This window comes from Streptomyces sp. FXJ1.172, assembly GCF_001636945.3.
Taxonomy (GTDB): Bacteria; Actinomycetota; Actinomycetes; order Streptomycetales; family Streptomycetaceae; genus Streptomyces.
Map to the genome: position 1 here is coordinate 7,333,187 of NZ_CP119133.2, position 114,015 is coordinate 7,447,201.

A 114,015-nucleotide genomic window follows, 5' to 3' on the forward strand; every position below is an offset into this window, starting at 1 on the left:
CGCCGCCCGCAAGACCTACGGCAAGACGTCCCACGGCATGATCTGCTCCACCGACGAGCTGGGCATGGGCGACGACGGCACCCACGGCATCATCGTGCTGCCGCCGGAGACCGAGGTCGGCAAGGACGCCATCGAGCTGCTCGAGCTGGTCGACGAGGTCCTGGACATCGCCGTCACCGCCAACCGGGGCGACTGCCTGTCCATCCGCGGTGTCGCCCGCGAGACCGCCATCGCCTACGGCCTCCCGCTGCGCGACCCGGCCCTGATCGACGTACCGGCCCCGAACGCGTACGGCTACCCGGTCCAGGTCACGGACCCGTTCGGCTGCGACCGCTTCATCGCCCGCACCGTCACCGGACTGCGCCCCGAGGCCCGCTCCCCGATCTGGCTCCAGCGCCGGCTGCAGAAGGTCGGCATGCGCCCGGTCTCGCTCGCCGTCGACGTCACGAACTACGTGATGATGGAGCTGGGCCAGCCGCTGCACGCCTACGACCGCTCCCGGGTCCAGGGCACCATCGGCGTGCGCCGGGCCGAGGAGGGCGAGAAGCTCCTCACCCTCGACGGCGTCGAGCGGACGCTGCACGCCGAGGACCTGGTCATCACAGACGACCGCGGCCCGATCGGCCTCGCCGGTGTGATGGGCGGCGCCAACACCGAGATCGCCGACCACGAGGTCACCGAGGACGGCGTCAACGGCACCACCGACGTGGTCATCGAGGCGGCCCACTTCGACGCCGTCGCCATCGCGCGGGCGTCGCGCCGCCAGAAGCTGCTGTCCGAGGCGTCGCGCCGCTTCGAGCGCGGTGTCGACCCGCAGGCCGCCGCGGCCGCCGCGCAGCGCACGGTGGACCTGCTGGTGCTGCTCGCGGGCGGTACGGCGGAGGCCGGCGTCACCGAGATCATCGCGCCCTCGGCCCCGCACACCATCACCATCCCGGCGAACCACCCCGACAAGGTCGCGGGCGTCGACTACGGCCGCGAGACCGTCGTACGCCGTCTCCAGCAGGTCGGCTGCGACGTGTACGGGCAGGACGAGCTGATCGTCACCGTCCCGTCCTGGCGGCCCGACCTGGTCGACCCGAACGACCTGGCCGAAGAGGTCATCCGCCTGGAGGGCTACGAGAACCTGCCCTCCACGCTGCCCAAGCTCCCCTCGGGCCGCGGTCTGACCCACCGGCAGCGGCTGCACCGCCGGACCGGCCGGGTACTGGCCGGCGCCGGCTACGTCGAGGCGCCGAACTACCCGTTCGTCGGCGAGCAGGTCTTCGACCAGCTCGGCCTGGCGGCCGACGACCCGGCCCGCCGTGTCGTCAAGCTGGTCAACCCGCTGAGCGACGAGGAGCCCGCGCTGCGTACGACGCTGCTGCCGGGCCTGCTCGGCGCGCTGCGCCGCAACGTCGGCCGGGGCAGCCACGACCTGGCGCTGTTCGAGACCGGTCTGGTCTTCCACCCGCGTCAGGAGCAGCGGACCGCGGTCCACCTGCCCGTCGACCGGCGGCCGACCGACGAGGAGATCGCCGCGCTGGACGCCGCGCTGCCCGAGCAGCCGCGGCACGTGGCCGCCGTCCTCGCGGGCGCCCGCGAGCAGGCCGGCTGGTGGGGCAAGGGCCGTCCGGCGGACTGGGCCGACGCGGTGGAGGCGGCGCGTGCCGTCGCCCGTGAGGCCGGTGCCGAACTGACCGTCCGCAAGGGCCAGTACGGCCCGTGGCACCCCGGCCGCTGCGCCGAGCTGCTGATCGTCGCGGACGGTGCGGAGCAGGTCGTGGGCCACGCGGGCGAGCTGCACCCGCGTGTCGTCAAGGCCCTGGGCCTGCCCGAGCGCACCTGCGCGATGGAGCTGGACCTGGACGCCCTGGAGACGGTGGGCGACGGTGTCCCGCAGGCGCCGGGCATCTCCGTGTTCCCGGTCGCCACGCAGGATGTCGCCCTCGTGGTCGACCAGTTCGTCCCGGCAGCGGAGGTCGAGGCGGCGCTGCGGGACGGGGCGGGTGAACTGCTCGAGTCCATCCGGCTGTTCGACGTGTACGAGAGCGCGGAGCAGCTGGGCGAGGGCAAGAAGTCGCTGGCCTACGCTCTGCGGTTCCGGGCGTCCGACCGCACGCTGACCGTGGACGAGGCGTCGGCTGCGCGGGACGCGGCGGTTGCCCTGGCGGGCGAGCGTACGGATGCGGTGCTGAGGGGCTAGTTCGGCGCCCCCTCGGGGGCGCCCGACCCTCTCCCAGCTGCATAAATGCGGGTTGGCTGACGGCGGGTCACTCATTTGGGTGGGAATCCGGAGTGATCCGGCCCTTTTGGACCATGCCCTCGACAGAATCGGACCGGCCTTTCGGGGTCGGTCCGTCTGCTCTGTCAGGGACTCTCCATGGGGGACCAGAGGCATGATCCGCATCAAGGCACGGGCACCCACCGCGCGGGGAGCCGTACTGCCCATCTTCTGGGGCGGTGTGGCGGTCGCCTACAAGTTCGGCTGTCCGCTCGCCCAGCAGGACGGGCTCGGTGCACGCATCGTCACCAGCGCCGTCTTCTTCGCCGTCGGTACCGGGCTGATATTCCACGTCCGGCGCGCCCCGCTGCGGGAGCTGCGGCAGGCCCGCCGGGTGGCGCGGGCCGCGCAGAGCGTCGTACTGCGGCCGTTGCCCCCGCGGCTCGACGGGCTGAACGTCGCCGCCGCCCAGCTGTCCGCGGACCGGGGCGCCTGTGTCGGCGGGGACCTGTACGAGGCGGTCGCCACCGAGCACGGGGTGCGGGTCGTGATGGGCGATGTGCGGGGGCACGGTCTGGCCGCCCTCGGTACCGTCGCCGCCGTCCTCGGCAGCTTCCGCGAGGCGGCCCACGACGAGCCCGAACTCGACCGTGTCCTGCGCCGGTTGGACCGCGCCCTCGCCCGCCACCTGCGTGAAGGGGCCCACGCCGAACACCCGGTCGTCGAGGAGTTCGTCACCGTCCTGCTCCTGGAGATCGGCCGGGACGGCGAGCTGAGCGCCTTCAACTGCGGTCATCCGTGGCCGTACCGGATCAGCGGTACGCGTGTCGAGCCGCTGAGCCGCGTCGAGCCGCTGCCGCCGCTGGGTCCGTTCCCGTTGCCGGCGGAACTGGAGGCCCACCACTGCGGACAGCTGCTGCCGGGGGAGTCCCTGGTCCTCTTCACCGACGGGGCGGAGGACGCCAGGGATGCCAAGGGCCGCTTCTTCTCGCTGCCGGCAGCGCTGCGGGAAGCCGTACGCAGTCAGTCTCTCTCGCCCCAGTCGATTCTGCGCACCCTCTTCACCGCCCTCCTGCACCACACCTCCGGCAGCCCGGCGGACGACATGGCGGTACTGGTCCTGCGGAACGACCGCACCAAGGTGTGCATGTCGAGGGTGCGGGGAACCGCGCCCTTCGACCCGGCCAAGCCGCCGCTTTTCGAGGGGGAGCCGGAAGCTTGGCCGGGACCCCAGTCAACCGGGAGAACACGCTGAGCGACACCGCGTGCACCGTGCGGATGCAGGTGTTCCGTTCACACCCCGTGTGAAGGCGCGCACACTACGCTGAACGGCACCAGGCCACTCGGGGGGCATCCCATGCAGCCCAATACTCTGCTCGACGCGATCCTGGACGAGGCGGGGATCTCGCACGCCGGTCTCGCCGCCCATGTCAACCAGGCCGGCCGGCGACGGGGCCTCACGCTCCGCTACGAACACACCGCCGTGGCACGGTGGTTGAAGGGGCAGCGGCCGCGCGGTCAGGTGCCCGATCTGATCTGCGAGGTGCTGGCCGGGCGGTTGCACCGGCCGGTCACCCTCGACGACATCGGCCTCGGGGTGCCCGGTGAGCCGAGCGTCGCGCACGCCGGGTCGCTGTCCGGCTTCGTGGAGCGGGCGACCGCCCTGTGGCGCTCGGACGAACAGCAGCGACCCCATGTGCTGGACGCCGCCGCCGTCACCGGCACCCCTGCGGTCATGCCGGTGTGGGAGTGGGAGAACCCGCCGGAGGACGTCGATGTCTCCCGCGGCGGCCGGCACCGGGTCACCACGGCCGACATCGAGATGCTGCGAGCCGCCCGCGCACACTACGAGCAGATGTACCGGAAGGCCGGCGGCATCGCGACCCGGACCCGGATCGTCGGTTTCCTCAACGCCGAGGCGGCACCGCTGCTGCGCGGCAGCTACACCGACGCCACCGGGCGTCAACTGCACCGGGCCACCGGCGGGTTGGTGGCGGTGGCGGGCATCTGCGCCTACGACTCCGACGCCCACGGGCTCGCCCAGCGCTACTTCCACCAGGCGCTCAGGCTCGCAAAGGCCAGCGGCGACCGGGGACTTGGGGCGTATGTGATAGCGCTGCTGGTCAACCAGTCGCTGTTCATGCGGGAGTACCGGCAGGCCGTCGCCTTCGCCGAGGCCGCGCTGCGGGCCGCCGGCAAGCACATCACCCCGGCGCTCGCCTCCGACCTGTACGCGATGCAGGCCAAGGCGTACGCCCACCTCGGCGACGCCGGCAGCGCGCTGTCCTGCATCCGGCGCGCGGAGACGGCCGCCGAGCGGATCCGGCGCGGGTACGAACCCGACGAGACCGGATATGTGCAGCCGGGTCTGGTCAATGTGCAGGTGGCCGAGGCGCTCCTCAGTCTCGGTGAAATCTCCGCCGCCCGGGAGCACGCGGCGGCGGCGGTCGACAACCCCGCCCATGACCGGGGGCGGGTGCACCGGCTCGCCATGCTGTGCACGATCGAACTGCGCCAGGGCCAGGCCGACAAGGCGGTGGCGACCGCCGTGCAGATGGCCGAGCAGGCGCGCGGAATGGAGTCCCAGCGGCTGCGCGACAGACTCCGCGCGGTGCGCGAGCACCTGGTGAACTGCGGCTCGGCCGGCACCGCCGAGGCCGCCGAACTCATCGACGGGGCACTGCGCGTACCGCTGTAGGCCCTCTGTGGGTACTCCGTCCCTGCTGCGATATTGCCACTTACTCGGCGGAAGGTGGCAGAACCGTGCAGTGGACGAAACAGAACGAACAGACTGTGTATGAAAATCGCTGGTTCAGCGTCAATCTCGCTGATGTCGAGCTGCCGGACGGCCGGCACCTCGACCACTTCCTGATCCGGCTGCGGCCGGTGGCCGTGGCCACGGTCGTCAACGAGGCCAACGAGGTGCTGCTGCTGTGGCGGCACCGCTTCATCACCGACAGCTGGGGCTGGGAACTGCCCGCGGGTGTCGTCGAGGACGGCGAGGACATCGCCGTGGCGGCCGCCCGGGAGCTGGAGGAGGAGACCGGCTGGCGGCCGGGGCCCCTGCACCACCTCATGACCGTGGAGCCGTCCAACGGCCTCTCCGACGCCCGGCACCACATCTACTGGTCCGACCGGGGCGAGTACGTCGGACATCCCGTGGACGACTTCGAGTCGGACCGCCGGGAATGGGTTCCCCTCAAACTCGTCCCCGACATGATCGCCCGTGGGGAGGTCCCGGCCGCCAACATGGCGGCCGCGTTACTGCTGCTGCACCACCTCAGGCTCGCCGAAGGCTGACAGGGGGGCCGGGGGCAGGCCCTAACGGGCCGCGACGGCCTGCCAGACCGTCACGACCAGCGCTCCCAGGGCCGTGAGTGCGGCGAGCGAAGGCAACGGCCAGCGCGTGTGTTCCAGCGAGACCATGCGGGAGTTCAGCTCGTCCAGTTCCTTCGCGGTCTCCTCGGTGCGGTGGCTGAGCAGCGCCAGCCCTCCCTCGACACGGGCATAGGCCACGTCGAGGCGGCGCCGTAACTCTGCGAGTTCTCCGGGGACCACGGGATGCTCCGGATCGACGGTCACGGGTCCACTCCTTTCAGTAGTCGGCATGGATGGTTCCGCATCCCTTGCATGCGCATGAGGAGTCAACTCGCCTGGTGGGCGCGTGGGGAGCGTGTGCGACGGGCATATGCGTGCCCGGCGCGCACACGGTGTGTGAAACAGATGAGCCCGGCACCGAGTCCGGTGCCGGGCCGTAAGGCGTAGCTCTGTGTGATCAGCCGTAGGTGTAGAACCCCGAACCGGACTTCCGGCCCAGCCGGCCCGCCTCGACCATGCGCTGGAGCAGCGGGGGAGCGGCGTACAGCGGTTCCTTGTACTCGGCGTACATCGAGTTGGCGATGGAGACGATGGTGTCCAGGCCGATCAGGTCGGACAGCTTCAGCGGGCCCATCGGGTGGGCGCAGCCCATCTCCATGCCGTTGTCGATGTCCTCGCGGCTGGCGATGCCCGACTCGAACATCCGGATCGCGGAGAGCAGGTAGGGCACCAGCAGCGCGTTGACCACGAAACCGGAGCGGTCCTGGGCGCGGATGGCGTGCTTGCCGAGCACCTTCTCGGCGAAGAGCTGGGCGCGGCTGAGGGTGCCCTCGGAGGTGGTGAGCGCCGGGATCAGCTCGACCAGTGCCTGCACCGGGGCCGGGTTGAAGAAGTGGATGCCGACCACGTGGTCCGGGCGGGAGGTGGCGACCGCCAGCTTCACCAGCGGGATCGAGGAGGTGTTGGAGGCCAGGATCGCGTCCGGGCGGGTCACCACCTGGTCGAGCACCTGGAAGATCTCCGTCTTCACCGGCTCGCTCTCCACGACGGCCTCGATCACCAGGTCGCGGTCGGCGAACTCGCCGAGGTCCGTGGTGAAGCTCAGGCGCGCCTGGGTGGCGTCCCGCTCCTCCTCGCTGATCTTGCCGCGCTCGGCGGCCTTGGACAGGGAGTTGAACAGCCGGGTACGGCCGATCTCCAGAGCCTCGCCGGTGGTCTCGGCGACCTTCACGTCCAGTCCGGCGCGGGCGCACACCTCGGCGATGCCCGCGCCCATCTGGCCGCAGCCCACGACCCCGACGCGCGCAATGTCTCCCGCTGGGATGCCCGTCACATCGACCCCTTCGCTGATCTACGGCACTCGCAGGGCCTCCGGGTTTCGGTGCCTGCTCCGATCGTGCACGTTACCGCCAAGTATCGATGATCGATCGCGCGGGTAGGGGCATCCTGGAGCGCGGAACGATCCGTGACGGAGCGGATCCGGTGCGTATGGGGGTGTGCGGATGGGGGAGCTGTCACGGCGGGCCTTCGCCCTGGCGGCACTGTCGACGCTGGCCACGGCGCCCGACGCGGTGGCGCTGCCGGGCCCCAGGGGGCCGGGGCACCGGCCGCGGGGGGCCGGCGAGATGCGGGGCGTGTGGGTCGCGACGGTCGCGAACCGGGACTGGCCCTCCCGGCCCGGGCTGCCGGCCGCCGGCCAGCGCAGGGAGCTGATCGCCCATCTCGACAACGCGGTCCGGGACCGGCTCAACACGGTGATCTTCCAGGTGCGGCCCACCGCCGACGCCCTGTGGCCGTCCCCGTACGAGCCCTGGTCCGAGTACCTCACCGGAACGCAGGGCGCGGACCCCGGCTGGGACCCGCTGGGCACCGCGGTGGACGAGGCCCACGCCCGGGGCCTGGAACTGCACGCCTGGTGCAATCCGTACCGGATCGCGCTCGACACCGACCTCGGCCGGCTGGCCCCCTCGCACCCGGCCCGCAGGCACCCCGACTGGGTGGTGCCCTACGGCGGCAAGCTCTACTACAACCCCGGCCTGCCCCAGGTCCGTGCCTTCGTCCAGCGGGCGATGCTCGACGCGGTCGCGAAGTACCCGGTCGACGCCGTCCACTTCGACGACTACTTCTACCCCTACCCGGTCGCCGGGCAGACCTTCGACGACGATGACGCCTACGACCGCTACGGCGGCGACTTCGGCAGCCGGGCCGCGTGGCGGCGGGACAACATCGACAAGCTGGTCAAGGGCATGGCCGCCGGCATACGGCGGGTCCGGCCCGGCACCCGGTTCGGGATCAGCCCCTTCGGGGTGTGGCGCAACGCCTCGACCGACCCGCGCGGCTCGGACACCCGGGCGGGCGTGCAGACGTACGACGACCTGAACGCGGACACCCGCAGATGGGTGCGCGAGCACTGGATCGACTACCTCGTCCCGCAGCTGTACTGGAACATCGGCTTCGCCGCCGCCGACTACGCGAAGCTGGTCGACTGGTGGGCGTCGGTCGCGCGGGGCACGCGGACACGTCTGTACATCGGCGAGGCCCTCTACAAGGCGGGTGCCGCCGGGCAGCCCCCGGCGTGGCAGGACCCCATCGAGCTGTCCCGGCACCTCACCTTGGCCGCCCGGTACCCGCAGGTGCGCGGGCATGTGTTCTTCGCCGCGAAGGACGTGGCGGCCGACCCGATCGGCGCGATGGCACGTGTGGTCGCCGATCACTACGGCCGGTCGGCGAGGCCGCCACGGTGAGCTACTTCTGGTGCTCTTCCTTGTGCTTGACCTGGCAGTCGGGCCCCGGGGACATGATCGCCTCGTGGCCGTCCGGGAACCGGACGCGGTAGGGCGGATTGCCCTTCTCGCCCATCACTTCGACGACTTCGGACTCCTGGTCGTGCTGGCCGACCACTCTGCCGTGCTGGACCAGCTTGTCGCCCTTGGAAGCACGCATGTCGGGCCCTCCTCACGATCACGACCGCTGGGTGACGGCGATGCACACGAGCACGGCGACGGCAGTCAGGGGAGCAGCCGCCGTGAAGTGCTCGCCCAGCAGCAGCGCCGACCACACCAGTGTGAGCAGCGGCTGGGCCAACTGCAACTGGCTGGCGCGGGGGATCCCGATGACCGCCATCCCCCGGTACCAGACGACCAGGCCGAGGAACTGCGAGCCCAGCGCCACCCACAGCACACCGGCGATGGCGTGCCACACGGGATGGACGGGCTCGTACGTCAGCGCCACCGCGGCGCCGGGCACGCTCAGCGGCAGGCACAGCACCAGCGCCCAGCCGATCACCTGCCAGCCCGGCATCACCCGGGCCAGCCGGCCGCCCTCGGTGTATCCGGCCGCGCACACCAGCAGGGCCGCGAACAGACAGCCGTCGGCGGCCGTGAGCGCGCCGCCGCTGCGGGTGAGGGTGAAGGCGACCACGGCCGCGGCCCCCGCGAGCGCGGCCAGCCAGAACCGGCGCGAGGGGCGGCTGCCGGTGCGCAGCGCCGAGAACACGGCCGTGGTCAGGGGCAGCAGCCCCACCACGACCGCCGCGTGCGCGGTGGTGGAGGTCTGCAGGGCGAGCGTGCTCAGCAGCGGGAAGCCGAGCACCACACCGCCGGCGACGACCGTGATGCCCGGCAGATGACGGCGCTCGGGCAGCGGAACCCGCAGGGCGAGGAGACAGCCGCCCGCGACCAGCGCGGCCAGGACGCTGCGCACGGCCACCAGCGACCAGGGCCCGAATCCCTCCAGACCCCAGGCGGTGGCCGGGAAGGTGAGCGAGAAGGAGGCGACGCCGAGGGCGGCCAGGCCGGTGCCGAGGCCACTCCGCTCGCGCGGGGCGGTGACCGCTATCGGGGCGGGGGCAGTAGCGCTACTCTGTGCTCTCATGCACCAGCGTAGCAGCGTCAATGAACTGGCAGAACAGCTCCGACGGGACCTCGACCGCTACTCTCCGGGGGGAAAGCTCCCATCGAGCCGGGCCCTGGTCGAGCGGTTCCACGTGAGTCCGGTGACCGTCTCGCGGGCGCTGGCCCAGCTGGCCGCCGAGGGGCTGGTGGTCACCCGGCCCGGCGCGGGCGCCTTCCGGGCCCGGCCGCGCACTCCCGCCGAGCCCGCCGGGGACACCTCCTGGCAGGAGGTCGCGCTGAGCGCCGAGGGCGCCGCCGACCTCGTACCGCGCACGGTGGACGCCTCCGGCGTCACGATCTGCCTCGCCGTACCGCCCCCGGGAGTGCTGGAGTTCAACGGCGGTTACCCCCATCCCTCCCTCCAGCCCGAGCGGGCGATGGCGGCGGCCCTCGCCCGGGCCGGCCGGCGGCCCGGTGCGTGGGGCAGGCCCCCGCTGGAGGGGCTGCCGGAGCTGCGGGAGTGGTTCGCGCGCGGCATCGGCGGCGCCGTCACGGCCGCGGAGGTGCTGATCGCCGCCGGCGGGCAGTCCGCGCTGGCCACGGCTCTCAGGGCGCTCGCCCCGCCCGGCGCGCAGGTGCTCGTGGAGTCGCCCACCTACCCGGGCATGCTGGCGCTGGCCCGCTCGGCCGGACTGCGCCCGGTCCCGGTGCCGGTCGACCCCGACGGCGTACGGCCAGATCTGCTCGCCGACGCCTTCCGGGCCACCGGCGCCCGGGTGTTCGTCTGCCAGCCCCTGTTCCAGAACCCGACCGGCGCGGTCCTCGCCCCGGACCGCCGCGCCGAGGTGCTGCGCATCGCCCGCGCCGCGGGCGCGTTCGTCATCGAGGACGACTACGTACGGCGCCTCGCGCACGCCGACGCGGGCCCGCTGCCCCCTCCGCTGGCCGCCGACGACCCGGACGGCGTCGTCGTGCACGTCTGCTCGCTGACCAAGGCGACCTCGCCCAGCTTCCGGGTGGCCGCGCTGGCCGCACACGGTCCGGTGCTGGAACGCCTGCGCGCCATCCAGGTCGTGGACAGCTTCTTCGTGCCCCGGCCGCTGCAGGAGGCGGCCCTGGAACTGGTCGGCTCCCCGGCCTGGTCCCGCCATCTGCGGGCCCTGTCGGGCGAGTTGAAGGCCCGGCGGGACGCCATGACGGCCGCGCTCGCCACGCACCTGCCCGAACTCGCCCTGCCCCACATCCCCTCCGGCGGCTACCACCTGTGGCTGCGCCTGCCCGAGGGTGCCGACGAGTCGGCCCTCACCGCGGCCGCCCTGCGCGCGGGCGTCGCCCTCACCCCCGGCCGCCCCTACTTCAGCGCCGAACCTCCCGCCGCCCACCTGAGGCTGAGCTTCGCGGCGGTCGCCGGGACCGGGGAGATCGCGGAGGGCGTACGGCGGCTGCGGGCGGCCTGCGACGAGGTGTTCCACAGGCCTGTTCGAGCGCGGAACTTCTGAGCAAGGAACGTTCGAGCGGCACCCTCGCGAACGAAGACTTTTCGAGTGAGCGCCCGCACACCCGGCGTAACTCACACGGGACACCCCTTGACCTGTGTTCACCCGCGGCACACCATCACCGCATGCCACTGAGGGTGACGTTCGTCGCCGCCGCGCGCAGCGCCCCACTGCTCGCGGAGCGCTTCGAGGACGACCGGCCGCTGGACCGGGCCGGCTGGGACGAGGTGCAGCGCGTCGCGGGGGAGCTGCTGCCGCTGGCCGGCGCCGAGCTGCGCTACTGCTCGCCGACCCCGCGCAGCCGGGCCACCGGCGACGCCCTGGGCTACACCCCGCTGGTCCAGCCGGCGCTGCGGGACTGCGGCATGGGCCGCTGGCGGGGGCTGACCCTGGGCGAGGCGATGGCCCGCGAGCCGGACGCGGTGGACGCCTGGCTCGCCGACCCCCGCGCCACCCCGCACGGCGGCGAGTCCCTGCTGGCGTTCGTCTCCCGGGTCGGTGGCTGGCTCGACACCCGGCCGGCGGCGGACGGCGGCCGGATCGTCGCCGTCGCCGAACCCGCCGTGGTCCGCGCGGCCCTGGTCTACGCCCTGAAGGCGCCGCCCGCGACCTACTGGAACCTCGATGTGCGCCCGCTGTCGACGATCACCGTGACCGGCCGCGCAGGCCGCTGGAACCTCCGCTTCGACGCCGCTTCCGCTCAGCCCTCGCGCGCGTAGTCGGTCGTGAGCAGGAGGTCCTTCGCGGGTCCGCCGACCCGCCAGAGCGTGCGCCAGTGGTCGGCGTCCCGGACGGTGAACTCGCCCCGGTAGAGATCGGCCGCACACGGGTGGTCGGCGACGTACCGCCCCGTGCGGAGGTCCAGCGGGTGAAAGGGCCGCCCGTCGGCGAAGCGTACGTCGGCCGTGCCCGGGGCGGCTCCCGGCAGGAAGCGCAGCGTCCGGGTCGCGGGGCGGGTCACGCCCTGCCAGGTGAAGTCCCCGGACTCCTCGTGCAGCAGCCCGCCGCCGTCCAGCGGGCTGAAGAGGGTCACCCCGCAGAAGTGCCCCTCGCCCCGGCCGGCCAGATCCCGCACGCTGCGCCCGACACGCCAGCGCCCGGCCAGATGGGCCAGCACATCGGCGACCGGCCAGAACTCCTCGCCCATCGGCTCACCCCTTCCCGGCATCGCCCGCCCCATTGACGTGCTCATACCTCTTCCCTATTTTTGCCGTTCGAAGTGCTGACAACTGTCTGATATTTCGAACGAACTTGTCCTCCGGACACCTCAGAGCCGCGGAGTATCCATGTCACGCACCGCCCGCTGGCGATTCGGCCTGGGCGCGAGCGCCGTTCTGCTCGCCATGGCCGCCCTCCCCGCCCCCGCCCACGCCGACGACGTCACCGACTACTCGATCAGCGTCGACCCCTCGGCCAAGGGGCCCGCTATCGACAAGACGATGTACGGCGTCTTCTTCGAGGACATCAACCGGGCCGCCGACGGCGGCCTGTACGCCGAACTGGTCCAGAACCGGTCCTTCGAGTACTCCACCGACGACAACAAGGCGTACACCCCGCTGACTGCCTGGACGGTCTCGGGCAGCGCGCAGGTCGTGAACGACTCCGGCCGCCTGGCCGACCGCAACCGCAACTACCTCTCCCTGGGCGCCGGTTCATCGGTCACCAACTCCGGCTACAACACCGGCATCGCCGTCCAGGACGGCAAGAAGTACGACTTCTCGGTGTGGGCCCGCGCCGACGCCGGCACCACGCTCGGCGTCGGCCTCCAGGACGCGGGCGGCACCCTCGCGTCCGCCCGGCGGATCGCCGTGAAGAAGGGCGGCTGGGCCCAGTACCGGGCCACCTTCACCGCGACCCGCACCAGCACCACCGGCCGCCTCACCGTCGCCTCCTCCGCCGCCGCGGCCCTCGACATGGTGTCCCTCTTCCCGCGCGACACCTACCGGCACGAGCCCAACGGCCTGCGCAAGGACCTCGCCGAGAAGGTCGCCGCCCTGCACCCCGGCTTCCTGCGCTTCCCCGGCGGCTGCCTGGTCAACACCGGCTCCATGCAGGACTACAGCGAGGCCTCCGGCTGGCAGCGCAAGCGCGCCTACCAGTGGAAGGACACCATCGGCCCGGTCGAGACCCGCGCGACCAACTCCGACTTCTGGGGCTACAACCAGAGTTACGGCCTCGGCTACTACGAGTACTTCCGCTTCGCCGAGGACATCGGCGCCATGCCCCTGCCCGTCGTCCCGGCCCTGGTGACCGGCTGCGGCCAGAACAAGGCCGTGGACGACGACGCCCTGCTCGAGCGGCACATCCAGGACACCCTCGACCTGGTCGAGTTCGCCAACGGGCCGGCGACCTCGAAGTGGGGCAAGGTGCGCGCCCGGATGGGTCACCCGAAACCCTTCCACCTCACCCGCATCGAGGTCGGCAACGAGGAGAACCTGCCGGAGGACTTCTTCGCCCGCTTCACCCGGTTCCGCGCGGCCATCCAGGCGAAGTACCCGTACATGCAGTTCATCTCCAACTCCGGCCCCGACTCCAGCGGCACGACCTTCGACACGGCTTGGAAGCTCAACAAGGACGCCAAGGTCGACATGGTCGACGAGCACTACTACAAGAGCCCGCAGTGGTTCCTGCAGAACAACGACCGCTACGACTCCTACGACCGCTCCGGCCCCAAGGTCTTCGTCGGCGAGTACGCCTCCCAGGGCAACGCCTTCAAGAACGGCCTCGCCGAGGCGGCGTACATGACCGGCCTGGAACGCAACGCGGACGTCGTCCGACTCGCCTCCTACGCCCCGCTGTTCGCCAACGAGGACTACGTCCAGTGGCGCCCGGACCTGGTGTGGTTCAACAACCACGCCTCCTGGGGATCGGCCAACTACGAGGTCCAGAAGCTGTTCATGAACAACGTCGGCGACCGGGTGGTGCCGAGCACGGCCACCACCACGCCCAACGTCAGCGGCCCCATCACCGGCGCCGTCGGCCTGTCCACCTGGAACACCAGCGCCGCCTACGACGACGTGAAGGTCACCGCCGCCGACGGCTCGGCCCTGTTCGGCGACGACTTCTCCGGCGACGCCTCGAAGTGGACCCACACCGGCACCGGCAGCTGGAGCATCCAGGACGGCCAGTACGTCCAGAGCGACACCAGCGCCCAGAACACCATGGTCTCCGCGGGCGACCCCTCCTGGCACGACTACGACCTGCATGTGAAGGCCACCAAGAAGGCCGGCCAGGAAGGCTTCCTCGTCGCCTTCGGCGTCAAGGACACCGGCAACTACTACTGGTGGAACATCGGCGGCTGGAACAACACCCAGACCGCGGTCGAGCAGGCCGTGGACGGCGGCAAGTCCACGCTGGTCTCCAAGGCCGGCTCGGTCGAGACGGGCCGCGCCTACGACATCGACATCAAGGTGCGCGGCCGCCAGGTCACCCTGCTGCTCGACGGGCAGCAGTGGGGCAGCTTCACCGACGACAAACCGGCCGAGCCGTTCCGCCAGGTCGTGACGCGGGACGCGAAGACCGGTGAGCTGATCGTCAAGGTCGTCAACGACCAGTCCTCGGCGGCCCGTACGGCGATCGACCTCGGCCGCGCCAAGGTGTCCTCCCGGGCCGGGGTGACCACGCTGGCCGCCGCGCCGGACGCGGTGAACAGCGAGACGGCCACGGCGGTCGCGCCGGTCACGTCCACCTTCACCGGGGTCGCCGACAGGTTCACGTACACCTTCCCGGCGAACTCCGTCACCTTCCTGAGGATCAAGCAGAGGTGATCAAGCACAAGTGATCAAGCAGAAGTGATCAAGCGGAAGCAGCCGCTTCCGGCGCGGGCTGCTGTCCGAGCGGCAGCAGCCCGCGCTCCAGGGCGAGCCGGGGTGTCGTAGACGTAGAAGCTCGCTGTGACAAAGACCGATAGGTGGCCCCGCGACGTTCGGTAGCAGGTGGCCAGAGGCTTGCGAAGACTTGTTGTTGGCCCTGAGAGGGCTGGTAGGTGGCCCCGACGGACATCGGGCCGGAGTCAACGCCGGCTCTTGACCCTCACGTGGCGTCAGGCTCCATAGTCGGTGCCGTGGAAGATCACTGGACCGTGGGACGCGTGGCCGAGCTGGCCGGCGTGAGCGTCCGCACGCTGCATCACTATGACGAGATCGGGCTCGTTCGGCCGTCGACGCGGACCGTGGCCGGGTACCGGGCATATTCGGCGGGCGATGTGGAGCGGCTGCGGGAGGTGCTGGCCTATCGGCGATTGGGCTTCGGGCTGCGCGAGGTTGCCGAACTGGTCGGCGACCCGTCCACCGACGCGGTCGCGCACCTGCACCGACTTCGCGGCCTGCTGCTGGAGCGGCGTGATCGCGCTGACGCCATGGTGACGGCCATCGACAGGGAACTTGAGGCACGGGCGAAGGGACTGAAGGTGACACCGGAGGAGCAACTGGAGATGCTCGGCGCGCGGCTGTACGACGCGATCGGCGGTGCCTACACCGCGACACGGCGTACGGAGCCGCGGATCGCCGCGCAGATCTGGGACGCGCTCGGGGACGCGCAGACGGTGCTGAACGTCGGGGCCGGCACCGGCTCCTACGAGCCTGCTGATCGCGACGTGACCGCGGTGGAGCCGTCTGCGGTCATGCGGGGGCAGCGGCCTGCCGGCTCGGCGCCGTGCGTGGCCGCCGCCGCGGAGAGCCTGCCGTTCGAGGACCAGTCCTTCGACGTCGCGATGGCCGTCTCCACCGTTCACCACTGGGGGGACCCGATAGCGGGGCTGCGCGAGATGCGGCGCGTTGCCCGCCGCGTGGTGGTGCTCACGTTCGACACCGATGAGCCCGGATGGCAGGACCGGTTCTGGCTTACCCGCGACTACCTGCCCGAGTTCGCCGCTGTCCTCGCAGAATTTCCTTCGCTTGCTGGGATGGCCGACGCGATCGGCGCCCGCGCTGAGCCGGTGCCCATCCCATGGGACTGCGCCGACGGCCTGTTCGAGGCGTACTGGCGCCGCCCGGGGGCTTATCTGGAGGATCACGTGCGCCGTGCGATGTCGGTGTGGACGCGGGTCGGGTCGGAGGCCGAGCAGCGGGCGGTACGAAGCCTCAGCGACGACCTCGACTCCGGCCGGTGGGCCGAGCGCAACAGCGACCTCGCCGACCTCGACGCGGCAGATCTCGGCCTCCGCCTGCTCATAGCTTGAACCGCGCGTTTATTCAGGCTGGGGGTGCCGACCCGATCAGCAACGCTTGGGGTGCGGCGGCAGACATTGGCTATCAAGTCGCTTGTGATTGAGAAGCGTTACGGCATCGTTGCCGGTTTCCCGCTGTCGATGCTCTGGGCGAGTTGCTCGGCGTACTCGGTGAGAAGCTGGCGCAGGGCGATGTAGTGCGGGCCGGGGTTCGGGCCAGTGAGTTGGTGCCATGTGGTGTTGCGCCGAGCAGTCCATCGCTTCTGAACGTGTGGCGGCTGCTCGGCTTCGATGAGGCGAGGCGCGAACAGGTGCTCACCACGCGTGACGTAGACCCAGACGAACACAGACGCGTCCTGGCGCTTGCGAGCGTCGAGGACGGGTTGCTTGCCGTGGGGCGGCCCCAGCTGACTGGTCAGGTGCTGCCAGGCGGCAGAGGTGAGCGACCAGTCGCGCAGGGCTTCGCGGCGACGCTGGTAGTCGATGAGGCCGTGTGTCCGGCCTTCGAACTCTGCGGCCAGGTCGCGTAGGGCGAGCCCGCAGTCCTTGACTTCGTGAGTGGAGTTCAGCCAGATGCGGATGTTGTCCTGGGTGTAAAGCGTCCTTTCGGCGTCGACGCCGAGAAAGTGGGCCGCTTCCGCGACGGAGGCCTGCGTGGCCCATTGGACGAGCTGGATGGCCGCGATCCGTCGCAAGAGGTGCGCCCGTGGCAGCTTCCTGCAAGTCGATTGCATAAAACTGCAGCGATACGTATAGTCATGCCATCACGAGGAGGATGGACATGGCGGTACGTGCGGCGGTGGCCGGAGCGAGCGGATACGCGGGCGGAGAGGTCCTGCGTCTGCTCCTCGCACACCCCGAGGTCGAGATCGGTGCCCTGACCGGAAACTCCAACGCCGGCCAGCGGCTCGGCGCGCTCCAGCCGCATCTGCTGCCGCTGGCCGACCGGGTCCTCGCCGAGACCACGGCCGAGGCCCTCGCCGGACACGACGTGGTCTTCCTGGCGCTGCCCCACGGGCAGTCCGCCGCCGTCGCCGAGCAGCTCGGCCCCGATGTCCTCGTGGTCGACATGGGCGCCGACTTCCGGCTGAAGGACCCGGCCGACTGGGAGAGGTTCTACGGCTCCGCGCATGCCGGCACCTGGCCCTACGGCCTGCCCGAACTGCCGGGCGCCCGCGCCGCGCTTACGGGGTCCAAGCGCATCGCGGTGCCCGGTTGCTATCCCACCGCCGTCACGCTCGCCCTGTTCCCGGCGTACGCGGCCGCACTCGCCGAGCCCGAGGCCGTGATCGTCGCCGCGTCCGGCACCTCCGGCGCGGGCAAGACCCCGAAGCCGCACCTGCTCGGCAGCGAGGTCATGGGCTCCATGTCGCCGTACGGCGTCGGCGGCGGCCACCGGCACACCCCCGAGATGATCCAGAACCTCAGCGCGGCCGCGGGGGAGCGGATCGCCGTCTCCTTCACCCCGACCCTCGCGCCGATGCCCCGTGGCATCCTCGCCACGTGCAGCGCGTCGGCGAAGGACGGCGTCACGGCCGAGTCCGTCCGGGCCGCCTACGAGAAGGCCTACGCCGACGAGCCCTTCGTCCACCTGCTCCCCGAGGGCCAGTGGCCCGCGACGGCGTCCGTCCACGGTTCCAACGCCGTTCAGGTGCAGGTCGCGTACGACGAGTCCGTGGGCCGCATCATCGCGATCAGCGCCATCGACAACCTGACCAAGGGCACCGCGGGCGGTGCCGTCCAGAGCATGAACATCGCCCTGGGTCTCGACGAGACCACCGGCCTTTCCACGATCGGAGTCGCACCGTGAGTGTCACGGCAGCCAAGGGATTCACGGCGGCGGGCATCGCCGCCGGGATCAAGGAGAACGGCAACCCCGACCTCGCCCTCGTGGTCAACAACGGGCCCCGCCGCGCCGCCGCCGGCGTCTTCACCGCCAACCGTGTGAAGGCCGCGCCGGTGCAGTGGTCCGAGCAGGTCCTGCGCAGCGGCCAGGTCTCGGCCGTCGTCCTCAACTCCGGCGGCGCCAACGCCTGTACGGGCCCCAAGGGCTTCCAGGATACCCACGCCACCGCCGAGAAGGCCGCCGAGGTGCTCGGCCGGGGCGCCATCGAGGTCGCCGTCTGCTCCACCGGCCTCATCGGCGTCCTGCTCCCCATGGACAAGCTGCTCCCCGGGATCGAAACGGCCGCCGCCCAGCTGTCCGAGCACGGCGGTGAGAAGGCCGCCATCGCCATCAAGACCACCGACACCGTCCACAAGACCTCCGTGGTCACCAAGGACGGCTGGACGGTGGGCGGCATGGCCAAGGGGGCGGGCATGCTCGCACCCGGCCTCGCCACCATGCTCGTCGTCCTCACCACCGACGCCGACCTCGACGGCGAGGCCCTGGACCGGGCCCTGCGCGCCGCGACCAAGGTCACCTTCGACCGCGTCGACTCCGACGGCTGCATGTCCACCAACGACACCGTGCTGCTGCTCGCCTCCGGCTCCTCGGGCCTCACCCCGCAGTACGAGGAGTTCGCCGACGCGGTGCGCACCGTGTGCGCCGACCTCGGCCGGCAGCTCATCGGCGACGCCGAGGGCGCCAGCAAGGACATCAAGGTCGAGGTGGTCAACGCGGCGAGCGAGGCGGACGCCGTCGAGGTGGGCCGCTCCATCGCCCGCAACAACCTCCTCAAGTGCGCGATCCACGGCGAGGACCCCAACTGGGGCCGGGTGCTCTCCGCGATCGGCACGACGAGCGCCGCCTTCGAGCCGGACCGGCTGAATGTCGCCATCAACGGCGTCTGGGTCTGCAAGAACGGCTCCGTCGGCGAGGACCGCGAGAAGGTCGACATGCGCTACCGCGAGGTGCACATCGTCGCCGACCTCGCCGCGGGCACCGAGACGGCGACGATCTGGACCAACGACCTGACCGCCGACTACGTTCACGAGAACAGCGCCTACTCGTCATGACTCCCACGCGTAAACACACCGCGCTGCCCAAGGCCCAGATCCTCGTCGAGGCACTGCCCTGGCTCACCCGGCACCACGGCAAGGTCGTCGTCATCAAGTTCGGCGGCAACGCCATGGTGAACGAGGACCTGAAGGCCGCCTTCGCCCAGGACGTCGTCTTCCTCAGGCACGCCGGCCTCAAGCCCGTCGTCGTGCACGGCGGCGGCCCGCAGATCAGCGCCGCCCTCGACAGGCACGGCATCGTCAGCGAGTTCAAGGCGGGCCTGCGCGTCACCACCGAGGACGCCATGGACGTCGTCCGGATGGTGCTCGCCGGCCAGGTGCAGCGTGAACTGGTCGGCCTGCTCAACCAGCACGGCCCGCTCGCCGTCGGCCTGACCGGCGAGGACGCGCACACCATCACCGCCACCAGGCACACCCCCGAGATCGACGGCGAACTCGTCGACATCGGACGGGTCGGCGAGATCACCGACATCGACACGGGCGCGATCGAGGCCCTGCTCGCCGACGGCCGTATCCCTGTCGTCTCCTCCATCGCCCGCTCCCAGGACGACGGACATGTCTACAACGTCAATGCTGATACGGCGGCTGCGGCACTCGCTGCTGCTCTGGGCGCCGAAACCCTCATGGTCCTCACCGACGTCGAGGGACTCTACGAGGACTGGCCGGACTCCGACGAGGTGATCAGCCGGCTCACCGCGTCCCAACTGGAAAAACTGCTGCCGGAGTTGAGTTCCGGGATGGTGCCGAAGATGGAGGGCTGCCTGCACGCCGTGCGCCACGGCGTGCAGACCGCCCGCGTCATCGACGGCCGGGTCCAGCACTCGATCCTGCTGGAGATCTTCACCGACGAGGGCATCGGCACGATGGTCGTGCCGGACGAACAGGGGGAGTCATGAGCAACCAGGAACTGACCGCGCGGTGGCAGGGCGCGCTCATGAACAACTACGGCACCCCGCGACTGCCCCTCGTGCGCGGCGCGGGCCTGAAGGTGTGGGACTCCGAGGGCCATGAGTACCTCGACTTCGTCGGCGGCATCGCCACCAACGCGCTCGGTCACGCCCACCCGGCGATCGTGGAGGCCGTGAGCAGGCAGATCGCCTCCCTCGGCCACATCTCCAACTTCTTCATGGCCGAGCCCACCGTCGCCCTCGCCGAACGGCTGCTCCAGCTCTTCGGCCGCGAGGGCAGGGTCTTCTTCTGCAACTCCGGCGCCGAGGCCAACGAGGCCGCCTTCAAGATCGGCCGGCTGACCGGGCGCACCCACATCGTCGCCACCCACGGCGGCTTCCACGGCCGGACGATGGGCGCCCTCGCGCTCACCGGCCAGCCCGCCAAACAGGACCCGTTCCGCCCGCTGCCCGGCGACGTCACCCACGTGCCCTACGGCGACGCCCAGGCGCTGGCGGCGGCGGTCACCGAGGAGACGGCCCTGGTGGTCATCGAGCCGGTCCAGGGCGAGAACGGCGTGGTCGTGCCCCCGGCCGGCTACCTCAAGGCGGCCCGCGCGATCACCGCCGCCACCGGTGCCCTGCTGGTCCTCGACGAGGTGCAGACCGGCATCGGCCGCACCGGCACCTGGTTCGAGTACCAGGCCCACGAGGGCGTGCTCCCCGACGTCGTCACCCTGGCCAAGCAGCTCGGCGGCGGTCTGCCGCTCGGCGCCACGGTGGCCTTCGGCCGCGCCGCCGAACTGCTCCACCCCGGCCACCACGGCACGACCTTCGGCGGCAACCCCGTCGCCTGCGCCGCCGGGCTCGCCGTGCTCGACACCATCGCGGACGAGGGCCTGCTGGAGAACGCCAAGCGGCAGGGCGCCGCGCTGCGCGAGGGGATCGAGGCGCTGGGCCACCCGTTGATCGACCATGTCCGGGGCGCGGGCCTGCTGCTGGGTATCGTGCTCACCGGGCCGCGCGCACAGCAGGTGCAGCAGGCGGCCCAGGAGGCCGGGTTCCTGGTGAACGCGCCCGCCCCCGACGTCGTACGGCTCATGCCGCCGCTGAACCTTCGCGACGACGAGGTGGGAGCGCTGCTCCAGGCGCTGCCCGGCATCCTCGACGCAGCGAACCCGGTGGACGGGGACGGACGATCCGGAGAATGAGACGACGATGAGCGAGGCGCAGGACAACGAGCAGGCGGGTGCCGGGCCCGCCGTACCGCAGACCCGCACCGCACGGCACCGCCGGATCGTGGACATCCTCAACCGGCAGCCGGTGCGGTCGCAGAGTCAGCTGGCCAAGCTGCTCGCCGACGACGGGCTGAGCGTCACCCAGGCGACGCTCTCCCGGGACCTGGACGAGCTGAACGCGGTGAAGATCCGCAACACCGACGGCGACCTGATCTACGCGGTGCCGAGCGAGGGCGGTTTCCGCACCCCGCGCGCTCCGCTCGGCGAGTCGGCGAAGGAGGAGCGGATGCGGCGGCTGTCCCAGGAGCTGCTGATCTCCGCCGAGGCCTCGGCCAACCTCGTGGTCCTGCGCACCCCGCCCGGTGCCGCCCAGTTCCTCGCCTCGGCCATCGACCAGGCCGAGCTGCACGACATCCTCGGCACCATCGCCGGTGACGACACGCTGATGCTGATCAGCCGTAGTCCGACCGGCGGCCAGGCCCTCGCGGACCACATGCTGCGACTGGCACAGAACGGGCACTGAGCCCGCATGCGACGCCCCACCCGTCGGCGGAGAATGGGAATGTGATCTTCCGCGACGGGCGGGCAGGTGGGCGGGCAATCCCCTGGCGGCCGTCGGCCGTATACAGAGGTGTGTCGGGTTTCCGGTCCCCCGTGGGCCGCCTCCCGGACGAGGCGCTGCTGTCCGGGCTGGCCACCGGTGATCCGGAACTCGCGGTCGTCTTCGTACGAAGGTTCCAGCACCGGGTCTTCGGGGTCGCCATGGCCGTCACCGGGGATGAGCAACTGGCGGAGGACATCGCCCAGTTGACGTTCGAGCGCGCATGGCGCCATGCCCAGGTCTACGACTCCTGGAGCACCACCGCGACGTTCTCCCGCACGCCGGTCAGGCTCAGGTCCCGCAGATCGGTGCCGTCGAGCCGGACCGTGCCCCGCTCGGGGTCGTAGAAGCGCAACTGGAGCCTTGCGACCGTCGACTTGCCCGCCCCGCCGGCCCCGACCAGCGCCAGCGTCTCGCCCGGGCCGACGTGGAAGGACACGTCCGACAGCGCCCACGCGGCGGCCCCGGGATAGCGGAACCAGACGCCGTCGAACTCCACCTCGCCCCGCACGCGGCCGGTCCGCCGGGCGCCCGGGGTCTCGACGACCTGCGGGCGCTGGTCCAGCAACTCGATGATCCGCTCGGCCGAGGCGGCGGCCGTGCAGAAGGCGGTGCCCAGCCCGGACAGGCCGTGCACCGGGCCGTAGAGCTTGCCGATCAGCGCCAGGAAGACCAGCAGTCCGCCCAGCGTGAGCTGACCCTGGGCCGGCTTCCAGGTGCCCAGGCCCATGACCGCGAGCCCGCCGGCCACCTCGATGATCTCCACGACGGGACCGTAGACGGCCCGGATCCGTACCGAGGACATCGCCGCCCGGAACCTGCCCGCGCTCTCCCGCTCGAACCGGGCCTCCTCCCACCCCTGCCGGTTGTACGCCTGCACCAGGGCGACGTTGCCGAGCGCCTCCTCGGCGATCGCGCTCAGCGAGCCGCTGCGCCGCCTGCGCTCCCGTGAGACCGTCCTGAGCTGCCGTGCGAGGTGCCGCGGCGGCCCAGAACAGCGGCACGATGACGAGCGCGAGCAGGGTCAGGTCCCACCGCAGATAGAGCAACAGGCCCAGGAAGAGGCCGAGTTGGACGACGTAGTAGAGGGCGTCCGCCACCCCCGAGAGCAGAAACGTCTCGACCGCGTCGACGTCCCCGGTGAGGCGGGACAGCACGTCGCCGAGCCGCCGGCGTTCGAAGAAGCCGAGCGACAGGCCCTGGACGTGCCGGAACACAGCGGCGCGCAGAGCGAGCAGGAAGCGCTCGCCGACCCAGGTCGACGTCACCTCGTCCGCGTACGCCAGCGCCCCGGAGCAGATGACGAGTCCGAGGAAGACGGGTGGGATCCACAGCAACGGCCGCAGGTCACGGGGTACGAGCACACCGTCCACGACGATCTTGAAGAGCCAGATCTCCGCGGCGTCGACGGCCGGTCCGGCCAGGCTGAACAGGACAACGGGGACGAGCCAGCGACGGCCGCCGCGCGTGTACGGCCAGAACCGCCGGAACACCTCGCGCGGCGGGACGGCGGGCGCGGCGGGCACGACACCGCCGGCGGACGCCGAAGGACGTGCATCATGGGACGCGTTCCCCGGGGAGCGGCGAAGCGGACCGGGGCCGCCTGCCACCGGTCCGCTCAGCCTGGTGTGCGATCTCAGTAGCGGTCGTCGTCGCGGTCGTGACCATGACCGTGGTCACGGTCGTGCCGGTGGCCGTGGCGGTGACGGTCGTCCTCGTGGTCGTGCCGGTGGTGTTCGTGGTGGTGCCCGTGGTCGTGACGCGAGGAGTCGATCCCGTGGTCAGAACGGAATGCGGGCAGCAGAGTGTTGAAGATGGCCATCGCGTTCCTCCCGAAACTTGCTGTACCCCGGATACGTCCCGGGGCGGAAATCGGATGGCTCCCCGGCGAGAAAACCGCTCGGGGATTTCGCTCGGAACACCGCTGTCAGCCGAGCCTCGCCGCCAACCCGCCGGTGCACCGCACCTCGTCGCCCGCGGTGATCAGCAGCCCCTCCACGCCGGGCAGGGACTCCAGCCACGCCGCCCCGGCCCGCGAGCCCATCGCGAACGCCGCCGTGGCCCAGCAGTCCACCCAGGTCAGCCGCGGCCCGACCACCGTCACGGCGACCAGATCCGTCACCGCCGGTCTCCCCGTGCGCGGATCCACGATGTGCGCACCGCGCTCGGCCGTCCCCGAAGTCGCCACCGACAGCTCGGCCACCCCCGCCGTCGAGATCACCGCCGCGAGGCCCCCCGGCCGGAGCGGATCGGCCACCCCCACCCGCCACGGCCGCTGCGGCTCCGGCGTGCCGAGCAGCTGTACGTCCCCGCCCCCGTTGACACTCACCCCGCACACCCCGTCGACCTCCGCCAGCCGCCGTGCCGCCCGCTCGGCGGCCCAGCCCTTGACGATGCCGGTGGGATCGAGCGAGCCCTGGTAACGCGGGCTGAACCAGCCCTCGCTCACCCGCTCCGCCTCCGCCGCGAGGTCCAGCACCTCGGCCACCTCGGCAGCGCACTCGGCGACGGACAGCTCACCCCGGGCCAGCCGGGAGACCTCGCTGTCCTCGCGGTAGGTGGAGAAGAGCGCGTCGGCCCGGTGGAGGCCCGCGACCGCCTCCTCCAGGGCCGCGCGTACCGCACGGGGTTCCCCGCCGCGGACGTCGAAGGAGAAGACCGTCCCCATGACCTCCTCGGCATGACGTACCGCGGCGGGAGTCCCGGCTGGGCCGGCCATCGTGTCAGCCACCGGCCTGGTCCAGCGCCGACTGGAGGGACTGCTTGTAGCCGGTGCTGGTGTAGGTGGCGCCGGAGACGGCGTCGATGCTCGCGCTCCCGGCCGCCACGGCCTCCTGGTTGAGCTTCGGGACGGCCATCGCCGTCTTCTGGTCGCTCAGTCCGCCCTTGGGCGCCTGGACCGCCGAGGCCTGGGTGATCTTGCCGCCGCTCACCGTGATCCGCACCTGCACCGGGCCGTACTGGGTCTGCGCGACCTTCCCGGTGACCGTACGGGCCTGCGCGGCACCCGAGGAACCCGAGGAACCGGCGGAACCGGACGAACCGGCGGAGCGAGAGGCGCCCGAGGAGCCGGCGGCGCCCGAAGTGCCCGCGGAACCGGAGGAGTTGGCCCCTGCGGACGACTTCATCCGGTCCAGCGCCGACTGCAGCGACTTCTTGTAGCCGTTGCTCGTGTACGTCGCCCCGGACACCGCGTCGATCTGCGCGCTCTGCGCAGCGACGGCCTCCTGGTTGAGCTTCGGGACGGCCTTCGCCGTCTTCTGGTCGCTCAGTCCGCCCTTGGGCGCCTGGACCGCCGCCGCCTGGGTGATCTTGCCGCCCGCGACGGTCAGCCGCACCTGCACGACCCCGTACTGCGTCTGCGTCGCGTCACCGGTCACCGTGCCGGTGGTCGCGCCGGCCGGCTGTGTCCCGCCCTGTGCCGGCGGCTGAGCCCCCGCGGTCTGCTGCGGGGCCGCGCCCGCCGCGGCCGACGCCGGATCCGACGCGGGCTTCAGCGACAGCAGCAGGACGACACCGGACACGGTCGCGGCCGAGACCAGCACGATCCGCCGAAGGGGGTGGTTCTTCCTCATCTTCAGTACAGCTCCCGCTCACATCTCGAACGACTCGTGATGGATGCGGCGGGCGGGGACTCCCGCGCCGCGCAGTGCCTCGTACACCGACTGCGCGAACCCGGTCGGGCCGCACATGAAGACATCGTGCCGGTCGATGTCCGGGATCTTCCGCTGGAGGTTCTCCGCGGAGATGTCCGGCCGCTCGCCCTCCGGGCTGTTCACCGCGTACATCAGCCGGGCACCGCGCTCGTCGGCGATCTTCGCCAGCTCGTCCCACAGGGCCAGGTCCTGCGTGGTGTTGGCCCGGTAGAGCAGCGTGATGTCCCCGGCCGCGCCGGGCAGCGTCTCGAACAGCGCCCGCATCGGAGTGATCCCGACCCCGCCCGCGACCAGCAGCACCTTGCCCCGGCTGCGGCGCTGCGCGGTCATCGCCCCGTACGGGCCCTCGGCCCACACCCGGGTGCCGGGCGTCAGCTCGCGCAGCCGGGCGCTGTGGTCGCCGATCGCCTTCACGGTGATCCGCAGCATGTCCGGGCGGGGCGCCGCCGACAGCGAGTACGGGTGCGAGCTGAACCGCATCCCGGGGGCCAGGAACCGCCAGCGGAAGAACTGGCCCGCCTCGGCGCCCATCCGGTGCAGCTTCCGCCCGCCGATCAGCACCGACACGATGCCCGGCGTCTCCTCGATGACCGCCTCGACCCGCATCCGGTGCTTGAGGTTCAGCCGGATCGGGGTGAGGATCCGGTACCAGATCACGAGCGCGGTGACCGTGCCGTACAGCCCGTACCAGAAGGTCTTGGCGACCGGCTCGACGGCGAAGTCGTTGCCGCTGGTGATCTGGTGCCAGAACGTCAGGAACACCGCCGCGTACGTCAGCAGATGGACGTGGTACCAGGTGTCGTACGGCAGCCGGCGGCGCACCGCGCCGATCGACGTCAGCCCGATGAGCACGAACAGCGCGGCGCCGATGGCCGCCTTGCCCATGTCGGGCAGCTGATTGATGGAGTTGACGGTCTGCTGGACGATGTAGCTCAGCGACTTGCCCGCCTGGAGCGCGTACCCCCACATGATGAGGAAGACGTGCGCGACGATCAGACAGAGCGTGTAGCGGCCGCTCATCGCGTGCCAGCGGGCCACCCGGTCGGAGCCGACCCGCCGCTCCAGCGCCGGGACGCGCGCCATCTGGAGCACGACCAGCGCCATCAGATAGCCGGCGAGCAGACCGGTGATCCGGCCCGCGTTGACGACCCGGCCGGTGTCGTCGGCGATGGACGGGGTGTTGTGCCACCACAGCCACAGCACCGCCACCGCGCCCGCCCACACGGCGAGCAGCAGCGGGACGGCCGGGGAGCGGCGCGGGCGGATGCGGCGCATCGTCTGTCGGCGGGCGGCACGGCCGCCGGCGAGGGTGGTGGTCACGCTTCCTCCGTGGGGACTCGGCCCTTGGCCCACAGATACGTGCCGCATGCGCCGAGTGTTCAGCGGGTCGCCGCGTCCAGCGCGGACTGGAGGGACTGCTTGTAGCCGGTGCTGGTGTACGTGGCGCCCGAGACCATGTCGATCTGCGCGCTCTGCGCGGCCAGTGCCTCGCGTCGCAGCTGGGGGAGCGCGTAGCTGTTGATCTCCTGGTCGCGCGGGTTGTCCTGCGGGTACTGCACGGCCGTCACGTCCGTGAGCTTTCCGCCCTCGACCGTCACCCGCACCTGGACCGGCCCCCAGCGGGTCTGGACGGTGTCGCCGGTGGCCGTCTTCGTGCCGGACTTCGTGCCGGTCTTCGCACCCGGGGTGGAGCCGGCCGAAGGGCCCGAAGAACCCGAAGGAGCCGAACTGCTCGACACCGAGGGCGACTTGGCGTCGGCCGTGGCCAGCACGGGAGTCGCGTGCGGCTTCAGCGACAGCAGCAGCACCATGCCGGAGACCGTCGCGGCACTGGCCAGCACGATCCGGCGGAGCGGGCGGTTCTTCTTCAACGCGTGCACGGGTACGGCCTCACAGTTCGAACGACTCGTGGTGGATACGGCGGTCCGGGACCCCGGCCGCCCGCAGCGCCTCGTACACGTCCCGCGCGAAGCCGTGCGGGCCGCAGAGGTAGACGTCGTGGCCGGCGATGCCGGGAAAAGTCGCGCGCAGCGAGTCCGCCGAGATGTCAGGGCGCTGCCCGCCCGGCCCGTTCAGCGCGTACAGCACCTGCGCGCCGCGCCAGCGGGCGATCGCCTCCAGCTCGCCGCCCAGCGCCAGATCCTCGGCACCGCGCGCCCGGTACAGCAGGGTGACCTCGCCGGGCAGCGTCTCGAACAGCGCGCGCAGCGGGGTGACCCCGACGCCGGCCGCGATCAGCACCGAACGGTGACTGGTGGCCCGCTCGGCGGTCAGGGAGCCGTAGGGGCCCTCCGCCCACACCCGGGTGCCGGGCCGCAGCAGGGCGACGGCCCCGCTGTGGTCGCCGAGCGCCTTGACGGTGATGCGCAGCAGGTCCGGGCGCGGCGGCGCCGACAGGGAGTACGGCGTCGACGTCCAGGCCATGCCCTCGCCGAGGAACCGCCAGCGGAAGAACTGCCCGGGCCGCGCGCCGAGTTCGTCGAGGTGCCGCCCGCGGACGACAACCGAGTACACGCCCGGTGACTCCTTGTGGACCGAGTCCACGCGCAACTGGTGGCGCCGGTTGAGCCGGACCGGCGCGAGGATCCGGAACCACAGCACCAGCGCCGCGACGCCCAGGTACAGCGCGTACCACAGCGCGGTCGCCACCGGCTTGCCGTTGAACTCGTTCCCCAGCGACAGCTGGTGGAAGAAGACCAGGAACACGGCCGCGTAGGTGAGGAGGTGGACGTAGTACCAGAACTCGTGGCTCGTGCGGCGGCGCACCGCCCGGGCCGAGGTGATGCCGACCGCGAAGAGGATCACCGTACCGGCGGTGGCCTTGAGCATGTCCGGGTAGTCCAGGACGACGGTCACCGTCTCGTGCCAGAGCGAGGCGTGGTCCTGGGCGGCGTACCCGGTGAGGATCAGCGCGACGTGCGCGACGAGCAGGCTGACCGTGTACCGGCCGGCCATCGCGTGCCAGCGGGCCACCCGGTCCGAGCCGACCCGGTTCTCCAGCAGCGGCACCCGCGCCATCAGGCCGACCAGCACCGCGCAGGCGTACCCGCACAGCAGCCCGGCGATCCGTCCGGCGCCGGTCAGCCAGCCGGCCGTGCCGACCACGGATCCGGTGCCGGACCACCACAGCGCCACCACGCCCGCCGCCCCGGCCCACAGCACGGCCAGCACGGGCCCCGCCGGGGAGCGCCGTGCGGCCAAGGGCACGGGCGGAGCCGCGCGCCGCGCATCGACCGTGGTCATAGGTTCAGCGTCCTTTCGTCCGTCATGCCCGGTCACTGTGCCCGGCAAAGCTCTCAGTCACCTCTGAGCAACCCCTGTGACCAGGGCTTTTGACAGCGGACTCAGAGGGGTTTCTCATCCAGCGTTCAGCGAACCGGGGCGCGCGGGGGTGAGCGCACTCACAGAAAACTCAGAGGGGAGGCGGTACGTCCCACCCCTTCGAAGGGGTGATGCTGGGAGACGCGATGAACACCACCCGCTCCGGCCGCCCCGCCCTCACCCGCCCCGACGGCACCCCGCTGCGCGTCCTCGTCGTCGACGACGACCCCGACCTCGCGGAGGTGCTCACCGGTGCCCTGCGCTACGAGGGCTGGGAGGTGCGCGCGGCAGGCGACGGAGTCACGGCGCTGAGCGCCGCCCGCGAGCTGCTGCCCGACGCCGTCGTCCTCGACGTGATGCTCCCCGACACGGACGGCTTCGCCGTGCTGCACCGGCTGCACGAGGTGATGCCCGACGTCTGTGTCCTCTTCCTCACCGCACGGGACGCGGTCGAGGACCGGATCGCCGGCATCACCGCGGGCGGCGACGACTACGTCACCAAGCCCTTCAGCCTGGAGGAGGTCGTCGCCCGGCTGCGCGGCCTGCTGCGCCGCGCGGGCATGGCCCGCCAGCTGGAGGACGGTCCGCGGCTGGTCGTCGGCGACCTGGTGATGGACGAGGAGGCCCGCGAGGTGACCCGGGCCGGTGAACTGATCGAGCTGTCGCCGACCGAGTTCGAACTCCTCCGCTTCCTCATGCGCAACCCGCGCCGCGTGCTCAGCAAGGCACAGATCCTCGACCGGGTCTGGTCCTACGACTTCGGCGGCCGGGCCCATGTGGTCGAGCTGTACATCTCCTACCTGCGCAAAAAGGTCGACGCGGGCCGCGAGCCCATGATCCACACCGTGCGCGGCGCTGGCTACGTACTGAAGCCGGTGGCCCGGTGAGGTTCCCACGGCGGCCGGCCCGCCCGAGTGAGGTGCGCCGGCTGCCACGGCCCCGCACCCTGCGCGCCCGGCTCACCGCCGGTCTGGTCGTGCTCCTCGCGATCAGCTGTGCCGCGGTCGGCGTGGCGGCCGTCGTCGAGCTGAACGGCTTCCTCACCCGCCGGCTCGACCAGCAGCTCCAGCAGGCGGGCCCGGCCTTCCCGCAGAGCCTGGAGCACGGCACCTACAAGCCCTCGGACCACGACGGCGACGAGCACGGCGACACCCGCCGCCAGGCCGCCGGGACGTTCGGCGCCCGCCTGCTGAACGGCCGGGTCACCAGCGTGGCGGTCGTGCCCGCCGGAGACAGCCAGGACCTCGGCGTCGCCCTGACCGACGCCGACCGCACGAGCCTGGCCAGGGTCCCGGTGGACGGCAACGGGCACACCGTGTGCCTGTCGCACCTGCGGGAGTACCGGCTGATGGCGTGGCGCGGCCGGGACGGCGACGTGCTGGTCACCGGGCTGCCCGCGGAGCCGGTACGGGCCGCCGTGAAACGCCTCGAACTGGTCGCCGTGGTCGTCCTCGGCCTGGCCCTGACCGCCGCCGGCGTGGCCGGGGCACTGTGGGTCCGCTGGTCGCTGCGCCCGCTGAGCCGGGTCGCCGCGACCGCCACCCGGGTCAGCGAGCTGCCCCTGGCCAGCGGCGAGGTGGCCCTGCCGCCCCGCGCCCCGGACAGCGACCCGCGCAGCGAGGTCGGCCAGGTGGCGGCGGCGTTCAACCGCATGCTCCGGCACGTCGAGGACGCCCTGACCAAGCGGCACGCCAGCGAGGAACGGCTGCGCCGCTTCGCCGCCGACGCCAGCCACGAGCTGCGCACCCCGGTGGCCTCGGTCCGCGGTCACGCCGAACTGGCCCTGCTGCACCCCGGCCCGGTGCCGCCCGAGATCACCCGGGCCCTGGAGCGGATCAAGGCCGAGTCCTCCCGGATGGGAGAGATGGTGGACGACCTGCTGCTGCTCGCCCGCCTCGACGCGGGCCGCCCGCTGGAGAGCCGCCCGGTGGACCTGACGCATCTGGTCCTGGACGCGGTCACGGACGCGCGGGCGACGGGCCCCGGGCACCGCTGGTCCCTGGACCTCCCCGAGGACCCGGTGACGGTCCCGGGCGACGCCCACCGTCTCCAACAGGTGTTGGCCAACCTGTTGGCCAACGCGCGTTTGCACACGCCCGTGGGCACCAAGGTGACGGTGACCCTGGAGACCGGGGCCGAGGCGGCCGTCCTGTCCGTCCACGACGACGGCCCCGGTGTCCCCGAGGACGTCCAGCCGGGCGTCTTCGAACGCTTCACCCGAGCCGAACACCGCCGCCGCCCCGGTGCCTCGGGAGGAGGGGCGGGCCTGGGCCTGTCGATCGTGGCGGCGGTGGCGGAGGCGCACGGAGGGAGTGTGCAGCTCGAGAGTGCACCGGGCGCCACGACCTTCCGGGTCGTCCTGCCGGTCTGAGGGGCGCGAGGCCGCATCGGCATGCGGCTGCGCCGCGCGGGCGCACAGTGGGATCAGTACCGGGTGACCGCCGTGGCCCCGTCCACGGTCCCGATGGCGACATGCGGAGCCCTCTCGGGCCTGGCCCAGGCCAGCAGGCGGACCATGGCCTCCTCGGGAACCGACACACATCCGGCCGTCGCGGCCTGTCCGTTGACGTGCAGGAAGATCCCGGCGCCGCGTCCTCGCACCGGCTGGTCGTAGTTGAACCCGATGACCAGCCCGTAGGCGTACTGCTCCGTGTACGTGATCAGATGCTCGGACTCGGACGCCCGGCAGTCGGCCGGCAGCGGTTCGACCCAGCGGTTGTACGACGTCGAGTCATTGTCCTGGCACCACCACGAACTGTCCTTCACCGCCCGGTACATGACGCTCGTCCCGCTCGGCGCCGGCTTGATCCCGAAGCCGAAGGGGAGGCCGTACAGCCCGGTCGGTGTGGTGTTCGTCCCCTGTTTCCGGGCGGTCCCCTCCACCAGGCCGCCCGACCCGAACCGGGCCGCCGCCGAGCCCGCCTGCACCCACTGGCCGTCCTCGAGGTCCCACCAGGTGACCGTCCCCGACGTCGAGCCGGTGCCCGGCGCCTGCGCGATGATCAGCTGGCTGCCGCCGCCCGTGTCCGCCAGCTGCACCGGCAGGGGCACGGAGGCGGGGGCCGCCGGCGCGGAACCGAGCAGGGCGAGCGAGGACGCGGACACGAGGGCGAGCACGACACCTGGGCGCATGGCTCAGACGGTAGACGGCGGCAGCGGCAACGGCAGCCCGGGTAGTCCGTCCAGGCTCGTCGCCACGTGCTCCTTCTTCTCGAAGTACATGCTCAGCGAGGCGTCGTCCTCGCGTGCGAAGCGCTTGCCGTGCAGGTCACGGTCCTCCTCGTACGCCATGAAGGGGACGGCGTACCCGCAGGTGTCCCGCACCAGCTCCGCGTGCACGACGATGATCGCGCGCAGCCCGTGCAGGCTCGTGTCGATGCCGGGGAAGCGGGCGAGCAGCTCCTTGAAGCGCGGGTCGTCGCGGAAGACCGGCTCGCCCCGGCCGTGTACGCGCACGATGTTCGGCGGGCCCTGGAAGGCGCACCACATCAGGGTGATCCGCCCGTTCTCCCGCAGGTGTGCGATCGTCTCGGCGTTGGACCCGGCGAAGTCCAGGTAGGCCACGGTCAGTTCGTCGAGGACGGCGAACGAACCCCTGAGGCCCTTGGGGGAGAGGTTGACCGTGCCGTCGCCGGAGAGCGGGGCGGTCGCGGTGAAGAACAGGGGCTGTTCCTCGATGAACGTCCGGAGTCTGCCGTCGATGCGCTCATAAGTCTTTCCCATGTCTAACGATTATTGGCGAAACTCCTTCGTTTGTCTAAGGAATTTCCGGAAGTCGTGAGCCGTCCTCCGGATCCCACCCGTCGGAGGACGGGCACGCCGGGGCGGCCCCGGCCGGCGCCGCCCCGCGCGTCACCTCACTTGGTGAGCGTGCAGGCGGCCAGGGAATCGAGTCCGGTGGGCTTGGTGCCCTTGCGGCCGATGGCGATGGCGATGCGGTCGATGGTGGAGACGCGCTTGTCCTTGAGGGGGCCGAGGATGGCGTTGTTGACGAAGTTGGGTCCGCCTTGGCCGACGGTGTTCTGCAGGCGGTTGTTGGCTTCCTGGATCTGGGTCTGGAGCAGGGTGAGGTTGCGGGCGACCTCGGCCTGGGCGGAGGCGGGGACGGCCGGCAGCTTGGAGGCGACGTCCGGGCAGGTGATCGTGCCGGCCCCGGTGTTCCCGCCCGCTGCCGAACCGCCCGCTGCCGAGCCGCTCGCCGCCGAGCCGCCCGTCTGCTGGGACGCCGAGGCGCTCGGCGCCGTGCCGCCGGCGTTGCCCGCGCCGCTCACGCCGCCCGCGCCCGCGTTGCCCGTCCCCGAGCCGCCCGCGCCCGCGTTGCCCGTGTTCGCGCCGCCCGCGTTCAGGGTGCAGGCGGCGAGGGAGTCGAGTCCGGTGGGCTTGGTGCCCTTGCGGCCGATGGCGATGGCGATGCGGTCGATGGTGGAGACGCGCTTGTCCTTGAGGGGGCCGAGGATGGCGTTGTTGACGAAGTTGGGTCCGCCTTGGCCGACGGTGCTTTGCAAGCGGTTGTTGGCTTCCTGGATCTGGGTCTGGAGCAGGGTGAGGTTGCGGTTCACCTCGGCCTGGGCGGAGGCGGGGACGGCCGGCAGCTTGGAGGCGACGTCCGGGCAGGTGATCGTGCCGGGGCTCGCCAGTGTGCGGGCGTTCGCGGCGCCGCCGCTGCTGCCGGGCGTCCCGGCGAGGGCCGAGCCGGCGATCACCGCGCCGGACAGTACCGCGGCGGCGGCGCCACCGATGATCGCCACGCGGCGCTTGTTGTACTTCGGAAGAGCCCTGGACATGCGGATGCCTCACTTGGGTCGGGTCGACGTCTGAGCAACGCGGCGCCTGCGTTCGGAGGGGAGTACGAGAAAGCGGTTTCGGATGTTCAGCCTTCTTTCAGAAATCCGGTCGCCCGTCCGGCGCCCTCCGGTCCCGGCGGTCCCAGCCGGCCCCGTCCGGTCCTCGCACCGGCCTCGATTGACGAATCATGCATTGCTCTGCATACTCATGCATGTCAGTGAGTGCAGTGTGGAGGAGAACCCGTGACCGAGCGCGTCGTACTCGCCTATTCGGGCGGTCTGGACACCTCCGTCGCCATCGGCTGGATCGCCGAGGAGACGGGCGCCGAGGTCATCGCCGTAGCGGTGGACGTCGGCCAGGGCGGCGAGGACCTGGACGTCATCCGCAAGCGTGCCCTCGCCTGCGGCGCGGTGGAGGCCGAAGTGGCCGACGCCAGGGACGAGTTCGCCGAGGAGTACTGCCTCCCGGCGATCAAGGCCAACGCCCTCTACATGGACCGCTACCCGCTGGTCTCGGCCCTCTCCCGGCCGGTGATCGTCAAGCACCTGGTCGCCGCCGCGCGGAAGCACGGCGCCACCACCGTCGCCCACGGCTGCACCGGCAAGGGCAACGACCAGGTCCGCTTCGAGGCCGGCATCGTCGCCCTCGCCCCCGGCCTGAAGTGCATCGCCCCGGTCCGCGACTACGCGATGACCCGGGACAGGGCGATCGCCTTCTGCGAGGACAAGCAGCTCCCGATCGCCACCACCAGGAAGTCCCCGTACTCCATCGACCAGAACGTCTTCGGGCGCGCGGTCGAGACGGGCTTCCTGGAGGACATCTGGAACGCCCCGGTCGAGGACATCTACGAGTACACCGCCGACCCGGCCGTTCCGCGCGAGGCCGACGAGGTGGTCATCACCTTCGAGGAGGGCGCCCCGGTCGCGATCGACGGCACGCCCGTCACCGTCCTGCAGGCCATCCAGCAGCTCAACGAGCGCGCCGGTGCCCAGGGCGTCGGCCGGATCGACATGGTCGAGGACCGGCTCGTCGGCATCAAGTCCCGCGAGGTGTACGAGGCTCCGGGCGCGATCGCCCTGATCACCGCCCACCAGGAGCTGGAGAACGTCACCGTCGAGCGCGAACTCGCCCGCTACAAGCGGCAGGTGGAGCAGCGCTGGGGTGAACTGGTCTACGACGGCCAGTGGTTCTCCCCGCTCAAGCGCGCCCTGGACGGCTTTGTGAACGAGGCCGGCCGGCACGTGAGCGGCGACATCCGCATGACCCTGCACGGCGGCCGCGCGGTCGTCACCGGCCGGCGCTCGCAGTCGTCCCTGTACGACTTCAACCTCGCGACCTACGACACCGGCGACACCTTCGACCAGGCCGCGGCCAAGGGCTTCATCGACATCTACGGCCTGTCCTCGCAGATCGCGGCACGGCGCGACCTGCGGGCATAGCCTGACGCACGACCCGCGTAACCGACCCACCCTCTCTAGGAGCAGCGCAAGTGAGCAGCAACAGCGGTGACGTTCGGCTCTGGGGCGGCCGTTTCGCCGACGGTCCCGCCGAGGCCCTGGCGAAGCTGTCCGCGTCCGTCCACTTCGACTGGCGGCTCGCGCCGTACGACATCGCCGGTTCGCGTGCCCACGCGCGCGTCCTGCACAAGGCGGGGCTGCTCACCGAGGACGAGCTGACCCGTATGATCGCCGGGCTCGACCGGCTGGAGGCCGATGTCGCCGACGGCTCCTTCGTGGGCACGATCGCCGACGAGGACGTGCACACCGCCCTGGAGCGCGGCCTGCTCGAGCGCCTCGGCCCGGACCTCGGCGGCAAGCTGCGCGCGGGCCGGTCGAGGAACGACCAGGTGGCGACCCTGTTCCGGATGTACTTGAGGGACCACGCCCGGACGATCGGCGGCCTGATCGCCGACCTCCAGGACGCCCTGATCGGCCTCGCCGAGGCCCACCCGGACGTCGCGATGCCGGGCCGCACCCACCTCCAGCACGCCCAGCCGGTGCTCTTCGCGCACCACGTCCTGGCCCATGTCCAGTCCCTGTCCCGGGACGCGGAGCGGCTGCGCCAGTGGGACGAGCGCACGGCGGTGTCGCCGTACGGCTCGGGCGCGCTCGCGGGTTCCTCCCTCGGCCTCGACCCGGAGGCGGTGGCCGAGGACCTGGGCTTCGAGCACGGCAGCGTGGGCAACTCCATCGACGGCACGGCCTCCCGTGACTTCGTCGCCGAGTTCGCCTTCATCACCGCGATGACCGGGGTCAACCTCTCCCGGATCGCGGAGGAGATCATCATCTGGAACACGAAGGAGTTCTCCTTCGTGACCCTGCACGACGCGTTCTCCACCGGCTCCTCGATCATGCCGCAGAAGAAGAACCCGGACATCGCGGAGCTGGCGCGCGGCAAGTCCGGCCGCCTGATCGGCAATCTGACGGGTCTCATGGCGACCCTGAAGGCCCTGCCCCTCGCCTACAACCGCGACCTGCAGGAGGACAAGGAGCCGGTCTTCGACTCCTGCGACCAGCTGGAGGTGCTGCTCCCCGCCTTCACCGGAATGATCGCCACTCTCACCGTCAACCGCGAGCGCATGGAAGAACTGGCCCCGGCCGGCTTCTCGCTCGCCACCGACATCGCCGAGTGGCTGGTCAAGCAGGGCGTGCCGTTCCGCGTGGCGCACGAGGTCGCCGGGGAGTGCGTCAAGGTCGCCGAGGCCGAGGGCAAGGAACTGGACGACCTGACGGACGAGCAGTTCGCGAAGATCTCCGCGCATCTCACCCCGCAGGTGCGCAGCGTTCTCAACGTGCCCGGCGCCCTGGCCTCCCGCGACGGACGTGGCGGTACGGCACCCAGCGCTGTCGCCGTCCAGCTGGCGGAGGTCAAGGCGGACGTGGCGGCGCAGCACGCGTGGGCGACCGCCAAGAGCTGACTCCCCGTCCACCCGGCCCGCACCTCCGAGGGGCGGGTCCCGGTCCCCCGCGGACCGTCCCGCCCGCTGCGGACGCGTCGTGGCTGGTCGCGCAGTTCCCCGCGCCCCTTCGGGGCGCGGGGTACGTTGGTCGGAGTCTCACCGGAGCCGATCGAACGGAGCCTGCGATGCCCTTCGCCCGTCTCGCGCACGCCACCACGCCGACCTGCCACATCGGCCTCGGCCTGGCCGCCGTCGGCCGTCCCGGCTACATCAACCTCGGCCGTGAGGAAGACCTCGGGGAGGACCGCAGCGTCGACGCGCTGCGCACCCGTACCCACGAACTCCTCGACGCCGCCTACGCGCAGGGCGTGCGCTACTTCGACGTGGCCCGCTCCTACGGCCGTTCCGAGGAGTTCCTCGCCGGCTGGCTCAGCGCCCGCCCCGGCGTCGACGACGTGGTCGTCGGCAGCAAGTGGGGCTACACCTACACCGCCGGCTGGTCCACCGACGCCGAGCGGCACGAGGTCAAGGACCACGGCCTCGCCACGTACGAGCGCCAGCGCGCCGAGACCGACGCGCTGCTCGGCGAGCGGCTCGACCTCTACCAGATCCATTCGCTGACCCCGGACAGCCCGGCCCTCACCGACAAGGACCTGCACGCCCGGCTCGCCGAGGCCGCCGCCCAGGGCCTGACCATCGGCTTCTCCACCAGCGGCCCGGCGCAGGCCGACGCGATCCGTGCCGCGCTGGAGGTCACGGTCGACGGCGAGCGGCTCTTCCGTACCGTGCAGTCGACGTACAACGCCCTGGAGACCTCGGCCGCCCCCGCCCTCGCCGAGGCGCACGACGCGGGTCTGACCGTGATCGTCAAGGAGGGCATGGCCAACGGCCGGCTGGCCGCGCCGCACGCCCCGAAGGCCCTGCAGGCGGTCGCCGACGAGACCTCCCTCGGCTGCGACGCCGTGGCCCTCGCCTGGATCCTGCGCCAGCCGTGGGCCGGCGTCGTGCTGTCCGGTGCCGCGACCGTCCCGCAGCTCTTCTCCAACCTGCACGCCCCCGCCGTCGACCTCGACGCGGACCAGCTGACCCGCCTCGCCACGCTCGCCGAGGACCCGCGCGCCTACTGGGAGCGGCGCGGACAGCTGCCCTGGCACTGACGAGCACCTGCCACGGCCCACGCTCATGAGCCACTCATGCCCGTGGTGAGACAGACATGTCTCACTTGGGCTACTGTTGTCTCATGGCCCTGGATCGTGACCACGTGCTGCGCAGCGCAGCCGCCCTGCTGACCCGTAAGCCGACCGCGACCATGGACGAGGTCGCCAAGGCCGCCGGGATCAGCCGGGCCACGCTGCACCGCCACTTCGCCGGGCGCGACGCCCTCGTCCGGGCGCTGGAGGCGCTCGGCATCGCGGAGTGCGAGGCGGCCGTGGACCGCGCCCGGCTGGACGAAGGCTCCGCGAGCGAGGCCGTGCGCAGGCTGGTGCGCGAGATCCAGCCCGCCGCCGGGCTGCTCGCCTTCCTCTACGGCGAGAGCCAGTTGTGGGAGGGCGAGCGGCAGAACGACGGCTGGCTGAGCCTGGACACCCGCATCGGCGCGGTGTTCCAGCGCGGGCAGCAGTCCGGCGAGTTCCGTATCGACCTCACCCCGGTCTGGCTCACCGAGGCGCTGTACGGGCTGATCGCCTCGTGCGCCTGGGCCACCCTGGACGGCCGCGTGGCCGCCCGGGACTTCCCGACCATGGTCGCCGAGCTGCTGCTCGGCGGCGCCGTACGAAGAGAGGAACCATGACCAGCACCCTGCAGCCGGCCCGCGCGGCGGAGGCGGAGAAGAGGCCGGGCCGCTGGCTCGCGCTGTCCGTCCTCGTCCTGGCCGTGCTGCTGGTGGCCGTCGACGCCACCGTCCTCGGCCTGGCGACCCCCTACATCAGCGAAGACCTGGCCCCCTCCGGCACCCAGCTCCTGTGGATCGGCGACGTCTACTCCTTCGTCATCGCCGGTCTGCTGGTCTCCATGGGCAGCCTCGGCGACCGCATCGGCCGCAAGCGGATCCTGCTCGGCGGTGCCACGGCGTTCGGCGCGATCTCCGTTCTCAACGCCTATGCCACGACACCGGAGTTGATGATCCTGGCGCGGGCGCTGCTCGGTGTCGCGGGCGCGACCCTGATGCCCGCCACCCTCGCCCTGATCCGCAACCTCTTCCACGACCCGCGCGAGCGCAGCCTCGCCGTCGGCATCTGGGGCGCCACCGCCTCCGCCGGTACGGCCATCGGCCCCATCGCGGGCGGCTTCCTGCTCGAGCACTTCTGGTGGGGCTCGGTCTTCCTCATCAACCTGCCGGTGATGGCGATCCTGGTCCTCGTCGGCATCCGCACGCTGCCCGAGTCCCGCAACCCCGACCCCGGCCCCTGGGACCTGATCAGCGTCATCCTGTCCCTGGTCGGCATGATCGGCGTGGTGTACGCGATCAAGGAGGCGGCCACGCACGGCGTCACCTGGCCCACGCTCGCCGCGGGCCTGCTGGGCGCCGCCGCGCTCTACGGCTTCGTCCACCGCCAGCTCACCATGCCGGCCCCGCTGCTGGACATGCGCCTGTTCCGGCGGCGCGGCTTCAGCGGGGCGGTCCTCGCCGACCTGCTGACCGTGCTCGGCATGTCCGGCCTGGTGTTCTTCCTCTCCCAGTACCTGCAACTCGTCCAGGGCAGGCGCCCGTTCGAAGCCGGGCTCGCCGAACTGCCCGCCGCAGTCGGCGCGGTGGCGGCCGGCCTGGTCGCGGGCCGTGCCGCCCGCCGCTTCTCGGTGCGCGCGGTGGTCTCCGGCGGTCTGGCCGGGGTGGGTCTGGCCCTGGCCGCGCTGACGACCCTGGGGGTGTCGACGGGCTACCCGGTCCTCGGCGCCGCGCTGCTGGTCGTCGGCGTCGGCGCGGGCTTCTCCTTCACCGTCACCGCCGACGTGATCCTCTCCAGCGTTCCCAAGGACCAGGCGGGCGCCGCCTCGGCGGTCTCCGAGACGGCGTACGAACTCGGCGCGGCCCTGGGCATCGCCCTGCTGGGCTCGATCGTGACGGGCGTCTACCGCGACTTCACCGGCCCGGCGGGAACTCCGGCGACGGCTCATGAATCACTGGGTGCGGCAGTGGAGGCAGCGACAGGAATGCCCCCGCACACGGCAGGGCCGATGCTGGAAGCGGCCCGGGAATCCTTCGTCCACGGCCTCCAACTGGCCTCAGGCGCAGGAGCAGCGGTCCTGCTGGGGACGGCGGTGGCGGCGTGGTTCCTGCTGAAGGGACAGAACCTCGAAAGCACCGGATGAAGTGACCAGCCGAACCGCCGGCGGCGCTAGGCTGCCTTCGCCTTCGTTGCGTACATGTCCACGTACTCCTGCCCGGACAGCCGCATCACCTCGGCCATCACGGAGTCGGTCACGGCGCGCAGCACATAGCGGTCCCGGTCCATCCCGTCGTACCGCGAGAACTCCATCGCCTCGCCGAAGCGAACGGTGACCCGGCCGGGCCGCGGAATGCCGGAGCCCCCCGGCTGCAGCTTGTCCGTGCCGATCATGGCGAAGGGAACCACCGGCGCACCGGTCATCAGCGTCAGCCGCGCGATACCGGTGCGCCCCCGGTACAGCCGGCCGTCGGGCGAGCGGGTGCCCTCGGGGTAGATCCCGAAGATCTTGCCCTCCTCCAGTACCCGGCGCCCGGTCATCAGCGCGGCGACGCCGCCGTGGCCGCCGTCCCGGTCCACCGGGATCATGCCGACGCCGGTGAAGAACCAGGCCATCAGCCGGCCCTTGAGGGTCTTGCCGGTGACGTACTCGTCCTTGCCGATGAAGTGCACCTGGCGCTTGGTGACCACCGGCAGCACGATCGAGTCGATGAACGTGAGGTGATTGCCGGCCAGGATGACCGGGCCGTCCCCCGGGATGTGCTCCACGCCCTCCACCTGTGGGCGGAACATCAGGCGCATGATCGGTCCGAGCACTGCCTTGATGAGCGCGAAGCGGGACAACGGGTCCTCCGATGTCAAGGGGGGCGTTATGAGTCTGTGCAGGTGAGGACATTACTCGCGGTCCCGGGGAGAACGCACATCGGGTAAGCCCGGTTCACCCAGGTCTTACGAAGTGTTGACGCGGGTTTACCTGTGGTGGCCGCCCGGCAACGGCCCGGCGCCGCGCTGGACCGCGCCGCCCACAGGACACACGGCGTCACCCGGGTGTTCCGGCCCAGGTCTCCCTCCGGTCATGACCCCGACCCTACGATCGGCCCGACTTCACGAGAGAAGAACGAGCCTTGTGAGCCATGCGGGCTTCACGAGCGGACGCGGACGGCAGGCAGGAGACGCCGATGGGCAGCGACCAGGCGAACGAGCAGACTCAGGGCACCGCACGGCGGGCGATCCTCGGCGCGGCGGTGTTCGGCGCGGGCGGGGCGGTCCTCGGGCTGCCGGGCACGGCCGGTGCGGCCGAGGCCCGGACCGCGAGGCCCGCGGGCCGGGGCCTGAAGAGCCTGCCCGTGCCGACGGTCATCGGCCACCGGGGCGCCGCCGGCTACCGCCCGGAGCACACCTTCGGCTCGTACGACCTGGCCCTGGACCTCGGCGCCGACGTCGTCGAGGCGGGCGACCTGGTGCCCACCAAGGACGGCCATCTCGTCTGCCGGCACGAGCCGGAGATCGGCGGCACCACGGACGTCGCCTCCCATCCCGAGTTCGCCGGCCGCAGGACCACGAAGGTGCTCGACGGGGTGCCCACCACCGGCTGGTTCACCGAGGACTTCACGCTCGCCGAGCTGAAGACGCTGCGCGCCGTCGAGCGCATACCGGCCAACCGGCCGCACAACACCCTCTACAACGGACGCTGGGAGATCCCCACGTTCGAAGAGGTCCTGAAGTGGCAGGACGAACAGACCCGCAAGCGCGGCAAGCAGGTCTGGATCTACCCCGAGACCAAGCACCCCACCTACTTCCGCGGGCTCGGCCTCGGCCTGGAGGAGCGGGTGGCGAAGCTGCTCGCCAAGTACGGCAAGGACGGCCGGAACTCGCCGGTCATCCTGCAGTCCTTCGAACCCACCAGCATCCAGAGGCTCAACCAGCTGGTCGACAACCCGCTCGTCGTGCTCCTCTCCTCGGCGGACAGCCGCCCCTACGACTTCGTGGCGGCGGGCGACCCGCGCACGGTCGCGGACCTGATCACGCCCAAGGGCCTCAGGGAGATGGCCGGCTACGCGCAGGGCATCGGCCCGACCCTGGACCTGGTGATCCCGAAGAAGGCCGACGGCACCCTGGCCGAGCCGACCACCCTGGTCCGCGACGCGCACAAGGTGGGCCTCGTGCTGCACCCCTACACCATGCGCAACGAGAACCCGTTCCTGCCGGCCGAGTACCGCAAGGGCAGCGCGGCCGACGCCTACGGCGATCCCTTCGGCGCGTTCAGGACGTACTTCGCGACCGGCATCGACGGTGTCTTCACCGACAACGCCGACACCGGCGTGCTCGCCCGCGCCGACTTCCTGGCCGGCTGAGCCCTCGTCAACCGTCCGAGCGGCCGGACCTCGTTCGGGCTGACTCCGCGCCGCCCCGGAAACCCGCACCCGGGGCGGCGCGTCGTTCCGCATATGACGCACGACTTGTTGGCCGCTCTGCATCCGCTGCTCACCGCCGAGGCCTCGGCCGAGGCATATGCCGCCGGGAGCGAGCCGGGCGACCTGGAGCAGGCCGTCTGGCTGCGCCTGCTGGAGCGGCTGGCGCGCGAGGGGCCGCCGCCGGACCCGGAGGGCTGGCTGCGCAAGGCCGTCCGCGCCGAGGCCCGCCGCAGCCGCCGCACCACCCGGCTCGAACGTCCCTACGGCATCGAGCCGGCCGACGACGACCGCCCCGGCCCCGAGCAGCACGTGCTCACCGCCGCCCGGTACCGCGCCCTGCGCGAGGCGGTCCGCCGGCTGCCCGGCCGCTGCCCCCGGCTGATCGAGGCCCTGCTCTCCCCGAAGGACCTGACATACCGGGAGATCGCAGGGGAGTTGGGTATCTCACAGGGCAGTCTTGGCCCGGAACGCTCCAGATGTCTGGGATGTCTACGGCGTTTGCTCACCCCGGAGGTTGCGGCGCGTGAAGTGCGGGGATAGGAGTGAGAGCGACAGGTGATCAGGTGAGCGGGAGGCGTGCGCACATGGGCATGAGCGTGACCATCTCGGTGGCGACCGAGCAGGACGCGGAGCAGATCTTCAAGCTCCAGTACCTGTGCTTCCAGAGCGAGGCGGCGCTGTACGGCAACTACCGCATCGACCCGCTCGTGCAGAGCCTGGACTCCGTGCGCCAGGAAGTCGCCTCCGACTGCGTCTTCGTCGCCCGGCTCGGCGACGAAGTGGTCGGCTCGGTCCGCGGCAAGGTCACCGACGACGGCGCGGCCGCCATCGGCAGGCTCTGTGTCCACCCGCGCCTGCAGGGCCACGGCATCGGCGCGCGGCTGCTGCGCGCGGCGGAGGCCGCGCTGGCGCAGGAGCGTGGCGCCACCAAGTTCCGCCTCCTCACCGGCCATCGCAGCGAGGGCAACCTGCGCCTGTACCGGCGCTCCGGCTACGAGACGGTGGGCCGCTCCAGGGGCACCGACGGCCTCGAGCTGATCATCCTGGAGAAGCAGGCCGGAGCGTACGCGGCTACGGCCTGACCGTGCCGCGGGACTTCCGCAGCCAGTACATCGCGGAGACCGGCAGCAGCACGGGGATGAAGATGTACCCCATCCCGTAGTCGGACCAGACGGTGGCGTCCGGGAAGGCCGAGCTGTCGGCCACCGTCCACGTCCCCACGATCAGCACACCCGCGAGTTCGGCGGCGCAGCACACCAACGCCGCCCGCCGGGCCGCCTCCCCACCCCGGATCAGCGTGTACGTGATGAACCCGTACACGACGCCGGCCACGGCCGACAGGGAATAGGCAAGCGGTGCCCGGTGGAAGTCCGTGGCGATCTGGTACGCGGAACGCGACACCGCGCCGACCACCATCACGCCGTAGAACCAGACGAGCAGCATCCCCGGCCCGCCGATCAACCGGGCCGGCTTCTCCTCGGCCGCCGTCACGTCAGCCTCCCCAGATGTCATAGAGCCGCACCTCCAGAACGGCCATCACCACACCGCCCGCGGCGGCCGTCACGGAGCCCCAACGGGTCCGTTCGGCCAGCGACATCAGCCCCGCCGCCGGAATGCAGGCGAACGCCCCCAGCAGATACGCCACGAAGATCGTCGTACCCTGCTCCGCCTTCTCGCCCCGCGTCAGCTGCACGATCCCGATCACCAGCTGGATCACGCCCAGCAGGGTCACCACGGCCATGCCGATGAAGTGCCAGTCCTTGGTCGGCTGGTCGCGATAGGCGGCCCAGCCGCACCAGGCGGCGAGCAGCAGCGCGGCGACCCCGGTCACCAGCGTCAGGGCATTGAGCATGCGGAGACCTTATTACGGCCGAGGTCGCGGCCGTAACGGCCCCCCGGCGCCGCTCCCGCCGTACACCGTAGGGTCTAGACCATGACGATCCACGCACAGGCCCTCCTCTTCGACAACGACGGCACCCTCGTCTCCTCCCTCGACTCCGTCGAGCGCTGCTGGACCCGCTGGGCCCGGGAGTACGGGATCACCGCCGAGGACTTCGGCCGCGTGGAACTGCACGGGCGGCCCGCCGCCGAGATAGTCGCCGACCTGCTGCCCGCCCACGCCGTGCCGGAGGCGGTCGCACGGGTCGAGCAGCTGGAGGTGGAGGACGTGCCGAACGGGGGCGTACGGCTCCTGCCCGGCACGAGCGATTTTCTGGCGAGCCTGCCCGCCGACCGCTGGGCCGTGGTCACCTCCGCCACCCGGCGGCTCGCCGAGGCCCGCCTCGACGCCGTCGGCATCCTGCCCAAGACGCTGGTCACCGCCGACGACATCACCCGCGGCAAGCCCGACCCCGAGCCCTACCTCCTCGCCGCCCGTCAGCTGGGTGTCGACCCGGCCCGCTGTGTCGTGTTCGAGGACGCCCCGGCCGGACTCCAGGCGGGTCGCGCCGCCGGTATGACCACCGTGGCGTTGGCCACAACCCACCGGGCCGAAGAGCTGGACGCCGACCTGGTGGTGACGGACCTGTCGGCCCTGTCCGCACTGGTCACCGACGAGGGTGTGGAGATCTCCGTCCGCCGCTGAAGCCACGCCCGAGACTGTCCGCCGCTGTCCACTATCCGGACAGCGACGGCCGGTCAGGACCGTAGGTCTGGTTTACTGGCACGCATGACCACAACGACGAGCCGCACCCCTGCGACCGAGGCGACCATGACGCCCGGTGCTCGTTGTATGTGTCGTTCGATGCGCCGAATGTGCGCCTTCTAGAGGGCCCCCGCATCATCTGAGCCTCGCGCCCCGAAGCGAGAGCCGTGGCATGTCCGTGCGCCGTAGGCCGTACGAGACGCACGCCCCCTCCATGCCTGAACCGCATGCACCCGTGCCCGGGCACACCCACGCCCGCGCACTCGACAGTGACGGAAATCCTGTGATCACCACCTCGGGCCTGACCAAGGTCTACCGCTCCCGCGGCCGCGAGGTCACCGCCCTCGACGGCGTCGACCTCCACGTCCGCGAAGGCGAGGTCTACGGCGTCATCGGCCAGTCCGGCGCCGGCAAGTCCTCCCTCATCCGCTGCGTCAACCTGCTGGAGCGCCCCACCTCCGGCACCGTGACCGTCGCCGGACAGGACCTCACCGCCCTGGCGGGCCGCGGCCCGCGCGCCGGCCGGGAACTGCGCCAGGCGCGCAGCCGCATCGGCATGGTCTTCCAGCACTTCAACCTGCTGTCCTCGCGGACCGTGCAGGACAACGTCGAGCTGCCGCTGGAGATCCTCGGCAAGTCCGGGAAGGAACGCTCCCGCAAGGCGCTCGAACTCCTTGACCTGGTCGGCCTCGCCGACAAGGCGGGGGCCTACCCCGCCCAGCTCTCGGGCGGCCAGAAGCAGCGCGTCGGCATCGCCCGCGCCCTGGCCGGCGACCCCAAGGTGCTGCTCTCCGACGAGGCCACCAGCGCCCTCGACCCGGAGACCACCCGCTCCATCCTCCAGCTGCTGCGCGACCTGAACCGGCAACTGGGCCTGACCGTCCTGCTCATCACCCACGAGATGGACGTCGTGAAGTCGGTCTGCGACTCCGCCGCCCTCATGGAGAGGGGCCGCATCGTGGAGTCCGGCACCGTCAGCGAGCTGCTCGCCACCCCGGGCTCCGAGCTGGCCGCGGCCCTGTTCCCGGTGAACGGCGAACGCACCGGCGCCGACCGGACCGTCCTCGACGTCACCTTCCACGGCGAGGCCGCCACCCAGCCGGTCATCTCCCAGCTCTCGCGCACCTACAACGTCGACATCTCGATCCTCGGCGCCGCCATCGACACCGTCGGCGGCCTCCAGATCGGCCGGATGCGCATCGAACTGCCCGGCCGCTACGAGGACAACGTGGTGCCGGTCGGGTTCCTGCGCGAACAGGGCCTGCAGATCGACGTCGTCGGCTCCGAGGGCCAGGAGTCCGTGCTGGTGAAGGAAGGTGCCAAGTGACCTGGTCCGAGATGCAGCCGCTGCTGTCGCAGGCCTGTACCGACACGCTCACGATGGTGGTCTGGTCCACCCTGATAGCCGTCGCCGTGGGCCTGCCGCTCGGCGTCCTCCTCGTCCTCACGGACCGGGGCGGTCTGGTGCAGAACGTCGTCGTCAACAAGGTGATCGGCCAGATCGTGAACGTCGGCCGGTCGATGCCGTTCATCATCCTGATGGTCGCGCTGATGACCTTCACGCGATGGGTCACCGGGACGACGATCGGGACGACCGCCGCGATCGTGCCGCTCGCCATCGGCGGCATCCCCTTCTTCGCGCGCCTGGTCGAGACGGCCGTCCGCGAAGTGGACAACGGACTCGTCGAGGCCGTGCAGTCCATGGGCGGCAGCACCTGGACGATCGTCCGCAAGGTCCTCGTCCCCGAGGCCCTGCCGTCGCTGATCGCCAGCACCACCACCACGGTCATCGCCCTCATCGGCTACTCCGCCATGGCCGGCACGGTCGGCGGCGGCGGCCTCGGCGACCTCGCCGTCCGCTACGGCTACCAGCGCTTCGAGACCCAGATGATGTGGATCACCGTCGCGATCCTCGCCGTGGCCATCTCCCTCATCCAGTTCGCCGGCGACTTCGCGGCCCGCTCCCTGCACAGTCGCGGTGCCCGCTCCGGCCCCGGGCCGAGGCTCCGCCTGCTGAAGGCCAAGGAGCCCGCCACGGCCGACGTCGGCAAGGCCGCGTAGGCGGCCCCCACAGTCTCCCGTCATCACCCACGACGGGTCGCACCACCCATCAGGAAAGGCACTTTTCGTGCGTAACACCGCCAAGCTCACCACCGCCGTCCTCGCCGCCGGAGCCCTCACCTTCGGGCTCAGCGCCTGCGGCTCCGGCAGCTCCTCCAGCTCCCACGACTACAGCGGCCCGCTGGTCGTCGCCGCGAGCCCGACCCCGCACGCCGAGATCCTCGACTTCGTCAAGAAGAACCTGGCGAAGAAGGCGGGCCTCGACCTCGAGGTCAAGGAGTTCACGGACTACATCACGCCGAACACGGCGACCGAGGACGGCTCGGTGGACGCCAACTACTTCCAGAACCAGCCGTACCTGGACGACTTCAACGCCAAGCGCGGCACCCACATCGTGCCCGTCGTCACGGTGCACCTGGAGCCGCTCGGCCTCTACTCCCACAAGGTCAAGAAGGCCGACGCGCTGAAGAGCGGTGCGACCATCGCCGTCCCGAACGACGCCGTCAACGAGGCCCGCGCCCTGAAGCTGCTCGCTGCCGACGGGCTCATCACCCTCAAGTCCGGCGCCGGCAACGAGGCCACCCCGCAGGACATCGCCGGCAACCCCAAGCACCTCCAGTTCAAGGAGGTCGAGGCGGCGCAGACCCCGCGCTCCCTGGACGACGTGGACGCGGCCGTCGTGAACGGCAACTACGCCATCTCCGCCGGACTGAAGCCCGCCAAGGACGCGATCCTCCTGGAGTCGGCGAAGAACAACCCGTACGCCAACTTCCTCGCCGTGAAGAAGGGCAACGAGAAGGACCCGCGGGTCGAGAAGCTCGCCAAGCTCCTCACCTCGCCCGAGGTGAAGAAGTTCATCGAGGACAAGTACCAGGGCTCGGTCATCCCGTCCTTCTGAGCCGGCACACCCGGCGAGGACAGTGCAGCACGCACGGGGTCCACTCCCGCACCGCGCGGGGAGTGGACCCCGTCGTGCGGTTCAGTGGTTTCATGCTGCATGCTGGGCAGTTCAGCGGGCCCTGTCCCGGTCCTGACGGTCTCTCAAGTACTTCCGAAGGTTACGGAGCGGCGCATGACTAGCACCTTCCCCACCATCTCCATCAGCACGGAGCGGTTGGTGCTGCGTCCCCTCGACGCGGACGATGCGCCCGCCCTGGCCGAGATGATGAACGACGAGCAGGTCGGCACCTGGACCGGCGTCCCCCAGCCCTACACCGAGGACCGGGCCCGCCACTGGATCACCCGCTACGCTCCGGCCGAACGCATCGCCGGCCGCGGCCTCGACCTCGCCGTCACCGAGTTCCTCACCCAGCGCCTGGTCGGCATCGTCCAGCTCGCCAAGACCAACTGGCAGGTACGCTCGACCGAGATGTCGTACATCGTCGCCCCCTGGGCCCGCGGCGAGGGCTACGCCTCCGAGGCCGCGCTGGCCACCGCGCAATGGCTCCTGCGCGACCAGAAGTTCGAGCGCATCGAGCTGCGCACCGCCGCCGACAACACCGCCTCCCAGCAGGTCGCCCAGAAGATCGGCTGTATCAGCGAGGGCGTCCTGCGCAACGCCTGCATAGTCCACGTCCGCGGCGAGGACGGCACCTGGACCGACGTACGCAGCGACTACATCGTCTGGAGCCTCCTCCCGGAGGACCTCGAGGGCGCCGACGAACAGCTCGCCGACACCAGCGGCTTCACGTCGTACTCCGACTGGAACTGAGGCACACCGCAGGGCGGGCTCTTGCCCCGGCGCGCGTCCGACAGCTCCACCGGGTACCCTCGACCAGCCCGCCCATGGGCCCGTACCCCTGACGACCTGCGAAGACCTGGAGACTGACGACGATGGCCGACCGGGTGACGGTGATCGGCTGGGACGGCTCGCCGCTGACCGCCGCGGCACGGGCCGCCCTCGGCGCCGCCACGCTCGTGGCGGGCGCGGCCCACCATCTGGCACTGGCCGAGGTCCCGCCCGCCGCCGAACGCGTCCGCCTCGGCAGCGTCGCGCTCGCCGCCCGCCGGATCGCCGCCCACCGCGGCACCGCGGTCGTCTTCGCCGACGGCGACCCCGGCTTCTTCGGCGTCGTCCGCACCCTGCGCGCCCCGGAGTACGGCCTGGAGGTCGAGGTCGTCCCCGCCGTCTCCTCCGTCGCCGCCGCCTTCGCCCGCGCCGGCATGCCCTGGGACGACGCCCAGGTGGTCGTCGCCCACCGGCGCACCCTGCGCCGCGCCGTGAACGTCTGCCGCGCCCACGCCAAGGTCGCCGTCCTCACCTCGCCCGGCGCCGGCCCCGCCGAACTCGGCCTGCTGCTCGACGGCGTCCACCGCACCTTCGTCATCTGCGAGGAACTGGGCACCGAACGCGAACAGGTCAGCGTCGTCACCTCCGACAAGGCCGCCGACCACACCTGGCGCGACCCCAACGTCGTCATCGTCATCGGAGGGCCGGCCGCCGCGGCGGAGAGCGGCGGCTGGATCGCCGGCCGCGACCCCGGCACCGGCCCGCGCGGCTGGGTGCAGCCCGACGAGTCGTACGACGACGGATCCGGCGCCGGCCTCGGCGAGGGCGAGACCGAACTGCTGCGCGCCGCCCAACTCGCCCGGCTCGGCCCCCGGGTCGGCGACCTCGTCTGGGACATCGGCTGCGGCTCCGGCGCGTTCGCCGCCGAAGCCGCGCGCGCCGGGGCCGCCGTCATCGCCGTCGACCGGGACCCACGGGCCTGCGCCCGCACCGAGAGCGCCGCCCGCCGCCTGGGTGTCCTGCTCCAAGTGGTGCAGGGCGGCGCCCCGCACGTCCTCGAGAACCTGCCCGAGCCCGACGTCGTACGGGTCGGCGGCGGCGGCGCGGCCGTGGTCTCCGCGGTCGCCGACCGGCGCCCGCGGCGCATCGTCACGCACGCCGCGACCCGCGACGAGGCCGAACTCGTCGGCCGCGACCTGACCGAGCACGGCTACCGCGTCGAGTGCGCCCTGCTCCAGTCCGTCGCCCTCGACACCCGCGCCTGGAGCGAGACCGAGCGGAGCGTCGCGTTCCTGCTCAGTGGCATGCTGCCGGATCGCGCCCCGTGATCCTGTTGTCGTACTGCGCGCGGTAGGCTGGCCGATCGTTGTACCGCACCGGGCGGCCCGGAACTTCGTTCGCCAATGTCCGGAAAGCACGCCCGTTTTGGGGTGGGTGTGGTACTGCGGAACCGGAGGACGCGCAACGTGGCGCAGTCCACAGCGGGCTGTCGCGGATCATGCTGTCGCGACGGCGGAACGGCCGGGACAATGCCACTGAATGGCTTTGTCGCCTTTTCCGGCGGGTCGTTCGTGCCGCTGGGCACGGACGCTCGTTCTTCACTACGGGCGGTCGGTGCGCCGTTCCGGGTGAGCTGGTCGTAGGAGCACTAAACCGATGGGCGAGGGGTACGCATGACCGACACCGGCCAGGTCCCGGGCGAGGGACAGCCGGAGAGCGCAGGCATGGTGGAGCAGCCGGGCGTCGCCGCGCACGGTGCGTACACCTACCTCTCCGAAGCACCCGCCGAGGACGAAGAGCTGCTGCTGCCGGGTGCCCAGGGCGCGTGGGGCAACGAAGTGCCGCCCCCCGCTCCGGAACCGGTCCTCGAGGCCGTCCACCAGCCGGGCCCGCACGAGACGGCCGGCCGGGACAGCGGTTCCGTCGACCTCGGCGGCGTCCGTCTGCCGGACCCGGCGTCCGTCCCGCCGTCCCCCGTCCTCTCCGCCCCGCAGGAGCAGCCCGCCGCGGCGCAGCCGCCACGGCGGCCGCTGCACCTCGGCCCGCCGATCCCCGACGCGTCCGCCAGCCCGGTCCGCTCCCTCGCCGACCGTGGCCCGGCCGGAGCACCGGTACGGCAGCCCGGCCCGCCGGCGACCGGCCCCGAGTACCTCGACGCCCAGCCCCCGCGCGACATGGCCGTCCCGCAGAGCGCGGCCCCGTGGGGTACGGCACCTGCTCCCGAGGCGGTGACCGACGCCGGCGCACAGGCACCGGCTGCCGTGGCCCAGGCGGGCGCACAGGCACCGGCTGCGGAAACGGTTGACCCGGCCGCGGTCCCGGCGGAGGCGGAACTCCCGCTGCATGCCGCGGTGCCCGTGGAGGCCGTGGTCCCCGCGCAGGCCGCGCTTCCCGCCGAGGCCGCCGACCAGGCCGACCCGTCCGGTGCCGCCCAGGCAGCCGTCGCGCGGCTCGCGCACCAGGCGGCCGGGCCGGTGGTGCACGGCCACGACGGCGTGCAGCCCGCGCACGCCCACGACGGCGTGTACCCGACCGAGGCGGCGCCGGCGCCCGAGGGCGTCGTGCCCTTCGCGGCGGAGCCGACGCCCGAGGGTGTTCCGCAGCCCGCCGTCGACGCCGAGGCGGCTACGGCCGTTGCCGAGAGCGCGTCGAGCACGCCGGTCGTCGCCGAGGGAGCGAGCACGGTGGCCCCCGCGCAGACCCAGGCCTCCGCGATGCCGGGCGATGCCGTGCCGGCTCAGGCGCCCATGGACGTTCAGGCCGCGGCTGCCGCCGTCGCCGAGGCGCCCGAGCCCGCTCAGCCGGCCGCGGTGACGCAGCCCGGCGAGGGCGAGAGCGTGCCCCAGGCACAGGCCGCGCCGGTCGCCGCCGACGCCGGACAGGCGGTTGCGGCTGCCGAGGGCCTCATCGCCGCCGAGGGCGCCGTGGAGGCCCAGGCCGCCGTTCCCGCGCCGGAGGCGCCGGACGTGCCCCAGGTCGCCCAGGAGACCGTCGCGGCCCAGGGCGAGGCCCCTGCCCCGGCGCAGCCCGCCCCGAGCCCTGCCGCCGTCGGCGAGGCCCAGCCCGCCGCGGTGGAACCGCAAGCCGCTGTGGCGGAGCCCCAGCCCGGTGTGATGGCGGCTCAGCCGGTCGCCGTGCAGGCTCAGTCGGACGTGGTGGCGCCCCAGCCCGGCGTCGTGGAGGCCCACCCCGCCGCAGCTCAGCCCGCGCCCGCCGCCGAAGCCGCGCCCGCCGCCGAAGCCGCGCCCGCCGCCGAAGCCGCACCCGCCGCCGAAGCCGCGTCCGCCACCGAAGCCGTACCGGCCACCGAGCCGGTGGCCGCGCCGGAGTCCGGTGTCCCGGCCCCCGCGCCGGAGGCGGTCGAGACCGAGGCCCCCGCCACCGACCCCGCGCAGGACGCCGGACCGGCCCCGGCCGTCGTAGAGGTCGTCGCCGCGCCCGACGCGTACGCTCCCCAGCCGGCTCAGGGCCCCCAGCTGGCCGAACCGGCCGTGTCTGCCGTGCCTGACGTGTCTGCCGAGGCCGCCCCCGTCGCCGAAGCACTGCCGGGCATCCCGGAGGTCCAGGCCGCCGACGCCGCCTTCGAGGGGGCCCCCGTGACCGGCCCCGGCGCCCCCGCGGGCCCGCAGACGCAGCCCGGAGCCGAGCCCGTCCCGGCGCCGGCCGGCCCTGCCGACGATGTGGCCGGCCACCCGGAGGCGGCCGAGCCGCTGCCCTCCCACGCGTCGCCGGAGCCGCAGCCGGAGCAGCCGCTCGGGCAGTTCGTGCCCGTCGAGGGCCAGGTGCCCACCACCCCGCACCTGGCGCCGACCCCGCCGCAGCCCCTCGTCCTGCCCGCGCAGGAGACGCAGCAGCCGGTGGCCACGGTGCCCGCACCGCGCGAGGGCGACCAGACCCCCGCCCCGGCGCCGCAGGACACGGGGCACACCCCCGAGGTCGTACAGCACGCGGAGGACCTGGAGACCAGGGCCGCCGACCAGGAGGAAGAGGGCACGGCCGCAGTGGCGGAAGCACAGCAGTCCACCGGCCCGGCCGCGCCCGGTTACGCCGATGCCGAGCGCGAGGCCGTCCTGAAGGTCATGCGTGAGCGCCGCGACATCCGCAACGGCTTCCGCAGCGACCCCATCCCGCACGAGGTGCTGCTGCGTGTCCTGGAGGCCGCCCACACGGCGCCCTCCGTGGGCCACTCGCAGCCCTGGGACTTCGTCGTCATCCGTTCCGCCGACACCCGGCGGACGATGCACGAACTGGCGATGCGGCAGCGCGAGGCGTACGCCAAGTCGCTGCCGAAGGGCCGGGCCAAGCAGTTCAAGGAACTGAAGATCGAGGCCATCCTCGACACCCCGGTCAACATCGTCGTCACCGCCGACCCCACCCGCGGCGGCCGCCACACCCTCGGCCGCTACACCCAGCCGCAGATGGCGCCCTACTCCTCGGCGCTCGCGGTGGAGAACCTCTGGCTCGCCGCCCGCGCCGAAGGCCTCGGCGTCGGCTGGGTCAGCTTCTTCGACGAGCGGGAGATGGTCCGCGCGCTCGGCCTGCCCGAGCACCTGGAAGTCGTCGCGTACCTGTGTGTCGGGTACGTCGACGAGTTCCCGGACGAGCCCGAGCTGATGCAGGCCGGCTGGTCCAAGCGACGCCCCCTGTCCTGGGTGGTGCACGAGGAGACGTACGGCCGCCGCGCCCTGCCCGGAGAGGAACCCCACGACCTGCTTGCCGAGACCGTCGCACAGATCCGCCCGCTCGACGCCAAGGCCCTCGGCGAGGCCTGGGAGCGCCAGAAGCGGATGACCAAGCCGGCCGGCGCGCTCGGCATGCTGGAGATCATCTCCGCGCAGCTGTCCGGGCTGTCCCGGCAGTGCCCGCCGCCGATCCCGGAGCCCGCCGCCGTCGCCATCTTCGCGGGTGACCACGGCGTGCACGCCCAGGGCGTCACCCCCTGGCCGCAGGAGGTCACCGCCCAGATGGTGGCCAACTTCCTCGGCGGGGGAGCGGTCTGCAACGCCTTCGCCGCCCAGGTCGGCGCCGAGGTGTGCGTCGTGGACGTCGGTGTCGCAGCCGACCTGCCCGCCACGCCCGGCCTGCTGCCCCGCAAGATCCGCGGTGGTACGTCCGACATGACCACCGGAGCGGCGATGACCCGCGAGGAGGCCAAGGCGGCCATCGAGGTGGGCATCGAGACCGCCCGCGACCTGGTCGCGGCCGGCAACAAGGCGCTGCTCACCGGTGAGATGGGCATCGCCAACACGACCGCGTCCGCCGCGCTGATCTCGGTCTTCACCGGCGCCGATCCGGCGGAGGTGACGGGCCGCGGCACGGGCATCAACGACGAGACCCTGGCCCGCAAGACCGAGGTCGTCCGCCGGGCCCTGGAACTCCACCAGCCGGACCCGGCCGACCCGGTCGGCGTCCTCGCGGCCATCGGCGGCTTCGAGCACGCGGCCATGGTCGGCCTGCTCCTCGGCGGCGCCTCGCTGCGTACGCCGGTGATCCTCGACGGCGTCAGCGCCGGCGCCGCGGCCCTGGTCGCCCGCGCCATCGCCCCCGAGGTCCTGGCCGCCTGCATCGCGGGCCACCGCAGCGCCGAACCGGGCCATGTGGCCGCCCTCAACAAGCTGGGCCTGCGCCCCCTGGTCGACCTGGACCTCCGCCTCGGCGAGGGCACGGGCGCCCTGCTGGCCCTTCCGCTGGTCCAGAGCACCGCGAGGGCGATGCACGAGGTGGCCACGTTCGACTCCGCCGGAGTCACGGAGAAGTAGGTCCCCGCGGGCGGGGCGGGGTACCGGCGCTCCACGCGCGTACCCCACCTCGCCCATTCGCTGAATTCACATCTAAAATGCGCACGTCAGGGCCGCTCCAGAGCCGTAGCGCCCATTCGTACCGCCGGGACGAGGAGCCGCCCCCCATGGCCGAACACCCCGCCTACCCCGTAGGCCTCCGCCTCTCCGGCCGTCGCGTGGTCGTCCTCGGCGGCGGCCAGGTGGCCCAGCGCCGCCTGCCCGCGCTGATCGCGGCCGGCGCGGACATCGTCCTCGTGTCCCCCGAGGCGACCCCCTCGGTCGAGGCCATGGCGGACGCGGGCGAGATCACCTGGGTCGGGCGGCGGTACGAGGACGGCGACCTCGCCGAGGCCTGGTACGCCCTCATCGCCACCAGCGACCCCGAGGCCAACGCCGCCGCATCCGCCGAGGCCGAACGCCACCGCGTCTGGTGCGTCCGCTCCGACGACGCCGACCGGGCGACCGCCTGGACCCCGGCGACCGGCCACAGCGAGGGCGTCACCGTCGCCGTACTCACCACGCAGGCGCGCGGCCGCGACCCCCGGCACACCGCCGCCATCCGCGACGCGGTGGTGGAGGGCCTGCGCGACGGCACCCTGGTGGCGCCCCACCACCGCACCCGCACCCCCGGCGTCGCCCTGGTCGGCGGCGGCCCCGGCGACCCCGACCTCATCACCGTCCGCGGCCGCCGGCTGCTCGCCGAGGCGGACGTCGTCATCGCCGACCGGCTCGGCCCGCGCGACCTGCTCGCCGAACTCCCGCCGCACGTCGAGGTGATCGATGCGGCGAAGATCCCGTACGGCCGTTACATGGCCCAGGAGGCCATCAACAACGCGCTCATCGAGCACGCCAGGCAGGGCAAGTCGGTCGTACGGCTCAAGGGCGGTGACCCGTTCGTCTTCGGCCGGGGCATGGAGGAGGTCCAGGCGCTCGCCGAGGCGGGCATCCCGTGCACGGTGGTTCCCGGCATCTCCAGCTCGGTCTCGGTTCCGGGCGCGGCCGGCATCCCGGTCACCCACCGGGGCGTCGCCCATGAGTTCACCGTGGTCAGCGGCCATGTCGCCCCGGACGACGAGCGCTCCCTGGTGGACTGGCCGTCGCTGGCGAAGCTCACCGGCACGCTCGTGATCCTCATGGGCGTCGACAAGATCGGGAAGATCGCCGAGACGCTCGTCGCCCACGGCAAGTCCCCGAAGACGCCCGTGGCCCTGGTCCAGGAAGGTACGACGGCCGCGCAGCGCCGCGTCGACGCCACCCTCGCCACGGTCGCCGAGACGGTCCGTGCCGAGGACGTGAAGCCCCCGGCGGTCATCGTCATCGGCGAGGTCGTGACGGTCGGCCCATCGCCCCTCGCGTGATCACCCACGGCTTGATCACGCGTAACCCGGGGTAACACACTCGTTCCCAGCCGTTGGCAGCACACCCAGAGCAAGGCAGTATCACCCTGTGGCCGATCTCATCACCGTCGAGGATCCCGACGACCCGCGCCTGCGTGACTACACGGGCCTGACCGACGTCGAGCTGCGCCGCAAGCGCGAGCCCGCCGAGGGCCTGTTCATCGCCGAGGGCGAAAAGGTCATCCGCAGGGCCAAGGAAGCGGGCTACGAGATGCGCTCCATGCTGCTCTCGGCCAAGTGGATCGACGTCATGCGCGACGTCATCGACGAACTCCCGGCGCCCGTCTACGCGGTGACCCCGGAGCTGGCCGAACGGGTCACCGGGTACCACGTGCACCGCGGCGCCCTCGCCTCCATGCAGCGCAAGCCGCTGCCGACCGCCGCCGAACTGCTGCGCTCCGCCCGCCGGGTCGTCGTCATGGAGTCGGTCAACGACCACACCAACATCGGCGCGATCTTCCGCTCGGCGGCGGCCCTCGGCATGGACGCGGTCCTGCTGTCGCCCGACTGCGCCGACCCGCTGTACCGCCGCAGCGTCAAGGTTTCCATGGGCGCGGTGTTCTCGGTGCCGTACGCCCGCCTGGAGACCTGGCCCAAGGGACTGGAGTCGGTCCGCGAGGCCGGCTTCACGCTGCTCGCGCTCACCCCGGACGACAAGGCCCGCAGCCTCGACGAGGCCGCCCCGCACACGATGGACCGGGTCGCCCTGATGCTCGGCGCCGAGGGCGACGGGCTGTCCACACAGGCCCTGGTGGCCGCCGACGAATGGGTCCGCATCCCGATGTCCCACGGAGTCGACTCGCTCAACGTGGGCGCGGCCGCAGCGGTCGCCTTCTACGCGGTGGCCACCGGCCGCCCGCAGTCCTGACCCGCGCTCACTTCCCCGCGTCCCGGCGCGGGGCCCCCGCGTACCGGTCCGCCGCCGGCGCCTCGGCGGTCAGCGGCCGGTGCTGCGGCTGAGCGTGCTGCCGCTGCCCGCCGCCCAGCCCGCGCGCCGGGCCCTGGCAGCCCTGTGCCACCGCGATCCCGAGCGCCACGAGCAGCGTCACCACCACGAACACGAACAGCCGCTGCCGCAGCAGCCGTGGATTGGCCGGCCGTAGCCCGGTCCCCGTCGTACGCTGCGCCGGCCGCCCGGCACCGCCGCGCGGAGCGGGCCGGCCGCCGCTGCCGGAGCGCGGGCCTCCTGCCCGGGGCACCGGTGTCGCACGGGCCGTACCCGGCCGCGGGACCGCACCCGTACCGCGCGGTCCGCTGCCGCCCCGGGACACGGCACCGCCGCCCCGGGAGGGGACGCCGCCGCGCGGCAGCGGAGTGCCGGGAGCCGTGCGCCGCTGGGTGCGCTGCTGCTCGGGATAGGTGTCGACCAGCCGTCCCGTGGGCCGGTCCGCCTCCGCGGCGCGCGGCGCCGGCGGCCCTACGACACCGTCCAGGCCCTGCGCCTCCCGGGCGGCGATCTCCTTCAGCCGCAACGAGAGTTGCAGGGTGCTGGGCCGCTCGTCGGGGTCCTTCGCCAAGCAGGCCCGCACCAGCGGGGCGAGCGCGTCCGGTACGCCGTACAGCTGTGGCTCCTCGTGCACCACCCGGTACAGCATCACCTCGGAACTGCCGTGCCCGAAGGGCGAGTCACCGGTGGAGGCGTAGGCGAGGGTCGCGCCCAGCGAGAAGACGTCGGTCGCCGGCGTGACGGCCGCACCGCGCACCTGCTCGGGTGCGAGGAAGCCGGGGGAGCCTACCGCCGTGCCGACGTGGGTGAGCGTGGAGGCGCCGGTGGCCCAGGCGATGCCGAAGTCGATGATCCGCGGCCCCTTCGGGGACAGCAGGATGTTGGAGGGCTTCAGGTCCCGGTGGACGACCCCGGCCTCGTGCACCGCGACCAGGCCCTCGGACAGGGCCGCGCCGATCGCCGCGGCGTCGGCCGCGCCGAGCGGGCCCTCGTCGGCGACCTTGTCGTGCAGGGAGGGCCCGGGCACGTACTGGGTGGCGAACCAGGGCCGCTCGGCCTCCAGATCGGCCGCGACCAGCCGGGCCGTGCAGCCGCCCCTGATCCGCCGGGCGGCGGAGACCTCACGGGCGAACCGCGACCGGAACTCCTGGTCCTCCGCCAGGTCCGGGCGGATCACCTTCAGCGCGACCCGCTGCCCCTTCTTGTCGGAGCCGAGGTAGACCACGCCCATCCCGCCCGCGCCGAGCCGTCGGTGAAGCCTGAACGAGCCGACGACGCGCGGGTCCTCGCGCCTCAGGCGCATCATCGCCATGTTCATCCCCGCTGCCCGGTCCCTGTGACGTGGCACAGCTTACGTTTCCACGGCCGCCTGCGCGCAGAGGCCGCGCCCTCCGGGCCGAACGGATTGTGCGGACGGCCTGTCCGAGGTGAAACACGGTCAGGAACCCCAGTTGTGCGGTGCCCTTGAACGGACCGTGCCTCCAACCGGTGCCCGGTATAAGGAGGTTGAGGCCACGACAGCCCGGACGACGCGGGTCCGTGCACCTTCCCCGACGGCACCGCGAACCGGCCGCAGGACCGTTTCCCGTACGAACACCGAAGCGGACACGACAGCCCTCCCACCCGTCATCGGAGTGATCGAAGTCACTCCTTGTCATGTCTCTCGACCGCGTGTGCTCCGGAAATGACGGGATACGGCGGACGCCCCCTCCGGGAAGACCCCGAGACCCGTCCCGGCGTCTCCACCCAGGGGAGTACGCCCCAGGTCATGGCTCATCCTCCGGGAGGCCCGGCAATCGGTACGAGGGCATGACGCCCGATGTGGGCCGCGCGCCTAGATTTGAGGGCAAGCGGCGGGTGCAGCACTCGTCCCCCGAGGTCAGACACCCGCCGCTCCGAGGACAACCGAATCGGTCAGGAGAGGGACCATGGCCCACACGGCACCGCGACGCACGACGTTCGCCACCCGCCGCACAGGGCGCCGCCACCCCTTGGTGGCGACACTCATGGCCCTTCCCCTGGCGGCCCTGCTCCTGCTCGTCTTCGACGGCTGGGACACAGTGGCCACACAGGCGTCGTCCGTGGGTGCGATGCTGGGGCGCTGAGCGGCGACCCCAGGCCCGGAAGAGCGGTCCGGGCGGGGACATCCATCCAGGAAACCCCGTGGGGACGGGGGTGCGGCGGACGGCACTGATGCCGGCGCAGCTGGGGAGCTGCGCCGGCATTGCGCCGTTTCGGAGCCCGGCATACCTGTGTCCTGCGTGCCGTCCCATGTGCCGGCTCATGTGTCCTGCTTGCGGTGCCGGGGTGACTGGTCGCGCAGTTCCGGCGTTTCCCGCGGTTCCCGTGCCCGCCGCAGCTCCGGGCGATCGTGTCACCGGGCCGGAGCCTGTACGCGGCGCAGCCGCGGTCGGCCGAGCCGCAAGCGCCGTTCCTGCCCGGCGCGGCGGCACCGCGCCGACGCGGGCGGACGGCCTGCCCGCCCCCAGCCGCAGCACCTGTGTCCAGCCCGCCGCGGCCGCGAAACCGTCGTACGCTCACCACCCTCGCACCGCTGACCTCCGAGGCATCCGTTGACCCTGCTCCCCGCGCTCATCGCCAAGGTGAAGGCCGCCGCCCACCCGCACCCCGGCGGAGCCGGTTGCACATGCCCCGCCACCGCGCTCGCGGACCGCCCCGACGCCACAGTCGTCCGGCACGACGACACCGTCGCGAAGGCCCACGCCCCCGGCACCGACCCCGCCGAGCTGACCCTCCGCCTGGCCACGGCCGCCCGCCTCCCGGACATCTTCCTGGCCCCGCTCGACCCGGCCCCCACCCTCCTGTACGACCGCCGGGTGACCTTGTGGCCCTACGGCACCCCCGTGGACCCCGGCGACCCCGGCGCGGCGCCCTGGGAAGCCGCCGCCACCCTCCTCGCCCGCCTGCACCGCACCTCCCCGCCCGCAGGCCTGCCCCCGATGCGCGGCCCGGCCAAGGCCGCCCGGGCCATCGCCCGGCTCCACGCGGCACTGCACGCCACAGCTCACGAGGCCGCCGGTCCCGCCCCCCGGGCTTCCGTCCCGGAGGCCCGGGCCGCCGGAGCCACTGCCCCCGAGGCCGCCCCCCGCGCGGCCGCCGCCCCCGTCCTGGCCGCCTGGGCCGCCCTGCCCGCCTGGGCCCGGGGTGAGGCGGCCATGCCCGGGGCGCCCGCCCTCTGTCACGGGGACCTGCACCTCGGTCAGCTCGTTCGTCATCCGGTGCCGGACGGACCCTGGCGGCTGATAGACGTCGACGACCTGGGTACCGGCGTTCCGGCCTGGGATCTCGCGCGGCCCGCCGCCTGGTACGCCTGCGGGCTCCTCCCGCCCGAGGCGTGGTCCCGCTTCCTCGACGCGTACCGCCGGGCCGGCGGCCCGGCCGTACCCGCGACCGGCGACCCCTGGCCCGCCCTGGACGTCCCGGCCCGCGCGCTCACCGTGCAGACGGCCGCCCTGGCACTCGGCAAGGCGCTCAAGGCGGACCGTCCGCTGGACGGGTTCGAGCAGGCGGTGATCGACGCATGTGCCCGAATGGTGCCGATTCCACACCAGTTGGCGCCCGGATTCACGGACTAGAAGGGTCATGAAGATCTTGGGGTTCTGGCCCCGCCGCGTGAGCGGCGGGGCCAGACTCGTTTCGTGGTGATGGGGGAATGGGCCGGGGAGACGGTCGGACCGGATGTGTGGGAGACCTGCCGGGAGTTGATCCCGGCGGGGAGTGTGTTCGCGTTTCTGGCCGAGCACCGTGGTGCGCTGTTTCCGGCTGAGATGTTCGCGGACATGTACCCGTCGGCGAACGGGCGGCCGAGCATGCCGCCGCAGATCCTGGCCGCGGCGATCACGCTGCAGGCCCTGCACGGGCTGTCGGACTTCGAGACGGTCCAGGAACTGCGGTGTGACCTGCGATGGAAGGCCGCCTGCGGACTCGGTCTGCATGACATGGCGTTCGATCCGTCGTTGCTGGCCTACTTCCGGCGCCGGCTATCGCGTTCGCCCCGGCCCAACCGGGTGTTCGAGGCGGTGCGGGAGGTCGTGAAGGCCACCGGCGTGCTGAAGGGCAAGCACCGGCGGGCTCTGGACTCCACCGTGCTGGACGACGCGGTCGCCACCCAGGACACCGTCACCCAGCTCATCGGCGCCGTCCGCGCGGTGATCCGCGAGGTCCCCGGGGTGGCGAGCCCGCGGTGCAGTGCACCGCGCATGACTACACCGATCCCGGCAAGCCCCGTATCGCCTGGAACGACGAACAGGCCCGCGCCGCACTCGTCGACGCTCTGGTCACCGACGCACTCAGGCTGCTGGGCCACCTGCCCGAGCAGGAACTGGGCGAGAAGGCGGCCAACGCACTCGGCCTGCTGGCCCTGGTCGCCGGGCAGGATGTCGAGCCGGCCGAGGACTCCGACGGCCGCGACGGACGCTGGCGCATCAGCCAGGGGACCGCTCCAGGCCGCGTCGTGTCCACCGTCGACCCCGAAGCCCGCCACATCCACAAGACCCGCACCCACCAGCAGGACGGATACAAAGCCCACCTGGCCATCGAGCCCGAGACCGGCTTATACACCGCCGTGGCTCTGCGGCCCGGCGCCGGAGCCGAGCACCACGAGGCCACCGTCGGCCTGGACCTGCTGGCCGACGAGGAGAACCCGGTGGACGCCTTCGGCGACACCGCCTACTCCGCCGGCGACACGCGCCAAGCCCTCCACCAGGCGGGACACCGGCTGTTCTTCAAACCCGCCCCGCTACGGCCCGCCGTCCCCGGCGGCTTCACCCTGGACGACTTCACCATCAACACCACCGCCGCCCTCGTGACCTGCCCCGCCGGGCACACGGTCCCCCTGTCGGACCCCGGCGGACAGCACCACCAGCGCAAGGCCGCCTTCAAGGACCTGTGCACCCGATGCCCGCTGCGTGAGCGGTGCACCAAGGCCAAGGCCGGCCGCATCCTGACCATCCGCCCCCACCACGACCTCCAGGCCGCGGCCCGCCACCAAGCCGCCACCGACCCGGACTGGCAAGCCGACTACCGGCGCTGGAGACCACCGGTCGAACGAGCCGTCGCCTGGCTCGTCCAGCACGGCAACCGCCGCCTGCGCTACCGCGGAACCATCAACAACAACACCTGGCTCCACACCCGAGCCGCCGCCCTCAACCTCCGCCGACTGATCAACCTCGGACTCACCCACACCGGCGGCCGCTGGCAACTCGCCCCGCCAACCGCATAGCAACAGGGGCTGCCCGGCCTCCGGCCGGACAGCCCCCCACCAAGATCTTCATGAGGCTTCTAGGCTGCAACCACCCGGGGCCCCACGGAGTCTGTCCCGGGGAAATGCCAAGCAGGATCGAACGGCGAGGAGTTGAGCCGACGATGCATTGTCCGAAGTGCCATGCGCCGATGCACACCTACAACCGCAGCGGCGTCCAGATCGAGCAGTGCAGTGGCTGCCGCGGCATCTTCCTCGACTACGGCGAGCTGGAGGCGCTGACCCAGCTGGAGGCCCAGTGGTCCAAGCCCGTCCCGCCGGTGCCGCCCGCCCCGCAGGGCTACCCGGCCCCGCCCGCGCCCGCCTGGGGCGCCCCGCACGGCGGTCACCACGGCGGCCACGGGCACTACGACCATCACGGTCACCACGGTCACAAGAGCTGGGCCCACATGCTCTTCTCCAGCTGAGCCGGCTGAGTCCACGAAGAAGCCCCCGGCCGTACGAGACGGCCGGGGGCTTTCCGGTGTGTGGACGATACTGGGATTGAACCAGTGACCTCTTCCGTGTCAGGGAAGCGCTCTCCCGCTGAGCTAATCGTCCGCAGGCTGTGACGTGAACGTCACAGTCGGTGCGCGATACTGGGATTGAACCAGTGACCTCTTCCGTGTCAGGGAAGCGCTCTCCCGCTGAGCTAATCGCGCGGGTGGGGACCTTCGAGAAGACCCGAGGATCTTGCGAGAAGATCCAGTGGACGATACTGGGATTGAACCAGTGACCTCTTCCGTGTCAGGGAAGCGCTCTCCCGCTGAGCTAATCGTCCTTGGAGGTGGAGACGGGATTTGAACCCGTGTAGACGGCTTTGCAGGCCGTTGCCTCGCCTCTCGGCCACTCCACCAGGAGTGTAGGGGATCGGGATGATCCCTACTTCCTTCGAGCGGACGACGAGGCTCGAACTCGCGACCTCAACCTTGGCAAGGTTGCGCTCTACCAACTGAGCTACGTCCGCTTGTCGTTTCGGTCCGCTTCCGCGTCCCGGCGACGTGTTGAACTCTAGCGGATTCCCGGGCCAGCACAAAAACGCGTTTGTGCAGCGTGCTGCGGTGCCCCGGACGGAGGACGTGGTCAGGGCCCCCTCGGGGACATCCCGGAGCCGCCTTTCGGACACCCGTCCTAGACTCGTCCACGTGCCTCACCACCCTTCCCGTCCGCCTGCTCTGGCCCGCTTCGGCGACCGCCTCGCCACCGGCCTGCTGGACGTCACGAGCGACCCGGCCGCCCTGGACTCCGACGGCTTCTGGGCCGTCTGCGCGGACTTCGAGGGCCGGCTGACCTGCGCCCGCTTCGCGGACGTACGCGAGGAGCCGGTGCCCGCCCCGGTGCCGGGCGGCTGGCGCGGCCCGGCGGCGGAGGAGTGGACCTCCTCCCTGGACCACCGGGCGTACACGGCGGCCGTCGGCCGCATCCGGGCGCACATAGCGGCCGGCGAGGTCTACCAGGCCAATCTCTGCCGGGTGCTCAGCGCGCCCGTGGACCCCGACGCCGACGTGGACGCCCTGACCGCCCTGCTGGCCCGCGGCAACCCTGCGCCGTACGCCGGGACGATCCGGCTGCCGGAACACGGCGTGGAGATCGCCACCGCCTCGCCCGAGCTGTTCCTGCGCCGCCGCGGCCGGGTCGTGGAGTCGGGGCCGATCAAGGGGACCGGACGCACGGAGGCGGACCTCCTGGAGAAGGACTACGCCGAGAACGTGATGATCGTGGACCTGGTCCGCAACGACATGGGGCGCGTGTGCGCCACCGGCAGCGTGACCGTCCCCGATCTGTGCGCCGTGGAGAAGCACCCCGGCCTGGTCCACCTCGTCTCCACCGTCCGCGGCGAGCTGCGCGACGCGGCCGGCTGGCCGGAACTGTTCACGGCCGCCTTCCCGCCCGGCTCGGTGACCGGCGCGCCCAAGTCGAGCGCCCTGAGGATCATCGAGGCCCTGGAGACCGCTCCGCGCGGGCCGTACTGCGGCGGCATCGGCTGGGTCGACGCCGACCGGGGCACGGGCGAGCTGGCCGTCGGCATCCGTACCTTCTGGATCGACCGGCCGGGCGACGGCACGGCGCTGCTGCGCTTCGGCACCGGCGCCGGCATCACCTGGGGATCGGACCCCGAGGGGGAGTGGCGGGAGACCGAGCTGAAGGCGTCCCGGCTGCTCGCGGTAGCGTCGGGGGCGTACGAGGCGAGCGGAGGGGTGTACGCATGAGGATCTGGCTGGACGGCGGACTGCGGGACCTGGAGTCCGCCACCGTCTCCGTCTTCGACCACGGGCTGACGGTCGGCGACGGCATCTTCGAGACGGTGAAGGCGGTCGACGGCAGGCCGTTCGCGCTCACCCGTCACCTCGACCGGCTGACCCGCTCGGCCCACGGCCTCGGCCTGCCCGACCCCGACCACGACGAGATCCGCGAGGCCTGCGCGGCCGTGCTGGAAGCCAACCCGATGCCGTTCGGCCGGCTGCGGATCACCTACACCGGCGGCCACGGCCCGCTCGGCTCCGACCGCGGCGAGCACGGCCCGACCCTCGTGGTCGCCCTCGGCGAGACCACCCGCCGTCCGGACACCACCGCCGTGATCACCGTCCCGTGGACCCGCAACGAACGCGGGGCCCTGACCGGCCTGAAGACCACCTCGTACGCGGAGAACGTCGTCGCGCTGGCCCGCGCCCACCAACACGGCGCCTCCGAGGCGCTGTTCGGCAACACGGTCGGACAGCTCTGCGAGGGCACCGGGTCCAACGTCTTCGTCGTCCTGGACGGCGAGATCCACACCCCGCCGGTCGCCTCCGGCTGCCTGCCCGGCATCACCCGAGCCCTGGCGGTCGAGTGGACGGGCGCCCGGGAGACCAGCCTTCCGCTGGACGTCCTCGAGCGCGCCGACGAGATCTTCCTGACCTCCACCCTGCGCGACATCCAGGCCGTGCACCGCGTCGACGACCGCGAACTGCCCGCCGCCCCGGGCCCGGTGACCGCCAAGGCGATGCAGATCTTCGGCGAGCGGTCCGGGGACGACCTGGACCCCTGAGCCGGGCCTGCGGGGGCCCGGCGCCCGGTACCGGAAAACGGGCTGACTCGACGGCCGGCCGCGGGTAGAACACCGGTGATGACCACGACCCTGCGGCCGACCGAGCCGCTCCAGCACAACGCCGACGGCACCCGTTCGCGCCGCTACCAGGTGTGCGTGAACAGCCGCCCCGTAGGCGAGATACACCTCGGCACCTCGCCGTCCCTCGGCGACTCCGTGGCACGCGTCATCGATCTGCGGATCGCCGAGCCGGACCGGCGGCGCGGCCGGGGCGCGGTGGCCGCGCTCGCCGCCGAGGAGGTCGCGCGCGGCTGGGGCTGCACACAGATCGAGACCCTCGTCCCCGCCTCGGCAGACATCGCCCTGCGGCTGTTCGGCACCCTCGGCTACACCCCGCGCAACCGCGGCATGGAGAAGCGGCTCGGCACCACCCCGCCCGAACTGCCGCCGGGCAGCCGGGCGCGGTCCATGACCGAGGCCGAGTTCGAGGTCTGGCGGGCGTACGAGAGCGAGCACTACGCCCGCGTGTGGATCGAGCTGGGACTCCCGGAGGCCGCCACCCGCGCCCGCGTCCGGGAGGGCCACGCGAAACTGTTGCCGCACGGGCTCCACACGGAGGGCATGCTGTTCAGCGTCCTGGAGCACGAAGGAGTGCAGGTGGGTACCCTCTGGGTGGCCCTCCAGGGCGACAAGGCGTTCGTGTTCGACGTGAAGACGGACGACGCCCATCGCGGCCGGGGGCACGGCCGTACGCTCATGCTCCTGGCGGAGCGCCAGGCGGCGGAGGCCGGGCGGACAATCCTCGGACTCAACGTCTTCGCCGGCAACACCCCGGCCGAGCGGCTGTACGAGTCACTCGGCTACGAAACGGTGGTCCACGCCCTCGCCAAGCCCCTGCTGTAGGGCTCGGGCCGCAGGGCTCACGCGCCCTGGCCGCCCAGCAGCCGGTCGGCGATCTCCTCGATGCGCTCGCGCAGGCCCTCCTGGCTCTTGCCGCCGTCCAGGCGTTCGCCGCCGATGACGTACGTCGGGGTGCCGGTCACCCCGATGGCCTTGCCCTCCGCCTGGTCGGCGTCCACGATCAGGATGTGCCGGCCGTCGATCAGCGCGGTGTCGAACTCCTCGGCGTCGAGCCCGAGTTCGCGGGCCATCTCGACCAGGAAGGGCTCCCCCTCGCGGTCCAGCTCCTCGACCCGCTCCAGCACGGCCTCCACGTACGGCCAGCCGGCGCCCTGCTCCAGCGCCTCCTCGGCGGCCTGGGCGGCGGCGAAGGAGTGCTTGTGCTTCTCCAGCGGGAAATGCCGCAGCCGCAGCTCCAGCCGGTCGCCGTAGCGGGCGCGCAGGGCGCGGATGTCGTCCAGGGCCGTACGGCAGTCGGGGCACTGCAGCTCGCACCAGACGTCGAGAACGAGGGCGTCGGCGCGCGCGGGGGAGGAGTCGCTCATGCGGCCCAGTCTTCCAGGCCGGACCCGGCCGACCCAATCGGGACGGTACGGCACTCCAGTAGGAGGCGACCCGGAGATGTCCCTGATGTCCGCCGAGGGCATGGCATCGCGGGGACGGGGCGGTGCAGGATGGAAGGGACGAGGTGCGCCGGCCCGGCGTGCCGCGTGCTGATCATTGCGTGTGTCCCACCGTTTCCTGTGTTCCGCCTTCCACCCGACCGAGCCCGCCAGGAGGACCGGATGATTGCCGAGACCGTCTGCTCCGCCGCGTCCGCGGCAGGCCTGGGCATCGCGGTGGTCACGGCCTACCGCAAGCGTTTCCTGGCGGCGGCCCGCATCGCGGCCTACGCGCTGGTGCCGGTCGGCCTGGTGATGACCGGGGTCGTCGGCTGGATCGCGGACACCGCCTTCAGTCCCACCGCCTGGGCGGGCTTCGGGGTGCTGGGCGTGGCCTGGCTGATCTTCGCGGGCACCCGCGCGGTCGAGCGCCGGCGCGGCGGGACCCGTGCCGAGCGCAGAGCGGCCCGCGGCGCAGCGGCCGACGCCGTGGCTCCCACGGCCTCTGCCCCCTCCCTGGGCCCGGGGAAGCGGCAGGCGACCGGATCCGCCACCGCCCCGCGCGCCACAGGCTCCGCCGACGACTTCAGCGACATCGAGGCCATCCTCAAGAAGCACGGCATATGACGGTCGCACGGCAGGGGCGGCGGCGTAAGGGCACGTCGGACCGCCTGGACTGAAGCGACACAGTCCGTCACGGGCGCGTCCGGATCCGTTCACAACCCGAAGCAAGTCGGACGGGACGGCGCGGAATAGGGCAACTCCCGCACGCAGGTGGCGTGTTGATCGCGTACGAGGCTACTCCTGCGCCATGATCTCCCGCGAGATGCTGGACACGACACAGAGCGAGGCCGCGCCGCCGAAGGACGAGCCGCGCGGGTGCCTCTTCGCCCTATCCCAGCCACCGCTGATGATCTTCCTTGCGGTGATCGGGTGTCTGCTCCTCATGGCTGCGCTGCACGACCTGCTGTTGCTGTGAGCCGTACGCGTCCGTCCCGGCGCCACCCGCCGGGACAGACGTCGGTCCGGTCCTGCCGGGCGTCTCGAATCCGCGCCAGGGCCCCGCTGCCGCGCGGCCGGTCAGCCCGTCGCCTCCTTGCGCCGGGCCCGGTAGGCGGCCACATGCAGCCGGTTTCCACAGGTGCGGCTGTCGCAGTAGCGGCGCGAGCGGTTGCGGGAGAGATCGACGAAGGCGTGCCGGCAGTCCGGTGCCTCGCAGCGCCGCAGCCGCTCCTGCTCCCCGGCCACCACGAAGAAGGCGAGTGCCATCCCGCAGTCGGCGGCGAGATGGTCGGCCACGGAGGCGCCCGGCGCGAAGTAGTGCACATGCCAGTCGTAGCCGTCGTGGTCCGTCAGGCGCGGGGTGGTGCCGGCCGCGGCGACCAGTTCGTTGATCAATCCTGCGGCGGACTTGGCCTCCGGGGCCGCGAAGATCGCCGCGAAGCGCCCCCGGACCCTGCGCACCGCCGAGAGGTCGAACTCCGACAGCGCACCCACATCGCTGATTTCGTGCTTTCGTACGAAATCAGCGAGAGCCGGGACGTCGGGCAGTCCGTCCGCCGCCGCGCCTTCCTCCGGCGCGGTGTTCACCAGGTCGACCACGGTGTCGAGGGCGCACCGGGTGTCGTGGGTGATCAGCACGTTTCGCTCCCTGGCCTGGGGGTCGGGCCTCGCCCGCCGATGCTGGCCGATGGTAGCGACAAGCGCGCCCACCCGGGGGGCCCGTACCCGACCTCGACTGCCCGGAGAACGCCTTTGCGCCCGGCAGAGTTCCCGGATCCGCCCGCTCCCCGCAGGGGCCGGCACAGGCCGACGCCGCCCCGTGAACGCTCACGGTGACGGCGCCGGGCTGTGCCGTATGCGGTTGTCCTGGCCCGAGCCGTCTCCCCGAGTGGACGGCGCCGGGCTGCTTTCGATGGCCGCGGCCTAGCTTTCCGCCAGGATGTGCGACAGCTCCTGATCCAGATCGAAGTGCCGGTGTTCCGTGCCGGGCGGCACGGCGGCGTCGGTTCGCTTCAGGAAGGACTCCAGGGCCCGCGCCGGGGCCTCGAGCAGGGCCTCCCCCTCCGGGGAGCTGAGGGCGATGCAGACGACGCCCTGGCCATGACTGCGCGATGGCCAGACGCGGACGTCTCCGGTGCCGGTGGGCCGGTGCAGCCCCTCGGCGAGGAGGTCGCGGGCGAACACCCACTCGACGGTTTCCTCGGCTCCGGTGTGGAAGGTGGCGTGCACGGCGTAGGGGTCGGCCGTGTCGTACCGCAGGCCTGCGGGGACAGGCAGGGAGGACTCGCTCGACACAACGAGGCGCAGGTGCAGCTCGCAGCTGACCGTGGTGTTCATAAGCGCCAGGGCCTTTCGCTCAGTGTGCGCTCGGGGATTCGCACGTCGGCGAAATCGACATGCCACCTACGGTGCCGTTGTAAACCCCTCTGAGGGTTTTGCGTGTCTTTACGTAACTCTTCCGGCCGAGAACTCGTACCAGACCTACGACCATTCCGGTGACCCGATTCACTCCGGTAGGGTTTGTCTGTATGAATACGGGGAGTGACGAGCCGGGCGAGGCCGCTGTGGCAGCCGGCAAGGCGCCGGCGGACCCGGGGGCGAGGGGCCGGGGTGCCGGGCAGGAGGCCGGGGACGGGCTCGGTTCCCGCGCGCCCGAATTCATCAAGTCCCGCCGTGTCCTGCATATGAGCTGGCAGGCCGGCGTCTTCGTGGTCGGCCTCGCTGTCGTCGTCACGGGCATCGTCATGCTGCCGCTGCCGGGACCCGGCTGGGTGGTGATCTTCGCCGGCATGGCGATCTGGGCGACCGAGTTCGTCTGGGCCCAACTCATGCTCCGCTGGACCAAACGCAAGGTCACCGAGGCGGCCCAGCGGGCCCTCGATCCCAAGGTGCGCCGGCGCAACATCATGCTGACCGCCATTGGGCTGACGATCGCAGCGGCGCTGGCCGGGACCTACCTGTTGAAGTTCGGCGTCGTCATGCCGTGGAAGATCAAGGATCAGTAACCGAGCGCCGCCGCCGCGGGTGTCCGCCGGCCCGCCGCTGGTCGGAAGCACCGCCTGACATGGGGTAATGTTCTCCCTGCGCCCGGGCGATTAGCTCAGTGGGAGAGCGCTTCGTTCACACCGAAGAGGTCACTGGTTCGAACCCAGTATCGCCCACCCGGACCGACGGCCCACCTGCGAAACAGCAGGTGGGCCGTCGGCGTGTGCACCGGCTTCCGGCACGAGAAGGGCGTGGTGCGAGGGCGCCGGTTTTGCCGGACCGGCAACAAGCCTCGTGCCCGGCGGGCGGCGCGCAGGATCATCGGGCCAGGCGCCGCGATCACCGGCACAGCGACCCGGCAGGCGCCGCGCAGGCCTCACCGGTCCCGCCCGCCAAACCCCTCAGGAGCCCCCGTGCCCCAGCTTCCGACCGCCGCCCCTGACCGCACCCACCGCCTGGTCCCCTCGCCCGCCGGGCGGATCCACCTCGTGGAGCAGGGGCGCGGCCCGCTGGTGCTGCTCGTGCACGGGTTCCCGGAGTCCTGGTACTCCTGGCGTCATCAGTTGCCGGCGCTGGCCGCCGCCGGCTACCGCGCGGTGGCCCTCGACGTCCGCGGCTACGGCCGTTCGTCCAGGCCGGCGGCCGTGGACGCGTACCGGATGCTCGACCTCGTCGCGGACAACGTCGCCGTGGTGGAGGCCCTGGGGGAGGAGCCCGCGGTGGTGGTCGGCCACGACTGGGGCGCGTCGATCGCCGCCGCCTCCGCCCTGACCAGGCCGGACGTATTCCGCGCCGTGGCCCTGCTGAGCGTCCCGTACACCCCGCCCGGCGGCCCGCGCCCCAGCGAGGTCTTCGCACGGATGAGCGGGAACGCCGGCGACGGCCACAGCGGTGGCGGCGGTGAGGGTGCGGACAGCAGGGACGGCTCGGTCTCCGAGGAGTTCTACGTCTCGTACTTCCTCCGCCCCGGCCGGGCGGAGGCGGAGATCGAACCCGATGTGCGCGGCTGGCTCGCGGGCTTCTACGCGGCCCTGTCCGCGGACACCATGCCCGCACCCGGCGCCCCCGACCCGCACTTCGTCGCCCGTGGCGGCACCCTGCGGGAACGCTTCCCCACCGGCCCGCTGCCGGGCTGGCTGGGGGAGTGTGACCTCGACGTCTTCGCCGGGGAGTTCGAGCGGACGGGCCTGACCGGGGCGCTGAACCGGTACCGGAACATGGACCGGGACTGGGCGGACCTGGCCGGCTACGAGGGCGCCCCGATCACGCAGCCGTCGCTGTTCGTCGCCGGGGCCCTGGACGCCTCGCTCGCCTGGCTGGCGGATGCGGTCAAGGCCTTCCCCGAAACCCTGCCCGGCCTGCTCGGCTCGCACGTCCTCGACGGTTGCGGCCACTTCGTCCAGCAGGAACGCCCCGAGGAGACGAACCGGATCCTGCTGACCTGGCTCGCCAACCTGACCAGCTGAACACGCCCCCCGACCGCACTCCGCCTCACCTGCACCAACAGCCCGCAGCCGGAGTGTGCGCCCCCGCGCCCCGCGAGAAAATCCTGTCCGAATCATTGACGCACCCCTGGCCCCTCCGTACCTTGTGCCAGCAAGCGCTTACTTGAAACGATTCATGGCGAGCGGCGACGACGCTGCGGGGAGGGCCCGACTGTGGGAACCAGCAGGAATCCTGAGAGGCGTACGATCCTGAAGGCGGCCGGGGCGTCGGCCGCCGCGCTAGGGCTCACCGCGGTGACCGGCTGCGGCGGCGGAAGCGGTTCAGGGAACGGAACGGTGACGATCCGTTACTCCTGGTGGGGTGCCGAGGAGCGGGCGAAGAAGATCAACCAGACCATCACCCTCTTCGCGAAGAAGTACCCGAAGATCAAGGTCAAGACGGACTTCCAGACGTACGAGTCGTTCTGGGAGAAGTTCCAGACCCAGGCCGCCGGCGGAAATCCTCCGGATGTTTTCCAAAACGCCGTCACTTTTCTTCGGAAGTACGACAAGCGCGGAATTCTGCTCGATCTCAACTCCCAGGTGCAGGCTGGAAATCTGAGCCTGGATCACTTCCGGGACGGCGTCACGAAGGTCGGCGAGGTCGACGGCAAGCAGCTCGGAATTCCCGTCGGCTCCAACACCATGGCGCTCGTCATCGACGAGAAGGTCTTCCAGAAGGCGGGCGTCGAGCCGCACGCCGGCTGGACCTGGGACGACTACTTCAAGGCGTTGAAGACGATCCACGACAAGACGAAGGTTCCCGGGGACACCGGCTACTTCACGATCATGTATCTCTACGACCTCTACCTCCGCCAGAACGGCAAGGCGTTCTTCACCAAGGACGGACTCGGCTTCGACCAGGCCGATCTGACGGAGTGGTGGACCGACGGCTACAACCGCGTCAAGGCGGGCATCGTCACCGACCCGAAGGTCGTCCAGCAGGACAAGCCCAAGTCCTCGCTCTCCGCCGGACACGGCGCCTCGGAGTTCACCTGGGACAACTTCACCGTCCGCTACTCGGCGGAGGGCAGCAGCACGTACGGCCTCGCTCCGATCCCGACCACGGACGGCAAGCAGACGGGCCAGTACCTCGCCTCCCTGATGCTCAGCGCCTCCTCCCACACCTCCCACCCGAAGGAGGTCGCGCAGTTCATCGACTTCATGTGCCACGACCCCGAGGTCGGCAGGATCATGGGCTACGACCGCGGCATCCTCGCGAGCACCGAGCAGTACGGCGCGTTCAAGCCGGCCGACGAGGTGAACAAGGAGATCGCGCAGTACGAGGTGGACACCGCCAAGGCCGGCGTCCTCGGCACGATCACCCCGCACCCCTCCGGTGCCGACACCGTCGAGGCCTCCTTCCTGCGCATCGGCGGCGACCTCGGACAGGGCAAGACGAAGGTCTCCGACGCGGTGAAGCAGTTCTTCACCGAGTCCGAGGCCGCCTTCCAGGCCTGAGGGGAACCATGCCGTGACGCTCGTCAAGGACTCCGTGCCCGCCGCCCGCAAGACACGCCCGGCCGCCTCCGCCACCACGGGGCGGCCCGGCCGCCGCCGCGAGAACCTCGCCGGCTACCTCTTCATGTCCCCGTGGATCGCGGGCTTCCTGCTGCTGACCGCGGGCCCGATGGTCGCCTCGCTGTACTTCGCCTTCACCGACTACAACCTCTTCAACGCCCCGAAGTGGGTCGGGCTCGACAACTTCACCAGGATGTTCGACGACCCCCGCTGGCAGAAGTCGGTGGAGGTGACGGCCAAGTACGTGATCATCGGCACCCCGCTGAAGCTGCTGCTCGCCCTCGGGGTGGCCCTCCTGCTCGCCCAGAGCCGTCGCGGCCAGGCCTTCTACCGTGCCGCCTTCTACGCCCCCTCGCTGATCGGCGCGAGCGTCTCGGTCGGCTTCGTGTGGCGGTCGCTGTTCTCGGACGGCGCGATCGTGGACCGTACGCAGTCCTTCTTCGGCTGGCACGTCGGCGGCTGGGTCGGCAACGCCGACTGGGTGCTGTACTGCCTGGTCGCGCTGACGGTGTGGCAGTTCGGCGCGCCGATGGTCATCTTCCTGGCCGGGCTGAAGCAGGTGCCGGGGGAGCTGTACGAGGCCGCCGAGATGGACGGCGCCGGACCCTTCCGGAAGTTCTGGAACATCACCCTGCCGATGATCTCCCCGGTGCTCTTCTTCAACGTGCTCCTGGAGACCATCCACTCCTTCCAGATCTTCGGCTCGGCGTACGTCGTCTCCAACACCTACTGCGGACCGGCCGACGCCACGCTCGTCTACACCTGCTACCTCTACCAGCAGGGCTTCAAGAACGCCCAGATGGGCTTCGCCTCCGCCATGGCCTGGATGCTGCTGCTCGCCGTGGCCCTGGTGACGGCCGTCCTCTTCTGGTCCCAGAAGAAGTGGGTGCACTACGAGGAGGACACCCGATGAGCGCCACCACGACGACCAAGTCCCCCCTGCAGGCCCGTCGGCGCACCGGCTCCCTCGCCTGGCACCTCGGCGCCCTGCTGATCCTCGCGGTCATCCTGTACCCGGTGGTCTGGGTGATCGGCGCCTCCTTCAAACCCAGCAAGGACATCATCAACAGCCTCACGCTGTTCCCGTCCCACCCGGTCCTGAGCAACTTCAAGGGGCTCGCCGACGGCATCGCGGACGTCCGGATCTGGACGTTCTTCCAGAACTCCCTCTTCTACGCCGGCGGTGCCGTCGTCGGCGTGCTCATCTCCTGCTCGCTGACCGCGTACGCCTTCGCCCGCATCCGGTTCGCCGGCCGCAACGTGCTCTTCTCGCTGATGATCGGCACGCTGCTGCTGCCGTACCACGTGCTGCTGATCCCGCAGTACGTGATGTTCCAGAAGCTGGGCTGGGTCAACACCTATGTCCCGCTGCTGATCGGCAAGTACCTGGCCACGGAGGCCTTCTTCGTCTTCCTCATGGTGCAGTTCATGCGGAACCTGCCGAAGGAACTGGACGAGGCCGCCCGGCTCGACGGCTGCGGGCACCTGCGCATCTACTGGTCGATCGTGCTGCCGCTGTCCCGGCCCGCACTCATCACCAGCGCGATCTTCACCTTCATCAACGCCTGGAACGACTTCATGGGCCCGCTGATCTACCTCAACGAGCCGGGCAAGTACACGGTCTCGCTCGGCCTGATGATGTTCCGCGACTCCGACGGCGTCGCCGCCAACTACGGCGGGATGATCGCGATGTCCCTGGTCGCGCTCCTGCCCGTGCTGCTGTTCTTCCTCGCCTTCCAGCGCTATCTGATCGACGGGATGGCGACCTCCGGACTGAAGGGGTGAGGCGGGCCATGGCCCAGGCACGGGTGAGGCCGCGGGGGGAAGCGGCGTTCGCGGAGCGGTTCGCCGTCTTCGCCGAGTGTCTGCTGACCGGCGTGTGGATCGCGGTGGCCTGTCTGGGGTTGGTGACCTACCCGGCCGCCTTCGCCGCCGGCGCCCGGCATCTGCGCCGCCGTACCGGCCATCGGGCCGGCGGCCTGCGGGAGTTCGCCGCCGACTTCCGCGCCGCCCTGCGCGGGGGCTGGGCGGTCGGGCTCGCCGGCTGGGCGGCCGCGGCCCTGGCCTGGCTGGAGGTGCAGGCCGTACGCGCCGGGCTGCGCGCGGCGGCCGTCTGGGCCCCGGGCGAGCGCTGGCGGACCCTGCTCGCCGAGGCCGGCCGCCGTACCGTCCGCGACCCCGCCGGATCCTTCCTGCTCGTCGGCGGAGCGGTCCTCATCTGCTGTTCCGCCCTGCTCATCGCCCCGCTGGCGGTGCCTGTGCTCGGGGCCGTCACGGCGGCGGCCGTCGCCGTGGAGGAGCGGTACCGGCGCCGCTGACCTGCCTCAAGGCCGGTGCCATGGGCGCCGCGCCTCTCTGTCATGCCCCTGATCAGTCACTCTGTGGAAGGAAGGCCATGTCTCCCATCCCCCGCAGGTCCCTCCTCAAGGCGGCCGCCGTCGCCGGAGCCGCCGCGCCGTTCAGCTGGGCCCTGGGGGCCAGGGACGCCGAGGCCGCGCCGAGAGCCGCGGCCGGCGGAGCCGGCCCCGTGACCCTGGACTGGCTGGAGGGCGGCGGCCTCGGCGCCGCGCCCGGCTCCACGGTCGGCGTGCCCTGGCCCATGGGCGCCTACCAGGAGGACCAGGCCTTCGCGCTCACGGACGCCGCCGGCAAGGACGTCCCCGTCCAGACCTGGCCGCTCGCCTACTGGCCCGACGGCTCCCTCAAGTGGACGGCCCATGCGGTGAGTTCGGGCAACGGCAAGCTCACGCTCACCGCGGGCACACCTGCCGAACCCGCGCAGAAGGTGACCGTCGACAAGAGCGGCGGCACCATCGACGTCTCCACCGGCGTCATCACCGCGAAGATCGGCAAAAACGGCTCCACGCTGATCAAGTCCGTCACCCGGGGGCCGGCGGAGATCGCCAGGAACGGGCGCCTCGTCCTGATCCGCCAGCCGGAGACCGAGGACGAGGACCAGGGCACGGTGAGGACCGAGCGCTTCGACGGCGCCATCGGCTCCGTCACCGTGGAACAGGACGGCCCGGTCCGCGCGGTCGTCCGGATCGACGGCAAGCACCGCAAGGGCGCCCGCAGTTGGCTGCCGTTCTCGATCCGCCTGTACTTCTACGCCGGCGCCGACTCCTTCCGCATGGTGCACACCATCACCTACGACGGCACCCAGGAACCCGGCAAGGCCTCCGGCGACTTCATCCGCGGGCTCGGCGTCCGCTTCTCCGTGCCGATGCGCGACGCGGCGTACGACCGGCACATCCGCATCGGCGGCGAGGGCACCGGACTGCTGCGCGAGGCCGTCCAGGGGATCACCGGCCTGCGCCGCGACCCGGGCGCGGCCGTGCAGAGCGCCCAGTACGAGGGCCGGAAACTGCCCGACCCGTCCACCTGGGACCAGCGCGTCAGCACGCGCCTGCAGTACATCCCGCACTGGGGCGACCACACCCTCGCCCAGCTCTCCGCCGACGGCTTCACCGTCCGCAAGCGCACCAGGAAGGGCTACGGCTGGATCGCCGCCGGCGGCGGCAAGCGGGCCTCCGGCTTCGGCTACGTCGGCGGCGCGAGCGGCGGACTCTCCTTCGGGCTGCGCGACTTCTGGGAGAAGTTCCCGGCCCAGCTCGACATCCGCGACGCCCACACCGAGGAGGCCACCGTCACCCTGTGGCTCTGGTCCCCCGAGGCCCAGCCGATGGACCTGCGCTTCTACCACGACGGCATGGGCCAGGACACCTACGCCAAGCAGCTCGAGGGCCTCAACATCACCTACGAGGACTACGAGCCCGCCTTCGGCACCCCCTACGGCATCGCCCGCACCTCCGAACTCCTCTTCTGGGCCAACGACTCGACCCCGGCCGCCGACGTCCTGGCCGGGCAGGCCGAAGCCGTACGCGTCCTGCCCCAGCTCGCCGCCCCGCCGCGGCAGCTCATCGGGGCCAAGGTCTTCGGCCCCGGCCTGTTCTCCGAGCCGGACCGCTCCACCGCCGCCAAGGCGAAGATCGAGGACCACCTCGACTTCCTCTTCACCTACTACAAGGACCAGGTGGAGCAGCGCCGTTGGTACGGCTTCTGGGACTACGGCGACTTCATGCACACCTACGACACCGTGCGCCACCAGTGGCGGTACGACGTCGGCGGCTACGCCTGGGACAACTCCGAGCTGTCGCCCGACCTGTGGCTCTGGTACGCGTACCTGCGCTCCGGCCGCTCCGACCTCTTCCGCTTCGCCGAGGCGCTCACCCGGCACACCGGCGAGGTCGACGTCTACCACCTCGGTGACTGGGCGGGCCTCGGCACCCGGCACGGCGTGCAGCACTTCGGCGACAGCGCCAAGCAGCAGCGCATCGCCAACACCACCTACCGGCGCTTCTACTACTTCCTCACCGGCGACGAACGCGTCGGCGACCTGATGCACGCCAACGTCGACTCCGACGAGACCTTCCTCGTCCTCGACCCGCAGCGCAAGGTCCGCACCGGCCCCTACACCCCCGACCGGCACGCCCTGTCGATCGGCTTCGGCACCGACTGGAGCGGCCTGGTGTCGGCCTGGCTGACCGAGTGGGAACGCAAGGGCCCCAAGTGGGAGAAGGCCAAGGCGCGCGTGCTGTCCACGATGGAGGGCATCGCCGCCCAGCCCAACGGCTTCGTCCAGGGCAGCGGGCTGTACGACCTCGACACCGGCAAGTTCGCCGTCGACGACAAGCCGGTGGTGTCCGTCTCCCACCTGTCGGCGGTCTTCGGTCTCAACGAGCTGTGCGCCGAGCTGATCCACCTGGTCGACATGCCCGGGTTCAAGGAGGCCTACCTCGACTACTGCCGCTATTTCAACGCCACCAAGGCCGAACAGAAGGCCCGCTACGGCACCGACTTCGGCAACCTGCTGCTCTTCCAGGGCCACTCGCGCCTCGACGCCTACGCCGCCGTACAGACCGGCGACGCGACGCTTGCCGAGCGCGCCTGGGCCAAGTTCTACGGCTCCGACGGCTACACCGAGTCCTCGCCGTGGAGGACCGAGAAGCTGACCGGACCGGCCGCCCTGGTCGAGGGCAGCGAGGCGAGCTGGGTGTCCAGCAACGACACCGCGCTCTACGGCCTCGCGGCGATCGAGAACCTGGCCCTCCTCGGCGACAGGATGCCGTAACCGGGCCGGTTCCGGGGAGCGCCGTCGCACGGGCGGCGGCGCTCGCCTCCCGAGTGTGGCCCGCGTCACCACGCCCCGCATGAGTACGCGTACTCAGATCGCCGCGCCGGGCAGACTCCCGCCATGGACTGGAACCACTACCGCTTCCTCAGCCTGTGGTCCCTGCCCGCCCGGCCGGCGGCGGTGTACGCCGTGCTGGAGCGGCCCGAGGACTATCCCCGCTGGTGGCCGCAGGTGCGCGCGGTGACCCGGCTGGACGGCACCACCGGCGTCCTCACCATCCGGTCCCTGCTGCCGTACGACATGACCTTCACCGCGCGCGAGACGCGCCGCGATCCCGCCGCCGGGGTCCTGGAGGTCGCCGTGTCCGGAGACATCGAGGGGTGGGCCCGCTGGACGGTCACGGCCCACGGCCCCGGCACCCTCGCCCGCTACGAGCAGGAGGTCGACGTACGCAAGCTCCTGCTCAGGCGGCTCGCCGTACCCGGGCGGCTGGTCTTCCGGGCCAATCACCGCCTGATGATGCGATCCGGGCGGCGGGGACTGGTCCGGCTCCTCGAAGCGGTTTGAAGGATCGGCGCCTCGACCTGTATTGTTCGGTGCGTTCCCGGGCGATTAGCTCAGTGGGAGAGCGCTTCGTTCACACCGAAGAGGTCACTGGTTCGAACCCAGTATCGCCCACCCGGAGAAGGCCGGTCCGCAGCAGCGGACCGGCCTTTCGCATGGTCACGCCGCCGCCGGCAGCTCCGGCCGCAGCGGCCAGTCCGTGCTGACGATCTCGTCCGAGCCGCTGCGCGCGAACCACGCCTGCAGGCCGCGGGCCTGCGCCGCGTGCCAGTTGGCCTGGAGCGTGTGCAGTTCGGCGGGGGTGAGGCGCTCCAGCCGGGTCGCGAACCGGCGGCCCACCGCCCGCACGACATCCAGCGCGGCCAGTGCGTCCGCCGCCGCGTCATGCGCGTCCTGCAGCGCCACGCCGTAGTGCGCGCACAGGTCGGTCAGTGTGCGGCGCCCCTTGCGGTACCGGTCCAGGTGCTTGTCCAGCACCCGCGGGTCCAGCACCCTGAGCGGCACCGACTCGAACCAGCGGTCCAGCGGCGACGCCCGGTGCCGGCGCAACTCCCGGTCCAGCAGCGTGAGATCGAACGGTGCGTTCATCACCACCAGCGGACGGCCCATCGCCGCGTGCTCCGCCAGCTGCTCGGCTATCTCGTACATCACCGGCGCCGGCCAGCGTCCGTGGTGCTGCAGGTGTTCCTCCGTCAGCCCGTGCACCGCCGTCGCCGCCTCGGGCACCGGCACACCCGGGTTGACCAGCCAGCGGGACACCCGGGGCCGGGTCCCCGGTGCGTCCTGGACGACGACGGCGGCCGACACGATCCGGTCGGTCTCGACGTCCACGCCCGTCGTCTCCGTGTCGAAGGCGGCCAGTGGCCCCTCGTACCAGGTCGTCATCTGAACCCAACTCCTCGTTCACCTACAGCAGATGACGTTCCGTCTTCTGCCCGTTTGGTGATACCCGGGCCGTTTGCGCCGTACGCCGCGAGGAGACAACAGGAGTACGGGTCTTTGCAGTTCAGCGGCCCGCAGCGGGGACACTCATTGCTTGGAAGGCTGTTGGTCATGGCCATTGCGCAGCCCGAGCGGGGCGGGCTGCTGCCCGATCGTCCGGGCACCGTCCGCGGCACGCTCGCCACCACCGCGTGCATGGAGACACTGCAGGTCGGCTATCTGCACGCGGTCGCCGCCGCGGCGGGCTGCTCGCTGTCCCAGCCCTTCCCGGACAACGGCATCGACTGGCACGTCAGCCACAGCGCGCCCGGACACACCGTCGACGACGAGGTCACCATCAAGGTGCAGCTGAAGGCCACGTACCAGGTCGCGCCGAACCCGCCGGGCCGCTCCTTCTCCTTCACCCTCGACAACGACCACCTGCGCAAGCTCGCCCGCACACCCGTCTCGGTGCACAAGATCCTGGTCGTGATGCTCGTCCCGCGCTCCCAGGACGACTGGCTGCGCGCCAGCCACGACCGGCTCGACCTCAGGCACTGCTGCTACTGGGTCAACCTGGCCGGTCACCCGGTCACCGGCCGGCACCGGACCACCGTGCGGATCCCGACCTCGCGCATCTTCGACGACCGGGCGCTGTGCGAGATCATGACGCGGGTCGGGACGGGAGGCAGGCCATGAGAAGCCGTCCGCACGAGGAGCTGCCGCGCCAGGTCCGCCCGCACCCCGACGACCTCGCCTGGCACCGGCCCCCCGACCCCGCCCACGTCGACCCCGTCGTGCTCGGCGCCCTGCTGCACCGGCACGGCTGGCAGCGGCGCGGCGGAGACCCGGGACGCTACGGCCGCTGGACCCCGCCGGGGCCGGGCGGCGGCGGGACCAGCCTGCTGGTGCCCGAGAGCCGGGCCTTCCCCGACAGCGACGACCTGCTCGGCGAGGCCCTCGACGCGCTCGCCCGCAGCGAGACGCCCGCCGCGCGCGAGGTGCTGATCTCCCTCGCCGTACCCAGTGACGAGATCCGCTGGTGGCGGGACACCCCGGACGGACCCGCCGGCGCCACGCCCTGGACGGCGGACGAGCAACTGCGCGGCGCCGCACGGCAGATGCTGCTCGCCGCCGCGCTCGCCACACGCGCGCGTGCCGGCTACCACGGCGCCCGCCACCGCCGCGCGGCGGTCTCCCTGCTGGAGCACGTCCTCGTCGGCCCCGCCGCCGAGGACCGCCACCTCACCGCCTTCGCGCCCGTGCCCACCGGGCGCCCCCTCGCCGTCCGTCTCCACCAGGCCCTTTGTGCCGCCCGCGAGGCCATCGACTACCAGCGGGCCACCGGCGGCATGGACGCCTTCGACGGCGCCGTCGAGGCAGGGGTCAGCCGCGAGCTGACCGAGGCGCTGACCGTGCTCGTCCGGGGCACCGAGGGCGCCCGGATCGCGGTCGCCTGGGCACCCGGCGCCGGCGTCCCCGAGGGCTGCGCCCCGTCCGCCGAACCCGTCGAGTTCTCACCCGGCGACCTGCCCGTCCTGTGCGAGGCCGCGGCCCGCTATCTGCGCGAGGAACCCTCCGTGCCGGTCCGGATCACCGGCGCCGTGGTCCGTATGCGCCGCTCCGGGCCCGGCGGCGAGGGCACCGTACGGCTGCGCGTCCTCGCCGGCGCCGAGGTCCCGCACGTCCGCGTCACCCTGGGCGAGGAGGACTACCGCATCGCCGGCCATGCCCACCTCGTCGGACTCCCGGTGCGGGTGCACGGCAGGCTGGAGCGCCGGGGCGGCTTCCGCCGGCTCACCGGCGCCTCGGGGGTCGTACCGGTACAGGTCGACGAGGGGGAGCGGGACCGGCTGATGAAGGCCCTCCAGGAGAACCTCGACTTCTTCGAGGAGGCCTGCGGGGAGTCGTACGGCGACAGGGACTGAGAGGACGGGGCGGTAGGCGCTGGGGGACTGAGGGTGACCGTTTCGCGGTCGGTGCCGTCGGGTCGGTACGATCGCCTGTGCGCGCGCTCCTGGTATGGCGCCGCACCCCACCTTCAGTCAGGAGAGACCGGTGTCAGACGTCCGTGTGATCATCCAACGCGATTCCGAGCGGGAAGAACGCGTGGTGACGACGGGCACTACGGCCGCCGACCTCTTCGCGGGCGAGCGCTCGATCATCGCCGCGCGTGTCGGGGCCGAGCTGAAGGACCTCGCCTACGAGGTCAGGGACGGCGAGACCGTCGAGGGCGTCGAGATCTCCTCCGAGGACGGCCTGAACATCCTGCGCCACTCCACCGCGCACGTCATGGCGCAGGCCGTGCAGGAGCTGTTCCCCGAGGCCAAGCTGGGCATCGGCCCGCCCGTCAAGGACGGCTTCTACTACGACTTCGACGTCGAGAAGCCGTTCACGCCCGAGGATCTCAAGGCCGTCGAGAAGAAGATGCAGGAGATCCAGAAGCGCGGGCAGAAGTTCTCCCGCCGTGTCGTCACCGACGAGGCGGCCCGTGCGGAGCTGGCCGACGAGCCGTACAAGCTGGAGCTGATCGGCCTCAAGGGCTCCGCGTCGCACGACGACGGCGCGGACGTCGAGGTCGGCGCCGGCGAGCTGACGATCTACGACAACCTGGACGCCAAGACCGGCGAGCTGTGCTGGAAGGACCTCTGCCGCGGCCCCCACCTGCCCTCGACCCGCCTCATCCCGGCGTTCAAGCTGATGCGCAACGCGGCCGCCTACTGGCGCGGCAGCGAGAAGAACCCGATGCTGCAGCGCATCTACGGCACCGCCTGGCCCTCCAAGGACGAGCTGAAGGCCCACCTGGACTTCCTCGCCGAGGCCGAGAAGCGCGACCACCGCAAGCTCGGCACCGAGCTGGACCTCTTCTCCATCCCCGAGCAGATCGGCTCCGGCCTCGCGGTCTTCCACCCCAAGGGCGGCATCGTCCGCCGGGTCATGGAGGACTACTCGCGCCGCCGCCACGAGGAAGAGGGCTACGAGTTCGTCTACACCCCGCACGCCACGAAGGGGAAGCTCTTCGAGACGTCCGGGCACCTGGACTGGTACGCCGAGGGCATGTACCCGCCCATGCAGCTCGACGAGGGCGTGGACTACTACCTCAAGCCCATGAACTGCCCGATGCACAACCTGATCTTCGACGCGCGCGGCCGCTCCTACCGCGAACTGCCGCTGCGCCTCTTCGAGTTCGGGACGGTGTACCGGTACGAGAAGTCGGGCGTCGTGCACGGCCTCACCCGCGCCCGCGGCTTCACCCAGGACGACGCGCACATCTACTGCACCCGTGAGCAGATGTCCGAGGAACTGGACAAGACGCTCACCTTCGTCCTCGGCCTGCTGCGCGACTACGGCCTCACCGACTTCTACCTGGAGCTGTCCACCAAGGACCCGGAGAAGTTCGTCGGCTCCGACGAGGTCTGGGAGGAGGCGACCGAGACGCTGCGCCAGGTCGCCGAGAAGCAGGGCCTGCCCCTCGTCCCGGACCCGGGCGGCGCCGCCTTCTACGGCCCGAAGATCTCCGTCCAGACCAAGGACGCGATCGGCCGCACCTGGCAGATGTCGACCATCCAGCTCGACTTCAACCTGCCCGAGCGCTTCAACCTGGAGTACACGGGCCCGGACGGTGCGAAGCAGCGCCCGGTGATGATCCACCGCGCCCTCTTCGGCTCGATCGAGCGCTTCTTCGCCGTCCTCCTGGAGCACTACGCGGGCGCCTTCCCGGCATGGCTGGCCCCGGTCCAGGCCCTCGGCATCCCGATCGGCGACGCGCACGTCGAGTACCTGGAGAAGTTCGCCGCGGCGGCCCGCAAGCAGGGCCTGCGCGTCGAGGTGGACTCCTCCTCGGACCGCATGCAGAAGAAGATCCGCAACGCCCAGAAGCAGAAGGTGCCCTTCATGGTCATCGCGGGCGACGAGGACATGTCGAACGGCTCGGTGTCCTTCCGCTACCGCGACGGCTCCCAGGAGAACGGCATCCCGTTCGACGAGGCCATCGCCAAGATCGCCCAGGTCGTGACGGAGCGGACCCAGGTCTGATGTCGCGTGCAGGGGCCCCCGGGGATCAGCTCCCCGGGGGCCCCTCCCTTTTCGCCGGCTCGCCGCCCTGGTCGTCGCCCCGCGCGAACTGCTGCACCAGGAGGGAGGAGAACGATCCCGTGACCACGCCGAACAGGCCGAGACCGACGATCATCATCCCCACGGCGATGATCCGGCCCATCGTCGTCACGGGAACCACATCGCCGTAGCCGACGGTCGTGAGGGTCGCGCAGGTCCACCACACCGAGTCGCCGAAGGTGCGGATCGAGGCGCCCGGGGCAGCGTGCTCCACGTGGTACACCGACAGCGCCCCGGCGAATCCCAGCAAGGTCACGGACAGGGACGCGTACGTCATCACGCGCGCGTGCAGCGGCATCCGGGCGTGCCCGTGCCGGTGCTCCACCAGCTCGTACGTCCGCACGAGCCGCAACGGCCGCAGCAGGGGCAGCAGCACGACCAGCGTGTCCAGCCAGTGCTGTCGTACGAACCGCAGCCCCTGCCCGCTGAACCGCCAGCGCACCGCGTAGTCGACGACGAACAGCGCCCAGCAGACGTAGGTCGCCGAAAGCAGCCCGAGGTGCACCGCGTCCGACAGCCCCGTCGCGAGGACGTGCACCGCGTAGGCGCAGAGAAAGACCAGCGAGGCGCAGGCGAGGAGCAGGTCCGTCCGCTGCTCCCAGCGTCCCTTGCGGCTGTAGTCGTCCACCGGCCCAGCTTCGCCGGTGCCCCCGCTCCCGGCGCCCCGGCGACACGCCGGGAACCGGCGAAGCCATATGCTGCATGGCATGACGAGTGAGCCGGAACAGCAGATCGGAGTGGGGACGCAGGACGCGTTCCAGCGCCTGTGGACGCCCCACCGGATGGCGTACATCCAGGGCGAGAACAAGCCGACCGGCCCGGGGGCCGCCGACGGCTGCCCGTTCTGCTCGATCCCGGCCAAGTCCGACGAGGACGGGCTGATCGTCCGGCGCGGTGAGCACGTGTACGCGGTGCTCAACCTCTACCCGTACAACGGCGGCCACCTGATGACCGTGCCGTACCGGCACGTGGCCGACTACACCGAGCTGACCGGGGCGGAGACCGCCGAGCTGGCCGAGCTGACCAAGCAGGCGATGACGGCCCTGCGCACCGCGTCCGGCGCGCACGGCTTCAACATCGGCATGAACCAGGGCACGGTCGCGGGCGCCGGCATCGCCGCCCATCTGCACCAGCACATCGTCCCGCGCTGGGGCGGCGACACGAACTTCATGCCGGTCGTGGGCCACACGAAGGTGCTGCCGCAGCTCCTGGCCGACACCCGGAAGATGCTGGCCGAGGCCTGGCCGGCGGTGGCCTAGGCCCGGCCCCGGGTCCCCTCCGCAGAGGGCACCGCTCACGCGTCGTAGAGGTCGGCCTTCCTCGGCGTCGGGTCCTGGACGTTGCCGCTGAGGAACGACGAGCGGGCACCGAACTTCTCCGTGTCCACCCCGTTCTCCTCCAGCACCCGGATCGCGGCCGAGTGCACCACCCGCAGCACCGGAGTGGCCGCGCGCAGCGCGTCGTCGGCCATGAAGCGGTGCCGCCACGGCTGGTCGGCCCAGGCATGCCTGAGGCCGAACGGCTCCGGCAGGGCGAGCGAGCCGCCGAGCCAGTTGAGCAGCGGCGGATACCAGGACAGCGGGGCACGCGAGGCGAGCCGTACCACCTCGTCGGTGCCGACCAGCGGCAGCTTGACCGTGCGGGTCTCCCAGGGCTTGAGGGACTTGGAGACCTCCTTCGTCGGCGCCTCCGGCTTGGACGTGAACAGCGGGTTCACCGGTCCCAGCGCGTGTCCGGTCACCTCGATCCGCAGCGTCTGGTGCAGCACCGTCACCGTGATCAGCATGGTGATCACGAGCTGGCCGTCCCACAGCGTCCACTGCACGCCCAGGTAGTGCCGGTCGCCGCTGCCGAACTGCTGCTTGTTGCAGATGTCCTGTATCGCGTGCGGCTTGACCTGGAACGCCTCCACGTCCGTGCCCTCGGGCCGGGACACCGCCGAGGCCTTCTCGCCGATCGGCGTGACGATCCAGTGCTTGATCGACGGCTTGGGGAAGCCGCCGGTGTTCAGCGGGCCGCGCTCCAGCAGAGCGAGCTGGTCGTGGATCGCGCGTACGACGTCCCAGCTGCGGAACGGGTGGATCTCCCGGGTCGGGTCCGCCGGCGTCAGGTCCTCGGCGAGCTGCCAGGCGCCCCAGCGGGTGCCCATGCCGAGTATGCCCTTGGGGCCGGCGTAGAAGACCGAGTTGGACTGCTGCTCGGCGCTGAGCCGGGCCAGCGACTGGCGCAGCGCCTCGGCGGCGGTCTGGCCCGGGCCGCGCGGCACGGCCTCGGGGACCTTGGCGCCGACGCTGGTGCCCGAGAGCAGGCCGTCCCAGCGGGCCCGCAGGTCCTTGGCGGTGGCCTCGCAGATCCGCTTGGCCCAGAACCAGCCGACGACGGGCATGACGACGGCCAGGCGCGCGTACCACCTCCAGAAGCCGGTGAACGGCATCTTGATCAGGAACAGCACGGCGAGCACGCCGACGGCGAGGAGCAGGGCCGTGGCCAGCGTCCCGGCCCGCTTGTCGTCGCGCTTGGCGATGTACGTGCGCAGCTGGAAGACGAGCAGCCAGACGAGCAAGCCGGGCAGGAAGAGCAGTCCGCACAGGGCCGTGACGGCGGTCAGGCGGTTGTCGCGCTCGCGGCGGATGTTGTTGGCCGCGAGGCAGTGCTCGACGACGAACTGCGGCTCCGAGCCGAAGGACTGGATGAGCGGCTTGCGCCCGGGGGCGAGCATGCGGGCCACCACGGCCCGCGAGAAGGCCTCACCGAGATTCGGCTTGAGCAGCGCGATCCGGCCCGCCTTGACGGTCGACTGGTGCCACTCGTTGTCGGCCTTCTTGATGTCGTCCATCGGGCTGTCCCGGTACGCCGCGGAGGCCAGCGCGGAGGTCGCCGCATGACTCGCGTCGCCCGAGACGGGCACCTGTGGCCCGTCCCACTCCGTACCAATCGACATTCCCGCCCCCTCGCCGCCGTGTCGCTCCTGCGGCCTTCCCGACTTCCTTGCCCCGCACACCTGTTGAACAGGCCGTCGTGCCGAAAATCCGCACCACCACCGGACGACTGCGGCACGACACGATCAGGTGATCAGCGTATCCGCCACCACCGACAGCCGGTGGGCGGACGGCCGAAGCCGCCCGCCCGCCGGGCCCGCGGCACGCGGTGAACTACGCCATCTCGCCCGCCTGTTCGCGTACCCGCTCGGCGATCTGCGGCGGCATCGGCTCGTGCCGGGCATAGGTCCGGTCGAACCGGGCCGTGCCGTGCGAGAGCGACCGCAGGTCGACGGCGTACCGGCCGATCTCGAACTCGGGCACCTCGGCCCGGATCAAGGTCCGCCCCGAGCCGATCTGTTCGGTGCCGAGCACCCGGCCGCGCCGGCTCGACAGATCGCTCATCACCGCGCCCACGTAGTCGTCGCCGACCAGCACGGACACCTCGGCGACCGGCTCCAGCAGATGGATCTTCGCGTCGGCCGCCGCCTCGCGCAGCGCGAGCGCGCCCGCGGTCTGGAAGGCGGCGTCGGAGGAGTCCACCGAGTGCGCCTTTCCGTCCAGCAGCGTGATCCGCACGTCCACCAGCGGATACCCGGCGGCGATGCCCTTGGCCGCCTGCGCCCGCACACCCTTCTCGACGGACGGGATGAACTGACGCGGTACGGCGCCGCCGACCACCTTGTCCACGAACTCGATGCCCGAGCCGCCCGGCAGCGGCTCCACCTCGATCTCGCAGATGGCGTACTGCCCGTGCCCGCCGGACTGCTTCACGTGCCGGCCGCGCCCGGACGCCCGGTGCGCGAACGTCTCCCTGAGGGAGACCTTGTGCGGGACGACGTCGACCTGGACGCCGTAGCGGCTGCGCAGCCGTTCCAGGGCGACGTCCGCGTGGGCCTCGCCCAGGCACCAAAGGACCACCTGGTGGGTGTCCTGGTTCTGTTCCAGCCGCATCGTCGGATCCTCGGCGACCAGCCGGGAAAGGCCCTGGGAGAGCTTGTCCTCGTCGGCCTTGCTGTGCGCCTGGATGGCCAGCGGCAGCAGCGGGTCGGGCATGCGCCAGGGCTCCATCAGCAGCGGGTCGTCCTTCGCGGAGAGCGTGTCCCCGGTCTCGGCGCGGCCCAGCTTGGCCACGCACACCAGGTCGCCGGCGACGGCGTGCGCCACCGGGCGCTGCTGCTTGCCGAAGGCCATGGACAGAGCGCCGACCTTCTCGTCGACATCGTGGTCCTCGTGCCCGCGGTCGGCCAGCCCGTGCCCGGAGACGTGCACTGTCTGGTCGGGGCGAAGGCTGCCGGAGAAGACACGCACCAGCGAGACGCGGCCGACGTAGGGGTCGGAGGAGGTCTTGACGACCTCGGCGACCAGCGGGCCGGAGGTGTCGCACGGCTTCAGCTCGCGCCGTTTGCCGTCGATGGTGCTGACCTCGGGCAGCGCGTGCTCGAACGGGGTCGGGTACCCGCCCGTGATCAGCTCCAGCAGCTCGACCGTGCCGAGCCCCTGCCTGGCGCCGTCGGCGGCGGGGGCCCCGGCCAGGACCGGGAAGAACGAGCCGCGGGCGACGGCCCGCTCCAGGTCCTCGATCAGCGTCTCGACGTCGACCTGCTCGCCGCCGAGATAGCGGTCCATGAGGGTCTCGTCCTCGCTCTCGGCGATGATCCCCTCGATGAGCCGGTTACGGGCCTCCTCGATGCGCGGCAGCTGGTCCTCGCCCGGCTCGGACTCCTTGCGCTCCCCGGTCGAGTAGTCGAACAGCTTCTGCGACAGCAGCCCGACCAGCCCGGTCACGGGCGCGTGCCCGTCGGGGCCCTCGGGGCCGCGCAACGGCAGGTACAGCGGCAGCACGGCGTCGGGATCGTCCCCGCCGAAGGCCTCCGCGCAGGTCCGGGTCATCTCCTCGAAGTCCGCGCGCGCGGCCTCCAGGTGCGTGATCACGATCGCGCGGGGCATGCCGACGGCCGCGCACTCCTCCCAGACCATCCTGGTCGAGCCGTCCACCCCGTCCGAGGCGGAGACGACGAAGAGGGCCGCGTCCGCCGCCCGCAGACCGGCCCTCAGCTCCCCGACGAAGTCGGCGTACCCGGGGGTGTCGAGGAGGTTGATCTTGATGCCGTTCCATTCGACCGGCACCAGGGAGAGCTGTACGGAGCGCTGCTGCCGGTGCTCGATCTCGTCGTAGTCCGAGACGGTGCCGCCGTCCTCGACGCGGCCCGCCCGGTTCACCGCCCCCGCGGTCAGCGCGAGGGCCTCCACCAGAGTCGTCTTGCCCGAACCGGAGTGGCCGACCAGCACCACGTTCCGTACGGACGCGGGCTGATCGGCCTCAATAGCCCTGCCGGCGGCCCCGGGGTGTGTCTGTGTCTTGTCGCCCATGATCCTGCCTCCCGTGCACGGTGAGGTCACTGTGGGCGCGGACACGCGGGATCCGCGTGCAGTGGCGGCTCCGGCGACGCCCGCGGTTATTCGAGCTTTCCACTCCCGTCACGCTGCGTCCATACGAAGGGCCCGATCGCGCCACGTACGCCCCGCGCGCGGCGGCGCACACCGGTTCAGGCAAGGGGGTGCGGGTGCCCGCCCGCCACGCACACGCGCGCGTGGCTACGATGGGCCAGCCGGAGGCCACGAGGGCCGCGGCGCCACCAACCGTCGGGAAGGCCATGCTGAACAAGTACGCGCGTGCATTCTTCACGCGTGTCCTCACACCGTTCGCCGCGTTTCTCATCCGGCGGGGGGTGAGCCCCGACACGGTCACGCTCATCGGTACGGCCGGTGTGGTGGCGGGCGCGCTGGTCTTCTACCCCCGGGGCGAGTTCTTCTGGGGCACGGTCGTCATCACCCTGTTCGTCTTCTCCGACCTGGTCGACGGCAACATGGCCCGCCAGCTGGGCCGCTCCAGCCGCTGGGGCGCCTTCCTGGACTCCACCCTCGACCGGGTCGCCGACGGCGCGATCTTCGGCGGCTTCGCGCTCTGGTACGCGGGCCACGGGAACAACAATGTGCTGTGCGCGGTGTCGATCTTCTGCCTGGCCAGCGGCCAGGTGGTGTCGTACACCAAGGCGCGCGGCGAGTCGATCGGGCTGCCGGTCGCCGTCAACGGGCTGGTCGAGCGCGCCGAGCGGCTGGTGATCTCGCTGGTCGCGGCGGGTTTGGCGGGCCTGCACAAGTTCGGCGTGCCGGGCATCCAGTGGCTGCTGCCGGTCGCTCTGTGGATCGTCGCCGCCGGCAGCCTCGTGACGCTGATCCAGCGGGTCGTCACCGTCCGCCGCGAGTCCGCCGAGGCGGAGGCGGCGGCCCGGCAGAACGCGTCCCAGGGGAGCGAGGCGGCGAAATGAGCACCGCCGAACGGCTCAGCGACGCGCTGTACGGCCTCGGCTGGAGCACCGTCAAGAAGCTCCCCGAACCGGCCGCGGTCCGGCTCGGCCGCACCATCGCCGACCTCGCCTGGAAGCAGCGCGGCAAGGGCGTCAAGCGGCTGGAGTCCAACTACGCGCGCGTGGTGCCCGGCGCCACCCCCGAGCGCCTCGCCGAACTCTCCCGCGCGGGCATGCGCTCGTACCTGCGCTACTGGATGGAGTCCTTCCGGCTGCCGGCCTGGAGCCGCGAGCGCGTGAAGACCGGCTTCGACCCCAAGGACATCCACTACCTGACCGACGGGCTCGCCTCCGGCCAGGGCGTGGTCCTCGCCCTGCCGCACATGGCCAACTACGACCTGGCCGGCGCCTGGGTCACCACCAAGCTGGAGACGCCGTTCACGACGGTCGCCGAGCGGCTGAAGCCCGAGACGCTCTACGACCGGTTCGTCGCCTACCGCGAGGGCCTCGGCATGGAGGTCCTGCCGCACAGCGGCGGCTCCGCGTTCGGCACCCTGGCCCGGCGGCTGCGCGACGGCGGCCTGGTCTGCCTGGTCGCGGACCGGGACCTGTCCGCCTCCGGCGTCGAGGTCGACTTCTTCGGCGAGCGGACCAGGATGCCCGCGGGCCCGGCCCTGCTCGCCCAGCAGACCGGTGCGCTGCTGCTGCCGGTCACCCTCTGGTACGACGACTCGCCCGTCATGCAGGGGCAGGTGCATCCCCCGGTAGAGGTACCCGGAACAGGCACGCGCGCGGAGAAGACGTCTGTGATGACACAGGCGCTGGCCGACGCCTTCGCCACCGGGATCGCCGGCCATCCGGAGGACTGGCACATGCTCCAGCGCTTGTGGCTCGCCGACCTCGACCCGGCGAAGGGGCCGTCGTGAGAATCGGGATCGTCTGCCCGTACTCCTGGGACGTGCCCGGGGGCGTCCAGTTCCACATCCGCGACCTCGCCGACTACTTCATCCGGCTCGGCCACGAGGTGTCCGTGCTCGCCCCGGCCGACGACGACACCCCGCTGCCGCCGTACGTCGTCTCGGCCGGCCGTGCGGTCCCGGTGCCGTACAACGGCTCGGTGGCCCGGCTGAACTTCGGCTTCCTGTCGGCCGCGCGGGTGCGGCGCTGGCTGCACGAGGGCGCCTTCGACGTGGTCCACATCCACGAGCCGACCTCGCCCTCGCTGGGCCTGCTGACCTGCTGGGCGGCGCAGGGCCCCATCGTGGCCACCTTCCACACCTCCAACCCGCGCTCACGCGCGATGATCGCCGCGTACTCCATCCTCCAGGCCGCGCTGGAGAAGATCAGCGCCCGGATCGCGGTCAGCGAGTACGCCCGCCGCACCCTGGTCGAGCATCTCGGCGGGGACGCGGTGGTCATCCCCAACGGGGTCGACGTGGACTTCTTCGCCAAGGCCGAGCCGAAGCCGGAGTGGCAGGGGGACACGATCGGCTTCATCGGCCGTATCGACGAGCCCCGCAAGGGCCTGCCCGTGCTGATGAAGGCCCTGCCGAAGATCCTGGCCGCCCGCCCGGAGACCCGCCTTCTGGTCGCGGGCCGCGGCGACGAGGAGGCCGCCGTCGAGGAGCTGCCGAAGGAACTGCGCGCGCGTGTGGAGTTCCTCGGCATGATCAGCGACGAGGACAAGGCGCGCTTCCTGCGCAGCGTCGACCTGTACGTCGCGCCCAACACCGGCGGCGAGAGCTTCGGCATCATCCTGGTCGAGGCGATGTCGGCGGGCGCGCCCGTGCTCGCCTCCGACCTGGACGCCTTCGTGCAGGTCCTCGACCAGGGCGAGGCGGGCGAGGTCTTCGCCAACGAGGACGCCGACGCGCTCGCCGCGGCCGCCCTGCGGCTGCTCGCGGACCCGGTGCGCCGCGCCGAACTGAGCGAGCGCGGCAGCGCACACGTCCGGCGGTTCGACTGGTCGACGGTCGGCGCGGACATCCTGTCGGTCTACGAGACGGTGACGGCCGGCGCGGCCGCGGTCGCGGCGGACGAGCGCACGACGGGACTACGGGCACGTTTCGGACTGGCCCGGGACTGACGGTCCGCCCCGGGTCCGGGACGGACGGCTCGGGTGGGTTCGCATCCGGGCCGGGACCGGCGCCGAGGGTGTCCGTGCGCAGCCGATAGCCTTCCGGCGTGACCGCAACCCTCATCTGGATCCTTGTCGTCCTCGTCGCGATCGGCGTGTATCTGAGCTGGACCGCCGGGCGGCTGGACCGGTTGCACGTGCGGATGGACGCCGCGCGGGCCGCGCTGGACGCGCAGCTGCTGCGGAGGGCCTCCGTGACCCAGGAACTGGCCACCTCGGGCGTGCTGGACCCGGCCGCCTCGATCGTGCTGTACGAGGCCGCGCACGCGGCCCGGCAGGCCGAGGAGGAGCAGCGTGAGGTCGCGGAGAGCGAGCTGAGCCAGGCGCTGCGCGCGGTCTTCCAGGACCCGGTGCAGGTGGAGGCCGTACGCGAGGCCCCGGGCGGCGAGGAGGCGGCTCATGAACTGGCCGAGGCCGTCCGCCGGGTCCCCATGGCCCGGCGCTTCCACAACGACGCCGTGGGGGCCGCCCGCAGGCTGCGCGAGCACCGCAAGGTCCGCTGGTTCCGGCTCGCCGGCCACGCCCCGTTCCCGCTGGCCTTCGAAATGGACGACGAGCCGCCCGCGGCCCTGGTGGAGCGCGTCGGCTGAACCCCGGGTGAACCAAAAGGATCCACCGGCTTCTCATTGGCCCTTGCTGTGGCCTGGTCCACTCGCGTTTCCTCGGTGAGGCAGAAACCCTCTTTCCCTTCAGTGAGGTCATCCGTGTCCACCAACGAGAACCAGGCTCCCGAGACCGGCACCGCGCGCGTGAAGCGCGGCATGGCCGAACAGCTCAAGGGCGGCGTGATCATGGACGTCGTCACGCCGGAGCAGGCGAAGATCGCCGAGGACGCGGGCGCCGTCGCCGTCATGGCGCTGGAGCGGGTCCCCGCCGACATCCGCAAGGACGGCGGCGTGGCCCGTATGTCCGACCCGGACATGATCGAGGGCATCATCGACGCCGTTTCCATCCCGGTCATGGCCAAGTCCCGCATCGGCCACTTCGTCGAGGCCCAGGTCCTCCAGTCCCTCGGCGTCGACTACATCGACGAGTCCGAGGTCCTCACCCCGGCCGACGAGGTCAACCACTCCGACAAGTGGGCCTTCACCACCCCCTTCGTCTGTGGTGCCACCAACCTGGGCGAGGCCCTGCGCCGCATCGCCGAGGGCGCCGCGATGATCCGCTCCAAGGGCGAGGCCGGCACCGGCAACGTCGTCGAGGCCGTCCGCCACCTGCGCCAGATCAAGAACGAGATCGCCAAGCTGCGCGGCTTCGACAACCACGAGCTGTACGCCGCCGCCAAGGAGCTGCGCGCCCCGTACGAGCTGGTCAAGGAGGTCGCCGAGCTGGGCAAGCTCCCGGTCGTGCTGTTCTCCGCCGGTGGCGTGGCCACCCCGGCCGACGCGGCCCTGATGCGTCAGCTCGGCGCCGAGGGCGTCTTCGTGGGCTCCGGCATCTTCAAGTCCGGCGACCCGGCCAAGCGCGCCGCCGCCATCGTGAAGGCCACCACCTTCTACGACGACCCGAAGATCATCGCGGACGCGTCCCGCAACCTCGGCGAGGCCATGGTCGGCATCAACTGCGACACCCTCCCCGAGACCGAGCGCTACGCGAACCGCGGCTGGTAAGCACACAGGTATCCGAACCCCATGAACACTCCTGTCATAGGCGTCCTGGCCCTCCAGGGCGACGTACGGGAGCACCTCATCGCCCTGGCCGCGGCCGACGCCGTGGCCAGGCCGGTGCGGCGCCCCGAGGAACTCGCCGAGGTGGACGGCCTCGTCCTGCCCGGCGGTGAGTCCACCACCATCTCCAAGCTGGCCGTCCTGTTCGGCGTGATGGAGCCGCTCCGCGCGCGCGTGCACGCCGGCATGCCCGTCTACGGCACCTGCGCCGGCATGATCATGCTCGCCGACAAGATCCTCGACCCGCGCTCGGGCCAGGAGACGATCGGCGGCATCGACATGATCGTGCGCCGCAACGCCTTCGGACGGCAGAACGAGTCGTTCGAGGCCGCGGTCGACGTGAAGGGCGTTGCGGGCGATCCTGTGGAGGGGGTCTTCATCCGTGCTCCCTGGGTCGAGTCCGTGGGCGCCGGGGCCGAGGTGCTCGCCGAGCACGACGGCCACATCGTCGCCGTCCGCCAGGGCAACGCGATCGCCACGTCGTTCCACCCGGAACTGACCGGCGACCACCGCGTGCACTCCCTGTTCGTGGACATGGTGCGCGCAAACCGTACGGCCGAGTCCTTGTAGGATCTCTGGCGTTCGTTATGTGGATGGTTACGCGAAGGAGACAGGCAGATGTCCGGCCACTCTAAATGGGCTACGACGAAGCACAAGAAGGCCGTGATCGACGCCAAGCGCGGCAAGCTCTTCGCGAAGCTGATCAAGAACATCGAGGTCGCCGCGCGCATGGGCGGCGTCGACCTCGACGGCAACCCGACCCTCTACGACGCCGTCCAGAAGGCCAAGAAGCAGTCGGTCCCGAACAAGAACATCGACTCCGCGATCAAGCGCGGCGGTGGCCTTGAGGCCGGCGGTGCCGACTACGAGACGATCATGTACGAGGGCTACGGCCCCAACGGTGTCGCGGTGCTCATCGAGTGCCTCACCGACAACCGTAACCGCGCCGCCTCCGACGTCCGTGTCGCCATGACCCGCAACGGCGGTTCCATGGCCGACCCGGGCTCGGTGTCGTACCTCTTCAACCGCAAGGGCGTCGTGATCGTCCCCAAGGGCGAGCTGACCGAGGACGACGTCCTCGGCGCCGTCCTGGACGCCGGCGCCGAGGAGGTCAACGACCTCGGCGAGTCCTTCGAGGTTCTCAGCGAGGCCACCGACCTGGTCGCGGTCCGCACCGCCCTCCAGGAGGCCGGCATCGACTACGACTCCGCCGAGGCCAACTTCGTCCCGACCATGCAGGTCGAGCTGGACGAGGAGGGCGCCAAGAAGATCTTCAAGCTCATCGACGCCCTCGAGGACAGCGACGACGTGCAGAACGTCTTCGCCAACTTCGACGTGAGCGACGAGGTCATGGAGAAGGTCGACGCGTAGCGCCGCCGCGAGCTGCGCAGGTCTCACGGGCCGACGGGACAACCCGTCGGCCCGTCGCCGTGCCGGGCGCCGGTGCACGGCGTTGTCAGTGGCACCCGATAGCCTGCACGAACTGGGGGCAGAGCCCAGCGGCAGCTGGGGGACGATCGAGTCGGCGAAGGGAGGGGGCGCGGTGCGCGTACTGGGGGTGGACCCCGGGCTGACCCGTTGCGGCGTCGGCGTCGTCGAGGGAGTCGCGGGCCGGCCGCTCACCATGCTCGGCGTCGGCGTCGTCAGGACCCCGGCGGACGCCGAACTCAGCCGGCGCCTGCTCTTCGTCGAAGAGGGCATCGAGCAGTGGCTGGACGAGCACCGGCCCGAGTTCGTGGCTGTCGAGCGCGTCTTCAGCCAGCACAACGTACGCACGGTGATGGGCACCGCCCAGGCCAGCGCCGTCGCCATGCTGTGCGCCGCCCGGCGCGGCATCCCCGTCGCCCTGCACACCCCGAGTGAGGTCAAAGCGGCCGTCACCGGCACCGGCCGGGCCGGCAAGGAGCAGGTCGGCGCCATGGTCACCCGGCTGCTCCGGCTCGCCGCACCGCCCAAGCCGGCCGACGCCGCCGACGCCCTCGCGCTCGCCATCTGCCACATCTGGCGCGCCCCCGCCCAGAACCGGCTCCAGCAGGCGGTCGCCCGCCACACCGTCAACGCAACGAAAGGCCGTACGGCATGATCGCCTTCGTCAGCGGCACGGTCGCCGCGCTCGCTCCCGACGCCGCGGTCGTCGAGGTGGGCGGCGTCGGCATGGCCGTCCAGTGCACGCCGAACACGCTGTCCACGCTCCGCATCGGCCAGCCCGCCAAGCTGCACACCTCCCTGGTGGTCCGTGAGGACTCCCTCACCCTGTACGGCTTCACCGACGACGACGAGCGCCAGGTCTTCGTGCTGCTCCAGACCGCGAGCGGCGTCGGCCCGCGCCTCGCTCAGGCGATGCTCGCCGTGCACACCCCGGACGCGCTGCGCCGCGCCGTGGCCACCGGTGACGAGAAGGCCCTCACGGCCGTCCCCGGCATCGGCAAGAAGGGCGCGCAGAAGCTGCTGCTGGAGCTGAAGGACCGCCTCGGCGAACCAGTCGGGACGGCCCCCGCGGTCGGCTCCCCGGTCACCCAGGGCTGGCGCGACCAGCTGCACGCGGCCCTCATCGGCCTCGGCTACGCCACCCGCGAGGCCGACGAGGCCGTCGCCGCCGTGGCCCCCCGGGCCGAGGCGGCGGGCGGCACGCCCCAGGTCGGCCAGCTGCTGAAGGCCGCCCTGCAGACCCTGAACCGCGCCCGCTGACCTGCGCCACCAGCTAGGAGACCCAAGTGAACTGGGACGACACCACCGACACGTCCGCCGCCGAGCGGCTGGTCGGTGCGTCCGCCGACCGGGAGGACCAGGCCGTCGAGGCCGCCCTGCGCCCCAAGGACCTCGGCGAGTTCATCGGTCAGGAGAAGGTCCGCGAACAGCTCGACCTCGTCCTGCGCGCCGCACGCGCGCGTGGCGCCACCGCCGACCACGTGCTGCTCTCCGGTGCGCCCGGCCTCGGCAAGACCACCCTGTCGATGATCATCGCGGCCGAGATGGGTGCCCCCATCCGCATCACCTCGGGCCCCGCCATCCAGCACGCCGGCGACCTCGCCGCGATCCTCTCCTCCCTGCAGGAGGGCGAGGTCCTCTTCCTCGACGAGATCCACCGCATGTCCCGGCCCGCCGAGGAGATGCTGTACATGGCGATGGAGGACTTCCGCGTCGACGTCATCGTCGGCAAGGGCCCCGGCGCCACCGCCATCCCGCTCGAGCTGCCCCCCTTCACCCTGGTCGGCGCCACCACGCGCGCGGGTCTGCTGCCGCCTCCGCTGCGCGACCGCTTCGGGTTCACCGCCCACATGGAGTTCTACGAGCCGCACGAGCTGGAGCGGGTCGTGCACCGCTCGGCGAGTCTGCTGGACGTCGAGATCGAGCCGGACGGCGCCGCCGAGATCGCCGGCCGCTCCCGTGGCACGCCCCGTATCGCCAACCGCCTGCTGCGCCGCGTCCGCGACTATGCGCAGGTCAAGGCGGACGGCCTGATCACCCGGGACATCGCCGGGGCCGCCCTCGCCGTCTACGAGGTCGACGCCCGCGGCCTCGACCGTCTCGACCGAGCCGTCCTCGAAGCCCTGCTGAAACTGTTCGGCGGCGGCCCGGTCGGCCTGTCCACGCTCGCCGTCGCCGTGGGGGAGGAGCGGGAGACCGTCGAGGAGGTCGCCGAGCCGTTCCTCGTCCGGGAGGGCCTGCTGGCCCGTACCCCGCGCGGCCGGGTCGCCACGCCCGCCGCCTGGGCGCACCTCGGCCTCACCGCGCCGCGCACGTCAGCCGGGGGCAACGGACAGCAGGACCTGTTCGGGACCTGACAGCGGAGGGCGGCGCCGTACCGGCCCGGTGACAGAGCGGCATTGGCGGGAGCAGGAACCCAGGTGCCATGCTGAGCGTTGTTCCATGCACGCGGACTCGCTTAGACTCCGCCGATGCCGCCCTTGCGGGCGGCGCCGACCACACCCCCGTCAACAGGCCGCTCTCCGTCGCGGTCGCGCGAAGGAAATCCCGTCCCGTGAATGCCTTTACCCTTCTCCCCTTCATCGTGCTCATCGCGGCCATGTTCCTGATGACACGCTCGGCCAAGAAGAAGCAGCAGCAGGCCGCCTCCATGCGGAACGAGATGCAGCCCGGCTCCGGTGTCCGCACGATCGGGGGGATGTACGCGACGGTCAAGGAGGTCCACGAGGACACGGTCCTCCTCGACGCCGGCCCCGGTGTCGAACTCCTCTTCGCCAAGAACGCGATCGGCGCCGTCCTCACCGACGACGAGTACAACCGCATCGTGCACGGCATCGAGCACGACCTGAAGGCCGACGCCGACATCGTCCCGGACGACGCGTCCTCCCTCACCGAGAGCGACGAGTCCGACGCGCCCGCTGCCGCCGCCTCCGACGACAAGGCCGTCGACCTCGGTAAGAAGGACGCTGCGGAGGACGGCACCGACGCGGCCGAGGCCGCCGAGGCCGCCGAGACCAAGGCCGACGACGAGCCGAAGAAGACCGACGGCGACTCCGACGCGAAGTAGTCACGCCCCGGTGGTGCGCTACGCGGCATAATCACGCCCCGCGCACCATCGGGCACGTCTGTTTCCCGCACGGGAGCCCGACACCATGTCATGGCCGACCGCGCCGACCAGGGCGCGGAGCGGCCCGAGAGGGAGTACGAGAAGGTGGCAGCACCTAAGAGGGGCCGGAGCGCGAGTGCCCAGAGCAAGCCAGGGCGCTCGCTGGCCCTCATCCTGATCGCCATCGTGGCGCTCACCGGAGGCATGTTCCTCTCCGGGAACACCACTCCGCGTCTCGGCATCGACCTCGCCGGTGGTACGAGCATCACGCTCAAGGCGAAGGCCGACCAGGGGTCCGCGATCAACAAGGCCAATATGGACACCGCGGTCGACATCATGAACCGCCGCGTCAACGGCCTCGGCGTCTCCGAAGCGGAGGTGCAGACCCAGGGGAACGACAACATCATCGTCAACATCCCCAAGGGCACCAATTCGAAGGAAGCCCAGCAGCAGGTCGGCACCACCGCCAAGCTGTACTTCCGCCCGGTCCTGGCCAGCGAGCCCAGCACTCCCGCCACGCCGAGCCCCTCGCCGAGCGCGTCCTCCAGCGGCAGCTCCTCGCCGAAGCCGAACGCGAGCCCCTCCGCGAGCGCGTCCTCGAAGCACAAGGCGTCCTCGTCCTCCACGGCGTCCCCGACCGCTTCCGCGACCTCCCAGGGCCGCGCGGTCACCGGCGCGCTGAAGGCGGGCTCCACCCCCTCGCCGAGCACCACCGCCTCCGGCAGCGCCAAGCCGCCGGCCACCCCGTCGTCCTCCGCCGGCGGCGCCGCCGCGGACGCCGCCAAGCTCCAGGCCCAGTACGCGGCCCTGGACTGCACCAAGCCCGCGGATCGCGCCAAGGTCGGCGGCGCAGCCAAGCCGGGCGAGTCCACGGTGGCCTGCGGCCAGATCAAGAAGACCTGGTACAAGTACGTGCTCGGCCCTGCCGCCGTCGACGGCACCGAGGTGAAGAAGGCGCAGGCCGTCTTCGACACCCAGGGCGCCTCCGGCTGGCAGGTCCAGATGACCTTCAGCTCCAACGGTGCCAAGAAGTTCGCGGACATCACCGGTCAGCTGGCCAAGAACCAGCAGCCGCAGAACGAGTTCGGCATCGTCCTCGACGGCGAGGTCGTCTCCAGCCCGTACGTGAGCCAGGCCATCACCGGCGGCCAGGCGGAGATCTCCGGCAGCTTCACCCAGCAGGACGCCCAGAGCCTCGCCAACATGCTGTCGTACGGCGCCCTGCCGCTGTCCTTCCAGGAGCAGTCCGTCACCACCGTCACCGCCGCGCTCGGTGGTGAGCAGCTGCACGCCGGTCTGCTCGCCGGCGCGATCGGCCTCGGGCTGGTCGTGCTCTACCTGGTGGTGTACTACCGCGGTCTGTCGCTCGTCGCCATGGCCTCGCTGCTGACCTCCGCGATCCTCACCTACGTGATCATGTCGCTGCTCGGCCCGGCCATCGGCTTCGCGCTGAACCTGCCGGCCGTCTGCGGTGCCATCGTCGCCATCGGTATCACCGCCGACTCGTTCATCGTGTACTTCGAACGCATCCGGGACGAGATCCGCGAGGGACGCTCGCTGCGCCCCGCCGTCGAGCGGGCCTGGCCGCGCGCACGGCGCACCATCCTCGTCTCCGACTTCGTGTCGTTCCTCGCCGCCGCCGTCCTGTTCATCGTCACCGTCGGCAAGGTCCAGGGCTTCGCGTTCACGCTCGGCCTGACCACCGTGCTCGACGTGGTCGTCGTCTTCCTCTTCACCAAGCCGCTGATGACACTCCTCGCCCGCCGCCCGTTCTTCGCGAACGGCCACAAGTGGTCCGGTCTCGACCCGAAGAGTCTCGGGGCCAAGGCACCGCTGCGCCGCACCCGCCGTCCCGCCGGTCCCGCCACCGGCTCCGTCGACCCGAAGGAGGCGTGAGCGATGTCGAAACTCGGCAACCTCGGCGCTCGACTGCACCGCGGCGAGATCTCCTACGACTTCGTCGGCAAGCGCAAGATCTGGTACGGCATCTCCATCCTGATCACCATCACGGCCATCCTCGGCCTGGCGGTGCGCGGCCTGAACATGGGCATCGAGTTCAAGGGCGGCGCGGTCTTCACCACGCCGACCCACATGAGCACCTCGGTCACCCAGGCGGAGACGTACGCCAAGAACGCCTCCGGCCATGAGGCGATCGTGCAGAAGCTCGGCAACGGCAGCCTGCGCATCCAGATCGCCGGCATCGACACCGGCCAGTCCGACAAGATCAAGCAGGACCTGGCCAAGGACCTGAACCTCAACCCCGAGAAGCTCGCCGCCGACCTGGTCGGCCCGAGCTGGGGACAGCAGATCGCCAGCAAGGCCTGGGAGGGCCTGGCGATCTTCATGGTCCTCGTCGTGATCTACCTGGCCATCGCCTTCGAGTGGCGCATGGCCCTCGCGGCCCTCGTCGCGCTGATCCACGACATCACCATCACGACCGGTATCTACGCCCTCGTCGGCTTCGAGGTCACGCCCGGTACGGTCATCGGTCTGCTGACCATCCTCGGTTACTCGCTCTACGACACGGTCGTCGTCTTCGACAGCCTCAAGGAGCAGACGAAGGACATCACCAAGCAGACCCGCTGGACCTACAGCGACATCGCCAACCGTTCGATCAACGGCACCCTGGTCCGTTCCATCAACACCACGGTCGTCGCCCTGCTGCCGGTCGCCGGCCTGCTGTTCATCGGCGGCGGCTTCCTCGGCGCCGGCACGCTGAACGACATCTCCCTGTCGCTGTTCGTCGGCCTCGCGGCCGGTGCCTACTCGTCGATCTTCATCGCCACGCCGCTCGTCGCCGACCTCAAGGAGCGCGAGCCGGCGATGCGGTCCCTCACCAAGCGGGTCCTGGCCAAGCGCGCCCAGGCCGCCGCCGAGGAGGACCTCGCGGCCGACCGCGCCGCCCTCGACGACGACTCCGACGACACCGCCCCCGCCGTCGTGGGCCCCCGCAACCAGTCCGCGCCCCGCAGCCGGGGCCGCGGCCGACCCTCCGGGAAGCGCCGATGACCGACATCAAGGAGCTGCTGCTCAGCCGTATCCGTGATGTGGCCGACTATCCCGAGCCCGGGGTGATGTTCAAGGACATCACCCCGCTCCTCGCGGACCCGGCCGCCTTCACGGCGCTCACCGACGCGCTCGCCGACATCGCGGCCAACACCGGCGCGACCAAGGTCGTGGGCCTCGAGGCCCGGGGTTTCATCCTCGGCGCCCCGGTCGCCGTCCGCGCGGGCCTCGGCTTCATCCCGGTCCGCAAGGCGGGCAAGCTCCCCGGAGCGACGCTGCGCCAGGCGTACGACCTGGAGTACGGCTCGGCCGAGATCGAGGTGCACGCCGAGGACCTGACCTCCGCCGACCGCGTCCTGATCGTGGACGACGTGCTCGCGACCGGCGGTACGGCCGAGGCCGCGATCCATCTCATCCAGCGCGCCGGAGCCCAGGTCGCGGGCCTGGCGGTGCTCATGGAACTGGGCTTCCTCGACGGCCGCGCCCGGCTGGAACCGGCACTCGCGGGGGCCCCGCTGGAGGCGCTCCTCCAGGTCTGACAGGCCCCGCCCTTCTCGTCGTACGGCCGTCCCGGCACCGCACCGGGGCGGCCGTACGCATACGACGGGCGCCCGCGGCGACCACGTTCAGGACACCCTGCGCACGTCCCCCGCACACCCGCAATCCATATCCCGGAATCCGGCGGTGGCCTCTTGCGTTGCACAGGTAGACGGTCCTCACAGCGGACTGAAGGCGATGACCCTCCGCAGGATCGCTACCATGGGGTCTCCGGAGCCTGACCGGGGGACCCGGATCGCGCACGAGGAGCCCTCTTGCCAGACGAGGCCCAGCCACTGACAGCCGCCAAGCCCGAGCCCGCCTCGGCGCCCGCGGCCAAGCCCGCGCCGCACGCGTCCAACGCGAAGAACGACACCCGCGGGCCGATCGAGCACGCCCAGTCCGCGCCCGTCGAGAAGGCTGCCGAGGCCTCGCGTCCCAAGCCGGTCCCGCCCGAGCGTCCGGTGCAGCCGCCCGTGGTGCGTCAGCCCGTCGGCCAGCCCGTGCGCTCCGGCTCCTCCAACCGCGTCCGGGCCCGCCTGGCCCGCCTCGGGGTCCAGCGCGCCAACCCCTACAACCCGGTCCTGGAGCCGCTGCTGCGCATAGTGCGCAGCAACGACCCCAAGATCGAGAACGCCACGCTGCGCCAGATCGAGCGCGCCTACCAGGTCGCCGAGCGCTGGCACCGCGGCCAGAAGCGCAAGAGCGGTGATCCGTACATCACGCACCCGCTCGCCGTGACGACCATCCTCGCCGAGCTGGGCATGGATCCGGCCACGCTCATGGCGGGCCTGCTGCACGACACCGTCGAGGACACCGAGTACGGCCTCGAGGACCTGCGCCGCGACTTCGGCGACGTGGTCACCCTGCTCGTCGACGGCGTCACCAAGCTGGACAAGGTCAAGTTCGGCGAGGCCGCGCAGGCCGAGACCGTGCGCAAGATGGTCGTCGCCATGGCCAAGGACCCGCGCGTCCTGGTCATCAAGCTGGCCGACCGCCTGCACAACATGCGCACCATGCGCTACCTCAAGCGCGAGAAGCAGGAGAAGAAGGCGCGCGAGACCCTCGAGATCTACGCGCCGCTCGCCCACCGCCTCGGCATGAACACCATCAAGTGGGAGCTGGAGGACCTCGCGTTCGCGATCCTCTACCCCAAGATGTACGACGAGATCGTACGGCTGGTGGCCGAAAGGGCACCGAAGCGTGACGAGTACCTGGCGATAGTGACCGACGAGGTCCAGGCCGACCTGCGTGCCGCCCGCATCAAGGCGACCGTCACCGGCCGCCCGAAGCACTACTACAGCGTCTACCAGAAGATGATCGTCCGCGGCCGTGACTTCGCGGAGATCTACGACCTGGTGGGCATCCGTGTCCTCGTCGACACGGTCCGCGACTGCTACGCCGCCCTCGGCACCGTGCACGCGCGATGGAACCCGGTCCCCGGCCGGTTCAAGGACTACATCGCGATGCCCAAGTTCAACATGTACCAGTCGCTGCACACGACGGTCATCGGACCCAACGGCAAGCCGGTCGAACTGCAGATCCGCACCTTCGACATGCACCGCCGCGCCGAGTACGGCATCGCCGCGCACTGGAAGTACAAGCAGGAGGCCGTCGCCGGTGCCTCCAAGGTGCGCACCGACCTGCCCAAGGCCTCCGGCAAGGACAAGGACGCCATCAACGACATGGCGTGGCTCAGGCAGCTGCTGGACTGGCAGAAGGAGACCGAGGACCCCGGCGAGTTCCTCGAGTCGCTGCGCTTCGACCTGTCCCGCAACGAGGTCTTCGTCTTCACCCCCAAGGGCGACGTCATAGCGCTGCCCGCGGGCGCCACACCCGTGGACTTCGCGTACGCCGTCCACACCGAGGTCGGCCACCGCACCATAGGAGCGCGGGTCAACGGCCGGCTCGTACCGCTCGAGTCCACCCTGGACAACGGCGACCTCGTCGAGGTCTTCACCTCCAAGGCGGCCGGCGCCGGGCCGTCCCGGGACTGGCTGGGCTTCGTCAAGTCACCGCGCGCCCGCAACAAGATCCGGGCCTGGTTCTCCAAGGAGCGCCGGGACGAGGCGATCGAGCAGGGCAAGGACGCCATCGTCCGGGCCATGCGCAAGCAGAACCTGCCGATCCAGCGCATCCTCACCGGCGACTCCCTCGTCACGCTCGCGCACGAGATGCGCTACTCGGACATCTCCGCGCTGTACGCGGCGATCGGCGAGGGCCATGTCTCCGCGCAGAACATCGTGCAGAAGCTCGTCCAGGCCCTCGGCGGCGAGGAGGCGGCCACCGAGGAGATCGACGAGGCGGTCCCGCCGTCGCGCAGCCGCGGCCGCAAGCGCCGCTCCAGCGCCGACCCGGGCGTCGTCGTCAAGGGCGTCGACGACGTGTGGGTCAAGCTGGCCCGCTGCTGCACGCCCGTGCCCGGCGACCCGATCATCGGCTTCGTCACGCGCGGCAGTGGCGTATCGGTTCACCGCAGCGACTGCGTCAACGTCGACTCACTGTCCCGGGAGCCGGAGCGCATCCTCGACGTCGAGTGGGCGCCCACCCAGTCCTCGGTCTTCCTGGTCGCCATCCAGGTCGAGGCCCTGGACCGCTCCCGCCTGCTGTCGGACGTCACCCGCGTGCTGTCCGACCAGCACGTCAACATCCTCTCCGCGGCCGTCCAGACCTCCCGCGACCGGGTGGCCACCTCCCGCTTCACCTTCGAGATGGGCGACCCGAAGCACCTCGGCCACGTCCTGAAGGCCGTACGGGGCGTGGAGGGCGTGTACGACGTGTACCGCGTGACGTCGGGACGCTCCCGGTCGTAGGCGCTTACCGCGCAGGAAAAGGGCCCCGTACGCGCGTACGGGGCCCTTTCACATGAGAGTGAGGGAACTCAGCCGCCGAACTCCTGCAGGCCCTTGAGAGCCTGGTCCAGGAGCGCCTGGCGGCCCTCCAGCTCACGCTCCAGCTTGTCGGCCCTGGAGTTGTTGCCCTGGGCGCGGGCCTGGTCGATCTGCGCCCTCAGTTTGTCCACGGCGGCCTGGAGCTGACCGGTCAGACCCTCGGCACGCGCGCGTGCCTCCGGGTTCGTCCGGCGCCACTCGGTCTCCTCGGCGTCCTGGATCGCCCGCTCGACGGCGTGCATCCGGCCCTCGACCTTCGGCCGTGCGTCCCGCGGGACATGGCCGATGGCCTCCCAGCGCTCGTTGATCGAGCGGAAGGCGGCCCGGGCGGACTTCAGGTCACCGATCGGCAGGAGCTTCTCGGCCTCCTCGGCCAGCTCCTCCTTCAGCTTCAGGTTCTCCGTCTGCTCCGCGTCCCGCTCGGCGAACACCGAGCTGCGCGCGGCGAAGAAGACGTCCTGGGCACCGCGGAAGCGGTTCCACAGGTCGTCCTCGTGCTCGCGCTGGGCGCGGCCCGCGGCCTTCCACTCCGCCATCAGCTCGCGGTAGCGGGCCGCCGTCGGACCCCAGTCCGTCGAACCCGACAGCGACTCGGCCTCGGCGACCAGCCGCTCCTTGGTCCTGCGGGCATCCTCGCGCTGTGCGTCCAGCTGCGCGAAGTGCGCCTTGCGGCGCTTGGAGAACGCCGACCGCGCGTGCGAGAAGCGGTGCCACAGCTCGTCGTCGGACTTGCGGTCCAGCCGCGGCAGGCCCTTCCAGGTGTCCACCAGCGCCCGCAGCCGCTCACCGGCGGCCCGCCACTGGTCGGACTGCGCCAGCTGCTCCGCCTCGGTGACCAGATCCTCCTTGGCCTTGCGGGCCTCGTCGGACTGCCGGGCCCGCTGCTGCTTGCGCTCCTCACGGCGCGCGTCGACAGACTGCACCAGCTTGTCCAGCCGCTCGCGCAGCGCGGCCAGGTCGCCGACCGCGTGGTGCGCGTCCACCTGCTCACGCAGGTGGTCGATCGCGGTCTGGGCGTCCTTCGCCGACAGGTCGGTGGTCTGCACTCGCTTCTCGAGGAGGCCGATCTCGACAACCAGGCCCTCGTACTTGCGCTCGAAGTAGGCAAGCGCCTCCTCAGGGGAGCCGGCCGCCCACGATCCGACGACCTGCTCGCCGTCGGCCGTACGCACGTACACGGTCCCCGTCTCGTCGACGCGGCCCCACGGGTCGCTGCTCACAGCGCCTCCTCCACATGATGCCTGCGGGGGCCTCGCGCCCCCGAGCATCGTCCACAGTTTCGTCACGGCCAACATAGGCGACCGGCGGGCGGCCTGTCCGCATCCAGCGCGACCGAAATTCCGCAGTTGGCCGTCATCGCCGTCAGGACTTGGTCACCGTCGCCTTGTTGATCACGACGGTCGCGTTCGGCGCGGTGTTGCCCGAGGTCGGGTCGGCCGCCTGCGCGCCGGCGGCGGCGATCTTCTGCAGCACCTTCATGCCCGCGTCCGAGACCGTGCCGAACGGGGTGTACTGCGGCGGCAGCGGGCTGTCCTTGTAGACCAGGAAGAACTGGCTGCCGCCGGTGTGCTTCTGGCCGGTGTTGGCCATCGCCACCGTACCCGCCGGATACGTGTTGCCCTTCAGGCTCTTGTCCTTCAGGTTCTCGTCCGGGAGCGTGTAGCCCGGGCCGCCCATGCCGGTGCCCTGCGGGTCGCCGCACTGCAGCACGTAGATGCCGGTGGTGGTCAGGCGGTGGCACTTCGTGTGGTCGAAGTAGCCCTGGGCCGCCAGGAAGGCGAACGAGTTCACCGTGTGCGGGGCCGCCGCCGTCTTCATGTCGATGCCGATGTCACCGCACGTCGTGGCGAGCTTCATCGTGTACTTCGCCGACGCGTCGATCGTCATCGCCGGCTCCTTCTTCCAGCTCAGCTTCTTCGCCGAGCCGGCCGCCGGCTTCGCGCACGGGTCGGGGGCCTTGCTGGTCGGCGCCGCGCTGGGCGTGACGTCGGAGGCGGTGTTCTTCTTGTCGTTGTTCTTCAGTGCACCGGTCGTGTACAGCGCGACGCTGCCGATCACGACCACGCCCAGTACCGACGCGATGACGGAGTTGCGCAGGCGGGCCTTGCGCCGCGCCTCGGTGCGCCGCTGCTGCTGCCGCAAGAACTTCTCCCGGGCGAGCTGACGCCGCCGCTGCTCCTGGCTGACCACCGGGTTCTCTCCTCATGCGTGTCGTGTGTCGACCGGTACGTGTGCGGTTGCGTGGTTCTCGTGGGCCGACCGCTGCGTGTAGCCCCGTACCGTATATGGGTTCGCTGAGGAAACGGCAGCGCCGGTAGGCTCTGACTGCGGCTGACGCCGCCGGCAAGCCTTCCGCGAGCCGTCTGCAGGCCGTACTCAACCGACACAACGAAGGACGATCGTGCTCATTGCCGGGTTCCCCGCCGGGGCCTGGGGGACGAACTGTTACCTCGTCGCCCCCGCCCCCGGTGAGGAGTGCGTGATCATCGACCCGGGCCACCAGGCCGCCGAAGGCGTCGAGGAAGCACTGAAGAAGCATCGGCTCAAGCCCGTCGCCGTCGTCCTCACCCACGGCCACATCGATCACGTGGCCTCGGTCGTCCCGGTCTGCGGCGCCCACGACGTGCCGGCCTGGATCCACCCCGAGGACCGGTACATGATGAGCGACCCCGAGAAGGCGCTCGGCCGGTCCATCGGCATGCCGCTGATGGGGGAGCTGACCGTGGGGGAGCCGGACGACGTCCGCGAGCTGACGAACGGCACCACCCTCGACCTGGCCGGCCTGGAGTTCTCCGTCGCGCACGCGCCGGGCCATACCAAGGGGTCGGTGACCTTCCGGATGCCCGAGACCGCCGACATCCCGTCGGTGTTCTTCTCCGGGGATCTGCTGTTCGCCGGCTCCATCGGACGCACCGACCTGCCGGGCGGATCCATGGCGGACATGCTCGAGTCGCTGGCCCGCGTGTGTCTGCCGCTCGAGGACTCCACCGTGGTGCTGTCCGGCCACGGCCCCCAGACGACCATCGGCCAGGAGCGCGCCGCCAACCCCTATCTGCGGCAGGTGGCGGCCGGCCAGGGAGCGGATGCCGCCGCTCCCCGACGAGGAATGTGACGAGAGATCTCCGTGAGCACTTTCAAGGCCCCCAAGGGCACGTACGACCTGCTGCCGCCGGACAGCGCCAAGTTCCTGGCCGTCCGCGAGGCGATCGCCGCGCCGCTCAGGAACTCCGGCTACGGCTACATCGAGACGCCCGGTTTCGAGAACGTGGAGCTGTTCGCGCGCGGTGTCGGTGAGTCCACCGACATCGTGACGAAGGAGATGTACGCCTTCGAGACGAAGGGTGGCGACAAGCTGGCCCTGCGCCCGGAGACGACCGCCCCCGTGCTGCGCGCGGTGCTGGAGGCCAACCTCTACAAGACGGGCAACCTCCCGGTGAAGGTCTGGTACTCGGGTTCGCAGTACCGCTACGAGCGCCCCCAGAAGGGCCGCTACAGGCACTTCTCCCAGGTCGGTGCCGAGGCGATCGGCGCGGAGGACCCGGCCCTGGACGCCGAGCTGATCATCCTGGCCGACCAGGCGTACCGCTCGCTCGGCCTGCGCACCTTCCGCATCCTGATGAACAGCCTGGGCGACAGGGAGTGCCGCCCGGTGTACCGGGCCGCACTGCAGGAGTTCCTGCGCGGCCTCGACCTGGACGAGGACACCCGCCGGCGCGTCGACATCAACCCGCTGCGCGTCCTCGACGACAAGCGCGAGTCGGTCCAGAAGCAGCTCACCGGCGCGCCGCTGCTGCGCGACTACCTGTGCGACGGCTGCAAGGCGTACCACGAGGAGGTCCGCGAACTGCTCACCGGGGCGGGCGTGGTCTTCGAGGACGACCCGAAGCTGGTGCGCGGCCTGGACTACTACACCCGCACCACGTTCGAGTTCGTGCACGACGCTCTGGGCTCGCAGTCCGCGGTGGGCGGCGGCGGCCGCTACGACGGCCTGTCCGAGATGATCGGCGGTCCGTCACTGCCGTCGGTGGGCTGGGCGCTCGGCGTCGACCGCACGGTCCTCGCCCTGGAGGCCGAGGGCATCGCGCTGGACCTGCCGTCCACGACGTCGGTGTACGCCGTCCCGCTCGGCGAGGAGGCCCGCCGCCTGCTGTTCGCGAAGGTCACCGAGCTGCGCAAGGCCGGCATCTCGGCGGACTTCTCCTACGGCGGCAAGGGCCTGAAGGGCGCCATGAAGAACGCCAACCGCAGCGGCGCCCGCTACGCGCTGGTGGCCGGCGAACGCGACCTCGCCGAGGGCGTCGTCCAGCTCAAGGACATGGAGTCCGGCGAGCAGAGCGCGATCGCGGTGACCGACATCCTGGCGGAACTGCGCTCCCGGCTCGGCTAGTCGAGGCCCGCGAGAAGCACGAGAAGCCGAGAAGCACGCGAAGTACGAGAAGCAGGGCGCCGGAAGGAATTCCGGCGCCCTGTTCAATGCTCCAGCAGGCGCGCGCGGAGCCGTCGGGTTCCGTCCAGGCCGCGGTGGTCTCACCGCCGTACCGCCGGCGCAGCTCGCCGGGGGTGCCCTCGGCGACGACCCGGCCACCGTCAACTCGGCGGCGTCGATTCGTCCTGTCAGACGATTCCCACTCGGGACCGCCACGCGCGCGTGCCCGTCGCCGGGTCCGTACCCAGGACGGAAACCTCGCCCCCGTCCCGGGACCGTTGCCCTGGAGGATCTCCACCGTGGTCCTCTTGCCCGCGCCGTTCGGCCCGAGCAGGCCGAACACCTCACCGCGCCGGATGCCGAGATCGAGGCCGTCCACGGCGCTGCCGCCCCCCGTAGCGCTTGCGCGGCCCCGGACGTCCACCGCCGGTTCGTCCGTGTGTGCGGTCATGTCCCCGAGCTTCGGCCGGAACCGAACGGTCCGTGACCGCCGTGCGTACCTCCTTATGTCCTTCGAACGGTGGACACACACGCGCGTGCGGCACAATGACCCGTGCCCGAAGATGGTCCAACTCTCAAACGACGGAATCGGCGGATGAGCAAGACGACAGTCACAGACCTCTCCACGGAGCCCGGGCCCGAGCGTGCCGCCGACGGACCCCGCACGGTGGGCGGCAGCCGCGCCTTCGCCCTGCTGCTGGTGATCACCGGCGCGGCCGGACTGCTGGCGGCCTGGGTCATCACGCTCGACAAGAACAAGATCCTCGAAGCGAAGATCGCGGGGAAGACGTTCACGCCGGGCTGCAGCGTCAACCCGATCGTGTCCTGCGGCAGCGTCATGGAGAGCAAGCAGGCGGCGGCCTTCGGCTTCCCTAACCCCTGGCTCGGCCTCGTCTGCTACGGCATCGTCATCTGTGTCGGCATGAGCCTGCTGACCCGTGCCCGCTTCCCGCGCTGGTACTGGCTGACCTTCAACTTCGGCACTCTTTTCGGTGTCGGCTTCGTCACCTGGCTGCAGTTCCAGTCCCTGTACCGGATCAACGCGCTGTGCCTGTGGTGCTCGCTGGCCTGGGTCGCCACGATCACCATGTTCTGGTACGTGACCTCGTCCAACATCCGCAACGATTTCCTGCCCGCGCCGGGCTGGCTGAAGCGGTTCTTCGCCGAGTTCACCTGGGTCCTGCCGGTCACCCACTGCGGCATCATCGCCATGCTGATCCTGACCCGCTGGGGCAGCCAGCTCTGGGCCTAGCCAGGGCCTGTCCGACCCAAGGCCCGGGCCCGGCCCGGCCGCGTTGTCAGTGCGGTGATTTAGGGTTTTGGACGTGGAACCCGACCTCTTCACCGCAGCGGCGGAAGAACGCCAGGAGAAGGACCCGGCAGGCAGCCCCCTGGCGGTGCGGATGCGCCCGCGCACCCTCGACGAGGTCGTGGGCCAGCAGCATCTGCTGAAGCCCGGCTCCCCGCTGCGCCGGCTGGTCGGCGAGGGTTCGGGCGGCCCCGCCGGACCGTCCTCGGTGATCCTGTGGGGCCCGCCCGGCACAGGCAAGACGACCCTGGCGTACGTCGTCTCCAAGGCCACGAACAAGCGGTTCGTGGAGCTGTCCGCGATCACCGCGGGCGTCAAGGAGGTCCGCGCGGTCATCGACGGCGCCCGCCGCGCCACCGGCGGCTTCGGCAAGGAGACCGTCCTCTTCCTGGACGAGATCCACCGTTTCAGCAAGGCCCAGCAGGACTCCCTGCTCCCGGCGGTCGAGAACCGCTGGGTGACGCTGATCGCGGCCACCACCGAGAACCCGTACTTCTCGGTGATCTCGCCCCTGCTGTCCCGTTCGCTCCTGCTGACGCTCGAACCGCTCACCGACGACGACATCCGGAGCCTGCTGAAGCGGGCCCTGAGCGACGAGCGCGGCCTGAAGGACGCCGTGGGCCTGCCCGACGACACCGCGGAGCATCTGCTGCGCATCTCCGGCGGCGACGCCCGGCGGGCCCTGACCGCCCTGGAGGCCGCCGCCGGAGCGGCGCTCGCCAAGGGCGAGGGGCAGATCGGCCTCGAGACGCTGGAGCAGACCGTCGACCGGGCCGCGGTGAAGTACGACCGCGACGGCGACCAGCATTACGACGTCGCCAGCGCCCTCATCAAGTCCATCCGCGGCTCCGACGTCGACGCGGCCCTGCACTACCTGGCCCGCATGATCGAAGCCGGCGAGGACCCCCGCTTCATCGCCCGCCGCCTGATGATCTCCGCCAGCGAGGACATCGGCCTCGCCGACCCGAACGCCCTGCCCATCGCCGTCGCCGCCGCCCAGGCCGTCGCCATGATCGGCTTCCCCGAGGCCGCCCTCACCCTCAGCCACGTCACGATCGCCCTCGCGCTCGCCCCCAAGTCCAACTCCGCGACCACCGCGATAGGCGCCGCCCTGGAGGACGTCCGCAAGGGCCTGGCCGGCCCCGTCCCGCCCCACCTGCGCGACGGGCACTACAAGGGTGCGGCCAAGCTCGGCCACGCGCAGGGGTACGTGTACCCGCACGACCTGGCGGAGGGCATCGCCGAGCAGCAGTACGCCCCGGACGCCCTGAAGGACCGCGAGTACTACACCCCGGGCAGGCACGGCGCCGAGGCGAGATACGCCGACGCGGTCGAGTGGACCAGGAAACACCTCGGTCGCAAGCGCTCCTGAGCACCCTGTAGACTGCCCCGAAGTGCTGAGTCCCGCGCTGTCAGAGCGGGACAGCCAGCCGGAGACCCGGTCCCTCGCGGACCGGCTCCAGGAGCGTCGCGCACCGTCGATCGGTGTCGCGGGCAGCCCACCACCACCCGGGGTTCCGGGACGGCCGGTGGGCCACTCGCGTGCTGCACGTATGTGCCCAGACCAGGGAAGCGGCTGCCCGGCAGGTCCCCTCGGGGCCCGGCGGGTTTTCCCGGCTGCGGATGCGACCTCCCTTAACCCTGACGAGCCGAAAACTACGAAAGAGACGAAAGACAGTGGCGAACCAGTCCCGCCCCAAGGTCAAGAAGTCGCGTGCCCTCGGCATCGCGCTGACCCCCAAGGCCGTCAAGTACTTCGAGGCCCGCCCCTACCCGCCGGGTGAGCACGGCCGCGGCCGCAAGCAGAACTCGGACTACAAGGTCCGTCTGCTGGAGAAGCAGCGTCTGCGCGCGCAGTACGACATCTCCGAGCGCCAGCTGGTCCGCGCCTACGAGCGCGCGTCCAAGGTCCAGGGCAAGACCGGTGAGGCCCTGATCGTGGAGCTCGAGCGCCGCCTCGACGCCCTGGTCCTGCGTTCGGGCCTCGCCCGCACCATCTACCAGGCCCGTCAGATGGTCGTTCACGGCCACATCCAGGTCAACGGCCAGAAGGTCGACAAGCCGTCCTTCCGCGTCCGCCCGGACGACGTCGTGCAGGTCCGCGACCGTTCCAAGGACAAGACGCTCTTCACGATCGCCCGCGAGGGTGGCTTCGCCCCCGAGGGTGAGACCCCGCGCTACCTGCAGGTGAACCTCAAGGCCCTGGCGTTCCGCCTGGACCGCGAGCCGAACCGCAAGGAGATCCCGGTGATCTGCGACGAGCAGCTCGTCGTCGAGTACTACGCCCGCTGATCCCGGCGCAGGCGTAAGCTCCCAGCCCGCCGTTTCCCAGCCCTGCCGGGCGGGGAAACGGCGGGTTTGCGTTTACCGGCCGCCTCAGTTCGCAGGGAGGTCCGGTCGTTCGGACAGCGCGGGCCGGCGGGGGCCGGGCGCGCGGTTCCCCGCGTCCCTCGGGGGCGCGTCGTCGGCTCCGCGCGGAGCCGGCACCGCGTCCAGTGGCCGTGCCCCATCACGCTCCAGCGCACGGGCCACGGCCGTGGCGCGGCCGAGTCGGGCCCCGTCCCGCAGGCACTCCTCGTAGCGCTCGTCGCCCAGTGTCTGCCGGGCCGTCGCCTCGCACAGCTCGTGCGGGGCGTTGTAGTAGGCCGAACCGAACAGCGGCAGCCCCACCGAGGGCCACATCCGGCCCGCCGCGCCCTGCAGCACCGCCGCCTCGGCCGCGTCGCCCCCGGTCACCGTCACCAGTGCCAGCAGCTCCAGCGACAGCACCTCGGCGAGCAGGTCGCGGAAGGCGTGCGCATGGCCGAGGCAGTCCGCCAGCAGCTCCCGCGCCCGTGCGGGGTCGCCGTCCTGCCAGGCCGCGTACCCCAGCACGTACAGCGCGTACGACCGCGCCCAGCGCTCCCCATGGTCCTCGCACACCTGGCGCACGTCCTCGCACAGCCGCACCGCGTCCGGCAGATCGCCCTGGAAGGCGCGTGCCATCGCCAGCTCCACCTGGCCCATCAGGACGTTGCTGTTGAGTTCGCCGATCTCCCGATACCGCTCCAGCGCCGACCGCAGCAGCGTTTCTGCACGGGCCATGTCATCGGTGACCAGGGCGAGGCAGCCGGTGCGGTGCTCCGCGTACGCCACCGCCGTCGGATCCCCGGTCCGCTCCGCCTGCTCGCGGCACTCCCGCAGCGCCACCAGCGCGGGCACGGTGTCGCCCTGCAGGATCGCCACGTAGCCGAGCACCCACAGCGCCTTCAGCCGGGACTGCTCGTACTCCGACTCCAGTTCCACGCTGCGCTCCAGCCAGCACCGCCCCTCCGCGAGCCGCCCGCAGCCCACCCAGCAGAACCACAGCGACCCCGCCAGGCACTGGCCGAGGTGCGCCTCGTCCGGCTCGGTCAGACAGAACTCCAGCGCGGCCCGCAGATTCGGCAGCTCGGCGTCGACCCGCTCGGCGATCTCGTGCTGCCGGGGCGAGAACCAGTCCAGCTCGCACCAGGTCGCCAGGCCCAGATACCAGTCCCGGTGCCGCCTGCGCAGCCGGCCCGCGTCCCCGGTCGCCTCCAGCCAGTCGGCGCCGTAGTCCCGGACGGTGTCCAGCATCCGGTAGCGGGGGCCGGCCGGGGTGTCCTCGTGGGTGAGGACCGACTGGGCCAGCAGCTCCGACAGCAGGTCGAGCACGTCCTCGGCGGGCAGCCCGTCCCCGCTGCACACGTACTCGGCCGCCTCCAGATCGAAGGTCTGCGCGAACACCGACAGCCGTGCCCACAGCAGCCGTTCGGCCGGCGTGCACAGCTCATGGCTCCAGCCGATCGCCGTGCGCAGCGTGTGATGGCGGGAGGGCGGCCCGCCGGGCACCGGGCGCGGGGCCTCGCTCCGGCCGCGCGCGGTCAGCAGCCGGAACCGGTCGTCCAGCCGCTGCAGCAACTGCCCGGGGGACAGCGCCCGCAGCCGCCCGGCCGCCAGCTCCAGCGCGAGCGGGATGCCCTCCAGCCGGCGGCACAGCTCACGCACCTCGGGACCGTCGGACACCGCGAGCCCCTGCTCCCGGGCCCGGTCCGTGAACAGCTCCACCGCCGCGTCCTCGCCGAGCGGAGCCAGCGGCATCATCCGCTCGCCCGGCAGCCCGAGCGGGCGCCGGCCCGCGGCCAGCACTTGCAGCTCCGGCAGTTTGCGCAGCAGTTCCGCCGTCAGCTCGGCACAGGCC

The 114,015-nt window shown here is 71.5% G+C and carries 103 protein-coding genes, 7 tRNA genes and 4 pseudogenes (2 of these 114 only partly in view); 77 read left to right on the forward strand and 37 right to left on the reverse strand.

All coding sequences use genetic code 11. The features are described from left to right. The 4 genes from pheT to A6P39_RS33000 all read left to right on the forward strand — a co-directional run. Positions 1–2,185 carry the 3' portion of a phenylalanine--tRNA ligase subunit beta gene (pheT, locus tag A6P39_RS32985; RefSeq protein WP_067055013.1) on the forward strand. The gene continues 338 nt to the left of window position 1, outside the view, so 2,185 of the gene's 2,523 nt are visible here — the last part of the coding sequence; its start codon lies off the left edge, out of view; its stop codon occupies positions 2,183–2,185. 193 nt (positions 2,186–2,378) lie between these two features. Continuing rightward, positions 2,379–3,458 (forward strand): PP2C family protein-serine/threonine phosphatase, encoded by a 1,080-nt coding sequence (locus A6P39_RS32990; RefSeq protein WP_067055016.1) that lies wholly within the window; start codon positions 2,379–2,381, stop codon positions 3,456–3,458. A 102-nt stretch (positions 3,459–3,560) separates the two neighbouring features. Continuing rightward, positions 3,561–4,901, forward strand: coding sequence for a transcriptional regulator (locus A6P39_RS32995; protein ID WP_067055020.1), 1,341 nt, complete (start codon positions 3,561–3,563; stop codon positions 4,899–4,901). Positions 4,902–4,966: 65 nt separating this feature from the next. Continuing rightward, a complete protein-coding gene (locus A6P39_RS33000; protein ID WP_067055023.1) occupies positions 4,967–5,503 on the forward strand; it encodes an NUDIX hydrolase in 537 nt (178 codons plus the stop codon). A 21-nt stretch (positions 5,504–5,524) separates the two neighbouring features. Here A6P39_RS33000 and A6P39_RS33005 read toward each other — a convergent pair whose 3' ends face one another. Further along, positions 5,525–5,785: a hypothetical protein gene (locus tag A6P39_RS33005; RefSeq protein WP_067055026.1), complete on the reverse strand. Its 261-nt coding sequence runs from the start codon at positions 5,783–5,785 to the stop codon at positions 5,525–5,527. 193 nt (positions 5,786–5,978) lie between these two features. Continuing rightward, positions 5,979–6,854: a 3-hydroxybutyryl-CoA dehydrogenase gene (locus A6P39_RS33010; protein ID WP_079133797.1), complete on the reverse strand. Its 876-nt coding sequence runs from the start codon at positions 6,852–6,854 to the stop codon at positions 5,979–5,981. A 169-nt stretch (positions 6,855–7,023) separates the two neighbouring features. On the opposite strand from A6P39_RS33010, the gene A6P39_RS33015 reads away from it, so the two are divergent. After that, a complete protein-coding gene (locus A6P39_RS33015; RefSeq protein ID WP_199841016.1) occupies positions 7,024–8,265 on the forward strand; it encodes a glycoside hydrolase family 10 protein in 1,242 nt (413 codons plus the stop codon). A gap of 1 nt (position 8,266) precedes the next feature. On the opposite strand, the gene A6P39_RS33020 is transcribed toward A6P39_RS33015, so the two are convergent. Together A6P39_RS33020 and A6P39_RS33025 are read right to left on the reverse strand one after the other, a co-directional pair. Further along, positions 8,267–8,464 (reverse strand): DUF1918 domain-containing protein, encoded by a 198-nt coding sequence (locus A6P39_RS33020; RefSeq protein ID WP_067055032.1) that lies wholly within the window; start codon positions 8,462–8,464, stop codon positions 8,267–8,269. An 18-nt stretch (positions 8,465–8,482) separates the two neighbouring features. Next, positions 8,483–9,394: a DMT family transporter gene (locus tag A6P39_RS33025; RefSeq protein WP_067055035.1), complete on the reverse strand. Its 912-nt coding sequence runs from the start codon at positions 9,392–9,394 to the stop codon at positions 8,483–8,485. On the opposite strand from A6P39_RS33025, the gene A6P39_RS33030 reads away from it, so the two are divergent. Both A6P39_RS33030 and A6P39_RS33035 read left to right on the forward strand, forming a co-directional pair. Further along, positions 9,393–10,853, forward strand: coding sequence for an aminotransferase-like domain-containing protein (locus tag A6P39_RS33030; protein WP_067055038.1), 1,461 nt, complete (start codon positions 9,393–9,395; stop codon positions 10,851–10,853). The genes A6P39_RS33025 and A6P39_RS33030 overlap by 2 nt on opposite strands. Positions 10,854–10,975: 122 nt before the next feature. After that, on the forward strand, positions 10,976–11,569 hold the full coding sequence (locus tag A6P39_RS33035) for a histidine phosphatase family protein (protein WP_067055041.1): 594 nt from the start codon (positions 10,976–10,978) through the stop codon (positions 11,567–11,569). On the opposite strand, the gene A6P39_RS33040 is transcribed toward A6P39_RS33035, so the two are convergent. Then, positions 11,551–12,042: a DUF6314 family protein gene (locus A6P39_RS33040; protein WP_443053008.1), complete on the reverse strand. Its 492-nt coding sequence runs from the start codon at positions 12,040–12,042 to the stop codon at positions 11,551–11,553. The two genes, A6P39_RS33035 and A6P39_RS33040, sit on opposite strands and share 19 nt — an antisense overlap. A 94-nt stretch (positions 12,043–12,136) precedes the next feature. Between A6P39_RS33040 and A6P39_RS33045 the strand changes: the two genes are divergently transcribed. Next, entirely contained in the window at positions 12,137–14,617 is a 2,481-nt protein-coding gene (locus A6P39_RS33045) for an alpha-L-arabinofuranosidase C-terminal domain-containing protein (RefSeq protein WP_067055047.1), read from the forward strand. A gap of 314 nt (positions 14,618–14,931) precedes the next feature. After that, positions 14,932–16,029, forward strand: coding sequence for a MerR family transcriptional regulator (locus tag A6P39_RS33050; protein WP_067055050.1), 1,098 nt, complete (start codon positions 14,932–14,934; stop codon positions 16,027–16,029). A gap of 98 nt (positions 16,030–16,127) precedes the next feature. Here A6P39_RS33050 and A6P39_RS33055 read toward each other — a convergent pair whose 3' ends face one another. Then, positions 16,128–16,712, reverse strand: a complete 585-nt coding sequence (locus A6P39_RS33055; protein ID WP_067055054.1) for a hypothetical protein — start codon at positions 16,710–16,712, stop codon at positions 16,128–16,130. An 86-nt stretch (positions 16,713–16,798) separates the two neighbouring features. Here A6P39_RS33055 and argC point away from each other — a divergent pair, with 86 nt between their 5' ends. From argC to A6P39_RS33085, 6 genes and pseudogenes are all read left to right on the forward strand, one after another. Then, positions 16,799–17,827 carry an N-acetyl-gamma-glutamyl-phosphate reductase gene (gene argC, locus A6P39_RS33060; RefSeq protein ID WP_067055057.1) on the forward strand — a complete coding sequence of 343 codons (1,029 nt, stop codon included), beginning with the start codon at positions 16,799–16,801 and terminating at the stop codon, positions 17,825–17,827. Then, a complete protein-coding gene (gene argJ / locus A6P39_RS33065) occupies positions 17,824–18,975 on the forward strand; it encodes a bifunctional glutamate N-acetyltransferase/amino-acid acetyltransferase ArgJ (RefSeq protein ID WP_067055060.1) in 1,152 nt (383 codons plus the stop codon). Before argC ends, argJ begins: the two co-directional genes overlap by 4 nt. After that, complete coding sequence (argB, locus tag A6P39_RS33070) at positions 18,972–19,874, forward strand: acetylglutamate kinase (protein WP_067055063.1); 903 nt, start codon at positions 18,972–18,974, stop codon at positions 19,872–19,874. Before argJ ends, argB begins: the two co-directional genes overlap by 4 nt. Then, positions 19,871–21,076: an acetylornithine transaminase gene (locus A6P39_RS33075; RefSeq protein WP_067055066.1), complete on the forward strand. Its 1,206-nt coding sequence runs from the start codon at positions 19,871–19,873 to the stop codon at positions 21,074–21,076. Before argB ends, A6P39_RS33075 begins: the two co-directional genes overlap by 4 nt. Before the next feature lie 7 nt (positions 21,077–21,083). Beyond that, positions 21,084–21,626: an arginine repressor gene (locus A6P39_RS33080; protein ID WP_067055070.1), complete on the forward strand. Its 543-nt coding sequence runs from the start codon at positions 21,084–21,086 to the stop codon at positions 21,624–21,626. A 110-nt stretch (positions 21,627–21,736) separates the two neighbouring features. Continuing rightward, positions 21,737–22,021 (forward strand): annotated as a pseudogene (locus A6P39_RS33085) (RNA polymerase sigma factor); the annotation flags it as partial. Here the strand turns inward: A6P39_RS33085 and A6P39_RS33090 are convergent. The 8 genes and pseudogenes from A6P39_RS33090 to A6P39_RS33125 all read right to left on the reverse strand — a co-directional run bounded on the left by A6P39_RS33090 (position 21,946) and on the right by A6P39_RS33125 (position 28,603). Continuing rightward, complete coding sequence (locus A6P39_RS33090; RefSeq protein WP_267893393.1) at positions 21,946–22,626, reverse strand: ATP-binding cassette domain-containing protein; 681 nt, start codon at positions 22,624–22,626, stop codon at positions 21,946–21,948. The pseudogene A6P39_RS33085 and the gene A6P39_RS33090 overlap by 76 nt on opposite strands. 121 nt (positions 22,627–22,747) lie before the next feature. Next, positions 22,748–23,314: pseudogene (locus A6P39_RS33095) on the reverse strand (ABC transporter transmembrane domain-containing protein); the annotation flags it as partial. A 26-nt stretch (positions 23,315–23,340) separates the two neighbouring features. Further along, entirely contained in the window at positions 23,341–23,526 is a 186-nt protein-coding gene (locus A6P39_RS33100; RefSeq protein WP_067055073.1) for a hypothetical protein, read from the reverse strand. A gap of 105 nt (positions 23,527–23,631) precedes the next feature. Then, complete coding sequence (locus tag A6P39_RS33105) at positions 23,632–24,423, reverse strand: FAD:protein FMN transferase (RefSeq protein ID WP_067055166.1); 792 nt, start codon at positions 24,421–24,423, stop codon at positions 23,632–23,634. A gap of 4 nt (positions 24,424–24,427) precedes the next feature. Then, entirely contained in the window at positions 24,428–25,279 is an 852-nt protein-coding gene (locus A6P39_RS33110) for an FMN-binding protein (RefSeq protein WP_067055075.1), read from the reverse strand. Between the two features lie 18 nt (positions 25,280–25,297). Continuing rightward, positions 25,298–26,680, reverse strand: coding sequence for a ferredoxin reductase family protein (locus A6P39_RS33115; RefSeq protein WP_067055078.1), 1,383 nt, complete (start codon positions 26,678–26,680; stop codon positions 25,298–25,300). Positions 26,681–26,739: 59 nt separating this feature from the next. Continuing rightward, a complete protein-coding gene (locus tag A6P39_RS33120; RefSeq protein ID WP_067055081.1) occupies positions 26,740–27,240 on the reverse strand; it encodes an FMN-binding protein in 501 nt (166 codons plus the stop codon). Positions 27,241–27,250: 10 nt separating this feature from the next. Continuing rightward, complete coding sequence (locus tag A6P39_RS33125; RefSeq protein ID WP_067055085.1) at positions 27,251–28,603, reverse strand: ferredoxin reductase family protein; 1,353 nt, start codon at positions 28,601–28,603, stop codon at positions 27,251–27,253. Positions 28,604–28,827: 224 nt separating this feature from the next. Here A6P39_RS33125 and A6P39_RS33130 point away from each other — a divergent pair, with 224 nt between their 5' ends. Both A6P39_RS33130 and A6P39_RS33135 read left to right on the forward strand, forming a co-directional pair. Continuing rightward, a complete protein-coding gene (locus A6P39_RS33130; RefSeq protein ID WP_067055169.1) occupies positions 28,828–29,568 on the forward strand; it encodes a response regulator transcription factor in 741 nt (246 codons plus the stop codon). After that, entirely contained in the window at positions 29,565–31,052 is a 1,488-nt protein-coding gene (locus tag A6P39_RS33135; protein ID WP_079133798.1) for a sensor histidine kinase, read from the forward strand. The genes A6P39_RS33130 and A6P39_RS33135 overlap by 4 nt, the downstream gene beginning before the upstream one ends. A gap of 53 nt (positions 31,053–31,105) precedes the next feature. Here the strand turns inward: A6P39_RS33135 and A6P39_RS33140 are convergent, their stop codons facing one another. The 3 genes from A6P39_RS33140 to A6P39_RS33150 all read right to left on the reverse strand — a co-directional run bounded on the left by A6P39_RS33140 (position 31,106) and on the right by A6P39_RS33150 (position 33,465). Continuing rightward, a complete protein-coding gene (locus A6P39_RS33140; protein WP_067055091.1) occupies positions 31,106–31,813 on the reverse strand; it encodes a L,D-transpeptidase family protein in 708 nt (235 codons plus the stop codon). A 3-nt stretch (positions 31,814–31,816) separates the two neighbouring features. Beyond that, positions 31,817–32,404: a pyridoxamine 5'-phosphate oxidase family protein gene (locus A6P39_RS33145; protein WP_067055097.1), complete on the reverse strand. Its 588-nt coding sequence runs from the start codon at positions 32,402–32,404 to the stop codon at positions 31,817–31,819. Positions 32,405–32,538: 134 nt separating this feature from the next. Next, entirely contained in the window at positions 32,539–33,465 is a 927-nt protein-coding gene (locus A6P39_RS33150; RefSeq protein ID WP_199841017.1) for a hypothetical protein, read from the reverse strand. 243 nt (positions 33,466–33,708) lie between these two features. On the opposite strand from A6P39_RS33150, the gene A6P39_RS33155 reads away from it, so the two are divergent. The 5 genes from A6P39_RS33155 to A6P39_RS33175 all read left to right on the forward strand — a co-directional run bounded on the left by A6P39_RS33155 (position 33,709) and on the right by A6P39_RS33175 (position 39,677). Next, on the forward strand, positions 33,709–34,905 hold the full coding sequence (locus A6P39_RS33155) for an argininosuccinate synthase (RefSeq protein WP_199841018.1): 1,197 nt from the start codon (positions 33,709–33,711) through the stop codon (positions 34,903–34,905). A 50-nt stretch (positions 34,906–34,955) separates the two neighbouring features. Then, positions 34,956–36,383, forward strand: a complete 1,428-nt coding sequence (argH, locus tag A6P39_RS33160; protein WP_067055103.1) for an argininosuccinate lyase — start codon at positions 34,956–34,958, stop codon at positions 36,381–36,383. Positions 36,384–36,550: 167 nt separating this feature from the next. Next, positions 36,551–37,522, forward strand: a complete 972-nt coding sequence (locus A6P39_RS33165) for an aldo/keto reductase (protein WP_067055106.1) — start codon at positions 36,551–36,553, stop codon at positions 37,520–37,522. Positions 37,523–37,605: 83 nt separating this feature from the next. Next, positions 37,606–38,157 (forward strand): TetR/AcrR family transcriptional regulator, encoded by a 552-nt coding sequence (locus A6P39_RS33170; RefSeq protein WP_067055109.1) that lies wholly within the window; start codon positions 37,606–37,608, stop codon positions 38,155–38,157. Next, positions 38,154–39,677 carry an MFS transporter gene (locus A6P39_RS33175; RefSeq protein ID WP_067055112.1) on the forward strand — a complete coding sequence of 508 codons (1,524 nt, stop codon included), beginning with the start codon at positions 38,154–38,156 and terminating at the stop codon, positions 39,675–39,677. Before A6P39_RS33170 ends, A6P39_RS33175 begins: the two co-directional genes overlap by 4 nt. A gap of 26 nt (positions 39,678–39,703) precedes the next feature. Here A6P39_RS33175 and A6P39_RS33180 read toward each other — a convergent pair whose 3' ends face one another. Next, positions 39,704–40,375 carry a lysophospholipid acyltransferase family protein gene (locus A6P39_RS33180; RefSeq protein WP_067055115.1) on the reverse strand — a complete coding sequence of 224 codons (672 nt, stop codon included), beginning with the start codon at positions 40,373–40,375 and terminating at the stop codon, positions 39,704–39,706. A 335-nt stretch (positions 40,376–40,710) separates the two neighbouring features. On the opposite strand from A6P39_RS33180, the gene A6P39_RS33185 reads away from it, so the two are divergent. The 3 genes from A6P39_RS33185 to A6P39_RS33195 all read left to right on the forward strand — a co-directional run bounded on the left by A6P39_RS33185 (position 40,711) and on the right by A6P39_RS33195 (position 43,028). Beyond that, complete coding sequence (locus tag A6P39_RS33185; protein ID WP_067055119.1) at positions 40,711–41,886, forward strand: glycerophosphodiester phosphodiesterase; 1,176 nt, start codon at positions 40,711–40,713, stop codon at positions 41,884–41,886. A gap of 93 nt (positions 41,887–41,979) precedes the next feature. Beyond that, the gene (locus A6P39_RS33190; protein WP_067055122.1) at positions 41,980–42,486 is read left to right on the forward strand and encodes a sigma-70 family RNA polymerase sigma factor; all 507 of its coding nucleotides are present in this window, start codon (positions 41,980–41,982) and stop codon (positions 42,484–42,486) included. A gap of 44 nt (positions 42,487–42,530) precedes the next feature. Beyond that, positions 42,531–43,028: a GNAT family N-acetyltransferase gene (locus A6P39_RS33195; protein ID WP_067055125.1), complete on the forward strand. Its 498-nt coding sequence runs from the start codon at positions 42,531–42,533 to the stop codon at positions 43,026–43,028. Here A6P39_RS33195 and A6P39_RS33200 read toward each other — a convergent pair. Then, complete coding sequence (locus A6P39_RS33200) at positions 43,018–43,458, reverse strand: hypothetical protein (protein WP_199841019.1); 441 nt, start codon at positions 43,456–43,458, stop codon at positions 43,018–43,020. The two genes, A6P39_RS33195 and A6P39_RS33200, sit on opposite strands and share 11 nt — an antisense overlap. Further along, a complete protein-coding gene (locus A6P39_RS33205) occupies positions 43,439–43,798 on the reverse strand; it encodes a hypothetical protein (protein WP_067055131.1) in 360 nt (119 codons plus the stop codon). The genes A6P39_RS33200 and A6P39_RS33205 overlap by 20 nt, the downstream gene beginning before the upstream one ends. 81 nt (positions 43,799–43,879) lie before the next feature. Between A6P39_RS33205 and A6P39_RS33210 the strand changes: the two genes are divergently transcribed. The 9 genes from A6P39_RS33210 to A6P39_RS33250 all read left to right on the forward strand — a co-directional run bounded on the left by A6P39_RS33210 (position 43,880) and on the right by A6P39_RS33250 (position 56,425). Continuing rightward, entirely contained in the window at positions 43,880–44,530 is a 651-nt protein-coding gene (locus A6P39_RS33210) for an HAD family hydrolase (RefSeq protein ID WP_067055134.1), read from the forward strand. Positions 44,531–44,873: 343 nt separating this feature from the next. Further along, complete coding sequence (locus A6P39_RS33215; protein ID WP_067055137.1) at positions 44,874–45,917, forward strand: methionine ABC transporter ATP-binding protein; 1,044 nt, start codon at positions 44,874–44,876, stop codon at positions 45,915–45,917. Further along, a complete protein-coding gene (locus A6P39_RS33220; RefSeq protein ID WP_067055140.1) occupies positions 45,914–46,651 on the forward strand; it encodes a methionine ABC transporter permease in 738 nt (245 codons plus the stop codon). Before A6P39_RS33215 ends, A6P39_RS33220 begins: the two co-directional genes overlap by 4 nt. Positions 46,652–46,718: 67 nt before the next feature. Then, positions 46,719–47,549, forward strand: coding sequence for a MetQ/NlpA family ABC transporter substrate-binding protein (locus A6P39_RS33225; RefSeq protein WP_067055142.1), 831 nt, complete (start codon positions 46,719–46,721; stop codon positions 47,547–47,549). 174 nt (positions 47,550–47,723) lie between these two features. Beyond that, complete coding sequence (locus A6P39_RS33230; RefSeq protein WP_067055145.1) at positions 47,724–48,362, forward strand: GNAT family N-acetyltransferase; 639 nt, start codon at positions 47,724–47,726, stop codon at positions 48,360–48,362. A 122-nt stretch (positions 48,363–48,484) separates the two neighbouring features. Continuing rightward, positions 48,485–49,708 carry a precorrin-6y C5,15-methyltransferase (decarboxylating) subunit CbiE gene (gene cbiE, locus A6P39_RS33235; RefSeq protein WP_067055148.1) on the forward strand — a complete coding sequence of 408 codons (1,224 nt, stop codon included), beginning with the start codon at positions 48,485–48,487 and terminating at the stop codon, positions 49,706–49,708. Between the two features lie 345 nt (positions 49,709–50,053). Continuing rightward, positions 50,054–54,139 (forward strand): nicotinate-nucleotide--dimethylbenzimidazole phosphoribosyltransferase, encoded by a 4,086-nt coding sequence (gene cobT, locus A6P39_RS33240; protein WP_067055151.1) that lies wholly within the window; start codon positions 50,054–50,056, stop codon positions 54,137–54,139. A gap of 146 nt (positions 54,140–54,285) precedes the next feature. Further along, the gene (gene cobA, locus A6P39_RS33245) at positions 54,286–55,518 is read left to right on the forward strand and encodes a uroporphyrinogen-III C-methyltransferase (RefSeq protein WP_067039392.1); all 1,233 of its coding nucleotides are present in this window, start codon (positions 54,286–54,288) and stop codon (positions 55,516–55,518) included. 88 nt (positions 55,519–55,606) lie between these two features. Beyond that, positions 55,607–56,425, forward strand: coding sequence for a TrmH family RNA methyltransferase (locus A6P39_RS33250; RefSeq protein WP_067039393.1), 819 nt, complete (start codon positions 55,607–55,609; stop codon positions 56,423–56,425). Between the two features lie 7 nt (positions 56,426–56,432). On the opposite strand, the gene A6P39_RS33255 is transcribed toward A6P39_RS33250, so the two are convergent. Further along, entirely contained in the window at positions 56,433–57,821 is a 1,389-nt protein-coding gene (locus tag A6P39_RS33255) for a serine/threonine-protein kinase (RefSeq protein ID WP_234378711.1), read from the reverse strand. 610 nt (positions 57,822–58,431) lie between these two features. Between A6P39_RS33255 and A6P39_RS33260 the strand changes: the two genes are divergently transcribed. The 4 genes and pseudogenes from A6P39_RS33260 (at position 58,432) to A6P39_RS33275 (ending at position 62,191) form a co-directional block, all read left to right on the forward strand. Further along, positions 58,432–58,608 (forward strand): hypothetical protein, encoded by a 177-nt coding sequence (locus tag A6P39_RS33260; RefSeq protein ID WP_199840666.1) that lies wholly within the window; start codon positions 58,432–58,434, stop codon positions 58,606–58,608. A gap of 468 nt (positions 58,609–59,076) precedes the next feature. Then, positions 59,077–60,099, forward strand: coding sequence for a phosphotransferase (locus tag A6P39_RS33265; protein ID WP_067039394.1), 1,023 nt, complete (start codon positions 59,077–59,079; stop codon positions 60,097–60,099). A 69-nt stretch (positions 60,100–60,168) separates the two neighbouring features. Next, positions 60,169–61,745 (forward strand): annotated as a pseudogene (locus tag A6P39_RS33270) (IS1182 family transposase). Positions 61,746–61,888: 143 nt separating this feature from the next. Beyond that, positions 61,889–62,191 carry a TFIIB-type zinc ribbon-containing protein gene (locus A6P39_RS33275; RefSeq protein WP_079133413.1) on the forward strand — a complete coding sequence of 101 codons (303 nt, stop codon included), beginning with the start codon at positions 61,889–61,891 and terminating at the stop codon, positions 62,189–62,191. A gap of 61 nt (positions 62,192–62,252) precedes the next feature. Here A6P39_RS33275 and A6P39_RS33280 read toward each other — a convergent pair. The 5 genes from A6P39_RS33280 to A6P39_RS33300 form a co-directional block, all read right to left on the reverse strand. Continuing rightward, positions 62,253–62,324, reverse strand: a tRNA-Val gene (locus tag A6P39_RS33280). Positions 62,325–62,353: 29 nt separating this feature from the next. Further along, positions 62,354–62,425 (reverse strand) — tRNA-Val (locus A6P39_RS33285). A 47-nt stretch (positions 62,426–62,472) separates the two neighbouring features. Further along, positions 62,473–62,544: transfer RNA gene (locus A6P39_RS33290), tRNA-Val, on the reverse strand. A 1-nt stretch (position 62,545) separates the two neighbouring features. Further along, positions 62,546–62,619: transfer RNA gene (locus A6P39_RS33295), tRNA-Cys, on the reverse strand. Between the two features lie 38 nt (positions 62,620–62,657). Further along, positions 62,658–62,730 (reverse strand) — tRNA-Gly (locus A6P39_RS33300). Between the two features lie 178 nt (positions 62,731–62,908). On the opposite strand from A6P39_RS33300, the gene A6P39_RS33305 reads away from it, so the two are divergent. The 3 genes from A6P39_RS33305 (at position 62,909) to A6P39_RS33315 (ending at position 65,694) form a co-directional block, all read left to right on the forward strand. Next, positions 62,909–63,973 (forward strand): chorismate-binding protein, encoded by a 1,065-nt coding sequence (locus A6P39_RS33305; RefSeq protein WP_067046223.1) that lies wholly within the window; start codon positions 62,909–62,911, stop codon positions 63,971–63,973. Then, on the forward strand, positions 63,970–64,791 hold the full coding sequence (locus A6P39_RS33310; protein ID WP_067046225.1) for an aminotransferase class IV: 822 nt from the start codon (positions 63,970–63,972) through the stop codon (positions 64,789–64,791). The genes A6P39_RS33305 and A6P39_RS33310 overlap by 4 nt, the downstream gene beginning before the upstream one ends. A 78-nt stretch (positions 64,792–64,869) precedes the next feature. Then, on the forward strand, positions 64,870–65,694 hold the full coding sequence (locus A6P39_RS33315) for a GNAT family N-acetyltransferase (RefSeq protein WP_067046227.1): 825 nt from the start codon (positions 64,870–64,872) through the stop codon (positions 65,692–65,694). Positions 65,695–65,711: 17 nt separating this feature from the next. On the opposite strand, the gene A6P39_RS33320 is transcribed toward A6P39_RS33315, so the two are convergent. Then, positions 65,712–66,236 (reverse strand): DsbA family protein, encoded by a 525-nt coding sequence (locus A6P39_RS33320; RefSeq protein ID WP_199840812.1) that lies wholly within the window; start codon positions 66,234–66,236, stop codon positions 65,712–65,714. Positions 66,237–66,476: 240 nt separating this feature from the next. Between A6P39_RS33320 and A6P39_RS33325 the strand changes: the two genes are divergently transcribed. Both A6P39_RS33325 and A6P39_RS33330 read left to right on the forward strand, forming a co-directional pair. Continuing rightward, positions 66,477–66,920, forward strand: a complete 444-nt coding sequence (locus tag A6P39_RS33325) for a hypothetical protein (RefSeq protein ID WP_067046229.1) — start codon at positions 66,477–66,479, stop codon at positions 66,918–66,920. A gap of 184 nt (positions 66,921–67,104) precedes the next feature. Further along, positions 67,105–67,272, forward strand: coding sequence for a hypothetical protein (locus A6P39_RS33330; protein WP_159396064.1), 168 nt, complete (start codon positions 67,105–67,107; stop codon positions 67,270–67,272). A 101-nt stretch (positions 67,273–67,373) separates the two neighbouring features. Here A6P39_RS33330 and A6P39_RS33335 read toward each other — a convergent pair whose 3' ends face one another. Both A6P39_RS33335 and A6P39_RS33340 read right to left on the reverse strand, forming a co-directional pair. Then, a complete protein-coding gene (locus tag A6P39_RS33335) occupies positions 67,374–67,934 on the reverse strand; it encodes a CGNR zinc finger domain-containing protein (protein WP_067046232.1) in 561 nt (186 codons plus the stop codon). Positions 67,935–68,219: 285 nt separating this feature from the next. Then, positions 68,220–68,633, reverse strand: a complete 414-nt coding sequence (locus A6P39_RS33340; protein WP_004002642.1) for an SsgA family sporulation/cell division regulator — start codon at positions 68,631–68,633, stop codon at positions 68,220–68,222. A 191-nt stretch (positions 68,634–68,824) separates the two neighbouring features. Here A6P39_RS33340 and A6P39_RS33345 point away from each other — a divergent pair, with 191 nt between their 5' ends. From A6P39_RS33345 to A6P39_RS33390, 10 genes are all read left to right on the forward strand, one after another. Beyond that, positions 68,825–69,301: a TIGR02611 family protein gene (locus tag A6P39_RS33345; protein WP_067046234.1), complete on the forward strand. Its 477-nt coding sequence runs from the start codon at positions 68,825–68,827 to the stop codon at positions 69,299–69,301. An 84-nt stretch (positions 69,302–69,385) separates the two neighbouring features. Next, a tRNA-Val gene (locus A6P39_RS33350) sits at positions 69,386–69,457 on the forward strand. A 237-nt stretch (positions 69,458–69,694) separates the two neighbouring features. Then, the gene (locus tag A6P39_RS33355; protein ID WP_067046236.1) at positions 69,695–70,747 is read left to right on the forward strand and encodes an alpha/beta fold hydrolase; all 1,053 of its coding nucleotides are present in this window, start codon (positions 69,695–69,697) and stop codon (positions 70,745–70,747) included. A gap of 192 nt (positions 70,748–70,939) precedes the next feature. Then, a complete protein-coding gene (locus A6P39_RS33360) occupies positions 70,940–72,226 on the forward strand; it encodes an ABC transporter substrate-binding protein (protein ID WP_067046238.1) in 1,287 nt (428 codons plus the stop codon). Between the two features lie 13 nt (positions 72,227–72,239). After that, complete coding sequence (locus tag A6P39_RS33365; protein WP_067046240.1) at positions 72,240–73,199, forward strand: carbohydrate ABC transporter permease; 960 nt, start codon at positions 72,240–72,242, stop codon at positions 73,197–73,199. Next, positions 73,196–74,071, forward strand: a complete 876-nt coding sequence (locus A6P39_RS33370; RefSeq protein ID WP_067046242.1) for a carbohydrate ABC transporter permease — start codon at positions 73,196–73,198, stop codon at positions 74,069–74,071. Before A6P39_RS33365 ends, A6P39_RS33370 begins: the two co-directional genes overlap by 4 nt. 8 nt (positions 74,072–74,079) lie before the next feature. Beyond that, positions 74,080–74,604, forward strand: a complete 525-nt coding sequence (locus A6P39_RS33375) for a hypothetical protein (protein WP_067046244.1) — start codon at positions 74,080–74,082, stop codon at positions 74,602–74,604. A 77-nt stretch (positions 74,605–74,681) separates the two neighbouring features. Then, a complete protein-coding gene (locus tag A6P39_RS33380; RefSeq protein WP_067046246.1) occupies positions 74,682–77,417 on the forward strand; it encodes an exo-rhamnogalacturonan lyase family protein in 2,736 nt (911 codons plus the stop codon). A 123-nt stretch (positions 77,418–77,540) separates the two neighbouring features. After that, on the forward strand, positions 77,541–77,987 hold the full coding sequence (locus tag A6P39_RS33385; protein ID WP_067046248.1) for an SRPBCC family protein: 447 nt from the start codon (positions 77,541–77,543) through the stop codon (positions 77,985–77,987). Positions 77,988–78,026: 39 nt separating this feature from the next. After that, a tRNA-Val gene (locus A6P39_RS33390) sits at positions 78,027–78,098 on the forward strand. Positions 78,099–78,143: 45 nt separating this feature from the next. Here A6P39_RS33390 and A6P39_RS33395 read toward each other — a convergent pair. Beyond that, the gene (locus tag A6P39_RS33395; protein ID WP_067046250.1) at positions 78,144–78,869 is read right to left on the reverse strand and encodes a 3'-5' exonuclease; all 726 of its coding nucleotides are present in this window, start codon (positions 78,867–78,869) and stop codon (positions 78,144–78,146) included. 168 nt (positions 78,870–79,037) lie between these two features. On the opposite strand from A6P39_RS33395, the gene A6P39_RS33400 reads away from it, so the two are divergent. The 3 genes from A6P39_RS33400 to thrS all read left to right on the forward strand — a co-directional run bounded on the left by A6P39_RS33400 (position 79,038) and on the right by thrS (position 82,940). Beyond that, the gene (locus tag A6P39_RS33400; protein ID WP_067046252.1) at positions 79,038–79,604 is read left to right on the forward strand and encodes a DUF4365 domain-containing protein; all 567 of its coding nucleotides are present in this window, start codon (positions 79,038–79,040) and stop codon (positions 79,602–79,604) included. Beyond that, positions 79,601–80,833, forward strand: coding sequence for a hypothetical protein (locus A6P39_RS33405; RefSeq protein ID WP_067046254.1), 1,233 nt, complete (start codon positions 79,601–79,603; stop codon positions 80,831–80,833). Before A6P39_RS33400 ends, A6P39_RS33405 begins: the two co-directional genes overlap by 4 nt. A 130-nt stretch (positions 80,834–80,963) precedes the next feature. Next, positions 80,964–82,940: a threonine--tRNA ligase gene (gene thrS / locus A6P39_RS33410; RefSeq protein ID WP_067046256.1), complete on the forward strand. Its 1,977-nt coding sequence runs from the start codon at positions 80,964–80,966 to the stop codon at positions 82,938–82,940. Positions 82,941–82,965: 25 nt separating this feature from the next. Here the strand turns inward: thrS and A6P39_RS33415 are convergent, their stop codons facing one another. Then, positions 82,966–83,646, reverse strand: a complete 681-nt coding sequence (locus tag A6P39_RS33415; RefSeq protein ID WP_067046258.1) for a potassium channel family protein — start codon at positions 83,644–83,646, stop codon at positions 82,966–82,968. A 67-nt stretch (positions 83,647–83,713) separates the two neighbouring features. Between A6P39_RS33415 and A6P39_RS33420 the strand changes: the two genes are divergently transcribed. Further along, positions 83,714–84,277 carry an HIT family protein gene (locus A6P39_RS33420; RefSeq protein ID WP_067046260.1) on the forward strand — a complete coding sequence of 188 codons (564 nt, stop codon included), beginning with the start codon at positions 83,714–83,716 and terminating at the stop codon, positions 84,275–84,277. A 35-nt stretch (positions 84,278–84,312) separates the two neighbouring features. Here the strand turns inward: A6P39_RS33420 and A6P39_RS33425 are convergent, their stop codons facing one another. Next, positions 84,313–85,959, reverse strand: a complete 1,647-nt coding sequence (locus tag A6P39_RS33425) for a hypothetical protein (RefSeq protein ID WP_067046262.1) — start codon at positions 85,957–85,959, stop codon at positions 84,313–84,315. A gap of 211 nt (positions 85,960–86,170) precedes the next feature. Continuing rightward, entirely contained in the window at positions 86,171–88,369 is a 2,199-nt protein-coding gene (locus tag A6P39_RS33430; RefSeq protein WP_067046264.1) for an elongation factor G-like protein EF-G2, read from the reverse strand. Between the two features lie 230 nt (positions 88,370–88,599). Here A6P39_RS33430 and pgsA point away from each other — a divergent pair, with 230 nt between their 5' ends. The 15 genes from pgsA (at position 88,600) to relA (ending at position 104,001) form a co-directional block, all read left to right on the forward strand. Next, the gene (gene pgsA, locus A6P39_RS33435; protein ID WP_079133414.1) at positions 88,600–89,328 is read left to right on the forward strand and encodes a phosphatidylinositol phosphate synthase; all 729 of its coding nucleotides are present in this window, start codon (positions 88,600–88,602) and stop codon (positions 89,326–89,328) included. Next, entirely contained in the window at positions 89,325–90,233 is a 909-nt protein-coding gene (locus A6P39_RS33440; RefSeq protein ID WP_067046268.1) for a phosphatidylinositol mannoside acyltransferase, read from the forward strand. The genes pgsA and A6P39_RS33440 overlap by 4 nt, the downstream gene beginning before the upstream one ends. After that, positions 90,230–91,393, forward strand: coding sequence for a glycosyltransferase family 4 protein (locus tag A6P39_RS33445; protein WP_067046270.1), 1,164 nt, complete (start codon positions 90,230–90,232; stop codon positions 91,391–91,393). Before A6P39_RS33440 ends, A6P39_RS33445 begins: the two co-directional genes overlap by 4 nt. 98 nt (positions 91,394–91,491) lie before the next feature. Continuing rightward, on the forward strand, positions 91,492–92,034 hold the full coding sequence (locus tag A6P39_RS33450) for a hypothetical protein (protein WP_067046272.1): 543 nt from the start codon (positions 91,492–91,494) through the stop codon (positions 92,032–92,034). A 114-nt stretch (positions 92,035–92,148) separates the two neighbouring features. Next, complete coding sequence (pdxS, locus tag A6P39_RS33455) at positions 92,149–93,054, forward strand: pyridoxal 5'-phosphate synthase lyase subunit PdxS (protein ID WP_067046275.1); 906 nt, start codon at positions 92,149–92,151, stop codon at positions 93,052–93,054. Positions 93,055–93,075: 21 nt separating this feature from the next. Then, a complete protein-coding gene (gene pdxT, locus A6P39_RS33460) occupies positions 93,076–93,681 on the forward strand; it encodes a pyridoxal 5'-phosphate synthase glutaminase subunit PdxT (protein WP_067046277.1) in 606 nt (201 codons plus the stop codon). 48 nt (positions 93,682–93,729) lie between these two features. Beyond that, positions 93,730–94,482: a YebC/PmpR family DNA-binding transcriptional regulator gene (locus tag A6P39_RS33465; RefSeq protein WP_067046279.1), complete on the forward strand. Its 753-nt coding sequence runs from the start codon at positions 93,730–93,732 to the stop codon at positions 94,480–94,482. Positions 94,483–94,654: 172 nt separating this feature from the next. Continuing rightward, on the forward strand, positions 94,655–95,194 hold the full coding sequence (ruvC, locus tag A6P39_RS33470) for a crossover junction endodeoxyribonuclease RuvC (protein WP_067046281.1): 540 nt from the start codon (positions 94,655–94,657) through the stop codon (positions 95,192–95,194). After that, complete coding sequence (gene ruvA, locus A6P39_RS33475) at positions 95,191–95,799, forward strand: Holliday junction branch migration protein RuvA (RefSeq protein WP_067046283.1); 609 nt, start codon at positions 95,191–95,193, stop codon at positions 95,797–95,799. Before ruvC ends, ruvA begins: the two co-directional genes overlap by 4 nt. A gap of 26 nt (positions 95,800–95,825) precedes the next feature. Then, on the forward strand, positions 95,826–96,896 hold the full coding sequence (gene ruvB / locus A6P39_RS33480; protein ID WP_067046285.1) for a Holliday junction branch migration DNA helicase RuvB: 1,071 nt from the start codon (positions 95,826–95,828) through the stop codon (positions 96,894–96,896). Between the two features lie 197 nt (positions 96,897–97,093). Then, positions 97,094–97,606, forward strand: coding sequence for a preprotein translocase subunit YajC (gene yajC / locus A6P39_RS33485; protein WP_067046287.1), 513 nt, complete (start codon positions 97,094–97,096; stop codon positions 97,604–97,606). Between the two features lie 144 nt (positions 97,607–97,750). Further along, positions 97,751–99,541: a protein translocase subunit SecD gene (secD, locus tag A6P39_RS33490; RefSeq protein ID WP_199840814.1), complete on the forward strand. Its 1,791-nt coding sequence runs from the start codon at positions 97,751–97,753 to the stop codon at positions 99,539–99,541. A gap of 3 nt (positions 99,542–99,544) precedes the next feature. After that, positions 99,545–100,654 carry a protein translocase subunit SecF gene (gene secF / locus A6P39_RS33495; RefSeq protein WP_067046289.1) on the forward strand — a complete coding sequence of 370 codons (1,110 nt, stop codon included), beginning with the start codon at positions 99,545–99,547 and terminating at the stop codon, positions 100,652–100,654. Next, entirely contained in the window at positions 100,651–101,190 is a 540-nt protein-coding gene (locus tag A6P39_RS33500) for an adenine phosphoribosyltransferase (protein ID WP_067046291.1), read from the forward strand. The genes secF and A6P39_RS33500 overlap by 4 nt, the downstream gene beginning before the upstream one ends. Positions 101,191–101,463: 273 nt before the next feature. After that, positions 101,464–104,001 (forward strand): GTP pyrophosphokinase, encoded by a 2,538-nt coding sequence (gene relA, locus A6P39_RS33505; RefSeq protein WP_067046293.1) that lies wholly within the window; start codon positions 101,464–101,466, stop codon positions 103,999–104,001. A gap of 68 nt (positions 104,002–104,069) precedes the next feature. Here relA and A6P39_RS33510 read toward each other — a convergent pair whose 3' ends face one another. Further along, positions 104,070–105,299, reverse strand: a complete 1,230-nt coding sequence (locus A6P39_RS33510) for a DUF349 domain-containing protein (protein WP_067046301.1) — start codon at positions 105,297–105,299, stop codon at positions 104,070–104,072. A gap of 142 nt (positions 105,300–105,441) precedes the next feature. Further along, positions 105,442–106,269, reverse strand: a complete 828-nt coding sequence (locus A6P39_RS33515) for a peptidylprolyl isomerase (protein ID WP_067046304.1) — start codon at positions 106,267–106,269, stop codon at positions 105,442–105,444. A gap of 211 nt (positions 106,270–106,480) precedes the next feature. Between A6P39_RS33515 and A6P39_RS33520 the strand changes: the two genes are divergently transcribed. Both A6P39_RS33520 and hisS read left to right on the forward strand, forming a co-directional pair. After that, positions 106,481–107,191: an MBL fold metallo-hydrolase gene (locus A6P39_RS33520; RefSeq protein WP_067046306.1), complete on the forward strand. Its 711-nt coding sequence runs from the start codon at positions 106,481–106,483 to the stop codon at positions 107,189–107,191. Between the two features lie 12 nt (positions 107,192–107,203). Further along, entirely contained in the window at positions 107,204–108,466 is a 1,263-nt protein-coding gene (gene hisS / locus A6P39_RS33525; protein ID WP_067046308.1) for a histidine--tRNA ligase, read from the forward strand. 230 nt (positions 108,467–108,696) lie between these two features. Here hisS and A6P39_RS33530 read toward each other — a convergent pair. Continuing rightward, positions 108,697–108,956, reverse strand: a pseudogene (locus tag A6P39_RS33530) (ATP-binding cassette domain-containing protein); the annotation flags it as partial. Positions 108,957–109,100: 144 nt separating this feature from the next. On the opposite strand from A6P39_RS33530, the gene A6P39_RS33535 reads away from it, so the two are divergent. From A6P39_RS33535 to rpsD, 3 genes are all read left to right on the forward strand, one after another. Beyond that, on the forward strand, positions 109,101–109,757 hold the full coding sequence (locus A6P39_RS33535; RefSeq protein WP_067046309.1) for a vitamin K epoxide reductase family protein: 657 nt from the start codon (positions 109,101–109,103) through the stop codon (positions 109,755–109,757). Between the two features lie 73 nt (positions 109,758–109,830). Then, complete coding sequence (locus A6P39_RS33540) at positions 109,831–111,186, forward strand: replication-associated recombination protein A (RefSeq protein WP_067046512.1); 1,356 nt, start codon at positions 109,831–109,833, stop codon at positions 111,184–111,186. 305 nt (positions 111,187–111,491) lie between these two features. Beyond that, the gene (gene rpsD / locus A6P39_RS33545) at positions 111,492–112,106 is read left to right on the forward strand and encodes a 30S ribosomal protein S4 (protein WP_067046311.1); all 615 of its coding nucleotides are present in this window, start codon (positions 111,492–111,494) and stop codon (positions 112,104–112,106) included. Positions 112,107–112,190: 84 nt separating this feature from the next. On the opposite strand, the gene A6P39_RS33550 is transcribed toward rpsD, so the two are convergent. Further along, positions 112,191–114,015 carry the 3' portion of an ATP-binding protein gene (locus tag A6P39_RS33550; RefSeq protein ID WP_079133415.1) on the reverse strand. 374 nt of this gene lie beyond the right edge of the window, so only the last 1,825 of its 2,199 coding nucleotides appear in the window; the start codon falls outside the window, past its right edge; it ends in the stop codon at positions 112,191–112,193.

Bases quoted from the DNA above. Each gene is read 5' to 3' on its own strand.
- A6P39_RS32990 (WP_067055016.1), top strand. From the start codon at position 2,379: ATGATCCGCATCAAGGCACGGGCACCCACCGCGCGGGGAGCCGTACTG.
- A6P39_RS32995 (WP_067055020.1), top strand. From the start codon at position 3,561: ATGCAGCCCAATACTCTGCTCGACGCGATCCTGGACGAGGCGGGGATC.
- A6P39_RS33015 (WP_199841016.1), top strand. From the start codon at position 7,024: ATGGGGGAGCTGTCACGGCGGGCCTTCGCCCTGGCGGCACTGTCGACG.
- A6P39_RS33020 (WP_067055032.1), bottom strand. From the start codon at position 8,464: ATGCGTGCTTCCAAGGGCGACAAGCTGGTCCAGCACGGCAGAGTGGTC.
- A6P39_RS33030 (WP_067055038.1), top strand. From the start codon at position 9,393: ATGCACCAGCGTAGCAGCGTCAATGAACTGGCAGAACAGCTCCGACGG.
- A6P39_RS33025 (WP_067055035.1), bottom strand. From the start codon at position 9,394: ATGAGAGCACAGAGTAGCGCTACTGCCCCCGCCCCGATAGCGGTCACC.
- A6P39_RS33035 (WP_067055041.1), top strand. From the start codon at position 10,976: ATGCCACTGAGGGTGACGTTCGTCGCCGCCGCGCGCAGCGCCCCACTG.
- A6P39_RS33040 (WP_443053008.1), bottom strand. From the start codon at position 12,042: ATGAGCACGTCAATGGGGCGGGCGATGCCGGGAAGGGGTGAGCCGATG.
- A6P39_RS33045 (WP_067055047.1), top strand. From the start codon at position 12,137: ATGTCACGCACCGCCCGCTGGCGATTCGGCCTGGGCGCGAGCGCCGTT.
- argC (WP_067055057.1), top strand. From the start codon at position 16,799: ATGGCGGTACGTGCGGCGGTGGCCGGAGCGAGCGGATACGCGGGCGGA.
- argB (WP_067055063.1), top strand. From the start codon at position 18,972: ATGACTCCCACGCGTAAACACACCGCGCTGCCCAAGGCCCAGATCCTC.
- A6P39_RS33075 (WP_067055066.1), top strand. From the start codon at position 19,871: ATGAGCAACCAGGAACTGACCGCGCGGTGGCAGGGCGCGCTCATGAAC.
- A6P39_RS33080 (WP_067055070.1), top strand. From the start codon at position 21,084: ATGAGCGAGGCGCAGGACAACGAGCAGGCGGGTGCCGGGCCCGCCGTA.
- A6P39_RS33100 (WP_067055073.1), bottom strand. From the start codon at position 23,526: ATGGCCATCTTCAACACTCTGCTGCCCGCATTCCGTTCTGACCACGGG.
- A6P39_RS33105 (WP_067055166.1), bottom strand. From the start codon at position 24,423: ATGGCCGGCCCAGCCGGGACTCCCGCCGCGGTACGTCATGCCGAGGAG.
- A6P39_RS33110 (WP_067055075.1), bottom strand. From the start codon at position 25,279: ATGAGGAAGAACCACCCCCTTCGGCGGATCGTGCTGGTCTCGGCCGCG.
- A6P39_RS33125 (WP_067055085.1), bottom strand. From the start codon at position 28,603: ATGACCACGGTCGATGCGCGGCGCGCGGCTCCGCCCGTGCCCTTGGCC.
- A6P39_RS33130 (WP_067055169.1), top strand. From the start codon at position 28,828: ATGAACACCACCCGCTCCGGCCGCCCCGCCCTCACCCGCCCCGACGGC.
- A6P39_RS33140 (WP_067055091.1), bottom strand. From the start codon at position 31,813: ATGCGCCCAGGTGTCGTGCTCGCCCTCGTGTCCGCGTCCTCGCTCGCC.
- A6P39_RS33145 (WP_067055097.1), bottom strand. From the start codon at position 32,404: ATGGGAAAGACTTATGAGCGCATCGACGGCAGACTCCGGACGTTCATC.
- A6P39_RS33150 (WP_199841017.1), bottom strand. From the start codon at position 33,465: ATGTCCAGGGCTCTTCCGAAGTACAACAAGCGCCGCGTGGCGATCATC.
- A6P39_RS33165 (WP_067055106.1), top strand. From the start codon at position 36,551: ATGCCCTTCGCCCGTCTCGCGCACGCCACCACGCCGACCTGCCACATC.
- A6P39_RS33170 (WP_067055109.1), top strand. From the start codon at position 37,606: ATGGCCCTGGATCGTGACCACGTGCTGCGCAGCGCAGCCGCCCTGCTG.
- A6P39_RS33175 (WP_067055112.1), top strand. From the start codon at position 38,154: ATGACCAGCACCCTGCAGCCGGCCCGCGCGGCGGAGGCGGAGAAGAGG.
- A6P39_RS33185 (WP_067055119.1), top strand. From the start codon at position 40,711: ATGGGCAGCGACCAGGCGAACGAGCAGACTCAGGGCACCGCACGGCGG.
- A6P39_RS33190 (WP_067055122.1), top strand. From the start codon at position 41,980: ATGACGCACGACTTGTTGGCCGCTCTGCATCCGCTGCTCACCGCCGAG.
- A6P39_RS33195 (WP_067055125.1), top strand. From the start codon at position 42,531: ATGGGCATGAGCGTGACCATCTCGGTGGCGACCGAGCAGGACGCGGAG.
- A6P39_RS33200 (WP_199841019.1), bottom strand. From the start codon at position 43,458: ATGACATCTGGGGAGGCTGACGTGACGGCGGCCGAGGAGAAGCCGGCC.
- A6P39_RS33205 (WP_067055131.1), bottom strand. From the start codon at position 43,798: ATGCTCAATGCCCTGACGCTGGTGACCGGGGTCGCCGCGCTGCTGCTC.
- A6P39_RS33210 (WP_067055134.1), top strand. From the start codon at position 43,880: ATGACGATCCACGCACAGGCCCTCCTCTTCGACAACGACGGCACCCTC.
- A6P39_RS33230 (WP_067055145.1), top strand. From the start codon at position 47,724: ATGACTAGCACCTTCCCCACCATCTCCATCAGCACGGAGCGGTTGGTG.
- cbiE (WP_067055148.1), top strand. From the start codon at position 48,485: ATGGCCGACCGGGTGACGGTGATCGGCTGGGACGGCTCGCCGCTGACC.
- cobT (WP_067055151.1), top strand. From the start codon at position 50,054: ATGACCGACACCGGCCAGGTCCCGGGCGAGGGACAGCCGGAGAGCGCA.
- cobA (WP_067039392.1), top strand. From the start codon at position 54,286: ATGGCCGAACACCCCGCCTACCCCGTAGGCCTCCGCCTCTCCGGCCGT.
- A6P39_RS33255 (WP_234378711.1), bottom strand. From the start codon at position 57,821: ATGAACATGGCGATGATGCGCCTGAGGCGCGAGGACCCGCGCGTCGTC.
- A6P39_RS33260 (WP_199840666.1), top strand. From the start codon at position 58,432: ATGGCCCACACGGCACCGCGACGCACGACGTTCGCCACCCGCCGCACA.
- A6P39_RS33275 (WP_079133413.1), top strand. From the start codon at position 61,889: ATGCATTGTCCGAAGTGCCATGCGCCGATGCACACCTACAACCGCAGC.
- A6P39_RS33310 (WP_067046225.1), top strand. From the start codon at position 63,970: ATGAGGATCTGGCTGGACGGCGGACTGCGGGACCTGGAGTCCGCCACC.
- A6P39_RS33315 (WP_067046227.1), top strand. From the start codon at position 64,870: ATGACCACGACCCTGCGGCCGACCGAGCCGCTCCAGCACAACGCCGAC.
- A6P39_RS33320 (WP_199840812.1), bottom strand. From the start codon at position 66,236: ATGAGCGACTCCTCCCCCGCGCGCGCCGACGCCCTCGTTCTCGACGTC.
- A6P39_RS33325 (WP_067046229.1), top strand. From the start codon at position 66,477: ATGATTGCCGAGACCGTCTGCTCCGCCGCGTCCGCGGCAGGCCTGGGC.
- A6P39_RS33330 (WP_159396064.1), top strand. From the start codon at position 67,105: ATGATCTCCCGCGAGATGCTGGACACGACACAGAGCGAGGCCGCGCCG.
- A6P39_RS33340 (WP_004002642.1), bottom strand. From the start codon at position 68,633: ATGAACACCACGGTCAGCTGCGAGCTGCACCTGCGCCTCGTTGTGTCG.
- A6P39_RS33345 (WP_067046234.1), top strand. From the start codon at position 68,825: ATGAATACGGGGAGTGACGAGCCGGGCGAGGCCGCTGTGGCAGCCGGC.
- A6P39_RS33370 (WP_067046242.1), top strand. From the start codon at position 73,196: ATGAGCGCCACCACGACGACCAAGTCCCCCCTGCAGGCCCGTCGGCGC.
- A6P39_RS33375 (WP_067046244.1), top strand. From the start codon at position 74,080: ATGGCCCAGGCACGGGTGAGGCCGCGGGGGGAAGCGGCGTTCGCGGAG.
- A6P39_RS33380 (WP_067046246.1), top strand. From the start codon at position 74,682: ATGTCTCCCATCCCCCGCAGGTCCCTCCTCAAGGCGGCCGCCGTCGCC.
- A6P39_RS33385 (WP_067046248.1), top strand. From the start codon at position 77,541: ATGGACTGGAACCACTACCGCTTCCTCAGCCTGTGGTCCCTGCCCGCC.
- A6P39_RS33395 (WP_067046250.1), bottom strand. From the start codon at position 78,869: ATGACGACCTGGTACGAGGGGCCACTGGCCGCCTTCGACACGGAGACG.
- A6P39_RS33400 (WP_067046252.1), top strand. From the start codon at position 79,038: ATGGCCATTGCGCAGCCCGAGCGGGGCGGGCTGCTGCCCGATCGTCCG.
- A6P39_RS33405 (WP_067046254.1), top strand. From the start codon at position 79,601: ATGAGAAGCCGTCCGCACGAGGAGCTGCCGCGCCAGGTCCGCCCGCAC.
- A6P39_RS33420 (WP_067046260.1), top strand. From the start codon at position 83,714: ATGCTGCATGGCATGACGAGTGAGCCGGAACAGCAGATCGGAGTGGGG.
- A6P39_RS33425 (WP_067046262.1), bottom strand. From the start codon at position 85,959: ATGTCGATTGGTACGGAGTGGGACGGGCCACAGGTGCCCGTCTCGGGC.
- A6P39_RS33430 (WP_067046264.1), bottom strand. From the start codon at position 88,369: ATGGGCGACAAGACACAGACACACCCCGGGGCCGCCGGCAGGGCTATT.
- pgsA (WP_079133414.1), top strand. From the start codon at position 88,600: ATGGGCCAGCCGGAGGCCACGAGGGCCGCGGCGCCACCAACCGTCGGG.
- A6P39_RS33440 (WP_067046268.1), top strand. From the start codon at position 89,325: ATGAGCACCGCCGAACGGCTCAGCGACGCGCTGTACGGCCTCGGCTGG.
- pdxT (WP_067046277.1), top strand. From the start codon at position 93,076: ATGAACACTCCTGTCATAGGCGTCCTGGCCCTCCAGGGCGACGTACGG.
- A6P39_RS33465 (WP_067046279.1), top strand. From the start codon at position 93,730: ATGTCCGGCCACTCTAAATGGGCTACGACGAAGCACAAGAAGGCCGTG.
- ruvA (WP_067046283.1), top strand. From the start codon at position 95,191: ATGATCGCCTTCGTCAGCGGCACGGTCGCCGCGCTCGCTCCCGACGCC.
- secF (WP_067046289.1), top strand. From the start codon at position 99,545: ATGTCGAAACTCGGCAACCTCGGCGCTCGACTGCACCGCGGCGAGATC.
- A6P39_RS33500 (WP_067046291.1), top strand. From the start codon at position 100,651: ATGACCGACATCAAGGAGCTGCTGCTCAGCCGTATCCGTGATGTGGCC.
- A6P39_RS33535 (WP_067046309.1), top strand. From the start codon at position 109,101: ATGAGCAAGACGACAGTCACAGACCTCTCCACGGAGCCCGGGCCCGAG.